The sequence below is a fragment of the Vibrio sp. 1727 genome (assembly GCF_033344415.1).
Classification (GTDB): Bacteria; Pseudomonadota; Gammaproteobacteria; order Enterobacterales; family Vibrionaceae; genus Vibrio; species Vibrio alginolyticus.
The window spans coordinates 1-115,004 of sequence record NZ_JAWPOT010000019.1 but is presented as its reverse complement, the minus strand read 5'-3'; the positions used below and the strand labels follow the sequence as shown (position 1 = coordinate 115,004).

Below are 115,004 nucleotides of genomic sequence, written 5' to 3'. Positions count from 1 at the left end.
GAAAGAAAAGGAAGAACCCCGTGAATAAAAACAAACTTATGAGCGCTGCTGCTCTACTCGCTTCAGTGGTATCAACCAATGTGCTTGCAGCAGAAAAAGAGATGACACTGATGTTGGATTGGTTCGTCAACCCAAATCATGGTCCTATCGTGATTGCCAAAGAGCGTGGTTACTTCAAAGAACAAGGTTTGAAGGTCAACATTCAAGAGCCGGCAGATCCAAGCACGCCACCTAAGTTAGTCGCGGCGGGTAAAGTCGACATGGCGATTTCTTACCAACCAAGCCTAACTATCGATGTCGCGGCGGGTTTGCCACTAATCCGCTCTGCGACTTTGATTGCTACGCCACTCAACACGTTGATGGTGCTGGATAACGGTAAGAATGAAAACCTTGGCGACTTGAAAGGCAAGAAGATCGGTATTGCGATCGCAGGCAACGAAGAAGCGACAATCGGCACCATGCTAGCGCAAGAAAACGTGAAGTTTTCTGACGTACAAATCATCAACGTAGGTTGGGCGCTGTCTTCGTCTCTTGCGTCTGGCAAGGTGGATGCGATTTGGGGCGGTCTACGTAACTTCGAAACCAACCAACTGGCACTAGAAGGTTATAAAGCTAAGGCCTTCTTCCCTGAAGAACACGGCGTGCCAGCGTATGACGAGTTAGTCTTCGTAGCCAATGCAAAAAACTACGACAAAGAAGCCATCAAGGCATTCAACAAAGCACTAGAGCAAGCGACCACTTACATCGTTAACCATCCAAAAGAGTCGTGGAAAGAGTTCGTGGCTTATTCACCAGACACGCTCAACAACGAGCTTAACCAACGCGCTTGGAACGACACGCTAACTCGTTTCGCTCTTCGTCCATCCGCAGTAGATCTGAAACGCTACGATGATTATGCGCAGTTCATGTATTCACAAAACATCATCGAAACACTGCCAAAAGCGAAAGATTACGTACCGAGCTTTGACTAATTCTACTGACCTTAGGACCTAAGCCTAGGGTCTTTTGATAACGAGATACTCATAATGAAATACCAAGATTTGATCGACGCTTGCCGCCAAGATTGGCAAGAATACACTGAGCATGCTTTCGTGCAGCAATTGGCGCAAGGCACTCTGGGTCAGCCTTGTTTTCTGCATTACCTAAAGCAGGATTTTCTTTTCCTAAAGCAGTACGCACGAGCTTACGCATTAGCGATCTACAAAGCACGTACTTTGGATGACATGCGCCGTGCCCTACCAAGCGTACACGCATTGCTCGATTCTGAAATCGCCCACCACGTGACTTACTGTGAGCAATGGGGACTGACAGAATCCGACTTAGAAAACGAGCCAGAAGATTTCGGCACTGTGGCTTACACCCGTTACGTATTAGATGCTGGCATGACGGGCGATCTTGTTGATCTATACGCGGCACTAGCACCATGCTCTATCGGTTATGCCGTAATCGGTAAGATGCTGATTGAAGACGAAAGCACTGTGCTCGAAGGTAACCCATACGCAAGTTGGATCAACCTCTACGGTGGTGAGGAATTCCAATCTGGTGTCGCAAAAGGTGCAGAACACTTTAATCAGTTATTGGCGGAAATCGATATCAATAGTCAGCGTGGTCAAAACCTGATTCAGGTATTCAAAACTGCAACGCGTATGGAAGTGGCATTCTGGCAACAAGGTCTAAACGCTCAGCAAGATTAATCGGAGAGTCTCATGTTAATTGAACAAATCACCCAAGCATTAACCGCAGTACGCCAGCAAAAGCCGTTAGTCGTCAACATCACTAACTACGTGGTGATGAATAACACAGCAAACGCACTATTAGCGATCGGCGCTTCTCCAATCATGGCGCACTCCAAACAAGAGATGGCAGAGATGATGTCGTTCGCTGGCGCACTGGTTATCAACATCGGTACCCTAGACAGCGTTTGGACACCGCGCATGAGCTATGCCGTAGAGCAAGCCAATGCCAACGGTATAATCGTTGTACTCGACCCTGTCGGTTGCGGAGCAAGCTCACTACGTACCGAGACATCACGTGAGATCGCACGCCTTGCCGACAAGTTGATCATTCGTGGTAACGCCTCAGAAATCATCGGTCTCGCTGGCGAACAAGCACAAAGCAAAGGCGTCGATGCGTTAGACAGCAGCGACGCAGCACTTGGCGCAGCGAACTTCTTAGTTTCAGAGTATGGTGCAAGTGTGGTGATTTCTGGCGAGACTGATTACATCATCACGAAAGAGCAAACTGTGCAGCTAAACAACGGTCACGAGATGATGCCATACGTAACCGGAATGGGCTGCACACTAACGGCACTGACGGGTGCTTTCGCTGCTGTTGGTGATCACTCCGGACTTGCTGCCGCGGCGGTACTGGGCGTTGTGGGTGAAATTGCGGCTGAGCAAGCGCGAGGGCCAGGCAGTCTGCAAATGAACCTGTTGGATGAGCTTTACCAACTGGATGAAGAAACACTGGCAAAACGCCTAAAACTCCAAGTGAGTTAAGCTTTCTCTAACAAATACCGGCCTCTCACTCCCTGTAGATGAGAGGCCCAAAGGAAACAAAATGAACGCCTATCGTTTATATTTGGTCACCGATGACCAACAAGATTTAGCCACACTAAAGCGTGTTGTGAGAAAAGCCGTGGAAGGTGGCGTGACCATGGTACAAGTCCGCGAAAAACACGGCGATGTGCGTGCGTTTATCGAACGTGCTCAAGCCGTGAAAGACATCCTTAAAGATACCAATGTGCCTTTGATCATCAATGACCGCGTTGATGTTGCACTGGCAGTTGATGCCGATGGGGTTCACCTCGGGCAATCAGACATGCCCGCAACTATCGCTCGTGAGTTGATTGGACCAAACAAAATCCTCGGCTTATCCATCGAAAATGAAGAGCAGCTTGCAGAAGCGGACTCTCTTCCGATTGATTACATCGGCTTGAGCGCAATCTTCGCGACGCCGACCAAAACCAACACCAAGAAGTTCTGGGGTATTGATGGCTTGAAGATGGCGTTAGAGACGACTTCACTGCCGATTGTTGCCATTGGCGGCATTAACGAAAGTAACATTCCGCAACTCAGCGCCACTGGTGTTCATGGCTTAGCTTTGGTTTCAGCGATTTGCCACGCAGAAGATCCAAAAGCCGCATCGGAATATTTATTAGGGTTGATGAGCTAACCTTGCTCACGCCTGAACAAAGCGCTTATGGATGAGCGCGTTTGCCTTTCAGTACTTTCAACAACCTCTCCTTTCACAACGAAGAGCTGCAATGTCACTTTCACGCTCGAATTGACAGAGCGTTGATAAGTTTTTCACGCCAGATAACGTAAGATAAGCCCCTTATTTTCACGTGGTTGAATAACCCTCAATAAAAACAAAACGCTCTCAATGAAAACCAAAAAATATGGATTGATGATGCTCGCCTTGTTTGTTCTTGGCATCATCCCAATGTCGCTGTTTGGCTCTTATCACAATCTCACTTCACAGGTGCCGGAAAGTCTGGGTATTACTTTTACTTTGCTCACAGATTCTGCTGGTAGCAAAGGCTTTTTAATTACGTTAACACTGCTACTGCTTTCTTTATTTCGCTTTAAACCAAGTCGCATTGAGTGGATACAAAAACTCTCAATGTTAGGGTTGTTACTGGTGATTGGTTTTGCCAGCAAAACGGGGCTAAAACTGATGACAGAAAGCCCGCGTCCCTACACGGAATTGCTCGCAGCAGAACAATTGATTGAGCACCCAGACGCGTTTTATCAGTTGGATACAAAGCAGCAAGCCAACGTAATTAACCAGATTTCTGAACACGTCAGTGATTGGCGAACGCGCCATTGGCAAGGCGAGAAAGACTATTCTTTCCCATCCGGCCATACGATTTTCGTTTCGATTTGTTTGGCTTTCTTTGGCGGGTTGTTCTTACAGAACAAGTGCTATATCTCTGCACTGTCATTAGGGATGTGGGGAATGAGCGTCGCATATAGCCGCTTATGGTTGGGGATGCATCGCCCTGAAGATTTAATAGGCTCAGTCTTGTTTGTCGCGATTGTATTTACTTTACTCCCGACATTTCAAATTAAGAAACAGATGCCATTTGTTTCTCTCGCTTCGCGCTAATGTGAACGATTACTAGATAAAAAAGAAGCCAGCGATTCGCTGGCTTCTTGCTTTAAAACGCTACTTTTTTCTAACCATTTCTTGGTGGTTCAAACGCTGTTAGTTCTAATTCTGGGCCAGTGTATTTTTCAATACGAACCAGTGCCGAGTTCGCCGCACAGCCGTTTGCAAGTCGAGAGGTCGGAATATCCAACGTTAACACGTTACAACCGCCGTTCTTACAAATGCCGGTTTTCGGATCCAGATCCGGCCAGCCGCCTTCATGAATACACACTGAACCTTGCTTGATTCGGTCAGTCACTTCTGCACCAACCAATACTTGGCCACGGTTGTTAAACGCACGAACTAAATCGCCCGTTTTAATACCACGCGCTTTCGCATCTTCAGGGTGAATCCAAATAGGTTCACGGTTTGCAATTGCGTACTCTTCGCGAATCTTCGCGTAGTTAAACTGGCTGTGTAGACGATGCGCTGCGTGCGCGGTCATTAGCTGCAACTCGCCGTCTTTTGCATTGCCAGTGTACTCGGTTGGTGCCATCCACGTTGGGTGTGGAGGACAGTCTTCCAACTGATAACCTTCAATGGTTTTCGAGAAGATTTCGATCTTACCACTTGGTGTACCGAGTGGATTCATGATCGGGTCTTCACGGAAATCTGCGTAACGAACAAACTGTGCGTTCTTCTCGTTCCACTTCATCTCGATCAGTTGGTTATCTTCCCAGAACTTGCTGAAGTTCGGCATTGCTACGCGAGAGCCACGGCCACCGTGTTGCGCCGCCTTGTAGAAGCCGTACAGCCATTCCATTTCAGTTTTGCCTTCGGTGTATACGTCACGGCCACCCGGAGCTAGCATCTCGGCCATGTCCGCGAATACATCGAAGTCATTACGCGCTTCACCTTGCGGCTCAACCACTTGCTTCATTGGCACCAAGTGTTGGTTACTGTAGTCACCCGTCATCGTTAAGTCGTTACGCTCGAACGATGTGGTGATTGGCAGAACAATGTCCGCGTGCTTCGCAGCCGCCGTCCAGTAAGGCTCTGAAATCACGATCAGCTCAGGCTTTTGCCACGCTTTGATCAGACGGTTGGTGTCTTGGTGGTGAGTAAAGTTCGCACCACCTGCCCACCAAATCATCTTGATGTCCGGGAACGTCAGTTCATGACCGTTATGATGGTAGGATTGACCTGGGTTTTCCAACGCCTCGACAATACGCGCCACAGGGAAGCTTTGCACCGCGCCAGACACCGCCCAGTCGTTCCCCGCAGAAGAGCCGCCACCCAGCGATGCCGAAATCGCAGGAAGTACGCCAGCATCACGAGCAGGGTTACCACCGTTTGAATAGTGGTAAGAGAAACCAAAACCACCGCCCGGTAAACCGATTTGACCCAACATTGTTGCCAGTGTAACCAGCATCCAGTGACGCTGCTCACCGTATTGTTGGCGCTGCATGCCCCAACCAGCCATCAGCATGGTGCGGTTTTTACTGAAGATATCAGCCAGTAGCTCAAGTTGCTTCGCAGGTACGCCACAGATTTGTGATGCCCATTCTGCTGATTTTTCTACGCCGTCTTCTTCGCCCATCAGGTACGCTTCAAACTTGTCGTAACCTGCGGTGTATTTATCGAGGAAGGCTTTATCGTGCTTACCTTGTTTCACTAAGGTGTGTGCGATACCCATCATCATTGCCACGTCGGTCATTGGGTGAGGAGCAATCCACTCCGCATTCTCGCCAAAGAACTCGATGGTTTCAGAACGAATTGGGTCAATCGCAATGATCGTCTTGCCTGATTTTTTCAATTGATGGAAGAATTCAAGACCAGCACAGTCTGTTGAGCTCCACGCGATTTTTAGGGTGTTGATTGGGTTTAAGCCCCAAAGCACAACCACATCACTGTGCTCTAGTACCACTGGGTACGTGGTTTGTTGCTCGTACACTTCGATAGAGCCCACAACGTGCGGCATGATGATCTGCGCAGCACCCGTTGAGTAGTCACCCAAGTGGCCTGAATAACCGCCCGCCATGCTCATGTAACGTTGCAGCAAGGTTTGTGCTTTGTGCAGCACGCCACTTGAACGCCAGCCGTAAGAACCAGCAAACACAGAAGCCGGGCCATATTCTTTGCGAATTCGCATGTGCTGTTCGTGGATCAGCTTGTAAGCCTCATCCCAAGACACACGCACAAACTCATCACTACCGCGCACACCTTCTGGCGACGATGGGTTTGCCAAGTAACCTTTGCGAACCATTGGGTACTTAACACGCGCTTTAGTGTGCACTTGGTCAGGACCGGTGCTTTGTAGGCTGTTTGGTACCGTTTGTGGCAATGCGTTCGTGGTTGAAACCAGCTTACCGTCTTGCACTTCACACAGCATTGGGCCCATGCGGCCCGCCGTTAGAATGCCTTTGCCGCGAGCATTAGAAGAAGCAACAGACATAGGTGCAAATGAAGTGAATGCCATTGCACCAGCCGCCATACCAGTGCCTTTTAGAAATCCGCGACGGGTCATATTAGTCATAATCTTATCCTTCTATTTATCGTTAGTGACCAACCACATCTTTCGCGTGGTGCTGGAAGAACTTGGTTAGAATTTCTAGGTTCTCGGCTGAAATATCAGTTCGATCACCCATACTTTTCGCTACCGGTCCCCATGCATTCACTGTGAAGTGATTTGAAGGAATTTTCGCGTGACAAGTTGCACAGTAAACGTTGTCCAACTCTTCTGCGTATGACCATACTGGTTCAAGCGTGTCAACAACTGGAGAATCAATAGCGCCAGTTAGAGAAACCGCGCGCCATTCGTTGCCGTAAACATCTGCCTCAAATTCACCAGTTTCAAGCGCTTGTTGGCCTTGCTCTGTTAGCGTTGCTACGATGGCACGTTGACCTTCTCCCATGTAAAGCACTTGCTCTGCGCCTTTCATTTGGAATGCGTTCAACTTAACAGTGCGGTTGTCGCCTTCAGAGCTGATTACTTCCAACTTCGTCGTTGGGTTAATTTTACCCATCTCACCCATTGCGATTTCAGTCACAGGGTAAACAACCTTGGCATTAGGTGATGTTTTTGTGGTGAAGCTCATCAACGTTTCAAATGCCTTGCTGTCTAGCTCTGCTTCTGGTGCAAAGTGCGCCACACCTTTATGACAATCGATACACGTTTGATCGTTTGCTTTCGCGTAAGCGTGCATCTTCGCCGCATCACGTGATTGCTCAAACTCTTCCATTGCATCGAAATCATGACACGAACGACACGTCGCTGAATCATTTTCACGGAACTGAGCCCATACCGTTTCAGCCATATCTTTACGATGTGCTTCATATTTCTCTGGCGTGTCGATCTTACCTGTCACAAATTCATGGTAGATGTCTTTCGACGCGCGAATTTTGGTGATCAGGTAATCCATTGGTTCTTGAGGAATATGACAGTCAGAACATTCCGCGCGAATGCCTTTCGCATTACTGAAGTGCACTGAGCCTTGGTACTCTTTGTAAGGGGTTTCCATAGAGTGGCACGAGAGACAAAATTCAGTATCTGAGGTGTAATGCATTACTGCCGCACTCCCCCCCAAAGTTAACCAGCCCACACCAATGCCGGCAGCAACCAGCAGTGCAACATATCGTTTTTTTATTGACATAATTAGCAACACTTCCAAATAAAATGTAATTATAGGTCGCAAATTACTACTTTATGGGTAGTCCTCTCTTGATCCACATCATTTCCGTGTTGCTCTGTATGCCTCAAGTATGAAATTTTGTTATTTACATCTCAAAGATGAATATATGGCAATAATCCATTACCCAACCAACTATTCACCACATAAATCACTTTTATGAATGCAACTATTTGATTAAACAGATAAAAGGATGAGAGACTGAATCTCCACATTGATGCAGTAAGGACACGCATGTCAGTTTACATCGAGACGCACAGAAGCCAATTAAGACCCATCAAAGCCAGTGACTGGGAACTCTTTCAACGATTACTCTCCGAACAAGAGGTTATTGCGCTCTGTTTCGATCGTCCCAGCGAAACAGAAATAAGAGAAAAATTTGCTTCGCGATTATTACCATGGACCCCAAATAGCCAGCATTGGCTTTGCCTTGTAATACTCGATAAGCAATCTGAACAACCCATCGGCATCACTGGCTTTGCTATTGAAAACGGTAAGGCAGAGGTAGGTTACTTACTTTTGCCGGAATTTCATGGCCAACAGTTTGGAACAGAAACTCTTCAAGCGCTTCTATATTGGGCAACCTCGACACATAACATCAACCACTTTTCCGCGACGGTCACTGAAGGCAATATTGCGTCAGAACGTGTCCTGATAAAATGTGGTTTCGAACTCATTGAGGTCATTCCAGACGCATACCAAATTGGTGGCAAACCCTACGCCGATAAAATCTACTCACTACAAAAATAAGGACGTATTTTGAATAAAGTAGTCATCATTACCGGCGCAAGCCGAGGCATTGGAGCCGCAGCGGCGAAAAAGCTGGCCGGGCAAGGCTATCGCGTTTGCGTTAATTACCGCACTCAGCAAGAGGCCGCCGACCAAGTTGTGGCAGAAATACAAGCAAACGGTGGCAAAGCGATTGCCATCGCCGCAGACGTAGCCGATGAGAAGCAAGTGCTCTCCTTGTTTGATGAAACAGAACGTGAATTTGGTGCAGTGACGCACTTGGTCAACAACGTTGGCATCCTATTTACTCAATCGCCTTTGTCAGAAATCAGATTGGAACGCTTTCAGAAAGTAATGAACACCAATGTGAATAGCTGTTTTCTCTGCTGTCGAGAAGCGGCGAAGCGATTCAGTGCAGGCGGTGCAATTGTGAATGTCTCCTCTGGAGCGTCGCGCTCAGGCGCGCCATTTGAGTATGTCGATTACGCCACATCAAAAGGCGCGATGGATACCTTAACTAAAGGGCTCTCGCTAGAGTTGGCAGAGCGCAATATTCGCGTCAATGGCGTTCGACCTGGTTTCATCTACACTGATATGCATGCCGACGGCGGAGAGCCAAACCGAGTAGATAGACTCAGCCCTCAAATTCCTCTTAAACGCGGTGGCACGGTAGAAGAAGTGGCAAATGCGATCGCTTGGCTATTAAGTGACGAAGCCTCTTACATCACAGGATCATTTATCGATATTGCAGGGGGCAGATAGAATGCAAGTCCATATCCGACAAGCGATTCCCGATGATTTAGACGAAATTTTTCAGCTTAATTTTCAAATTAATTCACTGCATTTTGCGAATGCGCCAGAAGCCTTTGTTGCGCCATCAGAAGCTGATCGAGAATTTCTTGCACAAGCACTAGAGAACAAAGAGCGACTCTTTTTGATTGCCGAACGCGAACAGCAAATTCTCGGCTTCTTAACCGCGATGATCACCCAAAACGACACCGTCAGTTTTCTGATCAAAGACCCAATTTGTCGCGTGGGAACAATTGTTGTCGATGAAGCGCAAAAGCAGCAAGGAATCGGCCGCCAACTGCTCCTAGCCTGTGAGCAATGGGCGCGCGACGCCAATGCCACACAAATTCGATTGGAAGTGATGGAATTCAATCAGCCAGCACAGCGCTTTTACGATAATCAAGGTTTTAAAACTAACTCACGCATTATGCTGAAACATTTGTAACGATAACGACAATTAAGCGCTTTCACGACTAAACCCACCTAAATCGTATTTATCGATGCAATTTACCCCCTAATTTTAGAAAAAGACGATATGATGTGCGGATAAGGAGATTCGAACATGATTTATCTTTTCGATTGGGGGAACACCTTGATGGTAGATTTCCCTGAGGCACAAGGAAAAATGTGCGATTGGGAACACGTAGAAGCAGTTCCTCAAGCCAGAGAAACACTGGCAATACTTTCCCAAAATCATCCCATCTACATTGCGACCAGTGCATCTGATTCCAACATGGAAGAGGTTCAGCGTGCATTTGTTCGCGTCGACTTAGACCAATACTTAAATGGCTATTTTTGTTTTGCCAACCTCGGCATCGCTAAAAACCAACCTGAGTTTTATCTCGCCATCGCAAAACAGTTAGGGGTTAACGTGAGTGGAATAACCATGGTTGGCGATTTACCTCACAAAGATATTTACCCTGCGATGAAAGCGGGCGTAAACACAATTTGGTTTAACCCAACGGGCGCTGATGCACCAGCCGAAGCCATTCCTAACCAAATTCGTTGTTTATCTGAGCTTATCCCCTAACCGTTACTAACCTGCACTAATCAAGGAAGATGAATGCAAATCAGATCCATCAAGGTGAGCGATATCGCGCGCTTCACCGCGCTGTGGAATCGAGTGTACTCCGAAGGGGAATTTTTGATTTCTCCTGCACCCGATAACGCAACGCTTCGCAGAATCCTGCAACGTGTGGAAAACGAGTCCATCCCTCAGTTTGTCGCGTTTGACCGCCAAAAACTTATCGGTAGTGTTGAAATCTACCCAGCTGAGATGTGCGGTTACGAAAGAGAGCAACGCCTTCGCGTCGGTATTCTTGGTATTCACATCGACAAAAACTACCGAGGCAAAGGATTGGGGCGAAAACTGTTGGCTGTCGCGATCGCACGTGGTTGGGAATTTGGTTACGACCAAATCGCACTCTACGTATACAAAACCAACACACCAGCGATTGCTTTGTATGAACGGTTTGGATTTGAACATCAGGGGGAACTTGGGGAAGTGACCTTGCCAAATGGTAAAGTCTTGATGAGTCAAAAAATGATATTGTATAAAGCGCAAAGCCGTTCGAAAAGCCCAGATTTGTAGACTCACGATAACCGTTGTTCGCAACACTTATTCGGGGTTAACACCCTTGCGTCACATGCCCTCGAACAATTGAATCGTTAGAGGCTTGATTCACGTAGTAGAAATAGCATGCCTCTTCTGCCAGTGTGTAACCTTGCGGCCAAATGTACACAACGCGATCAACTCCCGATTTATCTAAGAACTGATAATCAGGAATCGCGACAAAATGAGCACTGTTTGGGTGCTGCTGACCGATGATGCAAAAATCACTGCCTTTGCACGGCACGTCAATTTTCGAATAACCTCTGGCTGGTAGATCGATTTCTAACAAAGCTCGAATACTATCGGCACTCGCTTCTGGCATGCCTTTGCGTGTTTTGACATGTCGGTCAATGTAGTGAACGTGCTCTTGGCCGTAAGCGTTATCAATCACTGATTGAGCATGGAAGAACTTGAGAGCCGTACCCAAAGAAGACTGAGAACTGTGCAGCATCGCAGCGTATGCTTGGCGATGAATATCGAGTGGTACTGGTAAAGCAGCTAATGCGATGAAAGCCAAAGTGGTAAGCACTATGGTGATTTCCATCAGCGTAAATCCCTTTGATTTCACGTTTCTTATCTCAACTAGCCCAAGACAATAGCCCCACATCCATGTGAGACCGAGCCAATATATCGCCAATTTCTTACGATTAAAGGCTTAAGGGGTAAGAAGAGACAAACACCACGCAAACTTGAGAACAGCAGCCAAAGAGCAGTGTAACAAAACGACGCTATGTGTCAGATATTAGACGGTTTTTACTCTCTAGTTACTGAGTAAAGACACATTATTTCGCACCAGACCACGACGAACATTCGTGCACATTTTGCCAAAACGACGAATCTCATCGAACTGCGGAACAATGCCGCGCTCCATGGCTGACTCCCAATAAGTGACTTCTGAATCGACCATTTCCAACAATTTCTTCGGACAGCCAATGCACTGCCCTTCTGGTCCACATACAAACGTTTCTGGTTCATAAATTGGTAGTTCCGCTTTTACTTGCTCGATGATGCTACGCATGGCGGTCATTCGATCTGGCTTTACCTTCATCATTCTGCTCCACGGATTAAGATGAAGCAGATTGTACCCACTGATACGCAAATGTCCCTAGCCAATTTAGGTATATTCTGTTTGAATCGATTTCTTTATCGTCAGATCCGGCTTTTTAACCACCAAATACACCGCCGTAGCTGCCAGTACGAAACCAGAAATCCCCATCCAATCAAATGACTCTCCAAACGCGAGCCAAGCCTGAATCGCCGTCGTTGGCGGCACTAGGTAGAATACAGAAGCTACGCTCGATGCAGCACCGTTCTTAACCATGTACAGCAGCAGTAGAATAGCTACACAAGAGAGCACGACGACCAACCACAACACAGTCAAAATAAACTCCAGTTCCCACTGCACTTGCATGGTTTCAAACTGCATCGCAACGGGCAGAAACATGACGAGCGCGGCCAAATATTGCACCGTCGCACCACCCACCATATCCACTTGTTGGCAATGTTTTTTCTGATACAGCGTCCCTAGCGTGATACCAACCAAAGCCAACAAACACAAACCAATGGCCAACACTTTATGCTGCTCGGATTGCCACTCCATTTTGCCCATCAACACCATAGCGATACCGACAAAACCAAGAGCCAAACCCAACCATTGCGAGGGTTTAAATTCCTCACGAACAAACGCCACCAGTAAAGCCGCGGTTAAAATCGGTTGAATACCCACCAGCAACGAACTCAACCCAGCAGGCATACCCAAGGCGATAGCGAAATAAGTACCGCCCAGATAGAAACCGTGGATCAACGCACCAACTACACAGCTGTGCCAAAAATCTTTTCCTGTCGGCAACCTTCTACGCAATACCGCCACAAGAACCAGAAACAATAAGACATTGAATGCCATACGGATAGAAAGTAGTGTCGCTGGCTCGGCATATTGCAAACCAAAACGCGCACCAACGAATCCAGAAGCCCAAAGGATGACAAATACAAAAGGGATGGCTCGGATTAACATGATCGCCTCACTCACGCTTGTTTTATGTTTTGAGATACTGCTAATGTAATTAGGTACAGTGTTTTCAAAAAGTGACAGATGGAAGTGTTTTTATGGGTACAGATTTATTGGAAAGCGGTGAAGGGAATAAGTACCTCGTGGTGGAAAAACACCTCAAACAAGCCATCAATGCTGGCGTTTATCAGGCGGATGATCGACTGCCCTCCATTCGCTCGTTGAGCCAAGAATTAAACGTCAGTAAAAATACCGTGATTCGTGCGTATCAAGAGCTGGAAGCACAAAACTTGGTTTACTCGGTTCCCAAATCGGGTTATCGAGTTAAAGTCGCCTTGCCGACCTCTCGCTCAATTCCGGATCCGACTCGCGTGGATTTGCTCTCGATCTGCAAAGAAATCCTTACTTATCCTGAATACCAAGAGCGTTTGCCTACCGGTTCTGCCCACCCAAACATTGACTCCCCCGCGATCAAAAGCTTGTACGCCGAGATCGGCCGCCACAGCCGCCAGCAAACGCATGTACCGAGCCATTACCAATTACCACCCGGTGATCACCTCTTAATCAAACAACTAGCGAAAATCACACAAGATTTGGGCACGCCAGCCAAGTTGGATGAGATCATGGTGACGCACGGCGCGCAACAAGCCATTAGCCTAGCGCTGCGCGCAACGACACAAAAAGGCGATATCGTCGCGGTGGAGTCCCCTTGCTATTTTGGCAACTTATTGATGCTAGAATCACTCGGCCTCAAAGTGGTGGAAATTCCGAGTTGCCCACGCGACGGTATGTGCCCCGAAGCCTTAGCAAAAGCAATGGCGACATGGGACATAAAAGCGATCATCGTAACGCCAAACTTCACCAATCCAACTGGTGCCATGATGCCGCTAGAAAAGCGTCAACAATTACTATTGGCGTCCGGCAATATTCCTATTATCGAAGACGATGTGTTTGGCGGGTTAAGTTATGATAAGCCGTTGCCAAGCTTGAGATTGCTCGATGACAAGCAACGCGTAATTTACGTAAATTCGTTATCCAAAACGCTCGATTCGCGTTTGAGAATTGGTTGGATGTTGGCGGGGCGATATCGAGATCAAATTGAGCAATATCTACTGTGTGAGAACATGGGCAGTTTGAACCTGATGCAATCCGCCGTGGCAACGTTTCTAACGTCAGGCAAGTATCGAACGCATACTGCGCGAATGGGTCGGGTTTATCAAAACAACATGCGACGATTTATCCAGATGCTTCATCAATACTTGGATGAATACGAACCTCTAAAAAATCGATACCAGATCAACGCCGTACAAGGCTCGTTCTTACTTTGGTTGCGACTGCCCGAAGACACGGACAGCTATGCGTTGTATCAAGCATGCAATAAGCACAGAATCAGCCTACTTCCCGGCACCGTATTTGGCACTCAAGGGCAATATCGGCATTGCGTACGCCTCAGCGTGGCAAACTTTGGTCATGAAACCGATTGGAGTCAAGCGATGCAAACACTGGCAAAATTGATAGCAAAGCATGCCTGTTAACTCGCTCTTGCTAAATGAACTTATGCCTACACACGCAAACACGTAACAACAAAAAACTCCACGCAAAGGTGGAGTTTTTCATATCGTCATCGCCTTCAGTGCGACTTAATTTGCCACATTCTCGCGACGTTTTCGGCTAAGTTAGCAACGTTGACGTCGGCCTCTTTCATGGCCTCAGGTAAGCTCATCGCCCTTGGTACACAAGCAAACACCGCATCAATGCCGCACTCATAAACCGCCTGATAGTTGTCGCCCACACAGCCTGCTAATGCAATGACTGGTAAATTACACTGCTTGGCGACCTGAGCAACGCCCATCGGCGTTTTGCCATGTGCGGTTTGATGATCGATTCGACCCTCGCCTGTAAATACGATATCCGCATCCGCAACATGCTGAGCAAGTTTGACCGTTTCAAGCACAATCTCAATTCCCGGTTGCAAACGTGCTGGCGTGTACCCGAGCAAGGCCGCGCCCATACCACCAGCAGCACCCGCCCCTTCACGAGTCAGTACATGCATACCCGTCGCTTGTTCCGTCAACTCGCCAAACTTGCGCAATGCGTTATCGAGCAGAGTAACGTCTGATACGGTCGCTCCCTTTTGCGGGCCAAAGATAGCCGACGCGCCTTTGTCACCACAGAGTGGGTTATCAACATCGCACGCTACCAACACTTCGCAAGTTGCTAAACGAGGGTCAAGACCAGAAATATCGATGGACGCAAGCGCCGCTAACCCGCCTCCATTTGGGGTAATTGCATGACCAGATTCATCAAGAAACGCCACCCCCAACGCGGTCAACATGCCCACGCCACCATCATTGGTAGCGCTGCCGCCCAAACCAATGATTAAGCGTTGAATACCTCTATCTAGCGCGTGTTTGATCAGCTGTCCAGTACCAATGCTACTGGTCAGTTTTGGGTCGCGAGCATCACTCGGCACAAGGTGCAGACCACTGGCCTCCGCCATTTCAATAACCGCGGTTTCGCCGTCGCCGAGAATGCCATAAAACGCTTCAACATCATTCCCTAATGGCGCGGTCACTGTTGTGAAGACTTGTTCGCCTTGAGTTGCATCTATCAAAGATTGAACCGTGCCTTCGCCACCGTCTGCGACCGGAACCGTAACAAACTCAGCATCATGCCATACGCGAGCAAGACCTGTTTTGATCGCCTCGCTCACTTGTTTGGCGGTTAAGCTTTCTTTAAATGAATCAGGTGCAATTACCACTTTCATACGTATTTCCAGAGACTTATAAGAGAACGAGGCTCAAAATGTACACCAATGCCATTGCCGTGACACCTTGAACGAGCGTAGCCATGGTTTGCGCGCGGTACGCTAAGCCCACCGACATGCGGCTAAACTGCGAAACTACCCAGAAGAAACTGTCGTTTGCATGAGAAACCGTCATCGCACCAGCACCGATCGCCATCACCGTTAATACGCGGCCCATTTCTGAATCGAGCCCCAATTGCGTAAGCATAGGCGCAACCAAAGCCGATGTGGTCACCAATGCAACCGTTGATGAACCTTGCGCCGACTTTAGCGCAGCCGCAACGATAAATGGCATGAAAATACCCACGCCCAGCGCCGATAGCGTCGTACCTAAGTATTCACCTAGCGGCGTGGCTTTTAATACCGCGCCAAATGCACCACCCGCACCGGTAATCAAAAGAATAGGCGCAGCAGCCGTAATACCTTGGCTGATTCGCTCGCCAAATTCTTCAATCTTGTTGTCTGATTTGAGTAGGCGAACAGAAAGGAACAGGCCAATCACCAATGCCGTTAGTGGCTGCCCTAAGAAAGTCAGAACATCAAACACAAAACCTTCGCCCAGCGGTAGGCTTGGGAATTTCGCGATAGAGCCAAAACAGATCAATAAGATAGGAACAAAAATAGGAGCGAATGCTTGGCTCGCCGTTGGCAATTTGCCGTAAGACGCTTTGAGTGCTTGCCAGTCTTGCTGAATTTCTTCTGCGGCTTCAATGCCATCTGGTTCAACATGTTGGAATCGGTTCGCCCACAACATCCCCGCTAACGCCGCAACCGCTGCAACAAACACACCCACACCAATCACTAAACCAAGGTTAGATTCCAGGCCTAAGTTACCCGCAGCGGCAATCGGGCCAGGAGTTGGCGGCACAAACGTGTGCGTTGCGTATAGGCCAGTTGCCAACGCCACACTCATCGCAACGCTTGAGGTTTTTAAACGCTTAGCGAGTGATTCTTTGAGCGAGTTCAGAATGACAAAGCCTGAATCACAAAATACTGGAACAGAAACGATGTAACCGATGATGCTCATGGTCAATGTTGGGAAACGCTCACCCAACACTTTGATGACCGTATCGGCCATGGTGATCGCCGCACCACTTTTTTCCAAAATAACACCGATGATGGTACCTAAAACGATAACCAAACCAATGTAACCAAGGATGCCGCCAAAGCCAGAAGCAATGGTTTTGGCAATGCTATCTGCCGGTAAGCCGTAAGCAAATGCCGCAAGGAACGCCGCGATGATCAGCGCTAAAAAGGGATGTAATTTGAATTTGGTGGTCGTGAGCACAATAAATGCGATCACCCCAAGCAGGATTAATATAAGGTTCATGATAACTCCATTTATTCTTATTTTGCTGAGCGAGTCCGTGTTGGCTCACTCAACATGTAGGGACGCATGAATTATTAATCGTTTGCTTTCGAATTCCTTTAGGCGGAGTGACAAATGATGTGGTCAAAAAATAACGCGTATTGTGCAAATGCACAACATCACGACATTTTTGAGAGCCGAGTCGCAATATAAAGCTCCGCTAACCCCACAAAATTGGTTGTTGGTAGCCCTGTTATTTCGGTGATTTTCTCTAACCGATAGCGCAGAGTGTTCCGGTGAATAAACAGCATTTTAGAGCATTCTGTTACATTGCCATTGCATTCAAACAGTGCATCTAGGGTTTTCAATAATTGCCCAGATTTGTCTTTCTCTTTCAACCGTTTCACACCATCAATAATTTGTTCACCTTGCCAAATATCCGCCAACGGCGCTAACAAAACAGGCAAACGAAGTTCATCGAACAGGTACTTACGTTTCTCTGGGTAGAACTGCTTGCCAATAGCTAATACCTGCTTCGCACTTTGGTATGACAACGCGACATCTTTAGGCTCATTAAACAGCTGCCCTAGCGCAATGTGAAACGTATGCGAATCGTGATCGCTTAAACGCGACATCAACTTATCAATGCGCTCACTTTCAACTTGGCTATCCCACTGATTGGCGGAATGACACGGTTTCAACACCACAATTTCATTCACTGAGACAATCGCAACTAGGTTGTTACGCTCTGGGTATTCAAGCAGCTCAACAATATTGCGCACACTCTTCATGCTTTTCGAGGCGGACGGCGTCGAGACTTCAATCACCGTTGCCACCCGTGGTTGAGTAACATCGATAGAAAGACGCATCGCCCAATCTTTCAGCTCTTCATCGGTCAATTTCCCATTGATCCAAGCCAGAATAAACTCTTCGCGATGACGTCTGTCCCACTGAAATTTTTCCACCAGCGCGGCTTGCTCGATTGTCAGTTCAGCGGTCATTTTAACCAGTTTTGCAAAATCTCGGATTTTCTCCGGCTCGCCTGTGACACCAACAATACCAACCACGTCGCCATGTAATTTCAACAACATATTGATACCGGGTTTGACACCCTGCAACGTCAAACATTGCTGCTCATTGAGCTCTAGCGAATCGCCATGATTCAGCGCCAGTACCGCGCCATCATGCACTTGCCCAACACGTTTAGGGTCGCCACTGCCAATAATGATGCCTGCTGAGTTCATCACATTCACATTGTGACCAATGATGGACATGGTTCGATCAACAATTTGTTGTGCTAAAGCGTGGTCGAGAATCACCATTTCGAGTTTCCAAATTGACCGTTTAATCACTCAATAAATCACAAATGGCAAACTATCGCGATGCTGCGGTTCTAAATAACGGAAGCAGCTCAAAGCATTATCCAATTAACCATGTTTAAAAAGTGGATTAAACCTTCATTTTTAGCAGCGGGTTATATACTTAGAACAAAGGTTACCAATGCATTCTTCACTGTGCATTGATGCCACTCGTCTACCTACAGAGGAGAGATCAACATGGAGTTACGGAATAAATCGGGTGAAGTCGCAAAAATTGCAGATAACCTCACTTTGAAGGAAATCACAGAAATGGGCTACACCGTAGATTTATGCGATGAAGCATTTGCCCCTGGAGAGCATTGGAAAGCGGAAGGTAAAACGCAAGGTATGGGCGAGTATCCAGAGGAGTAAACGTCCTGACGAACCAGCGCAAAAAAGCGTTCCACAAACAGAAAAGCCGAGCGACTTAACGCTCGGTTTTTTACTTCTGAACTTCTTGAATAAACAAGCTCATCTCTTCTAGATAATTGCCGTTTGAGCATCCCCAGTCGGTGACCTCAATCAACTCTGTAACTAACTGTCCAGACTCATCATCTTGCACTCTCTGCACAAACGCTTCAAAACGTTCCAGTTGTGCCTGACTCTTAACGCCATGCACGGCATATTCTACAAGCAAGCCGTTGTACGTCTGCCAGCGCTGATCGCCCGCAACATCATTGCTTAAACTCACAGAACACTTTTGTTGAATGCTTTCAACCGCATCATTTCTTGGTGGCGCGACTGTGGAACATCCAACTAAAATCGTACCTACCGCCAATAACGTAACTTTTGTCTTATTTATCATATCGTTTCCAACTGTATCGCCACGATATGGAAATCTTATTACACCTGATAAGGATCATCGATAGCGCACCGCAGATTAATTACTTAATAAACTGTAAACTCCATACCAGTCTTAACACTGCAAGCTCATAACTCCTATTAACTCACCCAAATGTAAACAAATAGTAAAATCACCTTTACGCGATGCAAAATCGACAAATGAGATTAGCGTTCCTTTCTCGCGACCAAGCGTGCAATAATCAACTGTCTACATAACGAAACCATTTGAAGGATCAAAATGACCGCAACGGATTACCTCAACGACCTCAATCAACGTTACCTTGCGATTCACCGCACCAAAGAAGATTTCTTTTGGGAAACTTACATGGGGATCAGCGATGACCACGATGGCTCGACGCAAGCACAAACGGCATGGACAAGCTTTTTAAGCAACGCCGAGCAAATTACTGCCATCAAACAACAGCTTGAAGCCGCGGACTCAATTACCGACCCACAAGAGAAACAACAAACCATTACAGGTCTTTCGGGTTGGCTGGCGATGTTTGAATCTCACGCTATCGAGGGCGAAAAAGCACAAGCGTTGAAAAATCAGCTCATTGCCTTTGAAGCTGAGCTCTTCGAGAAAAAACAGAACCACGTACAAACATTTACCGATGAGAACGGCGAGCAAGTAGAAGGTTCACTTCCAGTATTAAGCTCAACCATTCGCACCAGCAATCATGAAGAAGTTCGCCAATCGGCTCATCAAGCGTTGCTGAACCTTGAACAATGGCTACTGCAAAACGGCTTTATTGAACTGATCAAACTGCGCAACCAGTTCGCTCGCTCACTGGGTTATGCGACTTTCTTTGATTACTCCGTGCAAAAAACGGAAAAGATGAGCACTGAGCAGCTATTCGAGATTTTGGAAGATTTCGAACAACGCACGCGAGATGCGCACCTAAACAGCTTAGAAAACTTGGCGAAAGAGAAAGGCGCAAGCGCACTAGCAGGCTACAACTTTGTTTACTCATTCGCGGGTAACGTTATGCGTGACCTTGACCCATACGTGCCGTTCTCAAAATCTCTGAGACGCTGGGTAGAATCATTTGGTCGCCTAAATATTGATTACTCTGGCGCGACGCTAACGCTGGATTTACTAGATCGCAAAGGTAAGTACCCGAATGGGTTCTGCCACGGCCCTATCCCTTCTTTCTATAATCAAGGCGAGTGGGTCGCAGCGCAGGTGAACTTCACCAGCAATGCCAAACCAGACCAAGTGGGCAGTGGCTACGATGGCATTAACACGCTGTTCCACGAAGGCGGCCACGCAGCACACTTTGCGAACGTAAAAATGAACGCGCCTTGTTTCTCGCAGGAGTTTGCGCCAACGTCAATGGCTTATGCAGAAACTCAGTCGATGTTCTGTGATAGCCTGTTAACCGATGCCGATTGGCTAAAACAATACGCACTGGATGATGAAGGGAATTCGGTTCCTGATGAGATTATTCAAGCGATGATCAACAGTCGTCAGCCATTCAAAGCTTATGAAGAACGTAGCATCTTGGTTGTGCCGTACTTTGAACGCGCGTTATATCAACTGAGCGATGACGAGTTAACGCCAGAACGCATCACTAAGCTGGCTCGCGATTGTGAAAAACAGATCCTTGGTTTGGAATGCAGCCCTCGCCCACTGATGGCGATTCCACATTTGCTATCCGACGAAGCGGCTTGTGCGTATCAAGGTTACCTACTCGCGCACATGGCGGTGTACCAGACCCGTGCATACTTCCTTGAGAAGTTTGGTTACCTAACGGATAACCCAGAAATTGGCCCACTGCTGGCAAAACACTACTGGCACGCAGGTAATCACTTGTCGCACAACGAAACCATTGTCAGCCTGACTGGCGAAGGCTTCAATGCCAAATACCTTGCAGACGTGTGTAACCTGTCACCAGAACAGGCATGGGAAGTGCAGCAGAAGAAAATCGACTCACTTGCGACGCGAGAGCGAGTACCAGTCGCTTCACTGAACGCCGCGATTAAAGTCGTCGACGGCAGTAAAGAGCTGGCAAGCAACACCATCTCTGACGAACAAATGTGTGACGATTTTGAACATTACATCGTAGAGACTTACGGTCGATAACACGCAGAAAGCCAGGAGCTCGCCTTCTGGCTTTTTATTCTTTAGCTAATGCAATAGGAAGGAAGATCCATGTACCAAGAAGTCATCAAATTTTGGTTCGAGGAGCTATCGCCCCAAAATTGGTTTGAAAACAACCCAGAACTGGACAAGCGTATTACATCGCGATTTGCCTCGGTATTAGAACAAGCGGCTCGTTGTGAACTGTTTAATTGGCGTGACAGCACACAAGGACGATTGGCCGAAATCATCGTCCTCGACCAGTTTTCACGTAATGTGTATCGCAACACCCCAAAAGCGTTTGCACAAGACCCACTCGCATTAGCATTGGCTCAAGAGGCAATTCGGTTAGGTCACGACAAAGAATTAGCGCCTGAGCAGCTAAGTTTTTTGTACATGCCGTTTATGCACAGCGAATCTCGCCTCATTCATGTCGAAGCTGAAAAATTGTTCCGCGCATCAGGGCTTGAAAATAACTACGATTTTGAGCTAAAACACAAAGCCATCATCGACCAGTTTGGGCGCTATCCTCATCGCAATGTGATATTAGGAAGAAAGAGCACTCCCGAAGAGTTAGCGTTTTTGAAGTTTCTAAATAACAATGAATAATGAGTTAACCATGAGAGACCACGCAGTATGTTGGCCATGCTTGCTAAAACTAGACGGCGACGATGAGCTGATCTACACGCATTCCCAGTCCGACTTAGACTCTGAATGCGAAGCCCTCATTTTTGGGCAAGATGATTACGTTATCGACTCAAATGGCAACACGTTTGAATTGAAAAACAATGGTTCGAACACCACTCTTTTACATCTAAAAGAACGAACGCTTTCCGTAGAAGAGGTTACGTCATTAATCCAATCGCATGAATTCAGCCTCGCGCAACGGTGCATTATCAAGATTCATTTCACCTCGGTGAGGCAAGCTGTTGAGGCCTTAGCTCACTAACTCAATCCCAACATGCAAATCATTAAACAAAATTATCATTTTTATAATTTATGATAATTTTATGTAATCAACATCACACCATATACTCTCCCACATCGAAACAAGACAACGTTCAAACACACATGTTGGGAGCAAACAAATGAAAATGAATCATGTCGGTATTATGGTCGGAGATATGGACAAAGCGGTTGAGTTTTACACGCAAGCGCTAGGTCTAAAAGTCGTTATGGGCAACACGAAAGTGATTGAAGAACGCGAAACGGCAATTGGCAGAATGTGTATTGCGGTCTTTGGGGAAGGCTTTAAAGGCTTCAACATTGCGCACCTTGTGACAAGTGATGGCATCGGCCTTGAGTTATTCGAAATGAAAGAGCGTCAAGAGCGCCATGAAGTGGATTTTTCTCGCATCGGTATCTTCCATTTCTGTTTGCAGACAGACGATTTTGAAGGTGCTATCAAACGCACCGAAGCACTAGGTGGCAAAGTTCGCATGGACATCATGCGTTACCACCCAGAAGACGATAATAAGCCTGCGAAAATGGTTTACCTAGAAGACCCATTCGGCAACCTATTCGAGCTTTACTCACACACTTACGAAGAAACTTACGCTTCTGATTACGAGTAATAGCCCCATCCATATTCCAAAAGGCTAGCAATACGCTAGCCTTTTTTTGTTTGCTTTGAGTTGCAGTGTTTCTGCACTCGCTCTAGCAAAAAAACATCTGGAATTTGATCATTTCTCTCACCACTTTTAAGGTCACTTTATACTTACCTCAACACAATGCAAAAAGGAGTGAAGCATGCCCACCAAAAATCCAATCGCCATCAAAGCGCTTGATCATGTTGTTTTAAGGACCTGTAACCTCGATGCTATGTTGCATTTCTATCGAGACATTTTGGGCTGCCCTGTCGAACGCGAAGTAACGGAACTTGGTTTAACTCAACTTAGGGCAGGTAACGCATTGATTGATGTAGTGACGGTAGACAGCGAATTGGGCCAACTCGGCGGTAAGCCACCAGTTCAAAATGGTCGTAATATTGACCATTTTTGCCTGCAATTGGCGCCTTTTTCCGAGGATGAATTACTGGAATATCTGCGTGCGCGCGGCATTGAAACCGAAGAGTTTGCGAAGCGGTATGGCGCACAAGGGTTCGGTAGATCACTCTATATACATGATCCGGAAGGAAATGTCGTCGAGTTAAAACCTCAAGTGATTGATGAGTAAGCGAGTAAAAAACCTTGTTATATTCTGAAAATAACAAGGTTAACTTCTAAAATAATTATTGAAGTAAGAACATATTATTAAGTCAAAATTATATCTGGCTCACCTATTTCTTTTTCTCGCCACCATTGTTTATTTATATGTTCTTGATGAACGTAAAAACTCTCCCCCGGCATTGGCGTCAGCAGCGTTATATGTTCTTTTTGACAATGGGTAAGCAAATCTAAAATCGGTTCGTCCCAGCGGTGAGTAAATAGCTCGTATGTAGCCCAATGCACGGGCAACAGTTTTTTCGCATTTAAATCGCGAAACGCTTGCACGGTATGATGAGCCTGCATGTGCCCCCAGTTTTCGACCGGATAACCTTGGCCTTTCACATCAGCAGCCACTTCCAAACAGGCAATGTCGATTGGTCCACATCGCAGTGCGATCTCGGAAAAGTGCGAATCGTAAGCTGAATCGCCACTAAAATAGAGCGTCTCTTCTTTGCCTTTGATGACCCAAGAAGCCCACAGGGTCGAGTTTTTATCGAAATAAGTACGACCCGAATTATGGTTAGCAGGCGTACAAATCAGTTCGATTCCGGCATAGTGCACGCTATCCCACCAATCGAATTCCACGATGTTGTCTGCGCAAACGCCCCACTTTATCAGATGCTTGCCAACCCCTAAGGGTACATAAAAAGTCACGGGTTTATCGGCGTAGAAACGTATGGTCGATGCTTCTAAATGGTCGTAATGATCGTGCGAAATCACGATAATTTCAGGAATCGGCAAACAATCTCTGGCATGGGTATTGGGAATATTGCGTTCAAACCACGCTTTTGCGATGAACGGAGAAGCGTAATCAAATACCGGATCAGTCAGAATTCGAATGCCATCGACCTCCACCAGCATGGTGGAATGGCCCAGCCAAGTAACGCGCATCGATTCACTTCTCTGCGCAAACTGCGTAGGTTGAATTGGGAAATGTGGCAGATGTTCGTTAGGACTCAATGGCGTTCTACCACCAAGATAGCTCCAACACACCTGCCAGAATGATTGCGGGCTAGGGATATTTGGCATCTCGTTTTTAACGCGGCCGTTTTCAAATTGAGGCGAGTGGTGAACACGGTGCGCCAACTGCGCATGGTAGGTTTGAGGGGAAATCAGTGAACTTGGCTTTTGTGTCTTTTGTTCACTCGTTAGGTATGTGCGCTTAAGTATCGTTTCAGACATATCGTAGTTTTGTCTCGCTTGCGAACGCTCAACAGTAGGTTTATTAAAACGTGCGTGTATGTCTATTTCGTGACCAAAATGAGGTGTAAGATGAAGATTCAGTTTCAATCAAACGTTTTCTATATTAAGGAAGCGGTTCTCAAACCTTCTGAATACTGCGTCGGTTTGAAAGGAGAAAGCTATGGTGACTTGCAGCCAATACGATTTTATTGAAATCGCCTGTATGTTTAAGCTCCCTATCGAGATCACACTAAAAAATGGTGAAACTCATCAGGGCAACGCGTTCGACACAGGCTACGACATGCAGCGACAAGAGTGCTTGTTTTTAGATATGGATGGTGAGCACACCGCCTTCCCGACTGAACAATTAGTCGCAATGCGCGCGCTCAAAACCAATCCGCATTTTGATGAAGTGACGTTTGAGTAAACGTCCTTCTTTCACTGACACCGTCCAATAAAAAACGCCTCTCAAGCTGACACAACTTGAGAGGCGTTCTCTTACACGGTTCACTGGAACTTGTTGTTATTCACGCGACCGGATGAAAACCAACATCGGCATCATGATCACGAACATCACTCCCACAAGCTGGAAGGTGTGCACAAACGCGACCATTTGCGATTGCTGCTGCAACATCTGTTGGTATTGGTCTAACGCAACCGGGTCGGTAATGGAAAGCCCCTGATTGGCCGCCCAGTCATGCAAGTTAGGATTATAAGGATTAATACCCTCTCCCAGCGCATGCCATTGCTGCTGACTATCACGATATTGGAACGTGGTGGCGATAGAGATACCAAACGAACTACCAATCGTACGGAACAGATTGTAAATACTTGCCGCCGCGACAGATTGCTCTTTCGGAATCGTTAAATACGCCAAGGTGGACAGCGTCGAGAAGGTTAAACCAAGCCCCATGCCCTGAATCATACTCGGCATCACAATCCAAAATGTATCGATCTGCAGTGAGTATTGCGTCATCAAATAACTACCAATCCCGATGCAGCTCAAGCCAAAGACTATTTTGATTCTGGGATCGAATTGCGGATTGAGCTTAATCACCAAAATCAACATCGCCGCTGACGCCAATCCACGCGGTGCCATTAATAAGCCAGTGGTTGAGACCGGATAATCCAGCAAGCTTTCCAACAGCATCGGTTGTTGAGTCGTCAGGCCAAACATCGCCATCGACACCACGGCAATCATCAACGACGAGACCATTAGATTTCGGTCTTTAAGCAGCCATAATGGCGCTATTGGGCTTTTGGTTTTCCAGCTGCGATAAATCCACATCACCGATCCCATGACTGCGAGTAATATCGCGGTCTGGATCATGCGTGAGTTGAGCCAGTCTTCTTCGTTACCTTTATCCAACACAAACTGCAGCGCGCCCACACCTAACGCCATGTAACCGATGATCCACCAGTCAAAGTTAGGTTTGGATTTGTTGTCGATGTGGATATAACGATAAATCAAAGAGGTACAGATCAAACCGAATGGCAAGTTAATGTAAAAAATCCAGCGCCAGTTGATGTTGTCGGTGATCACCCCACCCACGACTGGGCCCAAAATAGGACCAAGCAAAATGCCGATGGAGAAAATCGCCATCGCTTTGCCTTTTTGCTCGTACGGATAAATCTGCACTAATGTCGACTGCGCCAATGGAATCACCGACGCGCCGAAAGCGCCTTGGATAATGCGAAATAGCACCATCTCTTCAAGAGACTGTGCTTGCCCACAAAGCGTACTGGCAATCACAAAACCGATCACAGCAACCAGCATAACTTTGCGTTCACCAAAGCGCGACACCCAGAAACTGGTCATCGGAATGAAGATCGCTTCCGCCATGCTGTAACCCGTCAGCACCCAAGTAATTTGGTCTGCCGTTGCGCCCAACGCGCCCATCATGTGCGATAGCGACACGTTCGCAACGGTCATATCGATTAACACCATGATGGCAGAAAGCATCACGGCGACGGTGGCAATCCCCCGTTTGTCTGCCGTAATTTGATGGCTCATTGCACGCTACTTTGCAAATCAATAGTGACTTCTGAGCTCGCACCCACGCGAAGTTGCGGCGCATCGGCCGGTACTTCTAATGCCAAACGTACAGGGAAACGCTGTTTGATTTTAACCCAGTTACCCGTTGCGTTTTCTGGTGGCATCAAGGAGAACGATGTACCACTCGCAGGCGATAGTTGTTCTACCGTTGCTTTCCACACCACATCTGGGTACATATCAATCACCACATCCGCATGCATGCCAGGTTTAATATGCGTAAGATCGGTTTCTTTAAAGTTCGCGCGTACCCAATAGCTGTCTTTTAAAATCACAGGGAACAGCGTTTGACCCACGCTAACGACCGAGCCTACGTGCGTATTGATTTCACCGGCAATGCCATCCACTGGTGACGTAATGTCGGTGTAGCTCAAGTTCAGCTCTGCTTGCGCTAACTGTGCTGCCGCTTGTTGAACAACCGCAGCCTCTGCGCCTTCTTCACCACGGTTCGCAATGGCTTTTTCTACCGTCGCACGTGCTTGCTCTAGGCTCGCTTGGGCATTGGCGAGTTTGTTTTTCGCCGTATCTAAATCTTGGTCCGACGCCAGTTTGCGTTTCACTAGGGAATCCGTACGTTTGTACTCTACTTGCGCTTCTATCAGGTTAGAGCGCGCCGCATCTAAGCCCGCAACAGCTTCAGTTACCTGCTTATCGGCTACGTCATGTTGCTGGACCGCCAATTGGTATGCCGCTTTTGCTTGCTTCACTGCCAACAAATATGGGCGTGAATCTATCTTCAGCAGTAGGTCACCTTTGTTAACGGATTGGAAATCTTTAACATCCACAGAAACCACTTGGCCTTTTACCTGAGGCGCTACCGACAGAATTTTTGCCCTAACGTAGGCATCTTCCGTGCTTGGGTGACTGTCTGAATACTGCCAAGACCAATACATCGCACCAAATGCGATAACACAGAGAGTAAAGAAAAGAGTTTTTACCAGCTTAGATCTGGAGGAGGAATGCTTTGCGATGTCGTCGCTCATTTATATTGTCCACTTGTTCAATTATGTGATCAGTGTAGGACTTTTCGATCTTCCGACAATAAAATGATCTGCAAGGTAAAGATCCAATTTTGCATGTTGCTAAGTGGAGTAAATGATGTGCAATCAAAACGAGGATAAAAAAGAGGGGCAGTCCCCGTAACCGCCCCCAAAGTCATGCCAATAATAGTAATGTGCGTGTAACTACTGGTTTTTCTTAGAACTTGTAACCGCCGCTGATCATAAATACCCAAGGGTTAATTTTGACGTCGGTTTTTTGCTTCACTCCACCTGCTTTATAAGTTGCTTCTGTCTCAATGTTTGCGTACCACGCAGCGGCGTTGAGGAACCATTGATCGTTGATCATGTAGTCCACACCAATATTCGCTGCTAGACCGAATGAATCATCTAATTTCAAATCTGACAGGTCAGCGCCTTTACCCGTACTATTGAAATCTTCATCAAAGAATATGGTGTAGTTCAGACCTGCACCAACGTATGGACGGAACTTACTTTGAGACTCGCCAAAATAGTACTGCACCATTAGCGTTGGTGGTAAATGTTTGGTTTTCGCGATATCACTACCAACCAAATCTGTCGAAATGTCGTGGCTGAATGGTGTTGCTGCTAGAAGCTCTAAACTGATGTTGTCTGTGAACATGTAGCCAAACGTCAAACCAAGCTGCGTATTTGAGTCAACTTCTAACTCTTCTTGAGAACCAAGAATCTTATCGCTGCTGTCGTTTGGAACGACAGACGCCGCACCAACACGAAGAACGAAGTCACCTTGTTTATGAGCGAAAACACTTGGTGACACGAGTGCAGCAACCACTGCTAGACTGCAGATTGTTTTTTTCATTTTTATTTCCTTTCGTAGGGCTTCGTTATGTCGTACCCAAAGGGGTGCCTACTAACTGATCTGAGATTTCAAGTAAACTCAGCGCCTTGAAGCACACGGGTATCTATATCTTTTTGAGCTGTGCGCAATCTAGCACATAGAAACCCTACTATTTTGATGGAAATCAATTTGTGAAAAATATAGGTTTTTTGTATGGAGAAACGCCATATTGATCAACAAATTATGCAAATAGGATACAATTCTGTAATGCAAACTGTGCGTGTGAGTTGCCATGCATACCCATAAATGCGAATCCTCTCGTTAAGGCTCGTAGCCAGCAAAAACTTTTTTCGTCCTCTACGTCTTCTATTTTCAAAAAACAACCCACTTAAAACGCTCGTTTGCCCCCTTAAAATCGCGATTTGAGGGGTTTGTAAAGCACTGAAATACAAGTGGTTATTTTTCTGGAAAATCAGTCACTTGGAGTGCTAGTCTGCTCGCAGCTAAGGAGAAGACATGTTAAAAACCGATCTCATTTTTGAACGAGAAAACTTTTCTCATCACGATTTTCAGAATGCTACCTTTAAAAACTGCCACTTTTATATGTGCTGTTTCGACCATGCCGATCTGCGCGATGCTAAGTTCATCGACTGTCGCTTTATCGAATCCAAAGCGCTAGAAGGGTGTAGTTTTCGCTTCGCGAACTTAAAAGACGCTAGCTTTACGAACTGCATGTTGGCGATGAGCCTGTTTAACGGCGCAAATTGTATGGGCTTGGAGCTACGTAAGTGCGATCTCAAAGGGGCAAACTTCCAAGGTGCGAACTTTGCTAATCGCGTCAGTAACACCATGTTTTTCTGTTCTGCTTTTATTACTGGCTGCAACCTCACCTACTGTAACTTCGAGCGAGTGTTACTAGAAAAATGTGACCTCTTTGAAAACCGTTGGAACGGTGCGAACCTCGCAGGGGCAACTCTCAAAGGCTCGGATTTATCTCGCTGCGAATTCTCGCCAGAACAATGGGGAACCTTTAACGTTGAGCAGTGTGATCTGACTCATGTCGAACTAGACGGGCTGGATGTTCGCCGCGTTTCTCTGTTTGGTGTTAAAATTTGTGATTGGCAACAAGAGCAATTGCTTGCGCCTTTTGGAGTGATCATTCTCTAAGGAAAGGCCATGAACCTGTTTAAAGACTTACCGAATAACCTCGACGAGGAAGTGTTCGAAGACCTGCTGACCCACAAAAACCTGCGTATAGAACGCATTGTCTCAACGGGGCAAACCTCGCCCGAAAGTGGCTGGTACGATCAAGAAGAACATGAATGGGTATTGGTTCTTAAAGGAGCAGGAGAGCTGACTTTTGAATCAGATGTCGTGCAACGACTTGAGGCAGGCGATCACGTTACGATTCCAGCGCATACCAAACACAAAGTGAGCTGGACTGACCCAACGCAAGAAACCATCTGGCTGGCGGTGTTTTATCAATAAACACAAAACGATCTTAAGCCCAAAAATAGGCGCTGAATTTGCTCGATACTACTAAGCCGTCACTGGCACTGTTTGATTTTGATGGCACCATCACCCGAGAGGATATGTTTAGCCTTTTCCTCCACTATTCTGCTTATGGCCTGCGCAAACGAGTAGGAAAGGTCGCTATCATGCCATTTTATGCGCTGTACAAACTCGGAGTGTTACCCGCTCGTGTTATGCGCCCTCTCAGCAGTTTTATTGCATTTTCAGGGAAAGAAACGCAGCAAATTGAAGCGATTGGCACTCAGTTTGCCCATGAAGTGATCCCGCTGTACTTACGGCCAGAAGCGATGGAAAGGTTGGCGTGGCATCAACACAGAGGCGATACCATTGTGGTGGTGTCGGCATCACTCAATGCATATCTCAAGCCTTGGTGTGAAGTGAACGGTTACCACTTGCTGTGCAGTGAACTGATCTCAGAACAGCCAAAACTGAGTGGCTTTTACCAGCAAGGTGATTGCAGTTTAGAAAGAAAAGTCTCGCGCGTTAGGGCCACGTTTTCGCTCGACGAGTTTGCGTCTATTTATGCCTACGGTGATACGCACGAAGACATTCCGATGCTAAAACTGGCAGACTACGCGATGCTCAACTGGAGCGAGTGGAGAGCAAGCGAATAACGATATGTGCTCTGATTTTCAAGACAACCACTCAACCAAAGTGATCGTTTTAGACTGAAAAAACAAACCCTTCTCACATGAGAAGGGTTTACTGTTCAGGGCCCAAATAACTGGCTTAACGCCATACACCCCATTGACCCGTTGTGCCTGGTTCCTCACCAGACGTCCACCACTGGGCAGTCCATTCTTTGCCGTTGTGTGTCACCACATCACCTTGGTTGTAAACGGCCGTCTTGTCCCACAAGTTGGTTGGTTCAACTGGTGGCGGTACATCCGCTTTGATCAGTGACAACGCATAACTGAAGTCTGCACTTGGCGCTAATACTTGGTTTGCATTCACGTTCTTACTATCGAACATGTAGTGGTTCATCTCTTGATGCCAAATGCCAACATACCAATCGCCCGTTTGCTGCGCGTTAAATTGATCTGCAATTTCTGCCGCCCAAGTCGCCGTATTGTTTGCACTGATTGGTAGTGAAATATCGACAATTTCATTGCCTGTCGCATTAAACGTACGGAAACGAATGGTGTCACCCGCTTCTACTGGCCCAAAACCTTGCTGAACAAAGTAGCCTAGAGATGTCAGATTGTTGCCCGGTTCGGTTGGATCAACAGGGTCAGTCGGTGGCGTCGTGCCTGTTCCGTTTAACGTAATGTCACTACAGTTGTAGAAACCTTCCCCAGCGACATCAATACGCTGCCAACGAGTGTAAAGTACCGCATCGCCCGAACGATCAGCAGGGAAAGTCACCTGAATACGGTAGCGTTTTTCCGCATCAACATACACATCACCTGCGGTGTCGATCAGCTCTAAATCACTCCAAGTAAGAGGTTTTGAATCATCATAAGTTGGCTTGGTGAGATAGAATTCCCAGTACGATGGGTTGTGCGGCGCTTTGCCGTAAAACACCAATTCAATCTGGTTATTTGCATCTGGCGTAACATTGGTGCGCTGCCAGTTTGGAGAAGGAATGTTCAAGCCTTTCTTAGCTGTATCGCCAGCAGAACATAGCTCACCGTCGCGAACCACGGCTTTCACATGCTCCATATCTCGGTAATTTGGTACGTTTGCTGCAATTTCGCTACGCTGCACAAACGGATACGCGCCAGATTCATCAAAAGCCGCTTTACACGCTTGGTTAGGGATCTCGTTGGTCCAAAAGCCACCGTCTAAATAACACGTATTTTGACGAGCACTTGGAAACTCTACCCAGCCGTGGGCGTTGACGTTAAATGAGCTCAATGCGGCAACAGCGCTTAAGCTCAAAAGAGGAAGTGTTACATGTGATTTCATCGTTCATCCTTAATTTTGCTGACTCGCCGCTCTGAAACACAAGCGGTTTAAGCAAAACTAGCAGGATGGGATTATTTAGAAGGTGAGAATAAATATGGAAATTGTAAGAGTGCCATCTGCTTTCCAGCATTTGTTGTGAACCATTCTCATACTCGACTGACTCTTTCGAGTCACTTCAAATTCATGTGCCACAAAAACTGTCACTCTCGTTTGGCTATCGCTCGTCTTTTGGTGTGTCCATCACCACCATCGTTGTGATCGACTTGACGTGTTCGCACTCACCCAACACATCAGCATGGAACGCTTTATAAGCGGCGAGATTTTGCGTCTCTACGCGTATGAGATATTCGTTAGATCCCGTAATGTTGTGACATTCCACCACCTCGTTTACAAAACGCACATGCTCTTCGAAACCCAGCTGTGCCTGCTTAGAGTGCGAGGCCAAACCAATCGACACATAAGCGACAAAACCCACGCCAAGTTGCTGATTATCCAGTACTGCTCGGTAGCCTTTGATCACGCCTTTACGCTCTAAATCTTGCACTCGGCGTAAGGTTGCAGACGGAGATAAACCAACGCGTTCCGACAGCTCCACATTGGAGATTCTTCCGTCTCGTTTGAGCACTTGCAATATTCTTTCGTCAAATCTATCCATGATGATGTTTCATTGCTTATTTAGTTTCTAATCATCAAATAAAAGCACAATATTGACCTCAGTTCTACTTATAGTTGTTCTCAACTTATCGAGAACTGATTCAAGGAACAATCTATGGAATATCATCAACTGGGCGCTTTGGCGTTGTTCGCTTTTGTCTCCACTTTTACGCCGGGTCCCAATAACATTATGTTGATGACCTCAGGGGCAAATGTCGGCTTTAAACGCACTATCCCACATATGTTGGGCATTACCTTTGGCTTTGGTGCCATGCTAATTTTGGTGGGCATTGGCTTGATGAGCCTGTTCCACGCATATCCAATTACACACTCCATTTTAAAAGTATTGAGCTTGAGTTATTTGCTGTACTTGACGTACAAAATCGCAACCAGCGACAAAACCGAAGCAAAACACGATTTTCGCCCGATGTCTTTTTTAGGGGCTGTTGCATTCCAATGGGTGAACCCAAAAGGTTGGTCGATGGCGTTGACGGCCATTACGGTATACACCAGTGGCGGTTCTTGGCTCGAACTGACTTTTATCGCCGGTATCTTCTGTTTAGCCAACTTGCCATCGGTGACATTTTGGACGGCGGCAGGTATGCAATTGCAGCGTTGGTTGACCACCGATAAACGCGTTAAGGGGTTCAACTACAGCATGGCTGCGCTGTTGCTTTTGTCTACGATTCCAATGATATAAGTCCATTTATGGTTAAAAAACGACTCACTTTACGTGGTTAGAGAAAGGATAGAGGTAATATTTTTCTTGAGGCTTTGGCGTTAATTCACAGTGTAAATTTGTTTAAAGACGCTACCCTCTTGTTAGGGAACTTGATAATCTTTAAATGAGAAAGAGAATAATTATCGAGTAAAGTAACAATGAAAAAGAAGCCTCAACCTAAAACGCTTGTTGTCACAGACACAGAAACCATCACTCCAAACATGCAGCGCATTACCTTGCAAGGTGAGGCGCTGAGCCACTTTCCTCGTGACTGCGAAGGCAGTTACATCAAATTACTGTTTAACGATATGGGCGGCGCGGATCTGAGCATCCTGCCAGAAGACGACCGACCAATCATGCGCACCTACACTATTCGACGCTTTCATCCAGAAACCAGTTCAATCGAAGTGGATTTCGTCCGACACGTAACGCAAGATCTGCAATGCGGATTTGCAGCGCGTTGGGCAATGGCCGCGCAAAAAGGCGACACGATCAGCATTGTTGGGCCAGGTAGCATCTCCAACTTAAATACTGAGGCGGATTGGTTCTTCATGGCTGCCGATATGACAGCACTTCCAGCACTTTCTGCGAAAATTCGTACGCTGCCAGAAGAGGCCAAAGGCTACGCTGTGATCAGCGTGATGTCTCCAGCCGACATTCAACCCCTAAACACGCCAGCCGGTATGGAGTTGATTTGGCTAACCGAACAGCAAACCTTGGCTGATAGCGTTCGCGAACTCGAGTGGTTAGATGGTAACGCTTCGGTATGGTGTGCGTGTGAGTTCGATTCAATGCGTGCGCTGCGCCAATATTTCCGCAACGAAAAAGAAGTCGATCGCGAGAATATCTACATCAGCAGCTATTGGAAGCAAGGCGTATCTGAAGATGGGCACAAAGTGATTAAACGTGAAGACGCGGAATCCAACCAATAGTGATTCATGTCTTTTCGATTCCAGCTCTCATCCTAATAAAAACGCCCGGCATCACCGGGCGTTTTAGCAACTTCAGTTGTATTAAAGTTCATGAAAACTCTAATCCGCTAGTTCCTGCGCTAAAAAGTCGATCAACAACCTCACTTTGGGCGATAAATTTCGGCTTTGTGGATACAGTGCCCAAATGCCTTCACGGTCATCTCGGTAATCGGTCAGCACCTCGACTAGCTCACCGTTATCTAGAGCTTCTTGAACGTAATAGTCCGGCAACTGCACTAAACCCAAACCACGCTTGGCGGCGCCCATTAGCGCAAAACCACTATTGCATTTAATTCTCCCCGATACGCGCAAAGACTTATCACGTTTATTTTCCTTAAAATGCCAATAATCGACCGAACCAACTAGGCACTGATGTCGAGCCAGTTCGGATAATGTGTGAGGCTCGCCAAATCGCTCCAAATACATAGGGCTAGCACACACGTAATTTTGACGCGACGAAAGACGCTTTGCGATCATGCTGGAATCTTGCAGGCGGCCAAGACGAATCGCCACGTCTACCCCTTGCTCTATCAAATCCAGTTTTTGATTGGTCAGAACTAAATCGAGATCCACACGCGGGTACTTCTCCAAAAACTGATGCAAGAGCGGTGCGAGGTTCATTTCCCCATAGGTCACAGGCGCTGTCACACGCAGCAAACCTCGCGGTTCGGTTTGCATTTGCGTTACAGCAAGCTCAGCTAGTTCTAGCCCTTCGACCAAGTGTTTGCACTGCTGATAATAAAGCTGTCCAGCTTCAGACAGAGAAACTTTTCGCGTCGTGCGATGCAGTAACTTAACCGCAAGACGCTCTTCAAGTGCCGATACGCGGCGACTGATTTGTGCCACTGACGTTTTCAGTTTAGCCGCGGCAGCTGTAAAGCTGTTAGTTTCCGCTACGGCAACAAACTCGCTGACTCCTTCCCAATTCGCCATGCTGTATTCCTGTCGACCTCTTCTAGACAAATAGTGATTACATTGTTCTCGTCGCGCTACGCTTTGAAAACTGGAAAACTTTACGCGTCAGGTAACGGACGAAGATCGTCGTATTGCGCATCAAGCTCAATGCCAAAATATTCTTTCAACGCATCCAGGTAGGTTTGACCTGGCTCTAGCTCTATTTCTGTTAGCTCTTCATGATTGGTGCATCTGAGTGTGTAGTTAAACAGCGTCACCAACCCACTTTCTGTCGCTCTAGCAGCGACTCTTGCGCTAGTAAAACGTGAATTAGGCGAAGTCGAGGTAAAGAAGTTGCTACATGCAATGTCACCAGCAAACACAAACTCTAGGTCAAAGCTGTATAGATTGTTCCACGTGTCCGTTCCATCGGTTGAAAGCACTTGGAGGAAATAACCAAACTGAGCATCTTTGACAAAACGGAAGGTTTGTAAATCCGTCTGAATCACTTGGTCAAGGATAAATGGCAATGGCGCTCGAGGGGTATTGGAGCCAAAACCTACATCGACAATCCATGTTTGTTCCTCTAACGTCACTAACGTGATTTGATGACTACGACCTGTTGGTGTACCAGACACATGTACACGCCCTAGCAAACTTCGCGCTTCAAACCCAAGAGTGTTGAGCACATCAAGCATTAAACCATTTAATTCAAAGCAGTAACCACCGCGAGAGTGGTACACGGTTTTTTGAATAATATCTTCAATCTCAACAGAGACGCCTCGCTGCAATGCGATGTCAAAATTCTCAAACGGCAGGCAACGATGCTGCGCCACGTGAATTCTGTGCAATGACTCCAAATCGGCGGGCAATTCACTAGGCAAGCCTAGCTTGGTTAAATAGGCACTCAGATCCGTCTTATTCATAATCACTCTTACTTAGCTGATGGTTTGACAGTTTTCTACTTTAGCCCCTCTATCTAACTTCAGGTCAATCACCTTTTCCATTTCCCTTCCGCTTTAAGGAGGCATCGCACTCTTTTTACACGCTCACCTTATCATTATTACGCATATGTAAAAATCATTTTCAAAATGGACGGATTATCATTTTTACTGAAACACCTAAAATGAGCACCAACAAAACGACGAAGCGCGGTAAGCAAGCCTTAACTACGCTTATTACGTCACTCCATATACTGAAAATATAAAGGAAACATCCAATGTCGCTTGAAATCAAACCTGGTCAAACTCACATAAAATCAAAAGCAATGGTCGCTTGGGCTGCAGGTGAGCCGCTTAAAATGGAAGAAGTGGATGTACAACTTCCAAAAGCCGGCGAAGTGCTAGTACGCATCGTAGCAACTGGTGTTTGTCACACTGACGCATTCACACTATCAGGTGACGATCCAGAAGGTATCTTCCCTTCAATCCTTGGTCACGAAGGTGGCGGTATCGTTGAAATGGTTGGCGAAGGCGTAACAAGCGTTGAAGTTGGCGACCACGTTATCCCACTTTACACTGCTGAATGTGGTGAGTGTAAGTTCTGTAAATCTGGCAAAACGAACCTATGTCAGGCCGTTCGTGAAACGCAAGGTAAAGGCCTAATGCCAGATGGCACAAGCCGATTCTCTATCAACGGCGAAACTATCTTCCACTACATGGGTTGTTCTACTTTCTCTGAATACACGGTTCTTCCAGAAATCTCACTAGCGAAAGTAAACAAAGAAGCACCACTTGAAGAAGTTTGTCTTCTCGGTTGTGGCGTAACCACTGGTATGGGTGCGGTATTAAACACAGCTAAAGTTGAAAAAGGCGACACAGTGGCAATCTTTGGTCTCGGCGGTATCGGTCTTTCTGCAATCATCGGTGCTCGCATGGCTGGTGCCAGCCGCATCATCGGTGTAGACATCAACGAAAGCAAATTCGACCTAGCGAAACAACTTGGTGCAACTGATTGCATTAACCCACAAAAATTCGACAAGCCAATTCAAGAAGTGATTGTTGAAATGACAGACGGTGGTGTTGACTACTCATTCGAATGTATCGGTAACGTAAACGTGATGCGCCAAGCACTTGAGTGCTGTCACAAAGGTTGGGGTGAGTCAGTCATCATTGGTGTTGCTGGTGCAGGTCAAGAGATCTCAACTCGTCCATTCCAACTGGTAACTGGTCGTGTATGGCGTGGCAGCGCTTTCGGTGGCGTTAAAGGTCGCTCTGAGCTTCCAGAAATCGTAAACCGTTACATGGCTGGTGAATTCGGCTTACAGGAGTTCATTACCCACACAATGGGATTAGCAGACGTCAACAAAGCGTTTGATCTGATGCATGAAGGTAAGAGCATCCGAACAGTTATCCATATGGATCAATAATGCTGCCTCAGGCTCTCCTTTTGGGGAGCCTGAATTCCTTCTGCTAATTAGAGAGTTTATTCATGACCATTGAAAATGTAAGCCAAGCCAAAGTGTTTGGCGGTTGGCACAAGCAATATACACACGAATCCAATGCCCTAAACTGCACCATGCGCTTCGCGATATTCTTGCCACCTAACGCAACGAAATCAAATCCCGTACCCGCGCTATACTGGCTCTCTGGTTTAACGTGTACCGATGAGAACTTTATGCAGAAAGCGGGCGCATTTCGTATGGCGGCCGAGCTTGGCATTGCGATCATTGCACCAGACACAAGTCCGAGAGGCGAAGGTATCGCTGACGACGAAAGCTATGACCTAGGAAAAGGAGCTGGCTTTTACCTTAATGCGACGCAAGCACCTTGGTCACTGCATTACTGTATGTACGACTATGTGACTGAGGAGTTGCCTGCGATCATCGAAAGTAACTTCCCAGTCTCTGACGTGAAGTCAATTTCCGGTCACAGTATGGGCGGCCACGGAGCGCTCACCATTGGTCTGAAAAATTCAGAACAGTACCGTTCTATTTCAGCGTTCAGTCCAATCAGTAACCCAATGCAATGCCCTTGGGGACAAAAAGCCTTTACTGCTTACTTAGGCAAGGAGCTTGAAAGCTGGAAGCAATACGATGCAAGTGAACTTCTAAAACAACAACAATCACCATTACCAATTTTGGTTGATCAAGGTGATGCTGATGGCTTCTTAAATGAGCAGCTTAGACCGGAAGCGCTGATTGCTGCGGCAAAAATACACGATTCAAACCTAACCTTGAGAATGCAACCAGGCTACGACCATAGCTATTACTTCATCTCAAGCTTTATTGAAGAGCACCTCAACTTCCATGCAAAATATTTGTTTGCATAGTTAATTTAAGTAAGCTCATGAAATAAAAAATAAAGTCACCAAAACTAGGTGACTTTATTTTCTTTACGTACTAACAAATACATATCTGAATATCGATGATTTAAATATGTAAAATAATGTAACTTAAGAACAAATTCGACATCCATTTCTCTCCTTATTAAATTCTCATTTCCGACACAGTATCTTTATTAAAAATGACACAAAGTTGCACTAAAAACCAATTAAATACCGCGAAATCATTACGAAACTCTACCATCATCCCAATACTCTGAGCTTTTAATTAAGAAGCAACTTAATAACCTTGACGTGACGTAAACCGACAGTTATTTTTGAAACATAACGTATTATAAAATCTCATCCGGTTGGCTCTATAATTATAAATAAATTACCGCTAGCACCTTTGTCCTAGCTAAGAAAAAAGAATAAAACTCAAAAGGGCATATGATGAAAAAGATAGTCGCGCTAGGTCTGTTTTTTGTTGCGCCATTCTTGTCTGCAAATACGATCGTATTTAGTAGTAGCCAGCAGCCTAGTGTCATACTGGAACTGGAAGAGATCCAAGCTTTACCTACCACTAGCTACACGATGACATTGCCTTGGCTTCCTGCTTCGTCAGAGTTTTTAGGCGTTAAACTCAGCACGCTTCTTACACACGTCTACGGAAAGGTACCAGAGCAGGTTGATATCAGCAGCTTAAACGACTATCACTCGACATTGTCCCGACAAGATATTCTTCGATATCAACCAATACTGGCTTATCAACAAGATCAGAATTACATAAAAGTCAGGAATAAAGGCCCTTTCTGGGTGATATATCCACTCAATCTCTATCCAGAGCTAAACTACAATAAATATCATGCGCAAATGGTATGGCAAGTAAATGAAATAAAAGAAAAATAATAAGAATGAAGTTATCAGAACCCTATTCTAAGAAACAAAGAATATTGCAATATTCTACCACCAGCAAAATGCTGCTGGTGGTGTTTGCCGTTTCTTTGCTCCTCGCGAATGTCGTGCTTTTACAGCAAACACGTTCACTCTCACAAAATTTTAATAACGAACAAAAACAAGCGACTTGGTTTTTATTCCAACTCTCCAAAGAACTATCAGAACTTGTCGGCGAGGCCAGACGGTTAGATGAAAACGTATTGAATATTGATGGTGCAGAGCTTCAATACGAGTTAGCGTGGAGTCGCTTTGACTTATTGACCAGTAGCACGAAAGCCAATAAGTTCTTTTCTCGGAACAACATGCACCTTTACTTCATTAATCTTTTTGAAGAGTTCAAAGAGCTAGAAAAACAACTAGTAGAAGCTAGAACAGGTGACAGCCAAGCTGCTGCTGCATTTTATCGTTCAACTCAAACACTATATTTAGGCTTAATAGACTTCGTTAATCAAAACTTCCGTCTAAGCAGTAAAGCTTATGAAGCACAAAAAGGTCAAACCCAGCGCTTAATGCAAGCACAATATATGTTGTTTGCGACGTTCGTTTTGTCGATTATCTCTCTAACTTATTTCTTTTATCGTGAATCCCATTTTCATAGAAAATTGGCGCTAAGCGACCCTTTGACGAACCTAGGGAACCGCAATGCACTATTCATAACCCTAAACAAATTTACTCAAGAAAAAAGGCCCTTTTCTCTCTGGATTCTAGATTTAAATGGTTTTAAAGAAGTCAACGACACACACGGACACCAAGTTGGCGACACTGTACTGCGGGAAATCGCTAGGCGGCTTAATTCTATGGCACTCAATGATTTTACTGTTTATCGCATGGGAGGAGATGAGTTCGCGGTTATCCTTGAAGGTGAACATCTCAATGAAGAGAACGTACGTGAGCAGATAAATACCGTCTTTGATGCACAAATATTAAACTCCGATAAAGTCTCAACACTTTCAACAAGCATGGGCTTAGCGCAATACCCTAAAGACAGTGACAATGTTGACTTTCTTATCAGCATAGCGGATAAGCGCATGTACAAAATGAAATTTCAACGTTAAACGGTATATATGATGAGAAAGTTCATGCAAGTACTGCTTCTACTGGCAGTCATTGCGGCAGGTGTGTTGGCTTGGGTATTTATTCCATCGCACGAAACCATCGCGCAAAAAACGCTTGAGCAGGCACTCAACGACGACTACAGCCTCGTTGGACATCGAATCTACTCAACCGATCCGGATGCTGGCAACCGATTCGGCTACTTCGTATTGGCAACGGGCCAGAGCATTGAAGAGCAAGAGCCGTTTTTGGTCACTTCGGATCAGTTTATTCGCATGGAGCAAACGGGTGATAATACCTTGTCTGTGACCATCAATGGCCGTATTTACCATTATCATAACGACTTGTGGGTGCCAAAATCAGACGGGAAATTGCAACACTTTTTAGTCAGCGCAACCGCCAAGTACGTACGCTAAAACGGGAACCTTACTCCCCCCAAAAAAACAAAGCCCCGCAGTGTATGCGGGGCTTTTTACGTGAAGAAGAAAATAACATCGAAAAAATGAGCGTTACTTCGCTAATACTTTCTCTTTAATCACTTTGAGTACCCCAGCCTCTTGGTTGCTTGGCGCAGAATAACGAGCAATTTTCTTAATCTCTTCGTGCGCGTTGGCAACCGCGTACGAATGCTCACTGACTTGCAGCATTTCGAGGTCATTGAGGTAGTCACCAAACGTCATAGTTTCTGCCGGAGTAAAATTCATCGTCTCTTGAAGATGCTGAATGGCCGCACCTTTAGAGGCCTCGGCATTCATCACATCCAGCCAGATTTTTGCACTCACCACGACTTTATGCGTTGCGCCAAACTTCGTATTCATGGTCGGGAACAGGAGCTCTTCCGAACCGCCAAAGTGACAAATTGCCACCTTAATGAACTCGTCTTCGACCTCAAGCAAATCCGGCACATATTCACAGCGGTGGTAGTACTTTTGAAATTCTTCCAGCGATTGCTGATCATGCGTTTCAATGTACGCCGAGCGCTTGCCACACAATACGATGTTCGCCCCGTCAATCTCACGAGCCGCTTTCACAATCTCCAACACTTCCGCTTTAGGAATGGTACAACTGTAGAGCTCATTGTCTTGGTACATCACCAAGGTGCCGTTTTCAGCCACATACAACAGTCTGTCTTTGATTGGCGCGAACGTGTCTCGCAGGCTGTAATACTGACGACCAGACGCAGCGGAGAACAAAATGCCTTGCTCTTCCAGTTGCAAAAACAGATCGAAAAACTCTGGATCCAAACGACCGTACTGGTCAAGCAATGTGCCATCCATATCGGAAGCAATAAATTTGATGCAAACTTGTGACATTAACGAAAACTCTAAATGATGCTGCGAAAATATATCCATGTAAGGTACAGGATCTTGTATGAATCTCAAGTCGGGATGACGACGCTTTTCGCATTCACCAAGGGTGCTGTTTAAAGTAATCTTCACTGTGATCGATGAAAGCTCTCACCGCAGGAGACAAGTGTTTACGTGATGAATACAGCGCGTAAATGTTGAGATCATTTGGCTTCCAATCCGGCAACACCGACTCAAGCTGACCCGATTTGAGATAGATATTGCTCAAGTAAGTTGGCAACATCGAAATACCCATGCCTTGTAAAGCGCCATGCAATAACGCCGTGGCCTCATTGCTGGTTAGGCGACACTCAATTCCCACCGATTCGAACTGGTCGCCCTGAGACAAATGCCACACGTGACGCTCAAAGTTTTTGTATCCCAAACAGTCGTGTGAAGATAAATCTCGCGGATGCGCGATCGCGTGGTGAGTTTGTAAATATTGCGGTGATGCTACCAACACCGATTCGCACACCGCAATCGGCTTACCAATCAAAGAAGGATCGGGATCTGACGCAATTCGGATCGCCAGATCGATGCGTTGTTCGGTTAGATCACTCACTGAATCTTGCAGATCTATGTCGATATACACTTTGGGGTGCTTTTGCATAAAACTGTTTACTACGGGGATCAACTGTGAGAATCCAAATGAAGTACTAGACGCAAGACGGATTTTTCCGGACAGCTCACCATCAACGGCAATGTTCGACGTTAATGTATCGGCCTGTTTTAACCAGCGCTCAATCTGAGGCAAGCTGCGCTCCCCTGCGGTGGTGAGGGACACCTTGCGCGTGGTGCGGTGTAACAAACGAGTTTGCAGCCAGTTCTCCATCGCCTCTACATAACGAGTCACCATTGGCCGAGACATGTCTAACCGCTCTGCGGTCGCGGTAAAACTGCCAGAATACACCACATCCACAAACACTTTTGCTGCCGTTACTCTATCCATACATTTGATCGAAATAAGAAATAGTGATGCACATTATTGTGTATTTTTCCGAGCGTATCAATTTCCTAATATAGCTCCCGTTCCCAAGCCATGGTCGCTTGGCCCCAAATTCTTTAGGAGCTTATTATGAAAAAATTAACTTTGATTGCTGCATCCATTTTAATGGCAAGCCCTGTCCTAGCCTCTCCCCTTACTCTTGAGGTTTACAACGCCGACGGTAACAGCTTCCACGTAAACTCAACCTTGGTATACGGTGAGACTGACGCCATGGTTATCGACACTGGCTTCACCAAAGCTGACGCGATGCGCATTGCCGCTAAAGTGCTGGACTCAGGCAAAACGCTTAAAACCATTTTTATCAGCCAAGCGGACCCAGACTACTACTTTGGCGCAGAGGCCTTACACCAACAGTTCCCTGATGCGCAGATCATCACAACGCCTGCGGTTCAAAAAATTATTAAAGAGAAATTGGCTGGAAAGCTGGCGTACTGGGGACCAAAGCTTGGCGCAAACGCACCGGTAAAACCAGTGATCCCTGTCGCGTACGATAAAGCATCATTGGAGCTAGAAGGTCATAAGATTGAAATTCGTGGTAACCATGGCACATCAGCACACCGCCCTTACCTATGGATTCCAGATAACAAAGCGATTCTAGGTAACGTAGCCGTGTACTCAAACGTACATTTGTGGATGGCAGATGCCGCTGACCAGACCGCCATCAATGCTTGGGAGCAGCAACTTAGCGAGATGCTTGCGCTTAAACCTCAAGTGGTCATTCCTGGTCACATGAAAGCAGGCACAAAGCTGAACGCAGACACCATTCGCTACTCGCAACAATACTTGCAGGATTTTCAGCAAGCGAAAAAACACAGCAATAACAGCGTTCAACTCATTGACACCATGTCTGCGAAATACCCAGAAGCTCAATTGCCAATCGCGCTAGAAATCGGTGCGAAAGTGCATACTGGTGAAATGTCATGGTAACCGTGCATTACTTCTTCGATCCCATGTGTGGTTGGTGCTACGGGGCATCACCACTCATCGAAGCCTTGATGGACACCTCTCAATTTAAGGTAGAGCTTCATCCCGGCGGTATGATTGAGAAACGCGCGATTGAACCTGAATTTCGTCAGCACATCATCAACAGTGACGCTCGTATTGCAACCGAAACCGGAGCGACGTTTGGTGAAGCATATCTGCAACGCGTGAAAAGCGAAGATGCGTTTGTTCTTGATTCTTATCTACCAACACAAGCGATCTTGAGTGCGGAAAAAATGGGGCTGAATCCATGGCACATGCTAAAGGCCATCCAATCTGCGCATTATCAGGTCGGGTTAAAAGTGAATGAAGCATCGACGCTCAAAGCCATTGCAGAATCGCTAGGTTTAGCAAGTGATGCGTGGGAGCAAAACATGGCGTTAAGCGAAGCCGAACTAGATGAGAGAATTCGCTCTAGCCGACAATTGATGCGACAGTTACACGTTGGTGGTTATCCAACCCTGATTGCAGAAGTAAATGGCGAGTACTTGACCTTGCCGCACTCGGCCTACTACGACAAACCGGCACAGTGGAAGCTTGCATTACAAAAACTGCGATAAGCTCTTCCCCACTCGCTCTTGTTCTTAATCCAAGAGCGAGTGCCAACACCGACATGGCAATCCTGACTCAAACAGGTACAATCCTCGCTCGATTTTTTACTCTCGCGGATACCCACCATGCACTCGCCTGAACATTGTTTTACTCGTTTTACTGCTGATATTTCTGGCTATGAATTGCCAACGCAGTTTACGTTTCCGTTCTACTACACGCCGCATCCTCTTTGCGTTATGGCCGCAAAGCAATTGCAACAGCACTTATTAGCGCAAACCGACTTCGAACACGATTTTGGTTTGGTTAATGAAGAAACGGGGCGAGGCAAAATGTTTGGCGTATTACTAGTAGAAAGCCCTCAAGGCGATCTCGGCTTTTTAAGTGCGTTTTCTGGCAAAATTGCTGACCAAAACTTGATTCCAGGATTTGTCCCTCCTGTGTACGACATGCTGACCGATGAAGGCTTCTTCCGCGCAGAAACGGATGCCATCAACGCCGCCAATGCGGAGTACAAAACCTGTGCCGCGAATCCGGAATTAGCGGATCTTAAAGCGCAAATCCAAGCCGACCGAGCCGCTTATCAGCAAGAGGAGCAAACACAGCGCCAAGTGATGATTGATGGCCGAGCAGCACGCAAGCGACAGCGCCAACAGGGCGAGCAAACGCTCAATGCCGATGACCTCAAAATCTTGTTGGATGAGTTGGGTAAACAAAGTGTCGCCGAGAAAAACGTTCTCAAATACTTAAAGCAAGCGTGGGATGAAAAGCTTGCAATCAAAGAAGCGCGATTGGCCGAGTTAGAGCAGCAACTTGCTCATCTGAAAGAGCAGCGCAAGACACTCTCCAACGCTTTGCAGCACAAACTGCATAAACAATACCGCTTTCTAAACAACCATGGCGAAGCACGCGACTTGGTGGACATTTTTGCGGACACCACAAACCCAGTCCCACCAGCAGGTGCGGGGGAATGTGCTGCGCCAAAACTGCTTCAATACGCGTTTAAACACGAATTCAAACCGCTGGCGCTGGCAGAATTTTGGTGGGGTGTGTCGCCAAAGTCTGAAGTTCGCCAACACAAAAAATTCTACCCATCGTGCAACAGCAAATGTCAGCCGATTTTAGGCCATATGATGCAAGGGCTGGACGTCGAACCCAACCCATTAGCGGAGAATTGGGCAGAAGACAAAGAGCTGGAGATAATCTACCAAGACGACGCTATGGTCGTCGTCAACAAGCCCTCGGGCTTACTTTCAGTGCCTGGTAAAACTATCAAGGACTCTGCTTATACGCGCCTACAAGCGATGTACCCTGATGTGGAAGGGCCGTTTGTGATTCATCGCCTCGACATGGCGACCTCTGGCATTTTGGTGTTTGCCTTAACCAAGCGCGCGAACAAAAGTCTGCAAAAACAGTTTATGGCTCGCGGCGTAAAAAAACGTTATATGGCAATGCTCGAAGGCGTATTAAACGAGCCTGAAGGGGAAATCTCACTGCCAATGCGTGGTGACCCTGACGACCGCCCACGTCAACTGGTGTGTTTTGAACACGGGAAACATGCAGAAACCTACTGGCAACTGATTGAAGTCAAAGATGGGCGCAGCAAGGTATACATGTATCCGAAAACCGGGCGTACTCACCAACTACGTGTACACAGTGCTCATCACATGGGGTTAAACATGCCGATGGTTGGTGATGGTTTATACGGCGAAAAAGCCAACCGCTTACACCTGCATGCTGAGATGCTAGAGCTGGATCATCCATACAGCAAAGAGCGCATGGTGTTCAAAGCTGAGTGCGAATTCTAACGTCTTCCCGATTTTAAATAACAAAAAGGCACTGACTAACAGTGCCTTTTTTGGTTTCTAACAACAGAATAGGCGTGATGCGCAATACCGAAAACCGTTAGCTCACCTTAAACTTGGTCCACACCTGAGAGCGCCAACGTCTTGCCATGATGATACCACGTACCCATTCATCGAGTGCGATTGCCATCCAAGCCCCTAAAACGCCATAACCCAAGTGGATGCCAAAGATGTAAGAGAAAAGCACGCCTAGTCCCCACATACTCAAAATCCCCATTTGCACTGGGAACTTGATGTCACCCGCGCCTTTGAGCCCCGCGATAAAAATCAGGTTAAACACACGTCCGGCCTCGAGCAAAATTGAGCCCATGACTAACGAACCTGCCAATGCGAGTATCTCTGGTTGATCGGTAAATACGCGCAGAATCTCTTCTCTAAACAGGTAAATCAGTGTGGTTGCCGCCGTTGATGCCACAAATCCCACTAAGAAGTAGATTTGTACGCGTTTTAAAATGCTGCTCACCCAACCTTTACCGATGTAGTAACCAGTCTGAATTTGCGCTGCCTGACCAATTGCCAACGCGAAAGCAAACGAGAAACGGGCAATGTTTTGTGCATAAGTGAAAGCCGCCAACGATGCCGTCCCCATTTGCACCACAAAATACACAATGCAGATTTGCGCCACGTTGTAAGACAGCACTTCACCCGCGTTCATGCCGCCGATTTTTAAGATCTTTTTGTAAATCTCTGCGGGCACTTGTTTTATGGTCGACATCGGTAGTTCAATGCTGCTGCGAGCGAGAATAAACCATAACATTAACGTACCGATGACTTGGCTGACGACGGTTGCTATTGCTACACCTTGCACACCATACACAGGTAAACCGAATGGCTGGTAAAGCGCAATATAGTTACCAATGATGTTGAACACACCCGAGATCAAATTCACCACCATTGGGGAACGTGAATAACCATGACTACGCAGAATAGTTGTAAAAACAACGCCAATCGTAACGTTAAACGTCATCGCACCGCTTATCAGCAGATATTCATGAGCGTACTGCTCAACTTGCGCTTCCAAGCCGTAATACGGGAGTAGGTATATCGCACCAAGTACGGCAATCACACTCAATAGCACACCGACGAGCACAGACAGCGCAATACTCGCAACACCAACGCTCACTGACTCTTGCTCGCGTCCAGCGCCATTGTATTGGGCAATCAAAATCCCCGTACCGCTACTGACAAACGTCGAAACGATGATTAAAAAGAAGGTAATCTGCGTGATCACACCAACAGCGGATACGGCTTTGTCTGAGTAGCCACTCAGCATGAACACGTCACTGGTTCCTAAAGCCGTCCGTAGCAAAATTTCGACAAGAATTGGCCAAGCTAATGCCACGATGGACATTCGTTGGTTGATGTTTTGGCTTTTAGGCATGCTTGTAACCTTTCCTACAACTAAAAACTGCCTCACAATATTTGTGAAGCAGTTTAAAAATAGTGACTCGAACGAAGCTCGATATGAGGTTGTGATTTAGCGCGGATTCTAGTCGCATATTGGTCATAACGACAACAATATTTCGCCCTGTTTCGGAAAAATATTTCTAATGCATTTTCGAAACGACATATGCCTTGACGATACGTAGAGCAGAGATTGGTGAACAATACTCTCAATCAACGAGCACCGAACAGAATCAGGATAATCAATAGAAATGCGTCTAACTAGATACATTACTTTGAATTATCAGTCCAACCATATAGAGCCATGAAGAACCGTCATGAAAACCTGCATGCGCCACCATTCCTCTTTGAACACTCGCACCAAATCACACTGATGGCTTTGCACTAAAAATGACTGATATCACATTTGGAAACTTTGTTGTTCTATTTATCGCGAAAATACCGCCTAGAATAAGCGTACACGTTAATTAAGCAAGGATACGTAATGTCGACATTGGCTGGGGCGCGCTTAGAAGAAATGGCGGACATCCGCTCAACAAGAAAAAAGAAAATTGTCTTTTTATGCTCCAGTATCGCCGCTGCCTGTTTAACTTATGGTTCCATTGCTCAATCACTTGAGAATAACTGGGGTTTAAGCTTTTTCCATGCTTTATGTGCCCTGGCATGCTTAGCAATCAGTTATGTAATAAAAGTCCAGCGGCACCATCAATACGCCGACTTATGGCTAAGTGCTGTCTTAATGTTCGAAGGGTTATTGTTACTTCTGTATAACGACGCTCCGTCAGGCAAAATGTTATGGCTATATCCTATTGTCGCCACTCTGGTATTAATTAATGAGTTTAAGGTCGGTCTGCTGTTCAGTGGCACCTACATTTTACTGATCTTTTTTGGGGTCGCTTTTTTAGATCGACTGCCAACAGCCACAGAAATCATAGAGCGGAGATTGATGCTGACCCTGATAGCGACCGCGTTTGTGTGTCACACGTTCTCGTATTACTACACGAAAGTCCTCAATTACATTCAAACACTGTATCGTGAGGGGATTGAGGAGTTAGCATATTTTGACCAGCTCACTGGGCTTGCCAATCGCTGGAGCTTTGAGACTTGGGCGCGCGCAAAGCTCGATGAAATCAAGCACTCATCTGATGACAGCATCACCGCATTGGTCTTTCTCGATATCGATAACTTCAAGCACATCAACGACACCTACGGGCACGATATTGGTGACCAAGTACTTCAAGCCTTCGCCACTCGATTAAAAAATAACATTCGCAACAAAGACAGAAAAACAGATAAACACGACTACTCCATCGCTCGATTTGCGGGCGACGAGTTTGTAATCATGCTTTACGATGTAAAAAGTAAAGATGACCTCGACAGCATCCTAAAACGGATCGTGAATCTGTTTCCGACAGGTTACCGAAGCTACGATATGATTAACGAGTTAACAATGAGTGTAGGTGCTGCTATCTATAAGCAAGATGCAAAGGATTTGTCTGAATTGACTCGATGTGCAGATAAAGCAATGTACGCAGCTAAACATACTGGTAAAAACCAGTACGCCTTTTATGAGCACTGCAATACGGAAGAACAGTCAACATCTGATGCACCAGCGGTACCAGAAGCTTGCTAATGACTAAGCGAACACATGCATCACCCAAAGCCCCACAACGAGGAATACGATTAACCACACTACTTGCAACGTTCTGTTCGGCTTGTCTTGCTGACGAGTGGGGTGATCTTTAAACGCACGGCCCTTCATTTTGCCCATTAAGCTCTTTCCTAGAGCACGTCGATAAAATTCACGTCTCTTATGAGCGGCATTGGCAACTTCGGTAAAGCGCTGTCTTTGCTCATTGGTGAGATCTTTGTCCTCGTAACGAGGAGGGAGATCAGAATGCTTGCGTTGTACTGCCATCACTTCCTCCCTGGTCGATGGGTACATTTTTATTAAGTATATACCCAAATAACCAAAAAGATGCGTTATAAGTGAAGCACATAGACGAAAAAACCACCCGAAGGTGGTTTTATGACGAGCAACAAATGAACGCTAGAAGTACTCACATAAATACGCAGTCGCTTCTTTCACTTGAAGCTCAAATGAAGAATTACCTTCCACTTCAAAAAACTCACCACTTTGATAAGTCGTCCAATCGCTCTCGCCAACACGCTTGACCACAAGCGCACCTTTTACAACCGTCATACGCTCTGGTGCTTGAGTACCAAAAGTGTACTCACCAGGAAGCATCACACCAACGCTAACATCCTGATCTTTCTGGTTAAAGCCCAGTGATTTTACACTACCAGCAAAATAGCTATTTTCCTTAATATTCATTATTGGTTTCCTTATCAAAAGTCCGCTCTTTTTTACCTTGTTTCTTTCCGTTACTCAAGCTTTGAAAGCCATTAAACTCAACGTAATAACGCACATCCTTTGCTACTGAGCGAGAACCTCTTTTCACGAGGATTAATCAGGCGACCTAAACCGAGCAAGAAAAACTGCGAAGTAATGAATGTGAGCAAACAACAAAACCATCAATAAGATGTGTATCTGAATGTAAAAGTGGACATTAGATCATAGTTTCGTCGTCTCAATGGCGGGATTGTTTGTTTTTAAAAAGGAAGGTTTCCACCATGTTAAAAAAGTGGAGAAAATTAGATCTATGACGGACTCGACTCGCCGAAGGCGAAAAGCACGACAAGAACCAAAACTTTCATTTTTGGCTCGCCACCAATCCAAAATCCTCAAGAGTACATTTGTCTGCTTCGGGATGGGTCTGTTGACGTTTTTTGGCTATCAAATCCACCTCTCCTATCAAGACCACATTGATCCGGAAAAGGTGTACGGCGAATGGATTGAGATTGGCGCGCCACCCTACCAAACAGAACGTCTCGTTTTCACTGAAGATGGGGTATACCGAAACCATCGACTTATTACGACGGAATTTGAATTCGATGGCAAGGTCATCACGTTGAATACCGGATTAGGAAAGACAGCGTATCAGATCTCAGGCTCTCATCTTTCACCTCAAATACGCCGTATTGAGCCTCTTATTCCAGATCAGCGATTCATTCGTAAAGGATTTGAGCATACCGTTCAGGGCTCAGAAACCGGCGCAGCCTCTAAACGTCGCGCCGCGTTGAGTGAACACTTCAGCCGTGACTAGTATGTCTTCACGGCTATTTTTCCTTTCAATTCTCTTTCTATATCAATGAAACAAAACCTTAATAAACAACAAAATAAGGCCTTCATCGCATTTAACCAACTCGTTACTGAGTAAACAATAATTTTAGTTTCTGCTGAGATTTTATAAATTATTGACTCAGTCTGACACTTTCTGTGTAACAGAGTGCGAGTTTTAGTTAAGTTCTCTCAAGTGCCTCGAAAACCGTCTTAATTTTTTTTGACGAAAAAAAACTCTCTGAAATGCTGAGTGTGATGCTTTTGCACGTGGAGTAAATCCAATCATCTTATCTGGTGCAAGAGCAGCCTATGTTCTAGGTAGAACATGAATCCAAGGATTGAGAGAGAAGTTATGATTCGATTTAACCTATGTGCAGCTGGAGTTGCTTTAGCGCTATCAGGTGCTGCAGTTGCGGCTCCAACCGCACCAAGTATCGATATGTACGGTTCCAACAACCTTCAGTTTTCTAAAATTGAACTCGCGATGGAAACCACGTCAGGCTACTACGACATGGTGAAATACCATGAGCAAGCGAAGATCACTGTTAAGTTTAACCAGTGGAGTGGCACACCTGGTGACACTTACAACGTCTATTTTGATGGTGTAAAAGTAGCAAGCGGCCCTATCACTGGTAGCCAAACAACAGCTTCGTTTGAATACGGCCAAGGTGGCTTATACCAAATGGAAATCGAAGCATGTGATGCGACAGGTTGTGCGAAAAGCGCACCAGCTGAAATCACAATTGCAGATACCGATGGTTCTCACCTGAAGCCACTAACGATGAATGTTGATCCAAACAACAAAACCTACAATACCGATCCAAGCGTCGTGATGGGTACGTATTTTGTTGAATGGGGCATCTATGGCCGTGACTACACCGTCGATAATATGCCGGTCGACAACTTGACTCACATCCTTTACGGTTTTATCCCAATTTGTGGCCCAAATGAGTCTGTGAAGTCTGTTGGCGGCAACAGTTTCAACGCGCTACAAACTGCTTGTACAGGTGTGCCTGATTATGAAGTCGTTATCCATGACCCTTGGGCTGCTTATCAGAAGAGCTTCCCACAAGCTGGTCATGAATACAGCACGCCTATCAAGGGTAACTACGCAATGCTAATGGCATTGAAACAACGTAACCCTGATCTAAAAATCATCCCATCGATCGGTGGTTGGACACTGTCTGACCCATTCTTCGATTTCGTGGACAAGAAAAACCGAGACACATTCGTCGCATCAGTTAAGAAGTTCCTGAAAACTTGGAAATTCTACGATGGTGTTGATATCGACTGGGAATTCCCTGGCGGCGGCGGTGCAGCAGCCGATAAGGGCGACCCTGTAAACGATGGCCCAGCATACATCGCACTGATGCGTGAACTGCGCGTAATGCTTGATGAATTAGAAGCTGAGACAGGCCGTACTTACGAGCTAACGTCCGCTATCGGTGTCGGTTACGACAAGATTGAAGACGTAGACTACGCAGATGCGGTTCAGTACATGGATTACATCTTCGCAATGACTTACGACTTCTACGGCGGCTGGAACAACGTTCCTGGTCACCAGACTGCGCTTTACTGTGGTTCATTCATGCGTCCTGGTCAGTGTGACGGTAGTGGCGTTGATGAGAACGGCGAACCGTACAAAGGTCCTGCTTACACAGCAGATAACGGCATCCAACTTCTTCTTGCTCAAGGCGTTCCTGCGAACAAGCTAGTACTTGGTACAGCAATGTACGGTCGTGGCTGGGAAGGCGTAACTCCAGATACGCTAACCGATCCAAACGACCCAATGACAGGTACTGCTACAGGTAAACTGAAGGGCAGCACAGCGCAAGGTGTTTGGGAAGATGGCGTAATTGACTACAAAGGCATTAAGTCATTCATGCTAGGTGCAAACAACACTGGTATTAACGGCTTCGAGTACGGCTACGATGCACAAGCAGAAGCACCATGGGTATGGAACCGTACTACGGGCGAGTTGATCACATTTGATGACCACCGTTCAGTGCTAGCAAAAGGTAGCTACGCGAAGTCTCTTGGTCTTGCTGGTCTATTCTCTTGGGAAATTGACGCGGATAACGGTGACATTCTAAACGCGATGCACGAAGGTATGGCTGGTGGTGTGGTTCCTCAACCAAACCGTAAACCAACCGCAGCCGCTGGCGCAGATCAATCGGTAACAGGTCCTGCAAATGTGGTTCTAGATGGCAGCCTGTCAAAAGACTCTGACGGCACCATCGCAAGCTACGCTTGGGAACAAGTATCTGGCACAGCAGTGGTACTAACAGGTGCAAACACAGCGAAAGCAAGCTTTGATGCAGCAGAAGTTACTGTTGAAGAGCAATTAACTTTCAAGCTGACGGTGACTGATAACGAGGGTGCAACGGCATCTGACCTCGTTGTAGTAACAGTGAAACCAGCAGGTGTTGTTGACCCAGTGAACAGCGCACCAGTAGCACAAGTTGTTGCTCCAGCAACAGCAAACGCTGGTGACGTTGTGGTTGTAGATGCATCTGCGTCTAGCGATGCTGACAACGATACCCTGACATTCAACTGGACTCTACCTCAAGGTCTGAATGCAACGGTTGAAGGCTCTAAAGTCACGTTCACTGCTGCGGAATACCCGCAAGACACAAGCTTAAGCTTCACTGTAAGTGTGAGCGACGGTAAAGCGTCTTCATCGGCAAACGCGACAGTGGTTGTTGCACAGCACACAACCGATCCGAACCCTGGTACTTGTGACAACGCATGGGATGCGAGCGCAGTGTACACAGGTGGTAACCAAGTGACTCACGCAGGTAAAACGTGGGAAGCGAAATGGTGGACTCAGGGTGACGATCCTAGCCAATCTGGCGAATGGGGCGTTTGGAAAGAAGTTGGCGTAGCTAACTGTAACTAATTTCAGCCTTGCAGACGTTCTGCTAAATAAACAAAGGACAGCTTCGGCTGTCCTTTTTGGATTTAACCTCTTAACGAGGAGAGCAACACCAGAGACGAAAAAATCTGAGGTGTTACTTTCAAATCGACTTAGCCCAAAACGGAGCGAGTCAATCAGTAAAAGTAAGGGTTACCAAGCACTATCGAGCAAACGGTCAAAACTACTGAAGACTTGCTCACACTTCATCACTCGACCATGCCCCTGACCTTGTGTTGTCACTAACTCAACGTTTTTAATCTCTTCAGCCGCTTTTGCCGAGACACTGTATTTGGTGAACTTATCTTGCTCATCATGAATAATAATGGTGTGAGACGGACGCTCAGACAAACGCTTCATCGGATCAATGGACTGTAACGGATAGCCAAATTGGTCTTCAACTTCTGAAACCACAGCATTAAAAAGCTTCATCGAGTAACCGGAACGCGCAATGCTACCGAATAAGTTCTCTACGTAATTTAATACCGGAGCAATAAGCAGCAAAGGCTTGTTTTCTAATTTGCTGTGTCGGCACTCAAGAGCAGAAGCGGTGCCCATGCTGTGCCCAACTAGGCCAACAACATCCTCGACCGTATCCAACACATCTTCTAATCCTCTGACAAACCCCGGAATGTGCCCATACTGCCCCTCACTCTCACCATGTGCCGGATGATCGTACGCCAAAGCAGTAAACCCTTTCGACGCAATATGTTCCATCAGTGGATAAAACTGACTTGCCGTGCCAGACCAACCATGAGTTAGCACCCAAATAGGTCCAGAGCCCAAAGTATAGGTTTTGATGATGCCTGCATGCCCTTTAATTTCACCTTTGATAAGCCCTTGAGGTTCAATATTTTTAGGTTGCGTACGAGCAGGTGTCAGAAGAAGCTTGCGCGCGGTCTTCTTTGCATGTGACGGGGCCAGTGTATGGTGTAACCGAGTACTAATGTTCACCAAACTGCGCTTAATACTGAAACGTTGCGATGTATTAAAGTAAATTTTTTCACTCATAATCATGTCCTTAACTATCAGCTTTGCACAAAATAGAACGGTCGTGCTTTTTACGCTGATAAGAAAGAGCGAACTCAGCCGCTCTTTGTGATTTTATGTCTACGAATCTGGGAAGCGAATAACCGATATTAGCCTTTCCAGCGAGAAAATAAGTTGTCGATCCCTTGCCAAAACAGACGCAAGCTTTCTTGCTCACCTTTAATTGAGTAAAAAACATGCGCACTCAAATAAAGACCGTACAAATCAAACGTTGCTTGGCGTGTATCTAAGTCTGCTGCAAATTCTTGCTTCTCTTTGCCTTTCGCTATTTGGATCTCCAAATAGCTCAGCCAAGTGTCTATGGATTTACGCAGTCCGGCCTGAAGCGGGCAATCTTTATCTGCCGTATCATTCCAAGCGTCAAGAAACATACAACTTCCTTGGAATGCGTGATTCCAAGTCATCCAAGAGTCGAGCAACCCTCGAATTTTACGCTCGATATTGCCATCCCCGAGTTCTCGAGCAGGCTCAATAACCCGATCAGCGAACACTTTATTGGCGTGATCAAGCACCGATAGCTGTAAATTCAACTTCGAATTAAAGTGGGCAAACAGACCACTTTTCGACATACCGCATTGCTTGGCTAACTCTCCAATCGTAAGACTTTCTAATCCGTCTTCGCTGGCGATCTCAAAAGCCCGCTGCAGAATAAACTCTTTTGTCACTTTTCCTTTTTGCATAGTCTTATTTTTAGCACGATCGTTCTTTTTTGCAATCTCGAGTTAACTGGTCTAACCATTATTCAGTGCTATTTTCGACTCACGAATCAGGTATTGATTGCGTTAATAGGTTAATAATTAAGAAGTTTGAAGTAAGTCTTAATTTTCAAAACAGCTTCAATGTAAGCGCAAGTCTGTTGACTTTTTCACGTATTACTTCAGTAACAACCTGCTATTTTCACCTAAGTTTTTTATTTAGGTAAACAATGTAATGGCAAAGAAACAAAAAATAGCCAGCTTAGAGTTTGCACGTATCATTGCGATGCTTGCGATTGTGGGTTTGCATTGCCAGATGGCACTGACGTACTGGCAGTGGAATGGGATACCATGGGTTGGCTATATGCTCAACCAACTGGCTCGTTTTGCTGTTCCGCTGTTCTTTCTCATCTCGGGTTATCTAATCCAGCCGAAGTTGAGTCATTCACCTATCGATACTCTTAAGAACTACGCCAAACCGTTAATGAAGGTTTGGCTCATTTGGAGCATGATCAGTTTACTGATGCCATTCCAATGGCAGACGGTCGCTGAGGCAGGGTATCTCGCCGAAAGGCAAGGTTATTGGGGGTACCTAATGTCAACCCCGATCAATTCACTCATCGAAGGCGGACTCGTTCATCTGTGGTTTATTCCGGCTCTGGTCATTGCCGTAGCGTTAATTGCCTTTCTCGTGCATATCAATATGGCGCAACTGATACTGCCAACCGCAGTATTGCTATACATATACGGTGCCTTTGCTGGCAGTTACGCGACCATTACCGACCTGCCAGCGCCTTTCTTTACTCGTAACGGGCCTTTTTTCAGCACGTTGCTAGTTGCTCTAGGTTATTTCGCACGAGAAGTGCAGTGGCGGTGGTCGCGAAACAATACGGTTCGATGCATTATTCTTGGCATGGCACTGCATTTTGGTGAAGCTTACTGGCTGATGCAACATGACATCGCTTTCAACTCGCACGACTTCCTATTCGGTACCGTTATCTGGGCTGTAGGTGTCTTTATGTGGCTTTTGGCTCACCCTCATTTTGGCGACATGCCTTGGGTCTTCAAACTATCTCCTTGCGTGTTAGGAATATATGTTAGCCATCTGCTTATCATAATTGTCATGATGAATGTCGCTGAATTTATCGGGCTGCAACACCTCGCGAAAGATGTGTTTATTTATCCTGCAACGATTGTTGCAACCATACTGCTTGTGAAAGCAATTGACGCTTCACCGTTGAAAAAATGGCTCCTACGCTAAATGCATTCAGCTCTAGATATAGCTAGCTTTAACTCAAAAGGGTTAGAGCTAGCCAGTTAAAAATGAGATTTCTCTCTCACTGACCAATTTTTGACTTTCTAATCCTTCAGAATTTGCTTTCACTCACAAAAAACATTGTTCATTTCCTTTAAATTGGCTCGACTATTACAACATTGCTCATTAAACGGAGGCTGTATGTGGGCAGGTCAAGGACTCGTTCCTTTTTTAGAGATTAGTCACTGGTTAACTTACGGTTTATATGCCGCTGCGGTTTTATTCGGCGCAGCAAGCATTGCGTCACTCAGAAAATAGTGGCGCACACTATCATTTCCTAACTCCTACTGTTAATTCGAGCTCTCTCACAACTAACTCATTCATTTGTGGCTAATATTTCTCCAACCAGACAAAGGAGAAATGTCTATGCCAATCTATCCAATTGTGGCTTTCTGCTGTTTGTTGTTCTCTAGCGCCACCTTTGCTGCATCAACCAATGAACTGAACCTTGTTAATTCTGGTGTCGGTTACGCGGCTCTGATTATCTTTTCGATCGCTTACATACTGGTTATGTTGGAAGAGTATCTGAAAATGAGAAAATCCAAGCCAGTGCTGCTCGCTGCAGGATTAATTTGGATTCTGATTGGCTACACCTTTGCTCAACACAATCAGCCTGAAATCGCCAAATCCGCACTAGAACACAACTTGTTGGAATATGCCGAGTTGCTGCTGTTTTTGCTCGTGGCGATGACTTACATCAACGCAATGGAAGAACGCAAACTCTTCGATGCCTTACAGGCGTGGATGGTTGGTAAAGGTTTTGGATTCAAAAAGTTGTTCTGGCTGACGGGGTTTCTCGCTTTTGTCATTTCACCGATTGCCGATAACTTAACTACGGCCCTTTTGATGTGCGCTGTAGTGATGAAAGTCTCTGGTGATAATCCTAAGTTCGTCAATCTTGCTTGTATCAACATTGTTATCGCAGCCAACGCTGGCGGTGCATTCAGCCCATTTGGTGATATTACAACCCTGATGGTGTGGCAGGCCGGTCATGTCAGCTTTGCTGAGTTCATTCCGTTGTTTGTACCGTCATTGGTGAACTACTTGGTTCCCGCATTTTTGATGTCACTTTTTGTTCCAAACACAAAACCGAATACGATTCACCAACACGTTGAGCTAAAACGCGGGGCAAGGCGTATTGTCGCGTTGTTCATTTTGACGATTGCCACCGCAGTCTCTTTCCATGCTGTGCTGCACTTCCCACCCGTTATGGGCATGATGATGGGCTTGGCGTACTTACAGTTTTTCGGATATTTTTTGCGCCAAACTCTCAAACACTCACTCGCAAAAAAAGCAGCTATGGCAATTGCCAATGGCGATGATCAGGCATTGAAGCGCTTAGGCTCAGTGGTTCCGTTTGATGTGTTTCATCGTGTGTCTCGAGCCGAATGGGACACCTTGTTGTTCTTCTACGGTGTTGTAATGTGTGTTGGCGGTTTAAGTTTACTTGGCTACCTCGAACTGGTTTCAAACGTCATGTACACGCAATGGAACCCAGTCTGGGCAAACGTAATGGTTGGTGTCCTATCTGCAATCGTCGATAACATTCCGGTTATGTTTGCTGTACTGACCATGGAACCAAGCATGTCGATGGGCAACTGGCTACTGGTCACATTAACCGCAGGTGTCGGTGGCAGTTTGCTTTCCATTGGCTCCGCGGCAGGCGTCGCTTTAATGGGAGCCGCGCGTGGACAATACACCTTCTTTGGCCACCTAAAGTGGGCTCCCGTCATCGCCTTGGGTTATGCCGCCAGTATTGCGGTACACTTGTGGATGAATAGCGGTTTATTTACTTAAAAGCACCGACAATCAGGTGCTTAACTTGCAACACAACCTAGCGGTCGGATGGATGGTTAACGCCATCCATCACTTCAATCGCTCCCAACTCATATGGGTTGACGCCCTCTAAGCAGCCGACATTATAGCCATACTCACTCGGGTCAGAACGACGCTGATGGTGCGTATAAATACCGCACTCGCCACAGAAAAAGTGCTTCGCAGTGTGTGTATTAAATTGATACTGCTTCAAGACGTCTTCGCCTTGCATAATACGAATACCGTTCAAAGGTACAGATGCGACAATCGCGCCACGACGTCGACACATAGAACAGTCACACCGTCTCGGTTTCTCAATACCATTGGGTAACGCCAGTTCCAGCTCAACTTTTCCACAGTGGCAACTCAGTCGATGTAATGTGTTGATTTGGGTGTTGCCAACTTTCTTAATCATAACTTTTCCTTGTTGTTTTTCTATCTGTGTACATTATGTTAAACAGGTTAATATCATCATAATCTCGTCCAAAAACTCGACATCCATCACTTTTCGCGACATTTTATTGGCCGATTTGTTAGTTGCTATTTTGGCGACTGTCTATCGCGTCCGTGAGACGTGTTATCTCCGGCGCGGTTTTTAAACCAAGGAAATTAATTTATGGACAAAGATCATAGCCTAAGAGAGAACCTCTTGGCTCTGACGCTCGGCAGTGCGTTGGTGTCACTTGGGGTGATATTTTTTAGCAAAGTAGGATTGCTCACTGGCGGTACGGCTGGTTTGGCGATCTTCCTAACCAAAGTGAGTGACTTCAGTTTTGGTCAGATATTTTTCGCTCTTAACCTCCCTTTTTATATTTTATCTGTGATGCGCATGGGTTGGCGCTTCACTATCAATACCTTTATTGCGGTTTCGATTGTCTCTTTTGCGGTCGATCATCTGCATCATGTGATTGAGATTTCACGAATCGAACCTTTCTATGCGGCACTTTTGGGTGGTGGACTGATTGGAATCGGTATGTTGGTAATTTTCCGTCACAAAATGAGTTTGGGTGGCTTTAACATTCTAGCGCTGTACCTTCAGGAACGTTTTGGAGTTCGAGCGGGTAAAGTTCAAATGGCGTTAGATTGTGCCATCGTGGTGATGTCACTGTTCATTGTAGATGTGCACCTTATCGCTCTATCTGTTCTAGGTGCCATCGCAACGAACTTGATTTTGGCGATGAACCATAAACCAGGACGATACCAAGCAAAAGCGCAAGCAGCATAATCATCGCTGCATAGTCAACAACCTTAAAGCCCCCAGCCAGTCGCTCGGGGCTTTTTTCATTCAACGCTAAGATCACGTCAACGAGCTCGTTTTGCAGTGCTGCTGCATCTCTTCATCCAATTTAGCTTTATATTTCTGGCTAAGATGGAAGTGTACTTGCATCAACAAGTCATGTGCGTGGAACAGCTCAAACGCGTCGCTACCATTTTGCTGACAAATAGCCTCACAGCGCTCAGCATGCACTTTGGCTTCTTGCGGTTTATCCGCTTTAAGCAAGCTCATCGCTAAGCGATACTCTGCGCGCTCTTCTTGCATCCACCCCCCTGCCACTTTCCAATAGTCTAGCGCGAGTGTCGCTGCTTCTAACATCTTCGATTTTTCCATGCACGTGCGCTCAGCCAGCGCTTCGTACTGACATGCTAAGTTGTTCGCAGTGATCGCGATAGCGCGCGCTAATGGCCCTTCTGCATCGTTCGGCGTCATTCCTAACGCTGCCTTCACCAACCATTGACTCGCCAGTTCAAGCTGAACAAGTGCAGAAAGTTCATTCGAAATCAAAGCGTAAACTCGGCGTTGTTCTTGCTCTTCCAATAATTCCATATTGTCAGTGCCATCTACGAAATAGCGCGCAACGGCAATACTGCGTTGAAATGCCAAACTCTCGGCAACCTTGCGTTCATCAAAGTGATCTAAGCAAGTAAGAAACTGTTCTGGGCACTGGAGATGCCCAATAGCGGTATGCAGCATCAATGCGAATATTCGCTCGATTTGGGTAACGTCTTCCACCTCGCTCAGAGCCGTTTCTAGCTGAGCATAAACTTGTTCGGGATTTTCTTCGTGATGCTGCCAACATTCACTCATGAAGGCATCAAAATCCGTTTTGAAAGGCATGTCCTTATTGTCCTTTTTCTATTCGTATAACGATTATGAAACTCTACACTATCGTTACCCCTGTGTAGCACGCTTAATCCCAATATGAGAATCGCCTCACTTAAAGCGGTGTACCTTGCTCCAGCGCGAGCAAACGTTGCTTGCGCTCCACTCCACCTGCATATCCAGTCAGTTTTCCGCTTTTGCCAATAACGCGATGACAGGGTACCACGATAGAAATCGGATTCTTCCCATTTGCTAACCCAACAGCACGCACAGCTTTAGGGTTACCTATCGCATTCGCAAGATCTTGATAGCTCCACGTTTCCCCATATGGAATGGTCGTTAGTGCCTGCCAAACTTGATTTTGAAAATCAGTGCCTGTCGCAGCAAGGGGCAAGTCGAATTCGTTGCGCAGACCAGCAAAGTATTCATCCAGTTGGGTGACAGCTTGGCGCAAAACCGGATGCTGCTCGTCTCGCCCCCCCAGCTCACTCGGCTTAGTGGTGCATGTTTCAAACCAAATGCCAAGTAAGCCCTCAGCGTTCGATTGGATAGTCACCGTTCCTAGTGGACTCGGCATTTCGGTATAAAATGTTTTCATGATTGATTCCATAAGTGAAACGTCGCGTAGCTTCCCCAAGGGGCCGCAGTGTGCGTATTCAGTGATGGGTAACGCTGCATCGCCTTTTTCACCACTAAGTCTTTATCTAAAAAGCAATCGGGTTGAGATTGCCCTCGCAGTTGAGCATAACTGACGGTCCAAGGTCCAATGCCTTTCAAAGTTAGCCACTGCTGGGGGTCAGCTTCTGAGTTGTCCTGCATAAACTGGGCGAAGCGCACTAGCGTCTCTTTACGGCTTTGCGGCATGCGCAAAAAGCTCACGTCGGCGTTTGCAATATCACTGGGAGTCGGGAAAAAACGTTTTTCTGACTCTCCGCTAAGTGTGGCCACCAATAAGTTAAGTTGACCAATCGCAGCTTTAACCGACACCTGCTGGCCTAAAATCGCTCTAACCCCTGCTTCCCATGCATTCCATACACCAGGAATACGAATACCTTTACTCGACACGAGCCCAGGCGCGACATACTCCAAATGCTGCTCAACAGTACAAATATCAGCGTCAAGATCGAACATACGACGAATGTCAGACACCAAGTTTTGCAGCTTCGTTACGTCTTCAATTTCAAACGCCAGTTCTAAGTATCCTTCACCTTTTGTCGCTTTAAACCAGGCTTTGCTGTCATCCAAAAAAACGTTGCGCTGATAACTCTCATCACTCACCAGCTCAACCCCCTCAACCGCTCGCAAACGATAGAAGTCCAACATGTGCGACCAATTCAACTCACCTCGATAAGGTAAGGCAATTCGATTGCAACCCGCACCATCAAACTCTTTACGGCGTACTTGAGAAGGCGTTAGTTTGAGAAACTTTTGAAAAGCATCGTTAAAGCGGCGCGTACTGTTAAAACCTGACGCAAACCCCACGTCGGTGACCGACATAGAGCTGGAGTGAAGCAACTGTTTGGCGAACATTAGTTGCTGATATTGCGCATACTGCTTGGGTGACATACCTAGATACTGCTCAAACAACATACGTAAGTAACGGTCAGAAATCCCAACACGCTCAGCCAACTCAGACACCGAATGGTGATGCAACTCCCCTCTATCAATTAACGAAATCGCTCGTTGAAAGGTCGTCTCGACACCTTTCCATGCCCAAGATCCAGGCGCGCTATCAGGTCGACAGCGTAAACACGGACGGTACCCTGCTTGAAGGGCTTGCGTCTTATCAGCGAAATACTCAACATTTTCTTCTTTAGGCAAATTTGCCGGGCAAATCGGACGACAAAAGATTCCCGTTGTTTTTACCGCCACATAAAATCGCCCATCAAAACGACTGTCTCGCGCGACTCGCGCCTTGTGACACTGCTCGAAGGTCAGTGAAGTATGGGGGTGAATAAACATAGTGCTTTCCTTGCTCATGCCTTTTGTCATTTATTGTTCATAGGCATCGTTCAATATAGTGTTATTGTAGCTTGCTTAAGCGCCCACAATTAGCCATTTTCGGAACTCAATATTGAGATTTATTGGCATTAGCGCTTTTGTACACTAAAGTTAGATCCAGAACATCACAACAACGTCGGCTAAAGGGAATTGGCATGGACTTACATACTTGCGTAATTGTATTAAGAAACCAAAAGGTTATTACCAGTAAATCCGTAGATCATTCTATTGGAATTATCGAACGAGACTCAGATAACGAGATCTCAGAAATTCAGATTAATGCGACGGATGGACGTAATATTCGAACTTATCACTACAACAATGTAGAGGAGTCATTAGAGAGCTTAATGAACCTCTGACGGTTTTCTTTAACACACCTTTCTCCCTTGTTAAAAGCGAAAGCAATAGAGCACAGTACATGTGCTCTTTTTTTTTGTTTAACAGCAAAAATGTTTATCGAAAATAATGACAGACCTTGATTTAAAACAGACAATAATCGGCAAATAAACACCCGAATATAAAAATCAAGACATTGATTTAAATAAATAAAAACCAATCATTCAATTTTTTAGAACGAGTTTATCAAAATCCTCCCGTTATTTTTATGTTCGCCTCTACCTAAACTGTTCTCAACAGCACGGGAGCACACGCTTCCCACTCATTGAAAAGAGTCAGAGGACAGAATCATGAAAGCACTATTACAGAAAATTACCACATCAAACGCAGGTTACAGCGCACTATCACTTCGCGTTCCAATCGGCATTATCTTTATGGCGCACGGCGCACAAAAACTATTTGGCTGGTTTGGTGGCTACGGCCTAGAAGGCACAGGTCAGTGGATGGCATCTATCGGTTTAGGTCCTGGCGTACTCATGGCGTTACTTGCGGGCAGCGCAGAGTTCTTTGGCGGCTTGTTCATTTTACTTGGTCTGCTAACTCGACCAGCAGCGGTTGCTTTGGCGTTCACGATGGTGGTAGCGATATTCTCTGTCCACTTTGAGAATGGCCTGTTCATGGCAAACAACGGTTACGAGTTTGGCTTGGCATTACTGGCAGCGAGCGTTTCTCTGGCGTTCTCTGGCGCAGGTAAAGCAGCGTTAGATAACTTTTTAAACAAAAAGCTCTCTTAAGGAGGCCTTATGATTACGGTAAGACATGCAGCAGACCGAGGTCGAGCAAACTTTGGCTGGCTTGATAGCAAACATACGTTTTCTTTTGGTAGCTACTACGATCCTCAACATATGGGCTTTTCTGAGCTGAGAGTCATTAATGACGATGTAGTCAAGCCTGGCGCGGGTTTTGATACACATGGCCACCGTGATATGGAGATCATCAGCTATGTGTTGGAAGGTGTTATCGCACACAAAGACAGTGAAGGTAACGTCAAAACACTACCTGCAGGTGAATTCCAACTCATGTCGGCAGGGAAAGGGATTTACCACAGTGAGTACAATGCGTCGAACCAAGATACGCTGCGGTTTCTACAGATTTGGATTCAACCAAACACATTTGGAACCAAACCAGGTTATCAGCAAAAAGATTTTGGTCGCAATCCTGGGTTAACGACTATCGCAACTCCAACTGGAGAAAACGGCACGCTACTTATTAAGCAAGATGCGACTTTGCATCAGTTAATTCTTGAGCCAAGTAGCGAACTAAACTTTGAGATTGAGTCGGGCCGAAATCTATTCATCCATCAAGTGACAGGCAGCCTTAGTGTCGACAATACCACTTTGACGGCTGGCGACGGCGCGAAGATTGAACACCAAAGTAAGGTTGTTTTGCGCAATACATCAAACGAAAGCACAACAGCCCTGTTGTTTGACTTACCATAACTATCGATTCATCGAGATAAAAACAAAGCCGCCTTGATTTCTCAAGGCGGCTTTTTCGTTTTTCTGACTTTTCATTCAACGCTATTCGTCGGAAGTGCCAGAACCAATTTGCTGAAAACTGTAAGCGGTCAGTGGATCGATCTCTTTGACAATTTCTTCCACTTGCTTAATCGCGTCTACAGACGAGCTAGCTTTACGATAGCTCAAATAGATAGGGCGACACCAATCTTCTACTCCAGACACCTTGTGAAGCTGCCCATTAGCGATAAATGGCTCCACGAGAGAGATTGGTAAGTACGCGGCTCCACCCTTCTCTAAAATAAAGTCCAATGCGATACGCGCTGTTGAAGTGCGTAAATATGGAGCCGGAATCTTAGGGTGACGTTCAGAATGCTCCGAGGAGAAACGCGTCCCCCAGTCAACGTACACATATTTGTTTTCGAAAACGGTGTCTAAAGAATCTTTCTCAGTTGATACCAGAACGAGAACAACATCTGCCACTTTTTTACAGTTAAGCTCATCAGCTTTGATCTGATCGAACGCAAATGCCATATCTAACGTGCGCTCTAGCAAGCTACGACTGAGCATCTCACGTCCCATCACTTCTGCCATGAAGCCATAACCACCAAACGAATCTGTGACGACACTTAAACAATTCTGTAAATAAGCGTCCCAAATGTTTGGCGTGCCACCTAACGTTAGTTGCAGCGCTTTGCCATCTTCAAGCGATAATTCTAGCTTCGCTTGTTGCAATGTAGTGACCATTACCTCGGCATAGCTGATTAAGCGCTCACCTGCAGAGGTCAACTTTATGTTATTTCGATCACGAATAAACAATTGCGTATCGAAGTAACTTTCCAATTGTTTGATACGTGCGCTCACAGCGGCTTGGGTAATATAAAGGTTCTCAGCAGCACGTCCGAAGTGACGAACTCTTGCCAGCTCTAAAAATGTTCGAAAGACTTTTACATCCATAAACCATCTCCTGGTTAATATAAAACCAGATTAACAACTAATTAAAATCATGACGACAAAAAAGTTTTGTTTTTCTTTTGTTAGATTTAAGCCTAATTTTCGCCGTAAGTTCACTACATTCATCAATAACGGTTACAGAGGCTGTTGACATGTCTGACACTGAATTCCGTCATGGCAAAAAACGTTTTTACGATAACGTAAAATTCCCACGCGGCTTTGCAAAGTCTGGCGATTTTACTCTTTCAGAAGAGGAAATCCTAACAATTTATGGGGATACAATGCTTGGCTTAGAGTCAGGCGAATTAACACCTGAAAACAGCGAAGAGAAACACTTCATCAAGGTGTTAGAAAACCCGGGCAAAGCAAAAACAAAACTTGAGCGTACGTGGCTAAAGTACACCCAACTTGCTCGTGGTCGCAAGCGCTTCCATACGCTAAATGGTCGTAACAAGCCTGACGCCACAGAAGAATACATTGAAGAGAGTTTGGTTGAAGACGATTAATAACCAATAACCTAGTTCTCGCCTTTTTCTAGCAGTAGGCGAAAGCTCGTTTGACTTTACTGAGCGAGCAAGACAAGCTCATTTCTTCTCCTAAAGCCCAAGGGGGCATTCTCCCAAGGGCTTTTTTAATATTTGGGTGATGACCGTTTACTTGGCGAGCGTCGCAATCTTTTTCAGAAAGCTCTCTTTCAAATGCTCTTGGTCATATTCCAAGTGATAGGTGTTGTGGAAGCCAATTTTTAGCTCAACACCATTCCCTCTCAAGAAAACGTTGTACCCATCGTAGTCAGAAAACGCTTCTACACCTTCATACATTTTACCAAATTCGGTTGGTGTACCGTTGTTCATCACACATTCGTAAGCCTGTAGTACTTTGCTCGGATCTAACTCATTTTTCATACCGAATTCCTCACTGGTTTACACATTTCAATTATGGTTAAAGAATGAGCGCCATGCCATATCTAACCCATAATATTTGAAGTTCGTGTGCGATTTCGCACTCTGTAGGTTGTTAAAAAACAAGGTTAAGTGCGAAGGCAGAACTTAATTTAGATCATAAATTTTATCTATTTATTCGTCAGTTTCATAATGCAATTTCTTTGTAAAAAATCGTCTTATAAAAGCATTTAGATATAAAAATCGTCGACAAAACCAACATTGGTTAAAGAAAAAGCAAAATTTTGACCTAAAACAATAGCAGTTCGCCATTACTTATTTTATAATGCGAATTAATGTTTCAGTACATCGTCAATTCCAATAACTAGGGGCACAAAATGAGACTTATCCCGTTAACTCGAGCAGCACAAGTAGGTAAGTGGGCAGCTGCGCATATCGCTAAGCGTATCAACGACTTTAAACCTACTGCTGAGCGTCCATTCGTTCTGGGTCTACCAACTGGTGGCACTCCTCTAGCAACCTACAAAGCCCTAATCGAGCTTTACCAAGCCGGCGAAGTCAGCTTCAAAAACGTCGTGACTTTTAACATGGATGAGTACATTGGCATCCCTGCGGATCACCCAGAATCTTACCGCTCGTTCATGTACAACAACTTCTTTAATCACATTGATATTCAAGAAGAAAATATCAACCTACTGAACGGTAACACAGACGATCACGACGCAGAATGTAAGCGTTACGAAGACAAAATTAAGTCTTACGGCAAGATCAACCTGTTCATGGGCGGCGTGGGTAACGACGGTCACATCGCGTTCAACGAGCCAGCGTCATCTCTTTCTTCTCGTACTCGCATCAAGACCCTCACTGAAGACACTCGCATTGCGAACTCTCGCTTCTTTGACGGCGATATCAACCAAGTGCCTAAATACGCGCTGACTATCGGTGTTGGTACGCTTCTAGACTCAGAAGAAGTGATGATCTTGGTCACTGGTCATAACAAAGCTCAGGCACTTGAAGCAGCCGTGGAAGGTTGTGTAAACCATCTATGGACAGTTTCTGCTCTTCAGCTTCACCCTAAAGCGGTGATCGTATGCGACGAACCAGCTCAACAAGAACTGAAAGTGAAGACAGTGAAGTACTTCTCTGAGCTAGAAGCAGAAAACATCAAAGGCTTTTAACCCATAGGATTGCAGCCTAGAAATACACTAAAAATACAAAACCCGTGTTGAACACGGGTTTTTTCTTATCTGAACAGCGGGCTTAAGTCGTCAATAAGCTTTAATACCAAACTGACGAAGACGCTTAGGAAGCACTTCATCCAACTTGTCTAGTTCACTTGGTTCGACTTCGATAAGGTTGAAATGATGCTGCTCATAAACAGTACGAATGGTCTCACGGTCGGCCTGAGCCATCTCCCCATCGTCACTTCCCCAAAATTGCAAATAGACTTTGCCACCTGGCAAGTAAAAATCGCTAGTGACATCTTGGTCAATCGGCAGCTGACGCTCATAAGCGTGCACTACACCAGCCAAGTACAGCCAGTTGTCAATGAGCAACTCACCCTTAGAGCGTACGTAATGCCCATCTAATGTTCGGTGCTTGGCTTCAAATTTTTGGCGAAAGCTTGAGTACGATTTATCCGTAGAATGTGACTCCGCGTCTTGCCCTAAAAACTCAATGACAGACTGCTTAAGACGCTTGTTACGCAGCACCACATCGTGCCATACGACAAAGGTATTTTGTGTTTCTTTATCGGTTCTTTGCTGCCCACCAGCGCGCACACCAGCTTCTGTGACACTCCATCCCTCTTCGGATTTGGTCAACCAACCCAGTTCACTCAAAAGCTGGTTCATGCGCTTCGCATTCAATTTCAGCTTTTCACCCAGTTGTGTCGCGCTCAATGTTTTCCCTGAGCTGGGAGTCAGCTCAATATGTAAGTTGGTCGGCCAGACGATGAACTGGCCAAATTTAGGGTGATCCACATACTCACCGCCAAACTTTGCCCCTTCTTCGGTCAAAATCCACTTTTCATCTTGGCGAACGATGTAGCCTGCACGTTTGAGATCGGCAAACAGCAGCTTAGCTTCTACCTTGCGCATTTTCGCTAATGCCGACGTCGATATTTTTTCAGACATGTGGGTACCTCATGCTGCTGCAAAATTGAACACTATGTCGTCATAGTAACGCATTGATTTCACGGCTTGAAGTCAGGCAAACAAGATTTCGTGTTACAAATAGCAAAGCCAGCGTATAGGTGCTGGCTTTGTTATTTCGGTAAAGAAGCGAATGTTATCTAATAAAAGCGATACATCCTTGCAAAATCACTAAATTCACAATGTCGATGAAGAATGCACCGACAATTGGAACCACCATAAATGCTTGTGGTGATGGACCATATTGACTCACGATGGAGCCCATATTCATGACTGCAGTCGGTGTAGCACCTAACCCAAAACCGCAGTGTCCGCTAGCGATCACCGCCGCATCGTAGTTGCCTCCCATCATGCGGAATGTTACGTAGTAAGTGAACATCGCCAACACTGCCGACTGAATAGCAAGAATAATAAGGAATGGGATCGCAAGATCGAAAATATTCCACAATTTCAAACTCATCAAGGCCATGGCAAGAAATAGAGATAGTGCAACTGTGCCAAGAATATCAACGGTTTCTAAATCAACCTTGCGCGCCTTCGTCACTTCCATGATGTTAGTGATAACAACACCAATAAACAGCGCATAAACAAAATCGGGAATCATTAACCACTTGATGTCAAAACTGCTTACCCAACTTTCCAGATACTTCGCGCCTGTCACGCAAAGTAGAATGATGGACAAGCTTTCAACGACTCTTTTCGCTGTGACACGATCTTCCTCATGTTCGTTGTACGTCACCAGTTCAGGGAAACTCTGATGACTTTGATTGGTGCGTCCGTATTCCGATTCCAAGTTGTGTTTGTTTAGTAGCTTTTGTGCAACAGGGCTGCCAATAATCCCGCCCATCACCAAGCCAAATGTAGCAGAAGCCATTGCCACCTCTAGAACATTATGCAAACCATACATTTCTTGAAAAGTTTGCGACCACGCAGCTCCCGTTCCATGTCCGCCAGAAAGCGTAATGGATCCGGCGATCAACCCCATGAGTGGATCTAACCCCAACGCTGTTGCTAAGGACACGCCGACCGCATTTTGGATAAGAATGTAGACCGATGCCACAACTAGGAAGATGAAAACCTTCGCACCGCCTTTAATCAGTTGGGTGTAATTTGCCGCTAAGCCAACGGTTGCAAAAAACATCAGCATAAAGACGTTTTGCAGTGGTAAATCAAAGGAAACATCCACACCGTTTAAGTGCATCGTCGTGATGACGCAAGCGACCACTAGACCACCAACAATTGGCTCTGGAATATTAAATTTTTTTAAGGTTGGTAACTTGGTGTTGATGAACTGCCCTAAAAACAACACGCAAATTGCGACGAGGAACGACTCCTGTGGGCCGATAGATATTACCTGATTCATGAGACCTCTTTACTCTACTCTTTCTCATTCATTGAGCACGCGCTCAACGTGAGATAGGTGCCTAAGCCAGTCAGATTGCCTCTCGAAACTTTTGTTTTCTAGGCCTCTTTGACCATCAATTCTCATCAAGTAAGAAATAGGCAGACCTAAAATTATGCTAATTATCATTTAATGAGAATATTCATTTAGAACAGGCGATAAATGTATTGATGGGAAGAGAAAAACAACACTTCTCAACTTATGAGAAGCGTTTAATTTCCATATTAAACAAAACCTCAAAACAACGACCACATAGGTGGATATTTAGAGCGAATGAGACAGGCGGATACACTAGGTTTTAAATAATTACTTTCTCTCTAATGCACTAGGTGTTATACATATATATAACACCATCTCAACCAAGAGATTCACTCATGACTAATTGGCATGATCGCCAACCGATATTTCGACAGTTGGCAGACCAGATCACGCAGCAAATACTGCAAGGTGTCTGGCAAGAAGGCGATGCTCTGCCCTCCGTCCGTAGCATCTCTGCAGATATGAAAATTAACCACCTCACCGTTATGAAAGGCTATCAATTGCTTGTTGATGACGGGCTAGTGGAGAAAAAACGCGGTCAAGGTATGTTTGTCGCTTCAGGAGCAAAGCTCAAATTACTCGCAGACGAGAAGGCACGTTTTCTTCAGCAACAAATTCCACAGATAGCCGACACAATACAGCGTCTGGATATGTCACTCGACGAATTCATTCAACAACTAAAACCACACTTGAAAGGTGACCAATGAGCGCATTAGTCAGTGTAAACAACGTCTCCAAGCAATATCAGCAACAAGGAGAAGCACTGCATGAAGTGAGTTTCGACCTACATGCAGGACAAGTACTTGGCTTACTCGGCCATAATGGCGCAGGTAAATCAACGCTTATTAATGCCCTACTCGGTGCACATGAATATCAGGGCACTATTCGTATCAACGGATTTGAACCCATTATGCAACGCGACAAGATAATGCAGAGCTTATCCTACATCTCGGATGTCAACGTTCTGCCAGATTGGATGACCGTTGCTCAACTGCTTCACTATACCGAGGGTGTGCACCCAGGGTTCAATCGCGCCCAAGCAGATACACTGCTTCGTCAAACGGACATCAAACCTCGTGCGCGTATCAAATCTTTATCCAAAGGGATGAAGGTGCAATTACACCTCGCGATTGTGATCGCGACCAACACCCAAATCCTCATATTGGATGAACCGACACTCGGGTTAGATCTCGTGTATCGCGAGACGTTTTATCGTCACTTATTGGAATGGTTTCACGACGGCGAGCGCGTGTTGATCATCGCCAGTCATGAAGTATCAGAGATTGAGCACTTGCTGACAGATGTTCTGATTCTTAAGCATGGTCGCCCCGTTCTGCAAACCTCGATGGACAGTATCAGTGAAGACTATTTCATTCTTGAAGCCAACGACGAGCACCGCACACAAATTGAAGCGATGAACCCACTCTCGTCACAAAAAGGCCTCGGTTCAACGAAATGGTTACTCAAAGCCCAGTATGCCCAACAAGCAGAAACAATGGGTTCCATCCATGGGGTGAAGTTAGCGGATCTATTTTTAGCATTGCAGAAGGAGGCAGAGTAATGCGTTCAGTTGTCGCGATGTTGCAAAAAGAGTGGTTAGAAAACCCTCTTGTTTTACGTATTCCACTGTTTGTGTTGGCGTGTGGAGTTATTCTCTTTGTGAGTTTGATGAGTAACGACACTCTACAACACAATATGTTTTTCCAAATGAGCTTTGGTGGCGATGTCAGTGACATTCACAAAGAGCTTGGTGATGATGTCAATATGTTGATTACCGGAGGAGCAGGGCTGCTGTCTATCTTGTTAGCCGTTCAGTACTTCCCAAGAACGCTACGCAAAGAACGGGCGGAAGGCAGCATTATGTTTTGGCGCAGTATGCCTGTCAGTGACATAAAAACCCATTTAGTGAAGCTAGGATTTGGCTTATTGGTGATTCCGCTCGTCTGCTCGGTGCTCGTACTCGCTGCAAATTTAATGTTGTGGTTGCTGAACATCTCTACTGATCACCAATTGGCTTTATTGTACCGCCAAGCCTCGTTAGGTTACGTGCTGCTGCATTGGGGAGAGTTTTTAATCAGAATGTTGTTCGCCGGTATTCTGCTGTTACCGCTGGCATTAACTGCGATGGCTATTTCACAAAAAGTGAACTCACCACTGGTCATTTTGTTTATCGCCATTTATGCGCTGCGTTGGATGCCTATCGCACTTTTTGGTTTCTACGGACTAGATCAGTTTTTCTCCGAAGTGCTTTACCTTCCGCTGCACGCCATTATTACACCAAACCCATTCAATGTCATTCCTCAAGCGGGTTGGTTAAACGTCGGCATTTACGCCTTCATTGGTATTCTTGGTTGGACAGCTAGCCTCAAGTTCAGCCGAACTATCCAATAATGCTTCGTCCGATAAACGACCAAACCAAGTCATAAAAAAACGGTCACAACCAGTGTTGTGACCGTTTTATTTCGCCTCTAGGAGCTCATCCACTTAACTTTAACCAAGGAATGAAATGTAGCCTTGCAAGATAATTAAGTTGACGATGTCGATAAAGAAAGCGCCCACAATTGGCACCACCATAAATGCTTGTGGCGACGGGCCAAATCGGTTAACGATTGAACCCATGTTCATTACGGCTGTTGGGGTTGCACCCAAGCCAAAACCGCAGTGCCCCCCTGCAATAACCGCAGCATCGTAGTTGCTTCCCATCACTTTGAACGTAACATAGTACGTAAAGATTGCTAAGACGACAGACTGCACAGCTAAAATAACCAAGAATGGAATCGCTAGATCGAAGATATTCCATAACTTCAAGCTCATCAGAGCCATCGCTAAGAACAGAGATAGCGATACCGTACCTAACATATCGACCGTTTCGGCATCTAACTTACGAATCTTGGTCACTTCCAAGAAATTCGTAATGATCACACCAATGAATAGCGCATATACGAAGTCTGGAATCATCAGCCATGAGATTTCATACGTGCTTACCCATTGCTCGACATACTTGGCCCCAGTAACACAGATCAGTAGGAAGAAGAGTTTCTCCACCACTTTTTTCGCCGTTACTTTATCTTCTTCGTATTCATTGTAAGTCACCAACTCCGGGAATTTCTCGTGAGTTTTGGCATCTCGACCACCACGACCATACTCAGACTCTATGCTGTTTTTTTCCACCAGACGCTGCGCTACAGGGCTACCAATGATACCGCCGATGATCAAACCAAAAGTCGCTGATGCCATTGCAATTTCTAAGACGTTATCCAATCCATACACGTCTTGAAAGGTTTGTGACCACGCAGCACCTGTACCATGACCACCTGACAGAGTAATCGAGCCAGCAATTAACCCCATCAAAGGATCTAAACCGAGCGCCGCCGCAAGTGAAACGCCAACGCCGTTTTGTATGATGATGTAAAACGATGCGACAGCTAAGAAGATAAAAACCTTCGCACCTCCTTTCATCAACTGAGTGTAATTTGCGGCCAAACCAACTGTCGCAAAAAACATTAACATAAACGTATTTTGTAATGGCAAGTCGAACTCTAAGTCGATGCCGTTGAAATGAAGAGCAGTAATCATGCAGGCCACAATAAGACCACCTACAATCGGCTCAGGTATGTTGAATTTCTTTAAAATCGGTAGCTTAGCATTAATAAAATGCCCCAGGAAAAGCACACTGATTGCGACCAAGAAGGACTCCAGTGCACCTACAGATATTAAATGATTCATATCGCCTCTTATTATTGTTCTCTTCATTCTCCGTAATGAATGAGTGTTAGTTTAACCTTCGTTCAATAGCAAATTTTCTCGCTTTATTGTTTCGAAAATACTCAAAAAGTTGGTGTAGATGCGCCTTAGGCTAGTTTAAGGGGCGCTCCTTAAGCGATGTGTCAGTTTTTACGCTGTTAGCAAGCCCTTAAATGTGAAAGGAGCTGATACAGCTCCTTCAAATGGCCCCTCGCAATACCTGTGCGTTATCGCTTGGGGTGTTGTGTTGTGAGTAAATTCTGGGTGACACTTTCTGAACCACTTCGGGCTCCCTTACTTAAACAGAATGTGTCAATTACTATCAAACAAAGTTCCTTCCCGTTGTAACCGCTAAACGCCGAGAGCGCGTTCAAAACAATTGGGTTTGCCTGTTCCTGTCGTAGCTTTTCAACTCTGGCTCATGGTGTATAAACGAGCCGAATCCAAGGAAACTCTCAAGCTGCAACAAACGTTTTCGTCACAACGGAGCAGGATTATAACATATCGCTGATAATTTTCTTCAATTCAGTGACATTCACCAACTCCATGGTTAAACCTTGCAATGATTAACTGCCTATTATCATTTTCACAGATAAAGATCGAAGCACAGTTACTCAGTAAGCTTCTTAGAAAACGATGCATAGCCAATAACTTCACCGCCGTTCTTATCCAAGAGGTCTTGATAAACGCCCTAGAGAACCAAGCCGCCGAAATATGCGATGTTATCATGATTGCTTTTCGAGACCGATGCCCCGACTTTGGCTGATGAGTACAACCCCAACTATGCATCAGACAAAAACATGTATAATTTTTTATACAAGTTATTCAATAACAAGAGTCCCACATGAACATTCATTCTCTTTGCCCTGCGCTATTACTCAGCGTCGTCTCATCAGCTACAGCAGCTGAAAACATTCGTATTCAATATTCTCCCATAGAGACAACTCATGAAAAAATCGCCCAACAATCTATTCAAAGCAGCGATGTAAACACCATCTTTGTTGAGCTGTCTCAGGCCTACTTTCCATTTGATAAAGCTCTCACGCTGGTTTACGGCGGAGAAGATGGTCCAATGTATGATCCTGATACACACACAATATACGTTCCTTACACTTTTTATTTGGAGTCGCTCAATTACTTCTCCAATAATCAGTATGAAGAACGCTTCGGAAAATCCCCAAAAACAGGGGCGCTAGATACGTTATTGCACACTTTACTTCATGAAGCTGGACATGCTTACATCGAAGATCAAAGCATCCCTGTTCTCGGAAAAGAAGAAGATGCGGTCGATAATTTTGCCACTATTTTAATGATTGACTTCCTAGAAGATGGCGCAGATATGGCCATTAGCGCCGCCGACATGTTCGCATTCGAATCCGACGACAGACCGGACTACTACGATTTTGGCGAGTACATTGACGAACACAGCTTTGATTTGCAGCGTTACTTTTCAACGTTATGTCTGGTGTACGGTAGTGATCCTGAGCAATACAAAGCCTTACTCGATGAAGTAGAAAAAGACTACCTGCGTGATCGCAAAGAGTTCTGCCAATTCAATTACGGCAACATTCGCGACAATTGGCTGCATTACTTGCAAAACAATGAACCAAAAGAAAATTCGCCACGTAAAAGCGATTAGAAAATCTCAAACAAGAAAACCGCAATGACAAAACTCACCATATTTTATGACGGAACCTGCCCGCTTTGTGCCAAAGAGATGAAGGCGCTAAAACAACGCGATGCCAAGCAGCAAATCAAAACCGTCGATATCTATAGTGATGCATTCGCAGATTATCCTCAGATCGATCCTGAACAAGCCGACACCATTTTGCACGCCCTCAACGAAAAGGGGGAGCTTCTGCTTGGGTTGGACGTGACTCATCGTGCGTGGCAATTAGTTGGTCGCGGTTGGCTCTACGCTCCACTGCGTTGGCGCCTCGTTAAACCTGTTGCTGACTGGCTTTACCTGAAATTCGCAAAGAATAGGTATCGCGTCTCATATTGGTTAACGGGGACTTCTCGTTGCAATAGTGGGTCGTGTTCACGTTAATTGTGATCCCGCTTAAAAATGCTACGACCTTCGTCTAGATTTACAAATTTCCAGTACTTCTGATTGAGTAACTCGGTTAATCTCTAAGCATTACAACAATAAGTATTAACACTTTTATCAGGCAAGCTTATTCAGCTTGTCACTTGTAACGCTGCGCCGAGAGAAGGACGTCTCTATGAATCTGACGATCAGAAAACGACTATATATCCTTTCAATAATTCCAATTCTAACCATGGCAATAGGCATGATGTGGTTCACCTATCTACAAACCACAGCCTACAACGAACACGAGATTGAGCAGACTCGAAGTCAAATGATGGAGATGAAAAAAGCCGAGCTCAAAAACTACGTCCAAATGGCGCGCTCCGCTGTCGAGCCACTGCTCGTTCAAAATGCCCCACTTGAAGAAGCACTGCCGATCTTGAAACAGTTGGAGTTTGGTCAATCCGGCTACATCTTCGGTTACGATTCAAAAGGCGTTCGCGTCGTGGTGGGTAAAAACACCAAAGGCATCGGGGAAAACTTCTATAACTTGCAGGACAAGAAAGGCAATTACCTGATTCAGGATTTGCTAAAAAATGCCAAAACTGGTGAGTTCACGACTTATTACTTCCCGAAACTCGGTCAGAGCGAAGCACTACCGAAACTGAGCTACTCAGTCTTTATTCCTGAATGGGACTTGATGTTGGGAACGGGTTTCTACACGGACGATATCGACGCCATTGTGGCAGACATGGAAAAAGCCGCACACGAAGATCTCAACACCACACTAACTGCGATAGCCCTGTTTTGTGCCTCGATTACAGCGATAGTTGCAGTCTTTGCCGTGTTTGTTAACCGCAGCATCATGAAGCCTATTGAGCAGTTTGATGCTTCAATTCACTCTTTCGCGCAAGGCGATGCAGATTTAACCGCGCGCATGGAAGAATCGAGCGTGCCGGAGTTCACCCAACTTAGCCGTAACTTCAATATCTTCGTTGAAAGCCTGCAAGGCATCATTAAGAGCGTTAGCCACGTAGGACAAGAAGTGGTTTCAGAGACCAACGAGATGTCACAGCGTGCATCGCAAGTGGATGAATTAGCTTCTGGTCAACGTGAAGAGACCGAACAAGTCGCTGCGGCAATGACCGAGATGACAGCAACGGCGCACGAGATTTCAAACAACGCTAACCAAGCAGCGCAATCAGCCAGAGACGCCGATGAAAACTCACAACAAGCAAAACACATTGTTGATTCAGCAGCGAACTCTGTCGAAGCACTCGCGCTAGAGGTGTCGGAAGCCAGCACGGTGATTTCTCGTTTAGAGAGCGACGTAAAAAACATTTCTTCTTCTCTGGAAGTGATTCAGGATATAGCCGAGCAAACTAACCTATTGGCACTGAACGCAGCCATTGAAGCAGCCCGTGCAGGCGAACAAGGTCGCGGCTTCGCAGTCGTTGCCGATGAGGTTCGTAAACTGGCGAGTCGCACTCAAGACAGCACAGGCGAAATTCACCAAATGATTGAGCAATTGAAGTCTGGCTCGGATGCGGCAGTGAAAGCCATGGGCTCAAGCCAAGCGCGTGGTGAAGCAACGGTTGAGGAAGCACGAGCAGCCTCTGCCGCACTGCAAGAAATCCAAGCCGCAATTGCTAACATCATGGACATGAACACGCTTATCGCAACGGCAACTGAAGAGCAAAGCCAAGTTGGGCAAGAGATTTCACAACGTATTGAAGTGATCTCTCAACAAAGCAGCCAATCGGCGCACCTTGCGAATCAAAACCGCGCAGGTAGTGGCAACCTAAACCACAAAGCTAACGAGCTGTACGACTTGGTCGGTCGCTTTACGGTTTAACGCTTTCCTCACCCACTCACCATTCAAACAGCGACGCCAAAACGTCGCTGTTTTTATTTCTGCTATCCTCATACGACTTAGCTATAATGCCGCAAACTAAGCACCCACAAGGGCAAAACCAGATGATTATTATGACCACCAATTTCGGTGACATCGAGATTGAACTGAACCTAGAACGAGCACCAGTTAGCTCAAAGAACTTCAAAAAATACTGTGAAGATGGCTTCTACAACGGCACCATTTTCCACCGCGTTATCGACGGCTTTATGATCCAAGGTGGCGGTCACACCGAAGACATGGCAGAAAAGCCAACACGCGCCCCTATCGCGAACGAAGCAAACCGTGGTCTAAAGAACCTTGTTGGCACTATCGCAATGGCGCGTACCGATGCACCGCACTCTGCAACGGCACAGTTCTTCATTAACTTGGAAGACAATGATTTCCTAGACCACACCGCTACTACCAACCTAGGCTGGGGCTACGCCGTGTTTGGTAAAGTGACCGCGGGTATGGATGTCGTAAACCGCATCGCGAAAGTGAAAACGACCTCTAAACTTGGTCACGATGATGTGCCATGCGATCCAATCATTATTGAGAAAGTGACGATCAGCGAATAAGCCCATTCGCCTCTTCGGAGAAATCGTCGCTATAAAACGAAAAAAGCGCCTAATGTCAGATGACTTAGGCGCTTTTTGTTTTTGTTGCTGAAACAAATGAGCAGCGAGTTTACAGTGTAAAGAGTGAGCAGTTCTAGCGATTACATCCCTTTGAACAAACTTTGAGATGCACGGCTCACAGCGAGCTTAGTTTCTCCAACGTGAACAAACATTCTTCCAGCAAAGTCTTTGTTTACTTTGCTAATTTTGCACACTTGCACAACGCTTGAACGGTGTACTTGCCAGAACTGTTCTGGGTTAAGCTGCCCTATCAACTCTTTCAACGAGGTGCGAATCAAATACTCCTGCACTTTGCCTTGTCCTTGTTGGGCATACACAGAAACGTATTTTTCTTCCGCTTTGAAATACAATACATCAGACGTAGCAATCAGATGAATATCTTCCCCTTGCGTCGCTTTGATCCACTGAAGATATTGCGGCGTTTGTGGCGCGGATAATTGCTGCAACTGTTCTAACAGGCTGCTCATCTGCACATTACTGCTTTGTTGCTCTCGCTTAGCAAGGCGTGCTTTCACTCTTTCACACGTCGTCAGGAGGCGCTCATCCGAGATAGGCTTAAGCAAATAATCGGCGGCATTTTGTTCAAAGGCTTTGATGGCGTAATCATCGTACGCAGTAACAAACACAATCAAAGGTGGATTGGCGAGTTGATTGAGTTTTTGCGCCAATGTCATGCCATCCAAAACTGGCATACGAATATCGAGAAACGCAATATCAGGTTGGCTTTGCTCAATGGCTTGCAACGCTTGTTCACCATCGGCGACTTTGGCTATCACCTCTAGCTCTGGCCACACTTCAGCTAGGCTTTTATCAAGATGATGCCTCAATAGCGGTTCATCATCAGCAATAATGGCAGTAAACCCTGTATTCATTCCTTTCTTCCTTGATTACGATTCCATTGGCCAACTCAGGCGAACACAAACACCACCCTGAGCAGACTCACTGATAGAAACCTCTCCTTGCCCTGCGAACAAAGCTTCAACTCGCTGCTTGAGGTTACTTAAACCGACGCCAGAGCCCATGTGCCCACTAACATGATTCAAGCCAACACCCGTGTCTCTGACTTCAATCTTCAAGTTCTGTCGTTCACGCTTGATGAGCAAACTGATTTCGCCGCCTTCTCGCTTCGGCTCAATACCATGGATGATGGCGTTTTCGATTAAAGGTTGGAGCATCATCGGCGGTAATTCGGTTCTGCCTAGCCCTTCTTCCACCTCAATCTTGTAACTGAGTCGATCACCCAAACGAGTTTGTTGGATGCCTAAGTAAGCCTCAAGTAACGCCGTTTCATTGTCTATGGTGGTGTGTTCTTCGCGTGAGCTTTTGAGCGTCGCACGCAGCAGCGCGGTTAACTGTTCTAGCATTAGCTTGGCTTTATCGACATCTTGCGACATGAGCGCACTGATATTTGCCAAGGTATTGAATAAGAAATGCGGTTCAATCTGGCTTTGCATCTGCTTAAGCTGACTCAGCAACAGCGCACGATCTTGCTCTGCTTTCTCGCGCTTGATGGCTTCCAACTCTCGTTGAGCAACCGCCTCTTTCTCACGCGAGTAAAAATAGAAATAACACATACCGCTAAACAGTAATCCCATTAAGCCAACAGGGATCATATCGGAGATACCAAAATACTCTCCGAGCCAAAATTGCGCATTAATCACCCCAAACAATAAACAGGCAACAAGCGAACACACCACTTCTATCATACGCGGGATGGTTGGAAACAAACGGTCAATCAACCATGAGAAGAAGATAGCCGAATAGCCAAATCCAAAGCTAACCGCCACATGAATGTAAAATGGACCGCCCCAAACCGAGAGCGTCATTGCTGCGATAAAGAGACAAAATGCCGTGGTCACTAATAAGCTACGCGGCCATCCACTTTTTACCACTGATTTTGCTGAACACATTTAGAATTTCCCTTTGATATTAAATACAATCATATGCTTATCATTGATTTGTGCGTAAGCAGATTGGTCGTCTCCGGTTAAAAAGCGTGCGGCAACTTCCACTTCTACACTTTGATCGCCAGTATCAATCCATTGGTAGTTAAGCCACTGCGTGACAATCACACCGCCATCTTGTGGCGACAACATCACATCCAACGTGGGGGTTACATCAATTAGCCAGCCCATATCTGCTTTGCCGTTCCATGCAGCCCACGCTTCCACATCCCAACTCCAGTGCAGCATTACGTTATGCTGAACGATATTGGCATGCTGAAACCCTTGGGCGTAGCTTGTCGCAAGTAGAGCGCTGCTAGCCAACAGAGAGTTGTTAGGTTCAGGGATCTGAGAGAGTAATTCGCCACGCTCTATTGCTTGTTGCCATTCGCTTTTCGACCATGCTCGGCTGTCGTACCAATATTCAGCAATCACGTTGTGTCCGGCTTGGTTTGCCCAGTTCAATCCAATCAAGGCTTGGAATGCACTGCCCTGCGCCTCAACTGAAACGGGTCGGTAAAGATCATCCTGCTGAAACTGATAGCCAACACTTTGCTTTTGCCACAGCATGGAACCGTGCATGGCGATGGATTCATCCCACACCGCAATGGCACTGGCTCCGAGTAAACCTCGGCGCACATCATCGTAATAACCAATAAGTTGATACTCGGTATCACCCACCAGCGCATAACGACGAATACCAACACCTTGCTGCTCTGCGGCTTGATCCAGTGCACTTTGGTCTTGTTGCCCCCAACTTGAATCAGTTGCAATCACCGTCCACTCGCCGGCCATATCGTAGTGTGAGAGTGAAAACACACCCGCACCTTCTTCTGCTACTAAGCCAACAGGATTTTGTCGATAAGGCTTAAACAGATCCAAAGGTCGGTAGCCATAACCCACGCCCCAATCCACGCGTAACTTACCCAAACTCACATCAAGAGTGGTATCACCAACTTGCCACTCCCCTAGCCAAGCCAGCTCTCTAATCAACAGTTGGTTATCAGCTTCACTCCACCAATCACTCTCTCCTTGTTGATTGAGGTACAAACCTTGGCTATACAGAGCGAACAAACCACTGAAGTTGTGATAATTCACCTGCACATCCAACAGTGCATTAAGTGAATCACGAGAACTGCTCTGCGCCAGCATAAATGCGCTATCCCGTTGCTTGGCCGTTTCGTAACTGACAGCCCAATCCCACTCAAAACTCAGCTCATCATTGGCAAAAACTGGGGCTGCTGTGCCCACACACAACGACGCAGCAATCAACAAACTGGTGCTTTTGTTAAGGTTAGGCTGGTGCGGTTTCATGTGACTTCCTTGCTCGTTTTTATGGTTCTATTTACGAAGCTCAGACTAAAGCTGAGTCGTGTTGGCTTTTGGCAAATAACTTGGGTTGTAGAACTTGTTATCCAGCTGCCAAGGCACGATTTCTTGGTACTCGATAACGGTCTTTTTGCTCGGCTGAATGCTATCAAGCAAGGTCATCTCACTGACGTAGTCTTCACCGTTGTCGCTTGCACGTCCGTATTGCGCTTGCTTGGCGAGTTTGCCCGAGCGCAAGTAAAGATCGGCTTTGATTGGAAACGCATCTTGCTCAGACAACCACAAGTCGATCTTCTGATAGCTCGCCCCTTTGGTTTTCGCGGTTAACGCAAGGTGATAAGCCGCGACACTTTCCCCGTTCACCGAAACGGTTTCTGTCGCTTTCCATTCACCTTGATAATCTTGGCTCCACGTCAGGGTTGAGATGTCGCCGATAGACGCTTCCCCAAGCAACTTCTGCATTGGCGTAATGCGAATCGGGCGGCGGCTCTTTGGCATTTGCAGCCAGTAGTTATCGCCCATCATCAACATCTTTTGCCCTGCTTCAACCGCCGATTTGAATACCACCAGCGATTCACGATTTGGACGCGTGTACACGTGGTAAAGGCGAGTTTTATCTAACTCTTGGTCTTGATATAAGCGCACCAGAGACACCACTTTGGAGGAATCATCTTGCAAGCGGTAGCTGTCGGCTTTTTCAATCAATTGCGCAACTTGCTGTGCATCTAGTGCTGTTTCATTCGCACTGACATTCATGCTTGCAACGCCATTTACCGTTAGCAATGCAATTGGTAATAGTGATTTGAAATTAAACATAAATCAGTGCCTCCGTAATTGGCTTGTTCACCCCTTTGCGCGCCGAGAAAAACGCTGCAATCAAACAAATCATCATTACTGCAAATCCTGCTATAGCCACCAGCTCCCAAGAGAAGTAAATCGTCAATGGATAACCTTCTGTACGTCCTGGTGGTGGCGGCATTTGCACATCCACGACCATCAGTAAGACGGTAACTAACCCTGTAAACAAAGCGCCAATTAAGCTGCCAATCACCGCAAGTAACCCTGCTTCGCGCAAGAACCCAGCAATGATTTCGCGAGGGTAGCTCCCAAGCGCCGACAAGGTGCCGATTTCACGTGTACGCTCGGTGACCGACATGGTCATGGTGTTGAACAGGGCGACAAAGACTACCAACGCCATTACTGCGCCCATGATGCCGAAGATGCGGTCGTACAAATCTTTCACTTTGAGATAGAAGAACGCACGTTCTTGCCAAGGCGTGATCTCAATATCTTGCTCGCCAAAGTTCTGCTTTTGCTTACTCAAAACCGAAGCCACTTGTTGCTCGACTTGGTTAGTTAAACTGGTATCGAATAGGAAGACAGATAGCGCACTGACTTTGTCTGAACCGAGCAGCGATTGTGCGCTGTTGATGTGCACGTACAACTGGCGTTTATCAAGCTCAGGCACGCCTGTTGAATAGATGCCACGTACTTTGAAGTCATACGCGTTCAATGCGCCATCGGTTGTGGTCGCCAGCAAGGTAATCCAATCGCCAACGTGCACGCTTAGGTTATTCGCCAAATCAACGCCGAGCATCACTTCTGGCTCTGCTGGGTCATAACGCGATGCGTGAATGTTGGACAGCGTCTGCCCTTCGCGCACATCCAAAAACGGTCCTTTCATATCGAATTCGCGCTCGTTCACGCCAATGCCGATAAAGATCGATGACTTGTTGCCGTTGGAAATTAAACCGCTGAATTCAACTCGCGGCTGCACGCCTCGCACTTCGTTTAAGCCAATCAATTGCTTGGTGATGTCGTCGGCGTGAGTTAACCCGTTACTCAGCGGCATCTCTTCTTCTTTGGCGAAGTAACCCGGAGTGGTTAACGTCAGATGCCCCGTGTCACGCGCTGTCGATTCTTTCAAACTGTCGTAGGTGTACAGACCAAAACCGCCCGCACTGGTTAAGGCAAACACGGCAATGGCGATGATCAGCATCGACAACAAACTGCGGCGGCGATTGCGTTGCAGGTTCAACCAAGCAAGGCGAACGGAAACTGGAATTAGCTTGCCCATGAAACCTCCTCCACACTTGCGTGCGTTTGGGTAATTTTGCCATCCACCAATTCAATGGTGCGATCGCAACGGGATGCCATGCGAGGGTCGTGAGTGGCGACGATAAAAGTGGTGCCAAGCTCGTGTCCGAGCCCTTTCATAATGTCGATGACCTTGTTGGCAGTTTGGCTATCAAGACTTGCGGTTGGCTCATCAGCGATCACCAATGCAGGTTTGTGCACTAAGGCGCGCGCAATTGCCACACGCTGCTGCTGACCGCCCGACAAGTTATCGGGCATGTGATGAATAAACTCACCCAACCCAACGTGTTCTAGCATTTGTGTGGCGAGCTCGGTTTGTTCTGCTTTTGAAAAGCCGTTGAGATGCAGCGGATAAGCCACGTTCTCTAGCGCCGTCATCACGGGGACAAGATTGAATTTTTGGAACACAAAACCAAGCTTTTCTCGGCGCATTTTCGCCGCATGCATTTGTCCGGTTGGGTATGGGCTGCCTGCAAATGTCACCTGACCTTGGTATTGAGTATCCAGCATGCCAAGCACGTTAAGTAAGGTGCTTTTGCCTGAGCCAGACGGCCCGCACAGAGCCACCATTTCGCCGGAAAACACTTCACCAGAAACGTCTCGCAATGCACGTACGGTTTGGCTGCCAAGGGCGTAATCGCGACTGAGTTGATTAAAAACGATCATGACGCCTCCCTAATACTTGGCTAACAAAGCTTTCGCGGTTTGCGTTTCTAGATTGCTGTCGCCCAATTGCTCCATTTGCGCTAACCATATTTTGGCTTGTTGAACATCTTTAGCGCGCAGTGCCGCTTCAATGGCATAACGGTAAATCCAAGACGTTGCGGCGAAAGGTTGTTGGCTAAAACTCGGTTCATCGAGCAGAGAAAGGTACAGCTCGTAGCCACGCTCAAAGTGATTGAACATGTCTGGCAGAGAGGTAAACGTAGTAGCTGCCATGGCGGTAGCTAGCTGGTATTCCGGCAAGCCTTGTAAGCGTTGTTGCTCTTGCAGTGGAACTGGCTGGTTCGCCATTAAATCCAAGCCTTTTTGGATTGTGGCAAGACCGCACTCGGTGAACTTCATCTTGTTCCAAGGCATAAACGCCTCACGACCTTGCAACGTCTCAGCACTGCCCAAGTAAACCAAGGTCACCGGCGTTGCGCCCTGCTCTTCGAGTTGTTTGGATAGTTCGCCATAAACAGTATCAACTAAGCCAGAGTCACCCTGCGCCGCTTGGTTGAATTGACTGAGTGTGCGCTCGCTTGGGTTAGCCAGAGCCAGATTGCTGCTAAGTGCAAATGCGGCGATAAACGTACTTGCCAGTTTAAGAGCTTTGATTGAGCGAGATTGAGAAACCATCATGTACTGTCCTTAGTTGAACGTGATTTGATGGTTTCAGATTAAGGGAGAAGGTCGCACGCTGCTTTTGCATGCGACCAATGGCAGTTATGCAGAGTGAATGGTATTGAGAGAGGATGAATGACATTCACTTAAACAGAAAATACAATTCCGCTCATTCGTAACTCTACATTTTTACGGCAGTCACAATAAAAACACTGGCTTAAAATCTGAGGCTAGTGTATTTATCCATCCCACAGCTACCCATAACAGACAGTGTCGCACTCTCCTTTCTTACACACCTTTGCATGGTGTCTGTTGTTTCGAAATCGAGATTCTTAGCATCGGAATAGTTTGAACTCTTCGAGTTTTAGTTGTTTTCGCACTCAAAATAGGTGCGTTATTAGGTCGTTGAAAATGAATAAGCGTTATTTCCCAAGAGTTGATTTGCCACTGCTAATGGCGATCATTCCGATCATGCTGTTAAGTTCGCTCACTCTCTGGAGTGCCAGTAGCTTTAATGAGGCGATGCTCTTCAAACATTTGGCGCGCTGCGGACTGACATTAGTTTGTATCTTGGTCATGTCCTCGATTCCAGCGTCCAGCTATCAGCGCTCAGCTCCATATCTCTACATTATTGCGGTTGCTCTGCTACTTGCTGTCGCTTTATTTGGTGATAGCACCAATGGCTCTCAACGTTGGCTCGATATCGGCTTCTTCCGCTTTCAACCGTCTGAGCTAATCAAACTTTCCATTCCAATCATGATCGCCTGGATGCTGCATATTGAAGGAGGTCGACCAGACAGTCGGAAAATTGCGTTTTGCTTACTTATTACAATGATTCCTGCCGGGTTAATCGCGCTACAACCGGATTTAGACGGTGCAGTTTTTACCGTCATTTATGCATTGTTCGTTTTGTTTTTGGCTGGCATGAGCTGGAAAATAATATGCGGGTTTATTGCGAGCATTTTAACGTTAGCACCTATTTTATGGTTCTTCGTTATGGAAACCTATCAAAAGAGCCGTGTAACACAGTTCTTGCACCCTGAGTCCGATCCACTGGGTTCGGGCTACCAAATCATCCAATCTTTGATTGCGATTGGCTCAGGCGGTATGAAAGGCAAAGGTTGGATGAATGCAACGCAGGGAACACTTGGCTTTATTCCAGAAAGTCATACGGACTTTATTTTTTCGACCTATGCGGAAGAATGGGGCTTTGTTGGCAGTTTAGTCTTACTCGCATTGTACTTGTTTATTACTGCACGCGTTATGTTGCTTGCATGTCAGTCTGACCACTTTTTTAGTCGGCTGGTAAGTGGCGCATTAGCGATGAGCTTTTTTCTGTATGCTTTTATCAATACGGGCATGGTGAGTGGCTTGTTGCCAGTAATGGGTAGCCCACTTCCCTTCTTTAGCTATGGCGGCACGGCGATGCTAACTCAAGGTATCTGTTTTGGTGTAATCATGTCGCTGTGTTATTCCAAATATCGTAACGCATAGCGTTGCTTGAGAAAAAGCGATCAAAAAAGGCTTCCCTAAGGAAGCCTTTTTACAACGATATGAGCGAATTAATTACAGCTCTGCGTTGTGGTAAACCTGCTGAACATCATCACAGTCATCTAGAAGATCTAGGAATTTCTGGAATTTCTCAGCATCTTCACCCGATACAGGCGTATGAGTTTGCGGAACGAATGTGATTTCTTCAACATCGATCGTTAGATCTGGGAATGCACCGTTAAGCGCAGTTTTTGTTTTGAAGAATTCTGTGTGAGGTGCGAATACAGTGATAACACCGTCTTCTAGCTCAACGTCAGTAACGTCTACGTCTTCCATCATTAGCGTTTCTAGGATGATTTCATCATCGTCGCCTTTGAACTGGAATACCGCTTGGTGATCGAACATGTGAGAAACCGAGCCCTCAACACCAATTTTCGCACCGACTTTCACAAAGCATTGGCGTACATCTTGGAAAGTACGGTTGCCGTTGTCTGTTAGACAGTCAACGATAACGCTAGTACCGCCAGGGCCGAAGCCTTCGTAACGTGCTGGAGTGTAGTCTTCACCACCGCCACCGTTCGCTTTGTCGATCGCTTTATCGATAACGTGCGCAGGAACTTGGTCTTTTTTCGCTTTTGCGATCAGGTGTTTCAAAGACAAGTTCATGTCTGGATCACCACCACCGTTTTTCGCGCACATGTAAATTTCTTTACCGTATTTGGAATAAACTTTAATTTTCGCGCCTGCAGTTTTCGCCATAGAGGCTTTGCGCACTTCAAAACTTCTTCCCATCGGGATGTCTCTCTAAATTCAAATTTAATGCGAAGGATTTTAGCAAAAAGCGAAACCTTTTCAATTTCGCTTAGCAAAGGAATAGGGAGGTTACCTCATTCGTCGCATTGGATTGAACCATTGCCACGGTTCGCGTTAAGCGACACCCATTACTCGTTTGTACTTTTCGACCGATTGCTGGAAAAACGCCTTTTCATCAGCATCGTTAATCTTGGACAACTGTTCTTCTATTGCTTCAGGACCAGATTTGGCCTCTCTGAGCTTCCAAACCAAAAACGACGCCTGCTTATCCAGTTCGATTTTGTTTTTTTCGTCAGGCGGCAATAGGGATAGATTAAACGACATTCACAGCCTCAAGGTACTTTAAATACTAGCCGGGCACTATATCACACAGAGTTACAATTACAGAATAGAAACGCACTTAACTTGATCGATTTCAAGTTAACTATTTAGGCACAGCGCTGATTTTCAGTGCTTTTGGTAAATGCTGTTCGAATATTTGTTGTAATCGAGTCTTGGTAACGGGTTTAGCCACGAACTCGTTCATCCCAACATCGAAGCAATGTTGCTGATCCTCTTTAATGACATTGGCACTTAGCGCAATAATTGGAACGTGTTTCCCCCACTCTCCCATTTTTCGAATTCGCTCCGTAGCAATAAACCCATCCATCACAGGCATTTGGCAGTCCATAAAAATCAAATCGAAAGGCTGCTGATCACACAGCTGCAATGCTTCTTCGCCATGGTTGGCGACACTCACTCGCACACCCAGTTTTTCTAACATGATGCGAACTACCTTCTGATTGACGATGGTATCTTCAACAACCAATACCCAAGGTTTATCATTATCTTGAGGGCTGATTTCGTTGTCTTCCGCTTTCCGGAAATCTAATACATTAAGTTGGTCGGTATAGGTCGATTGCGCATTTATTACAGCAACAGGAATCGAAAATTCAAAACAGCTTCCCAGCCCAAGCTCACTTGTTAGTTGTATTTCCCCTCCCATCAAGTTAACCAACTGTGCAGCTATCGCCAAACCAAGCCCTGTCCCACCATACTTTCTGGTGGTACTACCATCAGCTTGTTGGAAGCGTTCGAAGATTGCTTGTTGGTGCTCTTTCGCAATACCAATACCAGAATCCACAACTCGAAACCGGATATGAGCGGTCTCTCCATCAAGTCGAGATAACGCTACAAGAAGCTTCACATGGCCGCGCTCGGTAAATTTAATCGCGTTGCTCAACAAATTGTTCAGAACTTGTTTCAATCGTGTGGCATCACCTTGCACTTCCATTGGCAAGTGAGGATCAATATCGCTGAGCAGCTGTAAGTTTTTCTGCTTGGCTTTGACACTATGTAAACTGATGACATCGTCAAGTAGCTCGCGAAGATCATAGCTCGTGTATTCCAGCTCTACTTTGCCAGCTTCAACTTTAGAGAAGTCCAAAATGTCGTCGATGATCGTCATTAGTGAGTGAGAAGAACTGTCAATGATCTCTACAAACTCTTTTTGCTGGGGATCGAGGTCGGTGTCATTGAGCAACGACGACACACCAATAATGCCATTCATCGGTGTGCGGATCTCATGACTCATAGTGGCAAGAAACTCACTTTTCTTACGATTAGCGACTTCTGCCCTGTCGCGTTCAGCTTCTAACTCAGTCTGGTGCTCTTTCACTTTCTCAACACTTCGGTTGTATTTCTCTGCCAAAACACTCACTTCATCAAAGCACCATCGTTTAGGGAGAGTCACTTTACTCGGCACTGTACCACCACGAAAATCGCTCACCGCACCTGACAGCAATTGTAATGGATTGACCAACAAGCGAAACGCCACCCAAAGAACACCAATGATGAGGACAAGAATTTTGATCGCTTCTGTCGTAAGTAGAAAAAAGAACTGCTGCCAAAGATCTTCATATATCGCGCTAAGATCCGATTGAACCGTTAATATCGCGAGATCATACGTTTTATCGCCGACCCGATACTGCATCGGCCAGCTTCTCTCGACAACATCCTCAGAAAGCGCCGAACCTAATTCAATGATAACTTCGTCTTCACTAGCAATACGTAAGTAGTCCACCGAGGGCATACGCATTGCACCTTGAGCTTGTGTCAGCAACAGCTCCCTATCCTCTACCCACAAACTCGCAGAAAAGCTCGATAAATAGCTAGACTCAACCTGCTTTAATTCAACATCTAAATGGGCTAAATCTTCGTGAAAAACTCGATATAAGCTCACTGTAGAAATGATGACCGTAAAGATTAAACTCAACGTTAATACCGCCAACATAAGTTGGTTGCCGATACTAAAACGACGTTGAGATCGCTCTTTTTCATCCATATGAAACCGCTCCGATAAACTTGCGCTACTCTAAATATAGCTACGCACAAATAATAATCGAGGATACGATGAAAAGACTTCTACTTAGATTGGCTTTTAGCTTAATTGTTGTAAGTTCTCATGTGACCGCAAATCAAGTGAACTATTACATCATTGCTGAACAAGCTCGACCATTTCAAATTGAACAACAGGGACAAATGCACTCCGGAATTGTGACCGATATCGTCAGCGCTATCTTCGCGGAGTCGGATTACCAAGTGAATTATCATACTTATCCATTTAAACGTATGATTTCCATATTGGAAGAAGGCGCTGAGCCAAACTGGTTAACTTATGGCAGCCCGAACTGGGGCAAGGTGCAATCGGAAAATTTATCTGAGGAGCCCATTTACACTGTAAAACATGTACTGGTATCGAGTAGCGAGAAGCCTTTAGAGTTCAAAAATATGGATACGATGCATGGTCGTTCTATTGTATTACTGCTGGGGTTTGATTATCCAAATTTAACACCGTTCTTTGAAAATGGCAGTGTCAATGAAATGCGCGTGAAAGACTACAACGCCGCATACCGAGTGATAAGCCGAACCCCTGGAGATACAGCTTTTGTCGAGATGGAATCCCGAGTTCTTTACAACTTAAAGCGACTCAATTTGCCGTTAGAGAATTTTCAGATACAGCCTTTCAGCTCGGTTATTCCTGACTACTCAATCTACCTGGCTTTTTCTCCTCAAATGCAACCAGAAACTCAAAATTACATCAATACACGACTCGTCGAATTAAAAGCCTCAGGGGAAATTGATGAAATCATTCAAAAGTATCAATGAATCACCTCATTAACAAAAACGCCAACGATGATACGTTGGCGTTTTTGTTTCTGGGAAATCTGTAGCACTTACTTAGTGTGGTTAACAAACTTAGGATCAAACATGTGCCCCAATTTACTCGCCTTGGTTTGCAGGTAATGTTGATTACTTGGGTTATTCCCTTCTTGTAATGGCACTCGTTCAATGACGTTAATATCAACCGCTTTTAAGGCGGCGAGCTTGCGTGGGTTATTCGTCATTAGACGCACAGCGTCAATCCCCAAATGCTCTAGCATTCCTTTACAGAACGCGTAATCACGCATATCAGCGGCAAAACCTAAACGCTCATTTGCTTCCACGGTATCTGCGCCATCATCTTGTAAGTGATAGGCACGAATTTTATTAATCAAGCCGATTCCACGCCCTTCTTGACGTAAATAAAGCAGCACGCCACATCCCTCTTTGACGATGTTTTGTAGCGCTCTATTAAGCTGAAAACCACAGTCACAACGCGTGCTAAATAGAGCATCTCCGGTAAGACACTCCGAATGCAACCGAATAAGTGGAGCTGCACTTTTTGTTGGCTCACCATAGACCAGAGCAAGATGCTCTTTATTTGTCGCGGCTTCAATAAAGCCGTACATCATAAATGTGCCCCACTGGGTGGGCAATTTGGCTTTATCGATAAACTTCACGAGATTGTAAGGCTCAACATGTCTCAGCTCTGCCCGCACATTCATCAGAATCTCTCCTAGATGATTTTCTCCTTTACCATCTCCCCCGTCTCCCCAAAAGGCATCTTTATGAGAATGCTCTGTTAGGCAAGCGTTACCCGTTCTCATTAATTGCTGCGCTAATGGTGGATTTTGTAGAAACTTTTCCCTAACGATGAAAGCCATAACAGCCAACTTTATATCGTCCCAATCGCTTCTGACAAAGTGTTCGTATTTGCGGCTTAAAGCAAACGCTTCGTCAGGGGTGCTTGCGTGCTGAATTTTACTTTGCAACTGAGCATCGAGAAACTTTTGGGCTTGGTAATAATGTTCGCTGGTGGGCCAAGTTTGGGAGGAGATATTGACTGGGGCATGGCAAAAATTTGAGAGAAAACCGTGGGGCTCATCGGGCTCATAAAAAAGGATTTGATCAACCATACTTGCGCTCCTTGCTTTGTGGTTGCGATAATCAACAAAAAGCATATCGCTACTGATATATCTAGTAACACAAGGTCAGATTGTCAAACTTCTTCGGGACGGGACGTGAGTGTGAAACTCGTGCTTTTGAGGCGCAAGACAGGTAAATGGAGGTTTTGAATAAGAGAGTAATAGAGTGAAAAAATAAAAAGGGCAGTCCGTCGACTACCCTATGGGTTGCTAAACCAACCTGAGGCGATCAGTGTATCAAGCCAAGCTCCCTTGCTTCTTCAATGGTCAACCCACTTTCACGGATCTCACGTAACGCTTCAATGCGTCTTCTGGCTTCTGCTGATTTCACTGTTTTCTCTGGCTTCACAACGGTTTCCTCATCAGGTAATTCCCATTTGTGAGCGATGTTGGTCATCTCGTCATGGTCGATAGAATTAATGGACATATTTCCTCCGAACACACCATGTTTTCGATGCGTAATCTATAGCAAAACCGGAACAAGGTGGTAAGAAAAACTGTAGGGAAATGTGACCCCTCCCGCCCTTTCGTTAACTCCTTAATAGATTCATCATTTAAGTTTTGCCAAGGGACAAATTTACGATTAAATTTGAGTAATTCCCCCTACGAAAAGTGTGCTGATCTAGCTCTCAATTCTGCTCTTCTTTAGTTTTATCAACGACGCATTACACCACTTCCTGTTTCACCTAACTTTCGAGTCACTTCACTGATTCATAGTTTGATACTTTCTAAAAACCGCCACACCTGATAATGATAATAATTATCTTTTAGCTTGGTAAGGTGTTTATATGGATGGTATTAACTTAAGTCATGCATACCACAATGACCCGGTCATCCAGATCCGAGATTTGTGCGTCGATTACATCACTGATAATGGTGATTTTAATGCGGTAAAGTCCGTCAGCTTTGATATCGGCAAAGGCGAAGTATTTGGTCTTGCCGGTGAATCTGGATGTGGTAAAAGCACAATTGCATTCTCAATAAATCGTCTTCATAAGCCGCCAGCGTTCATTTCTGGCGGTAAAATATGGTTTGATGGCAAAGATATCCTTAGTATCTCAGACTCTGAACTGACCGCTCTAAGGTGGAGTGAAATCGCCATGGTGTTCCAGAGCGCGATGAACTCACTCAACCCTGTCTTAACGATACAAGAGCAATTTGCAGATGTGTTACGACATCATCAAGGCCTCACTAACGCTCAAGCAAAAGATAGAGCAGAAAAGTTGTTGGACTTGGTCAATATTCCTCGAGAACGCTTAGCAGAATATCCTCATCAATTTTCAGGAGGAATGCGTCAGCGCTTGGTGATAGCCATTGCTTTGTCTCTAAATCCAAAACTGATCATTATGGATGAACCCACAACAGCATTAGATGTAGTGGTACAGAGAGAAATTTTACAGCAAATTTATCAGCTTAGAGATGAGTTCGGTTTTTCAGTCCTCTTTATCACTCATGACCTGGCACTCATGAGCCAACTATGTGATCGAATTGCAATCATGCGTCACGGAGAAATCGTCGAAGTCAATCGAGCATACGATATACGCAATCATCCTCAACACCCCTACACGCAAAAGCTATGGGCTTCTTTCCCAAACATCCATGACGTCCACAAACAACCAGAGTTACAAGGAGCGTAACCATGAGCCAGCCTATCATCCAAATGAAAAATGTGATTAAAGAATTCAAAGTAGGCGGTGGTTTAGCGAAAGAGGAAACCTTTCGTGCGCTTCAAGGAGTGACTTTTGATCTGTACGCAGGAAAAACCTTGGCTTTGGTTGGAGAGTCAGGCTGCGGTAAGAGTACTTGCGCTCGTTTAATAACCAAAGTCTATCCAGCAACGCAAGGCGAGATCCTTTTCAATGGCACTGACATAAATGAGATCACGTCACGATCGGCTCTACAAGAATATCGCAGTAAAGTACAAATGGTGTTTCAAGATCCGTTTGGCTCTCTCAATCCAACTCATACCATTCGCCATCACCTAACACGTCCTTTAGAAATTCATAAACAAGTCAAAAACGCGCGCGACATCCCAGCCCGCTTGGAAGAGCTCCTAAAGCTGGTGGAACTACCTGAAGAGACATTGAATAAGTTTCCTCACGAACTCAGTGGTGGGCAACGTCAGCGAGTAAACTTAGCAAGGGCTTTAGCGGTAGGTTCGCAAATCATTCTTGCGGATGAGCCTACGTCTATGCTGGATGTTTCTATTCGCTTGGGAGTGTTGAATTTAATGCAACGAATGAAGCAAGAACTGGGAATTGGTTTTTTATACATCACTCATGATCTGGCGACTGCGCACTACATCGCGGAAGAAACCGCAGTAATGTACAAAGGGCAAATCGTTGAATGGGGCGACACTCATTCAATACTTAAGAATCCGCAGCATCCTTATACTAAGCTGTTGATTTCTGCCGTTCCTGATCCTGACTTACCTTTTGGTAACTTAGTGAAAAATGAGCCAAACTATTCGATAGATGCCGATGAAATTCGTCAACGTAGCAGCATAATTGTCGACGAATTTGATCAAATAGGGCCAAATCACTATGTAAAACAATGGACTGAGGCAGCGTAATGGATTTGAGTACTTGGCAAGATCAAATCGCCATGTGGTACGAACAGCGGAAACATGATCAAGTAGAAAAATTGGAAACGATCTTATATCAGGTGCCTGATGACGTGTTTGGACCCGAATTGAGCGATCTTCAAAGTAAAGCGATTGCTTGCTGGTTGGATGGATGTTTACGCGTGTTTCAACATGCAAGCTACCAAGACCCTCAGAAAGCATATCAAACCTTGCTTTATACGAGTGCAAAGCTTGAACAAGCAGCATGCCAAGTCTCGACTGATATTCTGATCAAAGATTGGTGTTTGAGACGACTTCAGCATCTCACCGTTGTGGCGTTAGAGTTTTGTAATCAGCAGTGTGATCAAAACAAGTGGCAGGAACAAGCCCATAGCTTAATCGAATCACATGTTGCGTTGATGCGTTCATTACATTGGAATGAACCCAAGAAGCATGATCAAGGTTTACCTCATTAGTCCGGAAAAATGATCAAGGCTTAATTAGCGGAATTTTAGGCAAAAAAAAGCGAGTTTCCTGAGGAGAAACTCGCGAAGTCTATTCAGAATGAATGTAACAATATGAGCCAATCTATTAATCATCAGAAAGGACAAAAGGTTGTCTATTCGGGATAAATAGTAGTATTAGGCTTGGCTTCTAATGTCAGTGGTTTGTAAGAGTTAAGTCTGTTTTTTATCATCGAAAGACATTGTTACATTTCAAACCGATACATCACACCTATAGCTTGATACACATCAAGCGACACTTTTAAATCGCCATTTCATCCAAGGCACGAAATACCATTTCATCCATGTGACCATCGAAGATTTGACGACAAACTTTCCGACGCACCGCTAACCCCGCAATCAAGCGCTCGATGGTAAGATGCTTAACATCGTTCTGGGTGTTAAAAAGCTCGACGGTTTTACTTAATGTCTCATAAGGAATCGGCTCATCCCCTACCCTTAGCCAGTCGAGCTTCTCTATGTAATCTGAGCACTCCTCTTTGATTGAGGCATACGAGTGCCCTGTCATCGCAGACAAAGCCGTTATACTGCGTTCTAGAGCCTCTGGTGAGGTGTATTTAGATAGAGTAATGGTGATCTCATCAGCATTGATCTCTACCAAATGCTTTCTTTGCTTCACGCGTCGCCCTAAATTTCCTCTTGGAGACGGTGCTTTGCGTTGAATAGGCTCAAATTCGCCGTCTATGATGCCTGAGAGCTCCTCAAGCTGTTGTCGGGTTACCATCTCATTACGAAGTGGATTTGGCAGCGTAGGCGCCATGTTACGCTTTCCTGCGTTGGTCGTTCGCGCTCGCGAGTAACGTAAGACCTCTTCGACATCACATTTGATGTCGATCTGGTAGTCCATCACTTTGTCATTTTCGATCATGGTTTCGATCGTCAGGTGATAACCCCACAAATTAACGACGAATAGATCATCATTCCCTTTTCCATCAGACAAACGCTTTAGTTCTCGGATCAGATCCATGGAGAACCGACGCCATTCAATGTTACGTGCAAGCTTCTGATTTAACTCGCTCAACAGCATGCAATCTGTGTGTCGGCGCACCATACGGCTACGGAAAAACGAATACAGCTGGAACACCAACGTATGCTGTTTCAGGATTTCTGGTGGGAACAAGAAGAAATAATCGCGTGTTAGTAGTTCTTCATAGAACGACGGTTCCCACACCAAGATGTATAAGTTGGGTTTAATACGAATTTCGCCATCACTGCCCTCAACGGGCGCTTCTTCTGAAGCCGTGATGGTACGGGCTAAGAAGCGGAAGCGGTCACTCTTAAAGCCTTCGGGCATATTTTCACTGAGCCATCGGCCAGTGAGTTCATGCAGTTGGAAATCGGTAAACTCGATACGATCGATACTGTCACGGATGGAATCACGAGCTGGGCCACTGTCTTTTTTGCCTCTGAGCGACAAAATATCAGTGATGTATAGCGGCGTTTTGTTTGGTACGTGAGCCGCATCAAGCTGATACTGATCTTTGTGATGATCATGATACTGAACCGTTAACGTGAAGAGAGCGAACAGGGTCATGAGATCATCCACAGTCATGATATTTTTGGATGATCGCGTCTCAATAACGGCTTTTGTGCCAGAGATCGACACCATGGATTTCTGATAACTTTTTCGAGTTCTTGGTGGCGCAAGTGCTTGGTCAATGATCCCAGCCCAATTTGTTGGAGATACAACAAATTGATCAGCTTCATCTTTCATCGTGGGAGGTGTGTTTAACCCGTGCTCATTCAACAAACGTTTGTTTACTTGAGTCTGAGCCAATGCTTTCGAACGTTTTTGTTTCTCGTTCTGGCGAACTTTGTCTGTAACAAGACTTGTTGCTCCCAACACAGATATAAGCTGATTTGGATTCACAAATTTATGTAGCATCGTTTTACCAGCAAGTCCCTCTTCAAAACGCACTGGTGTTTGAGTAAATAAACCAATATTTACTGCTGCGCGCAAACGTTGTTGCAGAGCTGCACGTGTAAGTTGCCCATCTGTTGCTTCAACAATCTCTGTGGTTGAAACCAAACCATCCTTGCTGCTGAAGCCTCGTAATGAGATCAGATTAAGCAACTCTAAGATGCTTTTGGTCACCCCTTTGAAATGTTGGTACTGCTCTACCCAATCCGCAGAGGATTCATGTACCTCAAAAAGATGGCCATCTTTGTGGCTTCTCGGTGCTTTAATCAGAATTTTTTCATCAGCCGTCATTTTAGATCCAGATCACACTAGCCGTAGTTGTGCTATGGTTCCGAAGAATAAAGAAAAACAGATCATAAATAAAGAAAAAAGATTGTTTTTTAAATAACTGATCTTTTTGATTAATCTGATCTTAATTGATTATATGATCTAATGATCTGGCTTGAAATTTCTCGCTAAGCTTTTGTTCTATAAGGCTATTATTTTCATGTATTTCGGAACTATGATCATAAGAAGTCTGAAAGTATGATCAACAATAACCTGAAAGCATGATCATATTTATTCGTAAGCATGATCATTAAGGTTATGAAAAGATGATCAAAAGAGTCTTGAAACGATGATCATGATGTTTTTACAGGTTATCCACAGATGCAGTATTTAATAATGATCTTCACGATGATTATATTGTGCATTGGTGATGTTATTTATACTCGGATCGATGATCAAGAGCCAATATATCTATCGTTCTGGCGCCCATATTGATGAGATATCACTCATCTGATTAAAATACATTCAAGTCGCTCATATTTAGAAGTAAATACTAGTCTCTGCTTATTTACAGGAAGCATGATCATGAGAGCGTGATTTATCATAGCAACTTGAGCAATTTCATTGTTCCGGCTTCTATACCGTCAATTTCTGCTCAATCCCCCATTCTGTCTGCACTCAACCGTAAATCAGAGAAGAAAACTCATGCTTCCGAGAGATTCTAAGGCTTGATCATATTTCCGATTAATGGATCTTATTTTATTTGCGTGTTTACACCGTACTCTGCTCAATTTTTCCATGATCATGCTTTCGGATTTGTTTATTAACACGGAAGCATGATCATAAGTATACCTTGATCATACTTCCATAGATGTTTCGCTGGAACTGCCCTATTTTGCTCGGAGACATGATCAAGGTGTTCAGGTCTTTATTGCTCCGATATTACTTACTATTTTTCGTTTAAATTAGGTTGGTCTAACATAATCCGTAATTTAGCTTAAGATTATAATCGTTCCGGTAGAAAATTGATTTACATTGTAAATGAGTGACGCTGTAACACTTTTTATTTTTAAGTTTAGGTGTCCACTTATGAGAAGATTATTTGATTAAAAATAGTTATCTTTTTGACCATAAATCATAAAAGCGTCGATTTGGGTGTTTTTTTATGTGATGGTAATTCAAAATGTTCGTGCACCTTTTTGTTGTTTTTGGTCTTTACTGCTGTACAATTGCAATTATAAATCCTTCCAACGGAATTTGGCATGAAAAGAGAAAAAACGATTGAAAACCTTCTTGAGTTAGCGGAGCTGACTCAGCAGGTTCAAGCTGACCGTATTGAAATTGTTTTAGAAGAGCGAAGCGATAACTACTTCCCACCAATGTCGAAAGCGATGATGGAAACCCGTTCTGGTCTAACTCGCCGTAAGCTCGACGACGCGATTGGTAAAATGGAAGCCGCTGGGCATCAATTTACTAAAAACAACGCGAATCATTATTCAATTACGTTAGAAGAAGCACACATGCTCATGGATGCGGCTGAAGTGCCTAAATTTCATGAGCGTAAAAAGAATTCAGGTAACAAACCTTGGATTATTAATGTGCAGAACCAAAAGGGCGGTACAGGTAAATCAATGACCGCGGTTCATTTAGCGGCATGTTTAGCGCTAAATTTGGATAAACGATACCGTATTTGTTTAATCGACTTAGACCCACAAGGCTCGCTACGTTTATTCCTCAACCCGCAAATCAGCATGGCAGAGCATGATAATATCTATTCTGCGGTAGACATTATGTTGGGTAACGTGCCTGATGGTGTGGAAATTGACAGTGAATTTTTACGTAAAAACGTATTGCTGCCAACGCAATATCCGAACTTAAAGTCGATTTCAGCGTTTCCAGAAGACGCGATGTTTAATGCGGAAGCATGGCAAACGCTATCTGAAGACCCATCACTCGATATCGTCCGTCTGCTGAAAGAGCAACTGATTGATAAAATTGCTGATGACTTCGATATCATTATGATTGATACCGGTCCACACGTTGACCCATTAGTATGGAATGCTATGTATGCATCAAATGCCTTGCTAATTCCTTGTGCGGCTAAGCGTCTGGACTGGGCTTCAACAGTAAACTTCTTCCAGCATTTGCCTACGGTATATGAAATGTTCCCGGAGGACTGGAATGGTCTTGAGTTTGTTCGCTTGATGCCAACCATGTTTGAGGACGACAATAAGAAGCAAGTTTCTGTTTTAACTGAAATGAACTATCTTCTAGGTGACCAAGTTATGATGGCTACTATTCCTCGTAGCCGTGCGTTTGAAACCTGTGCCGATACCTACAGCACAGTATTTGATCTGACAGTAAGCGATTTTGAAGGCGGTAAGAAGACACTAGCCACCGCGCAAGACGCTGTTCATAAAAGCGCACTGGAATTAGAGCGTGTCCTGCACTCTAATTGGCCGTCATTGAATCAGGGGTAATAAGTAAATGGCTTTGAAAACGTCTGAATTAAACGCGAAATTATTTGGCAAAACGAATAAGCGTCGTGTTGTGACTCCGCAAGAGGCGCAAACTGCGGCAAAAGAGAAAGCTCAAACGATTGAACTAGCAGTTGCAGGTGAAAATATTGTTCAGTTTGAACTTGTGCGTATTCCTGCAAATAAAGTTGCGACAGAAACAACAGTATTTGTTGATAACGCTCGTGAGCAATCGTTCTTAAACGAACATGCTTTATCTGATGTTTTAGTCACACTCAAAGAGCGTGGCCAACAATATCCAGCTGTGGGTCGTAGAACTGAAGATGGCAAGATCGAAGTTTTAGATGGTAGCCGTCGTCGCATGTCTTGTATCCTCGCTGAACAAGATTTTTTGGTTTATGTTGCTGACAACATCAATACTGACCATGCTAAGTTTTTGTCTGATGTGGCAAATGCTCACAAACCGCTCTCTTTATACGAAAAAGGTAAAGAGATGCAGGCTAAGCTTGATAGTGGTGAAGCTGAGGATCAGAAAGCATTGGCAAAAATGTTCCAGTGCAGTGAAGCGTTGGTAAGTGGCGCTTTAAAAGCCGCAGCATTACCGTTAGAACTGCTTCAAGCGTATCCGAATGTTGGCGATCTCGGTCGCCCAACAATCGTGAAACTGCACAAACAGTTTTCAACGCTAACGCCAGAGCAGCAGCAAGAGCTGTTAGATAAATGTCGCTCTAGCGAAGGGTTTTTATGGCAGCGAAGCACAGCTCAAGGCGTTGCTCGTCTGACAAAAGAAGTCACGGAAAGCATCGAAAATTGGATTACTGAACTTGCACCAGCAAAACCTGGTAAGAAGACGGAAAAAGTCGACTTAGTTAAAGGTCGAGCAAGCTATAGCCGAAAAGGTAGTAGCCTGGCGTTGAACTTGAAGAAAGTTGACGACAGCTTAATGGAAGAGATTCTTGCGTTTGTACAAACCAAACTGCAATAACAAATGATGATTGAATCAACCGCCTCCGGGCGGTTTTTTTATATCTCAGAAGCGTCAAATTAAAGATGTGATACCATTGCGTCAGTTCAACGTTGGATAGACAAAATGCAGACACAATCTGATTTCCTTTCATCACTTCAACAACAAGCTCACCAATCTTTCCAAAGATTCGGCATCGTCATTCAAGGCGAGTCTTCTTGGCAAGATGCATTGGTGTCAGAGTTCCATAAAACACAGATGTATCAACGTTGGTTTTGTGTCGGCGATTTTGGTTTGGAAAACGCATACAGTGTTTCGCCTAAACAAGGGCACATGTTGTTAGGCAGAGAGTGTGACGTTCTATTGTTTGATGCTCGAGATGGCTTTGACGCAAATAGTTTTACCGCCGCGCTTGGCTCATTGGTTGGCGGTGGCCTTCTTATTATCATTACTGAGCCGCGACAACCTACGAATTTTGCTCAGCAATGGATGCACAAACAATGGGAGAAGCTCGTTGTTATCGAGCAAGACAGACCATTGCCAACGGCTCCAGACATCAAGCGAGCAGAAAAAGAAAGCCACTACACGGAACAAGAACATGCCATTTCTCTAATTGAAAAGGTGGTGACAGGACATCGAAAGCGACCGTTAATTTTGACCGCTGATCGTGGGCGCGGAAAAACAAGTGCCCTCGGCATTGCGTGTGCGAACTTATTACAGCAGAAGCCACTTAGAATCTTAATTACGGCACCATCTATAAAAGCCGTTGAGCCTGTTTACCAACATGCTTTACGTTTACTCCCTAACGCACAGCGCATTAAGAAGGACAGATTAGAATCAGGGCAGGGAGCCATTCAATTCATTGCTCCTGACGAACTTCTATCGAGCAGACCTGAATGTGATTTGTTACTTGTCGATGAAGCGGCTGCAATTCCAGTTCCTATGCTCAAAAGCATTACCGAACATTATCATCGACTCGTTTTTTCTACGACTGTTCATGGTTATGAAGGTTGTGGCCGGGGCTTTACGATTAAATTTGTTGATTGGCTTCAGAAACAGCGTTCGGGAATGAAAACATGGCACATGACACAGCCCATCCGCTGGAGCATGAATGATGCGCTTGAATCATGGCTCTATGACGCGTTTTTGTTGGATGCGGAGTTAACGCACCATCAACTTAAACAGGTCGACTCAATTTCCCTTTCTAAAGCCGATAAGAACAATTTGATATCGCAGCCTAGTTTGCTGCGTGAGTGCTTCGCTCTTTTGGTGAATGCTCATTATCAGACCTCGCCGAATGATTTGATTCACCTTTTGCAAGACGACAACAGTCAGCTCTATTTTGCTAAGCAAGATAATGCGGTTGTGGGGGTGATATTAGCGGTCGAAGAGGGGGACCTTGACGATGAATTGATTGAAGAAATCCAGCTTGGTAAGCGTCGTCCTAAAGGACACTTAGCCCCAATTACGATTGCAAACCACCTAGGATTCCCGAATGTCGCGAATCTATCGACGCTGCGAGTCATGAGAATTGCGGTTCATCCAGCATTGCAAGGCAAAGGCATTGGTCAAAAAATTCTGCAGCAACTTGAGCAAATGGCTGCTAAACACATTGCCTACTTATCCACGAGTTTTGGTGCGACGGAAGAGTTGCTCTATTTCTGGCGACAATCGAACTTCCGTACAATTCGCTTAGGGTCAATGCGCGATGCTGCTAGCGGTTGTTATTCAGTCTTGATGGTCAAACCTTGTGATTCCCAACAGACGGCTTGGGTCGACCAATCTCAGGCGCTATTTGAAGAAATGTTGTCTAACAATGTGGCTGACGTCTATCCAAAATTAGAAGCCCCTATTTTTCGAGCTCTATTGCCGCAACTTTTGGGAATGAGTCCACTTCATCCCGCTAAGTTATTGCTAATTGAATGTTATGCTGATGGTGGTAACAGTTATGAGTCTGTGTCTGTGTGGCTTCAACAGTGGTTACTTAATTTAGGTTTGAACTCTGTTTCCGACTTGATGATTAGTAAGCTTTTTCTCAACCGTAGTTGGACTGAATGTGCTCAGCAATTTGGTTTACCTGGAAGAAGGCAAGTTGAGCAGCAGTTAAGGGACGAAGTAAGACACATTTGGAGCGATTTACACTGTAAACAATAAAGGGAAATTTACACTGTAAATGAAATTATTGGGAGCTGATTTTACACTGTAAATCCAGCTCCTTTTTGTTTCAGCGTGTATTTTGATTGAGCTTTAGGTTAAATCGAGTTTTCTCTTAATATGCTGTTTAACCGTTATTGATGGATTACTTTCTTTAGTGACGTGAGCCCTATAATAAGAAATGCGAGGTTTGTTCAGAAAACGGATTTGGTTAGACTGAAAGTGTTGATGGGAAGCAAAGTGGTAAGGGTATGTGGAAGCTGTGTCTTGAGTTATCTGAAGATAAGACCAAGGTGATAGCCCGTCTTCCGGGAGAAGTGGACCTCGGTGGTGAGCTAAATCAAAATGAATTAAACGAGCAGCTCGTCGCAATGAACGCTGAAAGGATGTTTGTTGTTGAGGGGGAAGTCGTTAGGTTCATTAACTGCGCCAAAGAGCGTAAAGCCGAAGCTTACGAAGGCATCGTCATTGCGGAAAAACGCAACGCGCAAGTTGAGGTCGAATTATCGAATAATGACATGCTCGCCAGTATGAACGTTGTCGGTGCGTACGGAGGCCGAGGTTTACGTGGCCCCGAGATTGTTCAAGCCCTTGCTCAAGCGCGAGTTTCGAAAGGCATCAACAAACTGGCTTTGAAGAAAGTGTTGGTTGTCAGCACTCAGCTCAAACCCGGCGAAACTTTTTCTCAACCTGTAGCGGTTGGTAAGCAACCTATCAAAGGCAAAGACGCTCTTTTTACTCCTCTCGTTAAAGACATCACCAAACGCATCCTCAAACCCAAAGACGGCCAATCTGCTAGCGACAAAATTGATTTACGTAACCTCGGTGAAACTATCGCGGTTGACGTAGGCGATGAGGTGATGCGCCGCACGCCTGCGACCAAAGGTACGCCAGGTTTTACTGTTCAAGGGCGAGTGATTCCTCCACAAGCTGGAAAAGACAGCCCAATGAAGCCAGGCAAGGGCACCGAGATAAGCAAGCACGACCCAAACCTATTGATTGCATCGGTATCCGGCACGCCTCTAATTAAAGACAAAACCATTGAAGTTGATAACGCACTCTGTCTCAATAGCGTTGGCGTGAATACAGGTCACGTGAAATTCAAAGGGAATGTGATTATCGGTGGCAACATTGAATCCGGCATGATTGTTAAAGCGACGGGTTCTATTACTGTAGGCGGCTTCATTGAATCGGCTGACGTACAAGCGCAAGACGACATTCAAGTTGGTAAAGGGATCATTGGCCACACCGTGAGTGATGGCCAGCCAAAGAGTTGTCACGTCAAAGCCAAAGGTTCGATTCGTGCCAGCTACGCCCAATATTGTGATTTGCAAGCCGGCGAAGATATTGAGTTGGCGGTGCACAGCATGAATAACGATATTGTTTGTGGGCGCAATCTGACGGTGCTAGATGCGAACGGTAGGAACGGCACGCTTAGCGGCGGAGATGTAAAAGTCGGTGGCAAAGTGGTGTGCTTACAATTGGGCGTAGAAGGCGACACCGCCACTAAGGTAGAAGCGTTCGCACGCTATTATGCATTTAAGGAGCGATTAGCAGAGCTCAAAGATCAATACAAATACGCTCAAGAAGGAACGATGGATGTGATTCGTAAAGAGCTCGAATTTAAGAAACGTCCTAAAGCCGAACGTACCGACGAAGAACAAGCTCAGATTGACGTGATGAAAACACAAAACAACGAGCAGCTTGAAGCGATAAAGCAAAAGCTAGAACAAACGGAACACGACTTTGAAGTCGCGTTAGAAGAAAATATTGTCGAAGCCAAAGAGCGTGTCTTCACTCGCGTGACAGTGCTGTTTGGCGACGAGCAGGTAACGACAAAGCGCGCTCATGGCGGTTGTTCGTTCCGTTTCAATCAATACGAAATTAAAGTTTCGGCGAACTTGGAAGAAGAGGACGTCGCTGCGGTTTAAGCTTTCTTACTCACTGAGCCCACACGTCGCAACAAGATGTGTGGGCTTTTTTTATCTACAAATCGACAATGTGCTCTTGATAGTAGTCCGCAAGCGCACCGACTTGGCTGCTACACATTACTTTCATTGCTTGTTTAATGTGTTCTATTGGCCAGTTCCACCATTGGATATTGAGTAGAGTTTCAATCTCTTTATCGCTAAATCGTTGACGTACGACTTGGTTGTTTCCAACCACCACAGAATAAGGTTGCACGTCTTTCGTCACTACGGTGCGTGCTCCGATGACGGCTCCATCGCCGATGTTTACTCCGGGCATGATCATCGCCTCACTGCCAATCCAAACATCATTCCCCACCACTGTATCTCCGGCACGCTCGAAACCGTCTTGTACGCCTTCTCCAAATTCTTCAGGAGAGAAGGGGAAGGTCGAAATCCAGTCAATGCGATGACCTTGGTTTCCTGCCATCATGAAGGTGGCTCCAGAAGCGATGGAACAAAACTTGCCAATGATTAATTTGTCGATGCTATCGGGTTCTCTACTTTGCCATTCTTGAAGTGTGACGGGGTCACCCAACAAGTAGCGTACCGCTTGCTCTTCGAAGCTTTTTTGATGATAGAAGCCCGAGTAATAGCTGTAATCGCCAACGATGATATTGGGATTAGTGATGTGATCTTTAATGACTTGACCTTTTAACCACGTGTCGAAAACACTCATAACTCATCCTTTCAAATTTAGGTTGTACAGAGTTTAGAGGCTTTCTATTATTTCCAGTAGTTTGATTTTAGAGATTCAGAATTACTGTATGGAAATAAAATGGCTCAGCTACGTACCACTTTACGTCGCTTTGTGTGAGGAACGAAGTATTGCTGGTGCAGCAAAGCGACTGAATTGTTCGAATGCGCATGTAAGTCGGCAACTTAAACAGCTTGAAGACATATTGTCGGTGCAGCTTATTCAGCGAACTACGCGCCAGTTTAATTTGACCTACGATGGTTTGCGGTTTTATCAGCAGGTAAAGCAACTGCTCGAAGGCGCTGAGCAGATCAATGAGCAAGTGATGGCAAACGAGATCGTATCGGGAAAATTGAGAATAGCGGCGTCCGCTTCTTTTGGAGCCGCGTTACTCAGCCAAACATTGATCGATTTTCGATTGCAACATCCACAAGTGAGCGTCGAAGTGATATTCACAGAGACACCTCTCGACTTGATTGAAGCTGGGTTTGATATCGCATTCTACTTTACCGATACTCCTCCTGAGGGTTACGTCGGCCATCAGTTACGCGCTTTACACTGTAAACCGATCGCTCATCGCTCGTATTTAGCTGATAAACCAAATGTAAGTACGCCAGAGGAGCTTGGTGACTTAGAGCACATCCTTTATAAAAGTCGCGACTTGGTGTTAGATAAGTGGATGTTTAGGCATAAGCAAACTCATCAGCAGTGCAGCATTGAGTTAGAAAGTACGCTGAGTTTTAATCTTGTCCAGTCCATGTTGGATGCTACTTTGGCTGGCTGTGGCGTAGCCATGTTAGATGAATTTGCACTGGCTAAACTCGACCCTGCACAAAAAGAACAACTCGTGAGTTTGCTGCCAGAATGGCAAACGGATGCGATTTTGCCGCTTTATCTGCTTTACCCAAAACGTGAGCACTTACCAAGAAGAACGCGAGCGTTCATTGATCACTTTAGGAACATATATTCTGTCGGCGAATAGCGACAACAAACTTAGTGACAATAGAGGAAGCAAAGGAATGCGAAAACACTGTATTGCGATTGGCGGTGGGGGCTGGATGATGGAAGAGAATCCGAGCCCACTCGATCAATACATTTTGTCTTTGTCTGGTAAGGAGAATCCAAACATTTGTTTTCTACCGACAGCTACGGGAGACGCCGATGAAGTGATTGAACGTTTTTACGATGCGAAGCTTAGTGAAAACGTGACCCATTTTCCGCTGTTTAAGTTTGAAGCTGGTTGGAAAGAAACGCTATTTGAACAAGACATCATTTACGTCGGTGGCGGTAATACGCGTTCGATGTTGGCCATTTGGCGCGAATGGGGAATCGATAGAATACTCAAGCAGTGTTATGAACAAGGCATCATCATTTGTGGCATGAGCGCAGGTGCAATTTGTTGGTTTGAGTTTGCGGTGACAGACAGTGATCCCGAAGCATACCAAGTTATGCGTTGTCTTGGATTTATTGACGGTTTGGCTGCGGCGCATTTTTCTCATGTAGGTGAGAAGTTCGAGGTTTTCCAAGCCTTTGCTCGTTCTCAACCGAGCATCACTTGTTATGGCATTCACGATTATGCGGCATTGCACTTTGTCGATGGAAAATTGTTAGCTACTGTCACCAGCTTTCCTGATGCTGGCGTGTTGGTTAAAACAGGTAACGAAGAAAACATATTACGAGGGTGAGCTTCTTCAAATCAGCATTAAAGGCAATAACTACTGACCGGACACAGAAGAAGCTCATGGATTCAGCTAACTTACATTAAGTATCGTGCTTACAGCTCGTAACGTAGACCTAAGTGGTAGTAGCTTTCGTCTGCGTGCGCACCGCCAAACGAGACTTCTTGTCCATTGCTGTAGCCACGCGAACCGTTACGATCAACGTAGTTTGTGTAGATAGAAGAACGAGGCGTCAGTTTGTATTGCACTTCTAGCGTTGTATCTTTCAGCTCTAGCTCGTCACCCTCACTGTTTTCTAAAGAACGATAACCAGCACGCAGTACCCATTTGTCATTTACACTGTAAACCGCCGTTAGTTCCATCACTTTGTCGGTACTGGTTTGTGAGTAATAGCCCTCTAGTTCATCTTCCGAGTACAACGCACCCAACATCAAATCACCTAGGTAGTAACGTGTACCTGCGCCCCAGAATGTGTAATCGGTGTCGTTGCTTTCACGCGCATCACCTTTATTTTTCTGCATCGCCACCACTGGTGCCAAGGTACCCAAATTCCCCATGTCTAGCGTATAACGCAGTGCAGCGTTGTAACCGTAGTCGAGCTCAGAAGTGTTGTTTCCTAAAATGTACGCGACAGAAAAGTCGAAATTACCTAGGCTGTTTTGATATTGCAGCGTGCCATCTTGACGGAAAACTTGCGTCGCGGTTTTGTCGACTTTATTCGCTTGGCGCGCCATAGAAACATCGGAAGAGGCGAACACATCACCAATGTCGGTAAACATAATCAATCCAGATGCCACGCGACCACCAGTAATGCGACCATAATCTTTCGCATCAATACCTGCCCATACATAACGTGAGGTCAGAGACGGTTTGTCGTTTACTTGGTTTGCGTATTCAGCGGCACCCACTTGGTATTGCGCTTGGCCGATGATCGACGCGTACTCGTTGATGGTTTGTGAACCGTTTAAACCAATACGGCCATCAAACTCGCCATTTGCATCGCCATGCTCATCATTTTTACTGGTGACATTGAAACCAAGACGAGAGTAAATATTTAAAACTGACCCATCTTCCGCTTGATACAGCTGCGCTGCCATTGCGTTTGATGCCATCAATGTAGGGAGAAGTAGAGCCAAAATGTGCTTTTTCATGATTAACGACCTTTCATTTCTATTGTTTTAGGTACGACAAAGCCCCTTCCGAGTAACGGAATAAGAAAATTGTCGTGAAGTAGAGAGAGGGTGCGCCCTTGTTTGCCAAGGACGCGAGCTAGTCCATTCCTATAGGGGAAGAATGATTTAGCTTAAATCGACGTCTTTGCAGCCAAAGAAGTAAGTCGCGAGGAAGCCGACGATGTAAGAGATAAGCAGGCCGGCAACAAACACCATCATGCCCGGGAAGATGCCATTTTCAGATGTCATGAGAGGAATCGCCACGATACCGGACGGGCCAAACACCGTATTAAGACCAACTGGTAAGCCAAGGTAAGAAACTAAGCCGATAAAGAAGCCGCCCGCAGCACCACCAATACAAGCGGTAACGAATGGTTTTACGCGTGGTAATGTCACGCCGTAAATCAATGGTTCGCCAATGCCTAGAAGACCCGGAATAATAGCGCCTTTAACTTGAGTGCGCAGTAGAGCGTCTTTTTTGGCTCTGAAATACAGCGCCATTGACGCGCCAACCTGACCGCCACCAGCCATCGCCAGGATAGGGAATAGCGAGTTAAAGCCCTGTGCTTCCATCAATGCGAAGTACACTGGAACAAAACCCTGGTGGATGCCAAATACCACAGAAATTAAGAACAAACCTGCCAAGATTGCAGCGCCTAATGGGTTATCGTTCAAGTTGAGGAACAACCAAGACATCCCTTTAAATAACTCGCCGCCGATTGGCATGATGATCAAGAAGGTTACCGCACCCATGATCAACAGAGTGATAACGGACGTTAAGATCATGTCCAGATCATCTGGCATGTATTGACGAACCTTACGCTCGACTTGCGCACCGATGATCGCCGCCAAAAGTACGCCGATAATGTTGCCGCGCGGATCAATCGCAAAGCCGAAAAACTCGTTCATGCCAGAGTAAATACCGGATGTAGCCTCTGGGTTGTAACCCAGCACAAACAAAGAGGCGAGAATGGCACCATTAACACCAGAGCCGCCAAACGCTTGCTGCGCGTTGTAACCAATCAGAATACTTAGGAAAGCAAACAGACCCTTACCAAAGACTTTCATGTAGGCGATCAAATCCAACATAAACTGGCTTGGTGTCTGGTCGAGAACAAACATCTGTTCCAATAACGTCGCAAAACCTAGCAACAAACCAGCGGCAATAAAGCCAGGGATCAACGGCGTAAAGATGGTAGCAAACTTGCTTAAAAAACGCTGAACCGCACTGGTTTGTTTGCTCTTCATCTGTTTTTTCTGCTCGGCCGCGACGGCAGAAAGATCTTGTTGCGGCATATCTGCTTCTTCACTGTCACCAGAGGTTAAGCTGTCGATCAGTTGATTCATCATCTCAGCCGCTTGTTGAGCTTTTCCGGGACCGAGAATGATCTGAAACTGCTCATCGCTTTCCACCACACCCATTACGCCGGGAATTTGCTTGATAACTGATTGATCAGCCAAGCCATTGTTGGCGAGCGATAAACGCAAACGCGTCATACAGTTACCACATTTGCTTACGTTGTTACTGCCACCCACTGCGGACAGCAACTGCGATACTGTGTTTGAAGTTATTTTTGCCATAGGGTCTATCCTTCAGAACTCGGATTATTTAGTTATTATTTAGTGCTGCGCGAATAAAGCCGTTGTGCGCGGCGAGGCGTGATTTGGCTTGTTCGGCATCCAAATCGGCCAAAATCATTAAGATGGCGGTTTTGCAGTGGCGACCGCAGGCCTTTAATGCTCGCTCTGCTTCTTCTTTTGATGCGCCGGTTGCTTCCACAACAATGTTGGTTTGGCGTTGGATGAGCTTGGCGTTAGTGGCTTCTACATCCACCATTAAGTTGCCAAATACCTTACCGCTACGAATCATTGCGCCTGTCGTGAGCATGTTTAGCACCAGTTTTTGTGCGGTGCCGGCTTTCATGCGAGAAGATCCAGTGACAACCTCTGCGCCAACTATCGGCAGAATCGCGATGTCGGCCGCTTCTGCCATGGCACATTCTGGATTACAGGCGATAGATGCGGTTGTGGCTCCGATGGATTTAGCGTAGTCCAAACCACCTAGTACATAAGGTGTACGGCCACTCGCTGCAATGCCTACAACCACGTCATGCTTGGTGAGGTGAAGTGCTTTTAAGTCGTCTTGACCCATTTTCGCGTTGTCTTCTGCGTTTTCTACCGCTTTTAAAATCGCTTGATGTCCACCAGCAATTAAGCCAATCACCATATCTGGATGCGTGCCGTAGGTAGGAGGACACTCGCTTGCATCAAGAATGCCTAAGCGACCTGACGTACCAGCTCCCATGTAAATTAAACGGCCACCATTTGCAAAAGCTTGGGTAATTGCGTCAACTGTCTCTGCAATTTGTGGTAGCACCGCTTTTAACGCGAGCGGGACTTTTTGATCCTCTTCATTAATGACTTGCAGCATCTCGATGGTCGAAAGCGTATCGATCTCGGCACTGGCTGGGTTACGGCTTTCTGTCACCAATCTGCTTAAATCAATTTTCATGTTTTGCACTCTTCGTAATGTTCAATCTGAGGGCGATTTTATGGAATAAAATATTCAGGTTTGGTGATAAAAATCACACTTGAGGTTATTCTTTATGCAGGAGAAATTTGGAATAATGAGAGAAAATATACGTCTATTACGTCCGGGATTAACTGTCTTGGTTAGAATAATCAGGAGGTTAAATCAAACGCCTATTATTTCTGATTTGGAATAATTTATTTAAAATTTTTGAGGTTTTTGTTGTGTCAGTTATCAATAAGATAGTCGCGAGGCGTACTCAGCTTTCGCAAAGTGGTCGTTTGGTCGGCGATTGGATTGTTGAAAACGCAGAAAAGGCGGCGCTGCTCACTAGCCAAGAACTTGCGGCGCAAGTAAAAGTGAGTCAATCGAGCATTGTGAAATTTACTCAGCGTATCGGCTTTAAAGGTTACAGCGAGTTTAAATTAGCTCTGAATGAAGAGATTGGCCGTAAGCATGCGATGCAGTCGACACCGCTGCACAGTGATATTTTGGCTGACGACCCCATTGCGGTTATTTCACAGAAACTGGTGAAAGCGAAAACCGACGCTATGTTTCAAACCACCAATACGCTGTCTTACGAAGCGTGTCACCAAGCGGTGAAATGGTTGAGTGAAGCGCGTCGAGTGCAAGTGGTCGGGATTGGGGGCTCTGCACTGACCGCGAAGGATTTAAGCTTTAAGCTGCTTAAACTTGGTGTTACGGCGCTTTCTGAACAAGACAGCCACGTGCAGATTGCTGTTGCCCGCACGCTCTCTCCAGAAGATGTTCAGATCGCAATCTCGTTTTCGGGTGAGCGCAAAGAAATTCTCGTTGCGGCAGAAGCGGCAAAAGAGCAGGGCGCGAAGGTGATTGCGTTATCTGCGCCTGGAAGAAGTCGCTTGCGCGGTATTGCCGATATTACGTTTGATACGATTGCCAATGAAACGGAACATCGCAGCTCATCCATTGCTTCGCGTACCGCGCAAAACGTGATCACCGATTTGCTGTTTATCATCTTGGTTCAGCAAAGAGACGACAGTGCCCGTCAGTTGATCAGCGATATCAGTACCGACATTAAACAGATCCTCACATGATCGCTTAACCAACAGCGGACTAAAGATCCGGATCGTGCATCAGTAAAGCAATAAAAGCGGACAGATGCTTTTCAATGGTGAGATCGGCAGAAATCGCGGGCAATTCCAACGTGATGCAAGGTAAATCACGCTCATTACACCAAGTGCCGAATGAGCCGGGTGTTTCGTAGTCGACATCGTCAACGATTGGCAGTTGAAACTGCTCGCCGAGCCATTTGGCAAGGTTGGAATGTTTGGGATCATCCACAAACGCAAGCGGTTCATGAAATGACACCACAAACTTTGGCCTACGTAGTTCAATCAAGTTAATTAATGCGCCAACTTCTGGCTCTAGCTGGTTTTTAGAGCCTGTTTTCACCTTTACGTCTCGAACGGGTGTGTGAGAGCTCCATCGATACACGGTGCCATGCTCTGTCCAATTTGGGGTTGGAAACGCGCGATTGAGATCCACTTGGTTTGCATTTGCACGTGTGCCTAGCTGGTTGCCGTCAGGATTCATTGACAGAATCACATCATGTCGTAAGTTTTCAGCAGGCAAGCTTCTTAGCGCGCAGGACAAACCTGCAATCGAGGCCGTCTCGTCCCCGTGAGTGCCTGCCAAAATCAAACCTCGCGAAGCACTTTCGACTTGAGCCGGAAAATACAGTAATGGCGCACCAAGCACGGATTGACCGTATGATGTTGGCCGAATTAAAAATGCCGCTCTTTCCGTTCTTGGAATTAGACTCACCGTAATCTCCTGATTGATGAAGTAGTATCAATATCTAAGCTAATTACACCTAGCTAAACTGAACCGTTTAAACTCGTCAACGGTTGAAATGTTAATTGTGGCACTTGCTTCACAAGACGCGTTAGGAGAACGAAAAACGATATGGATTTTAAAAAACATTCAACGGCGTTGCTGATTTCCTCTTTATTCACCCCTTTTCTTGCTACATCAGTTGCTGCGGAGACCTTACCTAAAGGCATTCAACTTGCCGCAGAACAGCATTTAGTACGTGCGAATGACGCAGAGGCGGCGACGCTTGACCCAGCGAAAGCCGAAGGTCTGCCAGAAATGCATGTGATTCGTGACTTATTTGAAGGGCTTGTGATTCAAGATCGTGACGGAAACATTATTCCCGGTGTGGCAGAATCATGGGAAACCAACGACAACCAAACCTTTACTTTTCACTTGCGCAAAGACGCGAAATGGTCGAATGGCGAGCCTGTGACAGCGGATGATTTTGTTTATTCACTGCGCCGAGCGGTGGACCCGAAGACCGCTTCTCCAAATGTTTGGTATCTCAAACTCACCAAGATCAAAAACATCGCCGATGTAGCAGAGGGCAAAAAGCCTTTGGACGATCTCGGTATCAAGGCAGTGGATAAATACACCCTACGTTTTGAGTTGGACAGTCAAGTGCCGTACTTTGTTGCCATGACTGGGCACACGTCCATGATGCCAGTGCATCAAGCGACAGTGGAAAACCGCGACAAGCCGTGGAGCGATCCAGACCAATTTGTTAGCAACGGTGCATTCACATTGGATAAGTGGGTCGTGAATGAGCGCATTGAACTGGTTAAGAGTCCAAATTACTGGGACAGCGCAGATACGCATTTAAACAAAGTGACTTACATTCCGTTTGAAAACCAAAACGCGTCAATCAATCGTTATGCGGCAGGAGAGCTGGATATCACGTCAGATGTGCCGACTCATATGGCGCAGAAGCTTAAACAAGATTACAAGCAGGCTTACACGGTGGTGCCATTACTGTGCACGTATTACTACGCGTTCAATACCACTCGTCCGCCATTTGATGATGCGCGAGTGCGTCAAGCGGTGTCGTACTCCATCATGCGTGATGTGATTACGAATGGTGTCACGCAAGTGGGCAACCTTCCTGCGTACACCTTTGCGCATCAGTACACTGCCGGTTTTGATGCGACGCCCCCTGAGTATAGTAAATGGAGTCAGCAACAACGTGACGAGAAAGCGCGTCAGTTGTTAAAAGAAGCGGGTTACAGCCAAGACAAGCCGCTCGATTTTAAATTGCTGTACAACACCAGTGAGGCAAACAAATCGATCGCGGTTGCGATAGCGTCGATGCTACAAAAAAATCTCGGTGCAAACGTGGAGTTAGAAAACCAAGAGTGGAAGTCGTACTTAGTGGCGCGTAAACAAGGCAATTTCGATGTGATGCGTGCTTCCTGGTGCGGTGATTACAATGAAGCGTCTACTTTCCTGAGCTTACTTCGCTCAGGTTCTTCGGGTAACTTTGCACGTTACAGCAATGCAGCGTACGACAACGCGATGAACAGTGCATTGGCTGCAACCGATGAGAAAGCGCGCCAAGGATTTTACGACCAAGCTGAACGGTTGCTGGCGGCAGATATGCCCATTGCGCCAATCTATTATTACATGCAAGCGCGTTTGGTTCGTCCTACGGTTGGCGGTTTTGCCAAGAGCAACGTAGAAGGTCGTATCTACTCGAAAGACCTCTACATCAAGAAGTAGCGCTCAAAACAAGCGATAAATATGAAGCCCCGAAGATGTATCTTACGGGGCGTCTTTTTATTGTTAGCGAGTGGAGAGCTTGTTCACGAGCATAGCGACTCGTTTGCCAAGATACTCTGCTGTTGCAACATCAGAAGCATGCAACTGACCATCTTCACCACCTTGTGCAACAATACCACCTTGTACACCATAACGATTCAGGTTTTGCTCCCCAGAATTGCTGATCTTATCCAACCCGACCCACATCATGCCGTGTTGGTTAGCGAGCGTTTGTAGATATTGTAATGTGCAAGATTGGTCGCCATTCATTGCCCCACCACTGGTAAAGCCAGCCGCGATTTTGCTCGCCCATTTTTGGTAATACCAAGATTCACTGCTTGCATCTGCAAATGCTTTAAACTGCGCTGCTACACCTCCCATATAGGTCGGTGAGCCAAAGATAATCGCATCACACTCAGCAAGTTCATCCATTAGTTTAGGGTTCACAAAACGTCCCTCAATAATCTCACTGCCTTCAATTCGGTGAGAGAGGATTTCACATTCATCTTGCTGTTTAATGCCTTGTTGTTCAACACCTGCGGCAATCGCGCGAGCAAGCTGACCAGTAACGTCGGTTTTAGAGAAATAAATAATCGCAATTTTGGACACAATGGTTCCTTTTTTCATTGTTGATCTTTAATCGTGCGACTAAGGCTAAAACCTCAATCTAAGTTGAGGTCAACACTAAAACTTAAAAAGAAGTGCATTAAAAAAGCCGATGTAGATACATCGGCTTTTTAGTGGGTTATGTGCCGTCCTAAATAAGGTTGACACTTTCCACCCCCAAAATTGGAGAGTGTTATGAAATCAACAACTAAAAGAACT

The 115,004-nt window shown here is 45.7% G+C and carries 114 protein-coding genes; 62 read left to right on the top strand and 52 right to left on the bottom strand.

The features are described from left to right. Positions 1-20: 20 nt before the first annotated feature. The 5 genes from R8O10_RS18030 (at position 21) to R8O10_RS18010 (ending at position 4,110) form a co-directional block, all read left to right on the top strand. The gene (locus R8O10_RS18030) at positions 21-971 is read left to right on the top strand and encodes an ABC transporter substrate-binding protein (RefSeq protein ID WP_005374293.1); all 951 of its coding nucleotides are present in this window, start codon (positions 21-23) and stop codon (positions 969-971) included. A gap of 54 nt (positions 972-1,025) precedes the next feature. Beyond that, positions 1,026-1,694, top strand: coding sequence for a thiaminase II (gene tenA / locus R8O10_RS18025; protein WP_318191599.1), 669 nt, complete (start codon positions 1,026-1,028; stop codon positions 1,692-1,694). 12 nt (positions 1,695-1,706) lie between these two features. Continuing rightward, complete coding sequence (thiM, locus tag R8O10_RS18020) at positions 1,707-2,498, top strand: hydroxyethylthiazole kinase (protein ID WP_318191598.1); 792 nt, start codon at positions 1,707-1,709, stop codon at positions 2,496-2,498. 61 nt (positions 2,499-2,559) lie between these two features. Beyond that, complete coding sequence (gene thiE, locus R8O10_RS18015) at positions 2,560-3,174, top strand: thiamine phosphate synthase (protein ID WP_005374296.1); 615 nt, start codon at positions 2,560-2,562, stop codon at positions 3,172-3,174. Positions 3,175-3,384: 210 nt separating this feature from the next. After that, complete coding sequence (locus R8O10_RS18010) at positions 3,385-4,110, top strand: phosphatase PAP2 family protein (RefSeq protein WP_318191597.1); 726 nt, start codon at positions 3,385-3,387, stop codon at positions 4,108-4,110. A 70-nt stretch (positions 4,111-4,180) separates the two neighbouring features. Here R8O10_RS18010 and R8O10_RS18005 read toward each other — a convergent pair whose 3' ends face one another. Continuing rightward, entirely contained in the window at positions 4,181-6,628 is a 2,448-nt protein-coding gene (locus R8O10_RS18005; RefSeq protein ID WP_203345500.1) for a trimethylamine-N-oxide reductase 2, read from the bottom strand. Between the two features lie 22 nt (positions 6,629-6,650). Further along, complete coding sequence (locus R8O10_RS18000; protein WP_005374302.1) at positions 6,651-7,745, bottom strand: NapC/NirT family cytochrome c; 1,095 nt, start codon at positions 7,743-7,745, stop codon at positions 6,651-6,653. A 270-nt stretch (positions 7,746-8,015) separates the two neighbouring features. Between R8O10_RS18000 and R8O10_RS17995 the strand changes: the two genes are divergently transcribed. The 5 genes from R8O10_RS17995 (at position 8,016) to R8O10_RS17975 (ending at position 10,890) form a co-directional block, all read left to right on the top strand. Then, on the top strand, positions 8,016-8,531 hold the full coding sequence (locus R8O10_RS17995; RefSeq protein ID WP_025768771.1) for a GNAT family N-acetyltransferase: 516 nt from the start codon (positions 8,016-8,018) through the stop codon (positions 8,529-8,531). Between the two features lie 9 nt (positions 8,532-8,540). Continuing rightward, positions 8,541-9,272 (top strand): glucose 1-dehydrogenase, encoded by a 732-nt coding sequence (locus tag R8O10_RS17990; protein WP_318191596.1) that lies wholly within the window; start codon positions 8,541-8,543, stop codon positions 9,270-9,272. A gap of 1 nt (position 9,273) precedes the next feature. Beyond that, positions 9,274-9,744, top strand: a complete 471-nt coding sequence (locus tag R8O10_RS17985; protein ID WP_025768770.1) for a GNAT family N-acetyltransferase — start codon at positions 9,274-9,276, stop codon at positions 9,742-9,744. 117 nt (positions 9,745-9,861) lie between these two features. Beyond that, a complete protein-coding gene (locus tag R8O10_RS17980; protein WP_025768769.1) occupies positions 9,862-10,329 on the top strand; it encodes an HAD family hydrolase in 468 nt (155 codons plus the stop codon). Between the two features lie 33 nt (positions 10,330-10,362). After that, positions 10,363-10,890 carry a GNAT family N-acetyltransferase gene (locus tag R8O10_RS17975; protein ID WP_054575248.1) on the top strand — a complete coding sequence of 176 codons (528 nt, stop codon included), beginning with the start codon at positions 10,363-10,365 and terminating at the stop codon, positions 10,888-10,890. A 37-nt stretch (positions 10,891-10,927) separates the two neighbouring features. Here the strand turns inward: R8O10_RS17975 and R8O10_RS17970 are convergent, their stop codons facing one another. The 3 genes from R8O10_RS17970 to R8O10_RS17960 all read right to left on the bottom strand — a co-directional run bounded on the left by R8O10_RS17970 (position 10,928) and on the right by R8O10_RS17960 (position 12,925). After that, positions 10,928-11,518 (bottom strand): prepilin-type N-terminal cleavage/methylation domain-containing protein, encoded by a 591-nt coding sequence (locus R8O10_RS17970; RefSeq protein WP_318191595.1) that lies wholly within the window; start codon positions 11,516-11,518, stop codon positions 10,928-10,930. Positions 11,519-11,671: 153 nt separating this feature from the next. Next, positions 11,672-11,959, bottom strand: a complete 288-nt coding sequence (locus R8O10_RS17965) for a hypothetical protein (RefSeq protein ID WP_318191601.1) — start codon at positions 11,957-11,959, stop codon at positions 11,672-11,674. A gap of 66 nt (positions 11,960-12,025) precedes the next feature. Next, positions 12,026-12,925, bottom strand: coding sequence for a DMT family transporter (locus R8O10_RS17960; RefSeq protein ID WP_017634359.1), 900 nt, complete (start codon positions 12,923-12,925; stop codon positions 12,026-12,028). Positions 12,926-13,017: 92 nt separating this feature from the next. On the opposite strand from R8O10_RS17960, the gene R8O10_RS17955 reads away from it, so the two are divergent. Beyond that, a complete protein-coding gene (locus R8O10_RS17955; RefSeq protein ID WP_318191594.1) occupies positions 13,018-14,454 on the top strand; it encodes a PLP-dependent aminotransferase family protein in 1,437 nt (478 codons plus the stop codon). A 95-nt stretch (positions 14,455-14,549) separates the two neighbouring features. On the opposite strand, the gene R8O10_RS17950 is transcribed toward R8O10_RS17955, so the two are convergent. The 3 genes from R8O10_RS17950 to R8O10_RS17940 form a co-directional block, all read right to left on the bottom strand. After that, entirely contained in the window at positions 14,550-15,686 is a 1,137-nt protein-coding gene (locus R8O10_RS17950; RefSeq protein ID WP_213880278.1) for a glycerate kinase, read from the bottom strand. Positions 15,687-15,702: 16 nt separating this feature from the next. Further along, positions 15,703-17,055 carry a GntP family permease gene (locus tag R8O10_RS17945; protein ID WP_017634362.1) on the bottom strand — a complete coding sequence of 451 codons (1,353 nt, stop codon included), beginning with the start codon at positions 17,053-17,055 and terminating at the stop codon, positions 15,703-15,705. Between the two features lie 158 nt (positions 17,056-17,213). Then, positions 17,214-18,356, bottom strand: a complete 1,143-nt coding sequence (locus R8O10_RS17940; protein ID WP_222716882.1) for a sugar diacid recognition domain-containing protein — start codon at positions 18,354-18,356, stop codon at positions 17,214-17,216. Between the two features lie 234 nt (positions 18,357-18,590). On the opposite strand from R8O10_RS17940, the gene R8O10_RS17935 reads away from it, so the two are divergent. Then, the gene (locus R8O10_RS17935) at positions 18,591-18,764 is read left to right on the top strand and encodes a hypothetical protein (RefSeq protein ID WP_202600834.1); all 174 of its coding nucleotides are present in this window, start codon (positions 18,591-18,593) and stop codon (positions 18,762-18,764) included. A 70-nt stretch (positions 18,765-18,834) separates the two neighbouring features. Here the strand turns inward: R8O10_RS17935 and R8O10_RS17930 are convergent, their stop codons facing one another. Continuing rightward, positions 18,835-19,197, bottom strand: coding sequence for a hypothetical protein (locus R8O10_RS17930; RefSeq protein WP_222716881.1), 363 nt, complete (start codon positions 19,195-19,197; stop codon positions 18,835-18,837). Between the two features lie 276 nt (positions 19,198-19,473). Between R8O10_RS17930 and R8O10_RS17925 the strand changes: the two genes are divergently transcribed. The 5 genes from R8O10_RS17925 to R8O10_RS17905 all read left to right on the top strand — a co-directional run bounded on the left by R8O10_RS17925 (position 19,474) and on the right by R8O10_RS17905 (position 23,493). Continuing rightward, positions 19,474-21,321, top strand: a complete 1,848-nt coding sequence (locus R8O10_RS17925; protein ID WP_206949211.1) for a M3 family metallopeptidase — start codon at positions 19,474-19,476, stop codon at positions 21,319-21,321. A 69-nt stretch (positions 21,322-21,390) separates the two neighbouring features. Next, positions 21,391-21,927, top strand: coding sequence for a DUF924 family protein (locus R8O10_RS17920; RefSeq protein ID WP_318191593.1), 537 nt, complete (start codon positions 21,391-21,393; stop codon positions 21,925-21,927). A gap of 10 nt (positions 21,928-21,937) precedes the next feature. Next, on the top strand, positions 21,938-22,267 hold the full coding sequence (locus R8O10_RS17915; RefSeq protein WP_017634368.1) for a DUF4144 domain-containing protein: 330 nt from the start codon (positions 21,938-21,940) through the stop codon (positions 22,265-22,267). Positions 22,268-22,406: 139 nt separating this feature from the next. Then, entirely contained in the window at positions 22,407-22,892 is a 486-nt protein-coding gene (locus R8O10_RS17910; protein WP_005374344.1) for a VOC family protein, read from the top strand. Positions 22,893-23,067: 175 nt separating this feature from the next. Beyond that, a complete protein-coding gene (locus tag R8O10_RS17905; RefSeq protein WP_017634369.1) occupies positions 23,068-23,493 on the top strand; it encodes a VOC family protein in 426 nt (141 codons plus the stop codon). A gap of 77 nt (positions 23,494-23,570) precedes the next feature. Here the strand turns inward: R8O10_RS17905 and R8O10_RS17900 are convergent, their stop codons facing one another. After that, complete coding sequence (locus R8O10_RS17900; RefSeq protein WP_054576493.1) at positions 23,571-24,707, bottom strand: MBL fold metallo-hydrolase; 1,137 nt, start codon at positions 24,705-24,707, stop codon at positions 23,571-23,573. A 181-nt stretch (positions 24,708-24,888) separates the two neighbouring features. Between R8O10_RS17900 and R8O10_RS17895 the strand changes: the two genes are divergently transcribed. Then, positions 24,889-25,134 (top strand): Rho-binding antiterminator, encoded by a 246-nt coding sequence (locus R8O10_RS17895; RefSeq protein ID WP_005374351.1) that lies wholly within the window; start codon positions 24,889-24,891, stop codon positions 25,132-25,134. A 96-nt stretch (positions 25,135-25,230) separates the two neighbouring features. Here the strand turns inward: R8O10_RS17895 and R8O10_RS17890 are convergent, their stop codons facing one another. The 3 genes from R8O10_RS17890 to ompW all read right to left on the bottom strand — a co-directional run bounded on the left by R8O10_RS17890 (position 25,231) and on the right by ompW (position 28,599). Further along, positions 25,231-26,721 (bottom strand): MDR family MFS transporter, encoded by a 1,491-nt coding sequence (locus R8O10_RS17890; RefSeq protein ID WP_318191592.1) that lies wholly within the window; start codon positions 26,719-26,721, stop codon positions 25,231-25,233. Further along, a complete protein-coding gene (locus R8O10_RS17885) occupies positions 26,718-27,743 on the bottom strand; it encodes an HlyD family secretion protein (protein ID WP_047102503.1) in 1,026 nt (341 codons plus the stop codon). Before R8O10_RS17885 ends, R8O10_RS17890 begins: the two co-directional genes overlap by 4 nt. Positions 27,744-27,957: 214 nt before the next feature. After that, the gene (ompW, locus tag R8O10_RS17880) at positions 27,958-28,599 is read right to left on the bottom strand and encodes an outer membrane protein OmpW (protein WP_017634373.1); all 642 of its coding nucleotides are present in this window, start codon (positions 28,597-28,599) and stop codon (positions 27,958-27,960) included. Between the two features lie 495 nt (positions 28,600-29,094). Between ompW and R8O10_RS17875 the strand changes: the two genes are divergently transcribed. Genes R8O10_RS17875 through R8O10_RS17865 form a run of 3 tightly spaced genes read left to right on the top strand, consistent with a single transcriptional unit; the run spans position 29,095 to position 30,725 of the window. Beyond that, entirely contained in the window at positions 29,095-29,745 is a 651-nt protein-coding gene (locus R8O10_RS17875) for a Qnr family pentapeptide repeat protein (RefSeq protein WP_318191591.1), read from the top strand. A 9-nt stretch (positions 29,746-29,754) separates the two neighbouring features. Next, positions 29,755-30,066 carry a cupin domain-containing protein gene (locus R8O10_RS17870; RefSeq protein ID WP_047725283.1) on the top strand — a complete coding sequence of 104 codons (312 nt, stop codon included), beginning with the start codon at positions 29,755-29,757 and terminating at the stop codon, positions 30,064-30,066. Between the two features lie 38 nt (positions 30,067-30,104). Next, on the top strand, positions 30,105-30,725 hold the full coding sequence (locus R8O10_RS17865) for an HAD-IB family hydrolase (RefSeq protein ID WP_206970537.1): 621 nt from the start codon (positions 30,105-30,107) through the stop codon (positions 30,723-30,725). Between the two features lie 115 nt (positions 30,726-30,840). Here the strand turns inward: R8O10_RS17865 and R8O10_RS17860 are convergent, their stop codons facing one another. After that, positions 30,841-32,019, bottom strand: a complete 1,179-nt coding sequence (locus tag R8O10_RS17860; protein WP_318191590.1) for a lytic polysaccharide monooxygenase — start codon at positions 32,017-32,019, stop codon at positions 30,841-30,843. 214 nt (positions 32,020-32,233) lie between these two features. After that, positions 32,234-32,674: an Lrp/AsnC family transcriptional regulator gene (locus R8O10_RS17855; RefSeq protein ID WP_031780811.1), complete on the bottom strand. Its 441-nt coding sequence runs from the start codon at positions 32,672-32,674 to the stop codon at positions 32,234-32,236. A gap of 114 nt (positions 32,675-32,788) precedes the next feature. On the opposite strand from R8O10_RS17855, the gene R8O10_RS17850 reads away from it, so the two are divergent. Then, positions 32,789-33,373 carry a LysE family translocator gene (locus R8O10_RS17850; protein WP_053303997.1) on the top strand — a complete coding sequence of 195 codons (585 nt, stop codon included), beginning with the start codon at positions 32,789-32,791 and terminating at the stop codon, positions 33,371-33,373. A gap of 179 nt (positions 33,374-33,552) precedes the next feature. Beyond that, positions 33,553-34,326 carry a siderophore-interacting protein gene (locus tag R8O10_RS17845; RefSeq protein WP_017821025.1) on the top strand — a complete coding sequence of 258 codons (774 nt, stop codon included), beginning with the start codon at positions 33,553-33,555 and terminating at the stop codon, positions 34,324-34,326. A gap of 99 nt (positions 34,327-34,425) precedes the next feature. Here R8O10_RS17845 and R8O10_RS17840 read toward each other — a convergent pair whose 3' ends face one another. Then, positions 34,426-35,298, bottom strand: a complete 873-nt coding sequence (locus R8O10_RS17840) for a LysR family transcriptional regulator (RefSeq protein ID WP_017633836.1) — start codon at positions 35,296-35,298, stop codon at positions 34,426-34,428. An 80-nt stretch (positions 35,299-35,378) separates the two neighbouring features. Continuing rightward, a complete protein-coding gene (locus R8O10_RS17835; protein WP_115386898.1) occupies positions 35,379-36,185 on the bottom strand; it encodes an arylamine N-acetyltransferase family protein in 807 nt (268 codons plus the stop codon). Positions 36,186-36,478: 293 nt separating this feature from the next. On the opposite strand from R8O10_RS17835, the gene R8O10_RS17830 reads away from it, so the two are divergent. The 5 genes from R8O10_RS17830 to R8O10_RS17810 all read left to right on the top strand — a co-directional run bounded on the left by R8O10_RS17830 (position 36,479) and on the right by R8O10_RS17810 (position 40,946). Then, positions 36,479-37,627, top strand: coding sequence for an S-(hydroxymethyl)glutathione dehydrogenase/class III alcohol dehydrogenase (locus R8O10_RS17830; RefSeq protein WP_017821027.1), 1,149 nt, complete (start codon positions 36,479-36,481; stop codon positions 37,625-37,627). 62 nt (positions 37,628-37,689) lie between these two features. Then, a complete protein-coding gene (gene fghA / locus R8O10_RS17825; RefSeq protein WP_005374382.1) occupies positions 37,690-38,529 on the top strand; it encodes an S-formylglutathione hydrolase in 840 nt (279 codons plus the stop codon). Between the two features lie 444 nt (positions 38,530-38,973). Next, positions 38,974-39,429 (top strand): hypothetical protein, encoded by a 456-nt coding sequence (locus tag R8O10_RS17820; protein ID WP_005374384.1) that lies wholly within the window; start codon positions 38,974-38,976, stop codon positions 39,427-39,429. A 5-nt stretch (positions 39,430-39,434) separates the two neighbouring features. Further along, positions 39,435-40,532, top strand: coding sequence for a GGDEF domain-containing protein (locus R8O10_RS17815; RefSeq protein ID WP_005383270.1), 1,098 nt, complete (start codon positions 39,435-39,437; stop codon positions 40,530-40,532). A gap of 24 nt (positions 40,533-40,556) precedes the next feature. Next, a complete protein-coding gene (locus R8O10_RS17810; protein WP_318191589.1) occupies positions 40,557-40,946 on the top strand; it encodes a hypothetical protein in 390 nt (129 codons plus the stop codon). Positions 40,947-41,039: 93 nt separating this feature from the next. Here R8O10_RS17810 and R8O10_RS17805 read toward each other — a convergent pair whose 3' ends face one another. Next, positions 41,040-41,843 (bottom strand): HAD family hydrolase, encoded by an 804-nt coding sequence (locus R8O10_RS17805; protein ID WP_318191588.1) that lies wholly within the window; start codon positions 41,841-41,843, stop codon positions 41,040-41,042. Between the two features lie 94 nt (positions 41,844-41,937). Further along, positions 41,938-42,825: a LysR family transcriptional regulator gene (locus R8O10_RS17800; RefSeq protein WP_017633830.1), complete on the bottom strand. Its 888-nt coding sequence runs from the start codon at positions 42,823-42,825 to the stop codon at positions 41,938-41,940. A 126-nt stretch (positions 42,826-42,951) separates the two neighbouring features. Here R8O10_RS17800 and R8O10_RS17795 point away from each other — a divergent pair, with 126 nt between their 5' ends. The 3 genes from R8O10_RS17795 (at position 42,952) to R8O10_RS17785 (ending at position 46,220) form a co-directional block, all read left to right on the top strand. After that, positions 42,952-43,809 (top strand): MBL fold metallo-hydrolase, encoded by an 858-nt coding sequence (locus R8O10_RS17795; protein ID WP_169628496.1) that lies wholly within the window; start codon positions 42,952-42,954, stop codon positions 43,807-43,809. After that, entirely contained in the window at positions 43,803-44,423 is a 621-nt protein-coding gene (locus tag R8O10_RS17790; protein ID WP_318191587.1) for a DsbA family protein, read from the top strand. The genes R8O10_RS17795 and R8O10_RS17790 overlap by 7 nt, the downstream gene beginning before the upstream one ends. Positions 44,424-44,540: 117 nt before the next feature. Then, positions 44,541-46,220 (top strand): RluA family pseudouridine synthase, encoded by a 1,680-nt coding sequence (locus R8O10_RS17785; protein ID WP_215810138.1) that lies wholly within the window; start codon positions 44,541-44,543, stop codon positions 46,218-46,220. Positions 46,221-46,317: 97 nt separating this feature from the next. Here the strand turns inward: R8O10_RS17785 and R8O10_RS17780 are convergent, their stop codons facing one another. Further along, positions 46,318-47,658, bottom strand: coding sequence for an MATE family efflux transporter (locus R8O10_RS17780; RefSeq protein WP_318191586.1), 1,341 nt, complete (start codon positions 47,656-47,658; stop codon positions 46,318-46,320). A gap of 507 nt (positions 47,659-48,165) precedes the next feature. Here R8O10_RS17780 and R8O10_RS17775 point away from each other — a divergent pair. After that, a complete protein-coding gene (locus R8O10_RS17775) occupies positions 48,166-49,314 on the top strand; it encodes a GGDEF domain-containing protein (protein WP_025768745.1) in 1,149 nt (382 codons plus the stop codon). Between the two features lie 3 nt (positions 49,315-49,317). On the opposite strand, the gene R8O10_RS17770 is transcribed toward R8O10_RS17775, so the two are convergent. Both R8O10_RS17770 and R8O10_RS17765 read right to left on the bottom strand, forming a co-directional pair. Continuing rightward, positions 49,318-49,599 carry a hypothetical protein gene (locus R8O10_RS17770; RefSeq protein WP_005374405.1) on the bottom strand — a complete coding sequence of 94 codons (282 nt, stop codon included), beginning with the start codon at positions 49,597-49,599 and terminating at the stop codon, positions 49,318-49,320. Positions 49,600-49,731: 132 nt separating this feature from the next. Further along, positions 49,732-50,016 carry a pyrimidine/purine nucleoside phosphorylase gene (locus R8O10_RS17765; RefSeq protein ID WP_005383244.1) on the bottom strand — a complete coding sequence of 95 codons (285 nt, stop codon included), beginning with the start codon at positions 50,014-50,016 and terminating at the stop codon, positions 49,732-49,734. Positions 50,017-50,344: 328 nt separating this feature from the next. On the opposite strand from R8O10_RS17765, the gene R8O10_RS17760 reads away from it, so the two are divergent. After that, positions 50,345-50,848, top strand: coding sequence for a DUF2850 domain-containing protein (locus R8O10_RS17760; RefSeq protein ID WP_005374408.1), 504 nt, complete (start codon positions 50,345-50,347; stop codon positions 50,846-50,848). A gap of 369 nt (positions 50,849-51,217) precedes the next feature. After that, a complete protein-coding gene (locus R8O10_RS17755; RefSeq protein WP_054578566.1) occupies positions 51,218-53,764 on the top strand; it encodes a glycosyl hydrolase family 18 protein in 2,547 nt (848 codons plus the stop codon). 168 nt (positions 53,765-53,932) lie between these two features. Here the strand turns inward: R8O10_RS17755 and R8O10_RS17750 are convergent, their stop codons facing one another. After that, the gene (locus R8O10_RS17750) at positions 53,933-54,790 is read right to left on the bottom strand and encodes an alpha/beta fold hydrolase (protein WP_065275584.1); all 858 of its coding nucleotides are present in this window, start codon (positions 54,788-54,790) and stop codon (positions 53,933-53,935) included. Between the two features lie 128 nt (positions 54,791-54,918). Then, the gene (locus R8O10_RS17745; protein WP_005374416.1) at positions 54,919-55,509 is read right to left on the bottom strand and encodes a TetR/AcrR family transcriptional regulator; all 591 of its coding nucleotides are present in this window, start codon (positions 55,507-55,509) and stop codon (positions 54,919-54,921) included. 250 nt (positions 55,510-55,759) lie between these two features. Between R8O10_RS17745 and R8O10_RS17740 the strand changes: the two genes are divergently transcribed. Both R8O10_RS17740 and nhaD read left to right on the top strand, forming a co-directional pair. Then, positions 55,760-56,785 carry an acyltransferase gene (locus R8O10_RS17740; RefSeq protein WP_158173319.1) on the top strand — a complete coding sequence of 342 codons (1,026 nt, stop codon included), beginning with the start codon at positions 55,760-55,762 and terminating at the stop codon, positions 56,783-56,785. Positions 56,786-57,205: 420 nt separating this feature from the next. Continuing rightward, positions 57,206-58,636 (top strand): sodium:proton antiporter NhaD, encoded by a 1,431-nt coding sequence (nhaD, locus tag R8O10_RS17735; RefSeq protein WP_005374422.1) that lies wholly within the window; start codon positions 57,206-57,208, stop codon positions 58,634-58,636. Between the two features lie 37 nt (positions 58,637-58,673). On the opposite strand, the gene R8O10_RS17730 is transcribed toward nhaD, so the two are convergent. Beyond that, the gene (locus R8O10_RS17730) at positions 58,674-59,069 is read right to left on the bottom strand and encodes a GFA family protein (protein WP_053308033.1); all 396 of its coding nucleotides are present in this window, start codon (positions 59,067-59,069) and stop codon (positions 58,674-58,676) included. Positions 59,070-59,270: 201 nt separating this feature from the next. Here R8O10_RS17730 and R8O10_RS17725 point away from each other — a divergent pair, with 201 nt between their 5' ends. Beyond that, complete coding sequence (locus R8O10_RS17725; RefSeq protein ID WP_005374427.1) at positions 59,271-59,879, top strand: YitT family protein; 609 nt, start codon at positions 59,271-59,273, stop codon at positions 59,877-59,879. A 72-nt stretch (positions 59,880-59,951) separates the two neighbouring features. On the opposite strand, the gene R8O10_RS17720 is transcribed toward R8O10_RS17725, so the two are convergent. From R8O10_RS17720 to R8O10_RS17710, 3 genes are all read right to left on the bottom strand, one after another. Next, a complete protein-coding gene (locus tag R8O10_RS17720; RefSeq protein ID WP_258676295.1) occupies positions 59,952-60,770 on the bottom strand; it encodes a hypothetical protein in 819 nt (272 codons plus the stop codon). Positions 60,771-60,870: 100 nt separating this feature from the next. Next, a complete protein-coding gene (locus R8O10_RS17715; protein ID WP_053809746.1) occupies positions 60,871-61,353 on the bottom strand; it encodes a methylated-DNA--[protein]-cysteine S-methyltransferase in 483 nt (160 codons plus the stop codon). Then, entirely contained in the window at positions 61,350-62,717 is a 1,368-nt protein-coding gene (locus tag R8O10_RS17710) for an AlkA N-terminal domain-containing protein (RefSeq protein WP_053350107.1), read from the bottom strand. Before R8O10_RS17710 ends, R8O10_RS17715 begins: the two co-directional genes overlap by 4 nt. Positions 62,718-62,911: 194 nt before the next feature. Here R8O10_RS17710 and R8O10_RS17705 point away from each other — a divergent pair, with 194 nt between their 5' ends. From R8O10_RS17705 to R8O10_RS17695, 3 genes are all read left to right on the top strand, one after another. Continuing rightward, a complete protein-coding gene (locus tag R8O10_RS17705) occupies positions 62,912-63,115 on the top strand; it encodes a hypothetical protein (RefSeq protein WP_017633816.1) in 204 nt (67 codons plus the stop codon). Positions 63,116-63,442: 327 nt separating this feature from the next. After that, entirely contained in the window at positions 63,443-63,886 is a 444-nt protein-coding gene (locus R8O10_RS17700; RefSeq protein ID WP_005374434.1) for a DoxX family protein, read from the top strand. Positions 63,887-63,895: 9 nt separating this feature from the next. Beyond that, positions 63,896-64,591 carry a pirin family protein gene (locus R8O10_RS17695; RefSeq protein ID WP_005383228.1) on the top strand — a complete coding sequence of 232 codons (696 nt, stop codon included), beginning with the start codon at positions 63,896-63,898 and terminating at the stop codon, positions 64,589-64,591. Positions 64,592-64,672: 81 nt separating this feature from the next. On the opposite strand, the gene R8O10_RS17690 is transcribed toward R8O10_RS17695, so the two are convergent. Further along, positions 64,673-65,566 (bottom strand): LysR family transcriptional regulator, encoded by an 894-nt coding sequence (locus tag R8O10_RS17690; protein ID WP_005374436.1) that lies wholly within the window; start codon positions 65,564-65,566, stop codon positions 64,673-64,675. A 149-nt stretch (positions 65,567-65,715) separates the two neighbouring features. Between R8O10_RS17690 and R8O10_RS17685 the strand changes: the two genes are divergently transcribed. Then, positions 65,716-66,069, top strand: a complete 354-nt coding sequence (locus tag R8O10_RS17685) for a DUF413 domain-containing protein (RefSeq protein ID WP_005374439.1) — start codon at positions 65,716-65,718, stop codon at positions 66,067-66,069. Positions 66,070-66,216: 147 nt separating this feature from the next. Here the strand turns inward: R8O10_RS17685 and R8O10_RS17680 are convergent, their stop codons facing one another. Next, the gene (locus R8O10_RS17680) at positions 66,217-66,468 is read right to left on the bottom strand and encodes a DUF3081 domain-containing protein (RefSeq protein ID WP_005374440.1); all 252 of its coding nucleotides are present in this window, start codon (positions 66,466-66,468) and stop codon (positions 66,217-66,219) included. Positions 66,469-66,842: 374 nt separating this feature from the next. On the opposite strand from R8O10_RS17680, the gene nagB reads away from it, so the two are divergent. Beyond that, positions 66,843-67,643, top strand: coding sequence for a glucosamine-6-phosphate deaminase (gene nagB, locus R8O10_RS17675; protein ID WP_005374441.1), 801 nt, complete (start codon positions 66,843-66,845; stop codon positions 67,641-67,643). A 90-nt stretch (positions 67,644-67,733) separates the two neighbouring features. Here nagB and R8O10_RS17670 read toward each other — a convergent pair whose 3' ends face one another. Together R8O10_RS17670 and gltS (R8O10_RS17665) are read right to left on the bottom strand one after the other, a co-directional pair. After that, entirely contained in the window at positions 67,734-68,600 is an 867-nt protein-coding gene (locus R8O10_RS17670) for a hypothetical protein (RefSeq protein ID WP_005374442.1), read from the bottom strand. Between the two features lie 154 nt (positions 68,601-68,754). Continuing rightward, positions 68,755-69,981, bottom strand: a complete 1,227-nt coding sequence (gltS, locus tag R8O10_RS17665; protein ID WP_137282915.1) for a sodium/glutamate symporter — start codon at positions 69,979-69,981, stop codon at positions 68,755-68,757. A gap of 413 nt (positions 69,982-70,394) precedes the next feature. On the opposite strand from gltS (R8O10_RS17665), the gene R8O10_RS17660 reads away from it, so the two are divergent. From R8O10_RS17660 to R8O10_RS17650, 3 genes are read left to right on the top strand one after another with little or no spacing between them, the layout of a single operon-like run. After that, positions 70,395-70,766, top strand: a complete 372-nt coding sequence (locus R8O10_RS17660) for a GntR family transcriptional regulator (RefSeq protein WP_005374444.1) — start codon at positions 70,395-70,397, stop codon at positions 70,764-70,766. Continuing rightward, positions 70,763-71,620, top strand: coding sequence for an ABC transporter ATP-binding protein (locus tag R8O10_RS17655; RefSeq protein ID WP_213970791.1), 858 nt, complete (start codon positions 70,763-70,765; stop codon positions 71,618-71,620). The genes R8O10_RS17660 and R8O10_RS17655 overlap by 4 nt, the downstream gene beginning before the upstream one ends. Beyond that, on the top strand, positions 71,620-72,450 hold the full coding sequence (locus tag R8O10_RS17650; protein ID WP_318191585.1) for a hypothetical protein: 831 nt from the start codon (positions 71,620-71,622) through the stop codon (positions 72,448-72,450). Before R8O10_RS17655 ends, R8O10_RS17650 begins: the two co-directional genes overlap by 1 nt. 99 nt (positions 72,451-72,549) lie before the next feature. Here R8O10_RS17650 and gltS (R8O10_RS17645) read toward each other — a convergent pair whose 3' ends face one another. After that, the gene (gene gltS, locus R8O10_RS17645; RefSeq protein WP_005374448.1) at positions 72,550-73,785 is read right to left on the bottom strand and encodes a sodium/glutamate symporter; all 1,236 of its coding nucleotides are present in this window, start codon (positions 73,783-73,785) and stop codon (positions 72,550-72,552) included. 862 nt (positions 73,786-74,647) lie between these two features. Between gltS (R8O10_RS17645) and R8O10_RS17640 the strand changes: the two genes are divergently transcribed. The 4 genes from R8O10_RS17640 to R8O10_RS17625 all read left to right on the top strand — a co-directional run bounded on the left by R8O10_RS17640 (position 74,648) and on the right by R8O10_RS17625 (position 78,307). Beyond that, on the top strand, positions 74,648-75,442 hold the full coding sequence (locus tag R8O10_RS17640) for a DUF4344 domain-containing metallopeptidase (protein WP_025768728.1): 795 nt from the start codon (positions 74,648-74,650) through the stop codon (positions 75,440-75,442). 24 nt (positions 75,443-75,466) lie between these two features. Further along, a complete protein-coding gene (locus R8O10_RS17635; RefSeq protein ID WP_104980301.1) occupies positions 75,467-75,853 on the top strand; it encodes a thiol-disulfide oxidoreductase DCC family protein in 387 nt (128 codons plus the stop codon). Positions 75,854-76,028: 175 nt separating this feature from the next. Beyond that, complete coding sequence (locus tag R8O10_RS17630; protein ID WP_318191584.1) at positions 76,029-77,690, top strand: methyl-accepting chemotaxis protein; 1,662 nt, start codon at positions 76,029-76,031, stop codon at positions 77,688-77,690. Between the two features lie 122 nt (positions 77,691-77,812). Continuing rightward, complete coding sequence (locus tag R8O10_RS17625) at positions 77,813-78,307, top strand: peptidylprolyl isomerase (protein ID WP_020195057.1); 495 nt, start codon at positions 77,813-77,815, stop codon at positions 78,305-78,307. 140 nt (positions 78,308-78,447) lie between these two features. Here the strand turns inward: R8O10_RS17625 and R8O10_RS17620 are convergent, their stop codons facing one another. Genes R8O10_RS17620 through R8O10_RS17590 form a run of 7 tightly spaced genes read right to left on the bottom strand, consistent with a single transcriptional unit; the run spans position 78,448 to position 85,080 of the window. Beyond that, the gene (locus R8O10_RS17620; RefSeq protein WP_047102486.1) at positions 78,448-79,239 is read right to left on the bottom strand and encodes a LytR/AlgR family response regulator transcription factor; all 792 of its coding nucleotides are present in this window, start codon (positions 79,237-79,239) and stop codon (positions 78,448-78,450) included. A 15-nt stretch (positions 79,240-79,254) separates the two neighbouring features. Continuing rightward, positions 79,255-80,277, bottom strand: coding sequence for a sensor histidine kinase (locus R8O10_RS17615; RefSeq protein WP_017821053.1), 1,023 nt, complete (start codon positions 80,275-80,277; stop codon positions 79,255-79,257). Beyond that, the gene (locus R8O10_RS17610) at positions 80,278-81,624 is read right to left on the bottom strand and encodes a hypothetical protein (RefSeq protein ID WP_206953049.1); all 1,347 of its coding nucleotides are present in this window, start codon (positions 81,622-81,624) and stop codon (positions 80,278-80,280) included. Between the two features lie 45 nt (positions 81,625-81,669). Then, complete coding sequence (locus tag R8O10_RS17605; protein WP_054575276.1) at positions 81,670-82,455, bottom strand: outer membrane lipoprotein-sorting protein; 786 nt, start codon at positions 82,453-82,455, stop codon at positions 81,670-81,672. Further along, on the bottom strand, positions 82,448-83,716 hold the full coding sequence (locus tag R8O10_RS17600) for an ABC transporter permease (protein ID WP_262637827.1): 1,269 nt from the start codon (positions 83,714-83,716) through the stop codon (positions 82,448-82,450). The genes R8O10_RS17605 and R8O10_RS17600 overlap by 8 nt, the downstream gene beginning before the upstream one ends. Next, the gene (locus R8O10_RS17595) at positions 83,704-84,402 is read right to left on the bottom strand and encodes an ABC transporter ATP-binding protein (RefSeq protein WP_222712172.1); all 699 of its coding nucleotides are present in this window, start codon (positions 84,400-84,402) and stop codon (positions 83,704-83,706) included. The genes R8O10_RS17600 and R8O10_RS17595 overlap by 13 nt, the downstream gene beginning before the upstream one ends. Before the next feature lie 9 nt (positions 84,403-84,411). After that, positions 84,412-85,080 (bottom strand): hypothetical protein, encoded by a 669-nt coding sequence (locus R8O10_RS17590; protein ID WP_318191583.1) that lies wholly within the window; start codon positions 85,078-85,080, stop codon positions 84,412-84,414. 393 nt (positions 85,081-85,473) lie between these two features. On the opposite strand from R8O10_RS17590, the gene rodA reads away from it, so the two are divergent. Continuing rightward, entirely contained in the window at positions 85,474-86,556 is a 1,083-nt protein-coding gene (rodA, locus tag R8O10_RS17585; protein WP_017821057.1) for a rod shape-determining protein RodA, read from the top strand. A gap of 72 nt (positions 86,557-86,628) precedes the next feature. Here the strand turns inward: rodA and R8O10_RS17580 are convergent, their stop codons facing one another. From R8O10_RS17580 to R8O10_RS17570, 3 genes are all read right to left on the bottom strand, one after another. Beyond that, positions 86,629-87,345, bottom strand: coding sequence for a YebC/PmpR family DNA-binding transcriptional regulator (locus tag R8O10_RS17580; RefSeq protein WP_005374482.1), 717 nt, complete (start codon positions 87,343-87,345; stop codon positions 86,629-86,631). Between the two features lie 135 nt (positions 87,346-87,480). Further along, the gene (locus R8O10_RS17575) at positions 87,481-87,690 is read right to left on the bottom strand and encodes a DUF3283 family protein (RefSeq protein ID WP_005374484.1); all 210 of its coding nucleotides are present in this window, start codon (positions 87,688-87,690) and stop codon (positions 87,481-87,483) included. A 100-nt stretch (positions 87,691-87,790) separates the two neighbouring features. After that, complete coding sequence (locus R8O10_RS17570; RefSeq protein WP_005383197.1) at positions 87,791-89,689, bottom strand: ATP-binding protein; 1,899 nt, start codon at positions 89,687-89,689, stop codon at positions 87,791-87,793. 68 nt (positions 89,690-89,757) lie between these two features. Between R8O10_RS17570 and R8O10_RS17565 the strand changes: the two genes are divergently transcribed. Further along, a complete protein-coding gene (locus R8O10_RS17565) occupies positions 89,758-90,513 on the top strand; it encodes an ABC transporter substrate-binding protein (protein WP_318191582.1) in 756 nt (251 codons plus the stop codon). Positions 90,514-90,581: 68 nt separating this feature from the next. Here the strand turns inward: R8O10_RS17565 and ribA are convergent, their stop codons facing one another. Further along, positions 90,582-91,643 carry a GTP cyclohydrolase II gene (gene ribA / locus R8O10_RS17560; RefSeq protein WP_017635221.1) on the bottom strand — a complete coding sequence of 354 codons (1,062 nt, stop codon included), beginning with the start codon at positions 91,641-91,643 and terminating at the stop codon, positions 90,582-90,584. Between the two features lie 238 nt (positions 91,644-91,881). Further along, a complete protein-coding gene (locus tag R8O10_RS17555) occupies positions 91,882-92,079 on the bottom strand; it encodes a PA3496 family putative envelope integrity protein (protein ID WP_005374493.1) in 198 nt (65 codons plus the stop codon). A 361-nt stretch (positions 92,080-92,440) separates the two neighbouring features. Here R8O10_RS17555 and R8O10_RS17550 point away from each other — a divergent pair, with 361 nt between their 5' ends. The 3 genes from R8O10_RS17550 to R8O10_RS17540 are packed head-to-tail and all read left to right on the top strand — an operon-like array spanning position 92,441 to position 94,691. Then, the gene (locus R8O10_RS17550; protein WP_005374497.1) at positions 92,441-93,289 is read left to right on the top strand and encodes an ABC transporter ATP-binding protein; all 849 of its coding nucleotides are present in this window, start codon (positions 92,441-92,443) and stop codon (positions 93,287-93,289) included. Between the two features lie 2 nt (positions 93,290-93,291). Continuing rightward, positions 93,292-94,224: an ATP-binding cassette domain-containing protein gene (locus R8O10_RS17545; RefSeq protein WP_258457229.1), complete on the top strand. Its 933-nt coding sequence runs from the start codon at positions 93,292-93,294 to the stop codon at positions 94,222-94,224. Next, entirely contained in the window at positions 94,224-94,691 is a 468-nt protein-coding gene (locus R8O10_RS17540) for a hypothetical protein (protein WP_047102478.1), read from the top strand. The genes R8O10_RS17545 and R8O10_RS17540 overlap by 1 nt, the downstream gene beginning before the upstream one ends. 289 nt (positions 94,692-94,980) lie before the next feature. On the opposite strand, the gene R8O10_RS17535 is transcribed toward R8O10_RS17540, so the two are convergent. Then, positions 94,981-96,951, bottom strand: coding sequence for a replication initiator protein RctB domain-containing protein (locus R8O10_RS17535; protein ID WP_017635223.1), 1,971 nt, complete (start codon positions 96,949-96,951; stop codon positions 94,981-94,983). Between the two features lie 1,238 nt (positions 96,952-98,189). On the opposite strand from R8O10_RS17535, the gene R8O10_RS17530 reads away from it, so the two are divergent. From R8O10_RS17530 to R8O10_RS17515, 4 genes are all read left to right on the top strand, one after another. Further along, positions 98,190-99,407 (top strand): AAA family ATPase, encoded by a 1,218-nt coding sequence (locus tag R8O10_RS17530; protein ID WP_005374503.1) that lies wholly within the window; start codon positions 98,190-98,192, stop codon positions 99,405-99,407. A 7-nt stretch (positions 99,408-99,414) separates the two neighbouring features. Next, positions 99,415-100,389 (top strand): ParB/RepB/Spo0J family partition protein, encoded by a 975-nt coding sequence (locus R8O10_RS17525; protein WP_005374504.1) that lies wholly within the window; start codon positions 99,415-99,417, stop codon positions 100,387-100,389. A 105-nt stretch (positions 100,390-100,494) separates the two neighbouring features. After that, the gene (locus R8O10_RS17520) at positions 100,495-102,522 is read left to right on the top strand and encodes a tRNA(Met) cytidine acetyltransferase TmcA (protein WP_318191581.1); all 2,028 of its coding nucleotides are present in this window, start codon (positions 100,495-100,497) and stop codon (positions 102,520-102,522) included. Positions 102,523-102,773: 251 nt separating this feature from the next. After that, the gene (locus R8O10_RS17515) at positions 102,774-104,453 is read left to right on the top strand and encodes a FapA family protein (protein ID WP_318191580.1); all 1,680 of its coding nucleotides are present in this window, start codon (positions 102,774-102,776) and stop codon (positions 104,451-104,453) included. 55 nt (positions 104,454-104,508) lie between these two features. On the opposite strand, the gene catC is transcribed toward R8O10_RS17515, so the two are convergent. Further along, on the bottom strand, positions 104,509-105,168 hold the full coding sequence (gene catC, locus R8O10_RS17510) for a type C chloramphenicol O-acetyltransferase (protein ID WP_025516497.1): 660 nt from the start codon (positions 105,166-105,168) through the stop codon (positions 104,509-104,511). Positions 105,169-105,256: 88 nt separating this feature from the next. On the opposite strand from catC, the gene R8O10_RS17505 reads away from it, so the two are divergent. Both R8O10_RS17505 and R8O10_RS17500 read left to right on the top strand, forming a co-directional pair. Then, positions 105,257-106,168 carry a LysR family transcriptional regulator gene (locus R8O10_RS17505; RefSeq protein ID WP_318191579.1) on the top strand — a complete coding sequence of 304 codons (912 nt, stop codon included), beginning with the start codon at positions 105,257-105,259 and terminating at the stop codon, positions 106,166-106,168. Positions 106,169-106,205: 37 nt separating this feature from the next. Then, a complete protein-coding gene (locus tag R8O10_RS17500) occupies positions 106,206-106,871 on the top strand; it encodes a peptidase E (RefSeq protein WP_053303966.1) in 666 nt (221 codons plus the stop codon). A gap of 89 nt (positions 106,872-106,960) precedes the next feature. Here the strand turns inward: R8O10_RS17500 and R8O10_RS17495 are convergent, their stop codons facing one another. From R8O10_RS17495 to murQ, 3 genes are all read right to left on the bottom strand, one after another. Next, a complete protein-coding gene (locus R8O10_RS17495) occupies positions 106,961-108,016 on the bottom strand; it encodes a porin (protein WP_318191578.1) in 1,056 nt (351 codons plus the stop codon). A 147-nt stretch (positions 108,017-108,163) separates the two neighbouring features. Beyond that, the gene (gene murP / locus R8O10_RS17490; RefSeq protein WP_053303964.1) at positions 108,164-109,618 is read right to left on the bottom strand and encodes a PTS N-acetylmuramic acid transporter subunit IIBC; all 1,455 of its coding nucleotides are present in this window, start codon (positions 109,616-109,618) and stop codon (positions 108,164-108,166) included. Between the two features lie 28 nt (positions 109,619-109,646). Then, positions 109,647-110,549, bottom strand: a complete 903-nt coding sequence (gene murQ / locus R8O10_RS17485; RefSeq protein WP_170893901.1) for an N-acetylmuramic acid 6-phosphate etherase — start codon at positions 110,547-110,549, stop codon at positions 109,647-109,649. A gap of 242 nt (positions 110,550-110,791) precedes the next feature. Between murQ and R8O10_RS17480 the strand changes: the two genes are divergently transcribed. Further along, entirely contained in the window at positions 110,792-111,643 is an 852-nt protein-coding gene (locus R8O10_RS17480) for a MurR/RpiR family transcriptional regulator (RefSeq protein WP_085569463.1), read from the top strand. 19 nt (positions 111,644-111,662) lie between these two features. On the opposite strand, the gene mpaA is transcribed toward R8O10_RS17480, so the two are convergent. Continuing rightward, positions 111,663-112,373 (bottom strand): murein tripeptide amidase MpaA, encoded by a 711-nt coding sequence (gene mpaA, locus R8O10_RS17475; protein WP_085569462.1) that lies wholly within the window; start codon positions 112,371-112,373, stop codon positions 111,663-111,665. Positions 112,374-112,514: 141 nt separating this feature from the next. Between mpaA and R8O10_RS17470 the strand changes: the two genes are divergently transcribed. Then, positions 112,515-114,140 (top strand): ABC transporter substrate-binding protein, encoded by a 1,626-nt coding sequence (locus R8O10_RS17470; RefSeq protein ID WP_258497947.1) that lies wholly within the window; start codon positions 112,515-112,517, stop codon positions 114,138-114,140. Between the two features lie 63 nt (positions 114,141-114,203). Here R8O10_RS17470 and R8O10_RS17465 read toward each other — a convergent pair whose 3' ends face one another. Next, positions 114,204-114,788, bottom strand: a complete 585-nt coding sequence (locus tag R8O10_RS17465; protein ID WP_258476643.1) for a flavodoxin family protein — start codon at positions 114,786-114,788, stop codon at positions 114,204-114,206. Positions 114,789-115,004 lie beyond the last annotated feature (216 nt).

Excerpts from the sequence above, each read along its gene's own strand:
- R8O10_RS17800 (WP_017633830.1), bottom strand. The coding sequence starts at position 42,825 with ATGGATAGAGTAACGGCAGCAAAAGTGTTTGTGGATGTGGTGTATTCT.
- R8O10_RS17875 (WP_318191591.1), top strand. The coding sequence starts at position 29,095 with ATGTTAAAAACCGATCTCATTTTTGAACGAGAAAACTTTTCTCATCAC.
- R8O10_RS17785 (WP_215810138.1), top strand. The coding sequence starts at position 44,541 with ATGCACTCGCCTGAACATTGTTTTACTCGTTTTACTGCTGATATTTCT.
- R8O10_RS17810 (WP_318191589.1), top strand. The coding sequence starts at position 40,557 with ATGCAAGTACTGCTTCTACTGGCAGTCATTGCGGCAGGTGTGTTGGCT.
- R8O10_RS17765 (WP_005383244.1), bottom strand. The coding sequence starts at position 50,016 with ATGAATATTAAGGAAAATAGCTATTTTGCTGGTAGTGTAAAATCACTG.
- R8O10_RS17470 (WP_258497947.1), top strand. The coding sequence starts at position 112,515 with ATGGATTTTAAAAAACATTCAACGGCGTTGCTGATTTCCTCTTTATTC.
- R8O10_RS17635 (WP_104980301.1), top strand. The coding sequence starts at position 75,467 with ATGACAAAACTCACCATATTTTATGACGGAACCTGCCCGCTTTGTGCC.
- R8O10_RS17580 (WP_005374482.1), bottom strand. The coding sequence starts at position 87,345 with ATGGGAAGAAGTTTTGAAGTGCGCAAAGCCTCTATGGCGAAAACTGCA.
- R8O10_RS17915 (WP_017634368.1), top strand. The coding sequence starts at position 21,938 with ATGAGAGACCACGCAGTATGTTGGCCATGCTTGCTAAAACTAGACGGC.
- R8O10_RS17895 (WP_005374351.1), top strand. The coding sequence starts at position 24,889 with ATGGTGACTTGCAGCCAATACGATTTTATTGAAATCGCCTGTATGTTT.
- R8O10_RS17690 (WP_005374436.1), bottom strand. The coding sequence starts at position 65,566 with ATGGATGTAAAAGTCTTTCGAACATTTTTAGAGCTGGCAAGAGTTCGT.
- R8O10_RS17835 (WP_115386898.1), bottom strand. The coding sequence starts at position 36,185 with ATGAATAAGACGGATCTGAGTGCCTATTTAACCAAGCTAGGCTTGCCT.
- thiM (WP_318191598.1), top strand. The coding sequence starts at position 1,707 with ATGTTAATTGAACAAATCACCCAAGCATTAACCGCAGTACGCCAGCAA.
- R8O10_RS17970 (WP_318191595.1), bottom strand. The coding sequence starts at position 11,518 with ATGTGGGGCTATTGTCTTGGGCTAGTTGAGATAAGAAACGTGAAATCA.
- R8O10_RS17805 (WP_318191588.1), bottom strand. The coding sequence starts at position 41,843 with ATGTCACAAGTTTGCATCAAATTTATTGCTTCCGATATGGATGGCACA.
- R8O10_RS18010 (WP_318191597.1), top strand. The coding sequence starts at position 3,385 with ATGAAAACCAAAAAATATGGATTGATGATGCTCGCCTTGTTTGTTCTT.
- R8O10_RS17965 (WP_318191601.1), bottom strand. The coding sequence starts at position 11,959 with ATGAAGGTAAAGCCAGATCGAATGACCGCCATGCGTAGCATCATCGAG.
- gltS (WP_005374448.1), bottom strand. The coding sequence starts at position 73,785 with ATGAATCATTTAATATCTGTAGGTGCACTGGAGTCCTTCTTGGTCGCA.
- R8O10_RS17590 (WP_318191583.1), bottom strand. The coding sequence starts at position 85,080 with ATGATGGTTTCTCAATCTCGCTCAATCAAAGCTCTTAAACTGGCAAGT.
- R8O10_RS17995 (WP_025768771.1), top strand. The coding sequence starts at position 8,016 with ATGTCAGTTTACATCGAGACGCACAGAAGCCAATTAAGACCCATCAAA.
- nhaD (WP_005374422.1), top strand. The coding sequence starts at position 57,206 with ATGCCAATCTATCCAATTGTGGCTTTCTGCTGTTTGTTGTTCTCTAGC.
- R8O10_RS17775 (WP_025768745.1), top strand. The coding sequence starts at position 48,166 with ATGTCGACATTGGCTGGGGCGCGCTTAGAAGAAATGGCGGACATCCGC.
- R8O10_RS17680 (WP_005374440.1), bottom strand. The coding sequence starts at position 66,468 with ATGAAAAATGAGTTAGATCCGAGCAAAGTACTACAGGCTTACGAATGT.
- fghA (WP_005374382.1), top strand. The coding sequence starts at position 37,690 with ATGACCATTGAAAATGTAAGCCAAGCCAAAGTGTTTGGCGGTTGGCAC.
- R8O10_RS17555 (WP_005374493.1), bottom strand. The coding sequence starts at position 92,079 with ATGTCCATTAATTCTATCGACCATGACGAGATGACCAACATCGCTCAC.
- thiE (WP_005374296.1), top strand. The coding sequence starts at position 2,560 with ATGAACGCCTATCGTTTATATTTGGTCACCGATGACCAACAAGATTTA.
- R8O10_RS17960 (WP_017634359.1), bottom strand. The coding sequence starts at position 12,925 with ATGTTAATCCGAGCCATCCCTTTTGTATTTGTCATCCTTTGGGCTTCT.
- R8O10_RS17515 (WP_318191580.1), top strand. The coding sequence starts at position 102,774 with ATGTGGAAGCTGTGTCTTGAGTTATCTGAAGATAAGACCAAGGTGATA.
- R8O10_RS17910 (WP_005374344.1), top strand. The coding sequence starts at position 22,407 with ATGAAAATGAATCATGTCGGTATTATGGTCGGAGATATGGACAAAGCG.
- R8O10_RS17730 (WP_053308033.1), bottom strand. The coding sequence starts at position 59,069 with ATGATTAAGAAAGTTGGCAACACCCAAATCAACACATTACATCGACTG.
- R8O10_RS17985 (WP_025768770.1), top strand. The coding sequence starts at position 9,274 with ATGCAAGTCCATATCCGACAAGCGATTCCCGATGATTTAGACGAAATT.
- R8O10_RS17760 (WP_005374408.1), top strand. The coding sequence starts at position 50,345 with ATGACGGACTCGACTCGCCGAAGGCGAAAAGCACGACAAGAACCAAAA.
- R8O10_RS17650 (WP_318191585.1), top strand. The coding sequence starts at position 71,620 with ATGCGTTCAGTTGTCGCGATGTTGCAAAAAGAGTGGTTAGAAAACCCT.
- murQ (WP_170893901.1), bottom strand. The coding sequence starts at position 110,549 with ATGAAAATTGATTTAAGCAGATTGGTGACAGAAAGCCGTAACCCAGCC.
- ompW (WP_017634373.1), bottom strand. The coding sequence starts at position 28,599 with ATGAAAAAAACAATCTGCAGTCTAGCAGTGGTTGCTGCACTCGTGTCA.
- R8O10_RS18000 (WP_005374302.1), bottom strand. The coding sequence starts at position 7,745 with ATGTCAATAAAAAAACGATATGTTGCACTGCTGGTTGCTGCCGGCATT.
- R8O10_RS17595 (WP_222712172.1), bottom strand. The coding sequence starts at position 84,402 with ATGATCGTTTTTAATCAACTCAGTCGCGATTACGCCCTTGGCAGCCAA.
- R8O10_RS17725 (WP_005374427.1), top strand. The coding sequence starts at position 59,271 with ATGGACAAAGATCATAGCCTAAGAGAGAACCTCTTGGCTCTGACGCTC.
- R8O10_RS17855 (WP_031780811.1), bottom strand. The coding sequence starts at position 32,674 with ATGGATAGATTTGACGAAAGAATATTGCAAGTGCTCAAACGAGACGGA.
- R8O10_RS17830 (WP_017821027.1), top strand. The coding sequence starts at position 36,479 with ATGTCGCTTGAAATCAAACCTGGTCAAACTCACATAAAATCAAAAGCA.
- R8O10_RS17945 (WP_017634362.1), bottom strand. The coding sequence starts at position 17,055 with ATGAACCTTATATTAATCCTGCTTGGGGTGATCGCATTTATTGTGCTC.
- R8O10_RS17630 (WP_318191584.1), top strand. The coding sequence starts at position 76,029 with ATGAATCTGACGATCAGAAAACGACTATATATCCTTTCAATAATTCCA.
- R8O10_RS17540 (WP_047102478.1), top strand. The coding sequence starts at position 94,224 with ATGGATTTGAGTACTTGGCAAGATCAAATCGCCATGTGGTACGAACAG.
- R8O10_RS17550 (WP_005374497.1), top strand. The coding sequence starts at position 92,441 with ATGGATGGTATTAACTTAAGTCATGCATACCACAATGACCCGGTCATC.
- tenA (WP_318191599.1), top strand. The coding sequence starts at position 1,026 with ATGAAATACCAAGATTTGATCGACGCTTGCCGCCAAGATTGGCAAGAA.
- R8O10_RS17920 (WP_318191593.1), top strand. The coding sequence starts at position 21,391 with ATGTACCAAGAAGTCATCAAATTTTGGTTCGAGGAGCTATCGCCCCAA.
- R8O10_RS17655 (WP_213970791.1), top strand. The coding sequence starts at position 70,763 with ATGAGCGCATTAGTCAGTGTAAACAACGTCTCCAAGCAATATCAGCAA.
- R8O10_RS17850 (WP_053303997.1), top strand. The coding sequence starts at position 32,789 with ATGGAATATCATCAACTGGGCGCTTTGGCGTTGTTCGCTTTTGTCTCC.
- R8O10_RS17495 (WP_318191578.1), bottom strand. The coding sequence starts at position 108,016 with ATGAAAAAGCACATTTTGGCTCTACTTCTCCCTACATTGATGGCATCA.
- R8O10_RS18005 (WP_203345500.1), bottom strand. The coding sequence starts at position 6,628 with ATGACTAATATGACCCGTCGCGGATTTCTAAAAGGCACTGGTATGGCG.
- R8O10_RS17720 (WP_258676295.1), bottom strand. The coding sequence starts at position 60,770 with ATGCCTTTCAAAACGGATTTTGATGCCTTCATGAGTGAATGTTGGCAG.
- R8O10_RS17615 (WP_017821053.1), bottom strand. The coding sequence starts at position 80,277 with ATGTGTTCAGCAAAATCAGTGGTAAAAAGTGGATGGCCGCGTAGCTTA.
- R8O10_RS17600 (WP_262637827.1), bottom strand. The coding sequence starts at position 83,716 with ATGGGCAAGCTAATTCCAGTTTCCGTTCGCCTTGCTTGGTTGAACCTG.
- R8O10_RS17955 (WP_318191594.1), top strand. The coding sequence starts at position 13,018 with ATGGGTACAGATTTATTGGAAAGCGGTGAAGGGAATAAGTACCTCGTG.
- R8O10_RS17605 (WP_054575276.1), bottom strand. The coding sequence starts at position 82,455 with ATGTTTAATTTCAAATCACTATTACCAATTGCATTGCTAACGGTAAAT.
- R8O10_RS17545 (WP_258457229.1), top strand. The coding sequence starts at position 93,292 with ATGAGCCAGCCTATCATCCAAATGAAAAATGTGATTAAAGAATTCAAA.
- R8O10_RS17500 (WP_053303966.1), top strand. The coding sequence starts at position 106,206 with ATGCGAAAACACTGTATTGCGATTGGCGGTGGGGGCTGGATGATGGAA.
- R8O10_RS17980 (WP_025768769.1), top strand. The coding sequence starts at position 9,862 with ATGATTTATCTTTTCGATTGGGGGAACACCTTGATGGTAGATTTCCCT.
- murP (WP_053303964.1), bottom strand. The coding sequence starts at position 109,618 with ATGGCAAAAATAACTTCAAACACAGTATCGCAGTTGCTGTCCGCAGTG.
- R8O10_RS17570 (WP_005383197.1), bottom strand. The coding sequence starts at position 89,689 with ATGGATGAAAAAGAGCGATCTCAACGTCGTTTTAGTATCGGCAACCAA.
- R8O10_RS17710 (WP_053350107.1), bottom strand. The coding sequence starts at position 62,717 with ATGTTTATTCACCCCCATACTTCACTGACCTTCGAGCAGTGTCACAAG.
- R8O10_RS17625 (WP_020195057.1), top strand. The coding sequence starts at position 77,813 with ATGATTATTATGACCACCAATTTCGGTGACATCGAGATTGAACTGAAC.
- gltS (WP_137282915.1), bottom strand. The coding sequence starts at position 69,981 with ATGAATCAGGTAATATCTATCGGCCCACAGGAGTCGTTCCTCGTCGCA.
- R8O10_RS17685 (WP_005374439.1), top strand. The coding sequence starts at position 65,716 with ATGTCTGACACTGAATTCCGTCATGGCAAAAAACGTTTTTACGATAAC.
- R8O10_RS17790 (WP_318191587.1), top strand. The coding sequence starts at position 43,803 with ATGGTAACCGTGCATTACTTCTTCGATCCCATGTGTGGTTGGTGCTAC.
- R8O10_RS17745 (WP_005374416.1), bottom strand. The coding sequence starts at position 55,509 with ATGCAAAAAGGAAAAGTGACAAAAGAGTTTATTCTGCAGCGGGCTTTT.
- R8O10_RS17740 (WP_158173319.1), top strand. The coding sequence starts at position 55,760 with ATGGCAAAGAAACAAAAAATAGCCAGCTTAGAGTTTGCACGTATCATT.
- R8O10_RS17525 (WP_005374504.1), top strand. The coding sequence starts at position 99,415 with ATGGCTTTGAAAACGTCTGAATTAAACGCGAAATTATTTGGCAAAACG.
- R8O10_RS17520 (WP_318191581.1), top strand. The coding sequence starts at position 100,495 with ATGCAGACACAATCTGATTTCCTTTCATCACTTCAACAACAAGCTCAC.
- R8O10_RS17565 (WP_318191582.1), top strand. The coding sequence starts at position 89,758 with ATGAAAAGACTTCTACTTAGATTGGCTTTTAGCTTAATTGTTGTAAGT.
- R8O10_RS17575 (WP_005374484.1), bottom strand. The coding sequence starts at position 87,690 with ATGTCGTTTAATCTATCCCTATTGCCGCCTGACGAAAAAAACAAAATC.
- R8O10_RS17845 (WP_017821025.1), top strand. The coding sequence starts at position 33,553 with ATGAAAAAGAAGCCTCAACCTAAAACGCTTGTTGTCACAGACACAGAA.
- R8O10_RS17860 (WP_318191590.1), bottom strand. The coding sequence starts at position 32,019 with ATGAAATCACATGTAACACTTCCTCTTTTGAGCTTAAGCGCTGTTGCC.
- R8O10_RS17870 (WP_047725283.1), top strand. The coding sequence starts at position 29,755 with ATGAACCTGTTTAAAGACTTACCGAATAACCTCGACGAGGAAGTGTTC.
- R8O10_RS17940 (WP_222716882.1), bottom strand. The coding sequence starts at position 18,356 with ATGGTGATTCTCGACCACGCTTTAGCACAACAAATTGTTGATCGAACC.
- R8O10_RS17610 (WP_206953049.1), bottom strand. The coding sequence starts at position 81,624 with ATGAAACCGCACCAGCCTAACCTTAACAAAAGCACCAGTTTGTTGATT.
- R8O10_RS17755 (WP_054578566.1), top strand. The coding sequence starts at position 51,218 with ATGATTCGATTTAACCTATGTGCAGCTGGAGTTGCTTTAGCGCTATCA.
- ribA (WP_017635221.1), bottom strand. The coding sequence starts at position 91,643 with ATGGTTGATCAAATCCTTTTTTATGAGCCCGATGAGCCCCACGGTTTT.
- R8O10_RS17950 (WP_213880278.1), bottom strand. The coding sequence starts at position 15,686 with ATGAAAGTGGTAATTGCACCTGATTCATTTAAAGAAAGCTTAACCGCC.
- R8O10_RS17820 (WP_005374384.1), top strand. The coding sequence starts at position 38,974 with ATGAAAAAGATAGTCGCGCTAGGTCTGTTTTTTGTTGCGCCATTCTTG.
- R8O10_RS17505 (WP_318191579.1), top strand. The coding sequence starts at position 105,257 with ATGGAAATAAAATGGCTCAGCTACGTACCACTTTACGTCGCTTTGTGT.
- R8O10_RS17530 (WP_005374503.1), top strand. The coding sequence starts at position 98,190 with ATGAAAAGAGAAAAAACGATTGAAAACCTTCTTGAGTTAGCGGAGCTG.
- R8O10_RS17660 (WP_005374444.1), top strand. The coding sequence starts at position 70,395 with ATGACTAATTGGCATGATCGCCAACCGATATTTCGACAGTTGGCAGAC.
- R8O10_RS17905 (WP_017634369.1), top strand. The coding sequence starts at position 23,068 with ATGCCCACCAAAAATCCAATCGCCATCAAAGCGCTTGATCATGTTGTT.
- R8O10_RS17900 (WP_054576493.1), bottom strand. The coding sequence starts at position 24,707 with ATGTCTGAAACGATACTTAAGCGCACATACCTAACGAGTGAACAAAAG.
- R8O10_RS17700 (WP_005374434.1), top strand. The coding sequence starts at position 63,443 with ATGAAAGCACTATTACAGAAAATTACCACATCAAACGCAGGTTACAGC.
- R8O10_RS17935 (WP_202600834.1), top strand. The coding sequence starts at position 18,591 with ATGGAGTTACGGAATAAATCGGGTGAAGTCGCAAAAATTGCAGATAAC.
- R8O10_RS17705 (WP_017633816.1), top strand. The coding sequence starts at position 62,912 with ATGGACTTACATACTTGCGTAATTGTATTAAGAAACCAAAAGGTTATT.
- R8O10_RS17535 (WP_017635223.1), bottom strand. The coding sequence starts at position 96,951 with ATGACGGCTGATGAAAAAATTCTGATTAAAGCACCGAGAAGCCACAAA.
- R8O10_RS17695 (WP_005383228.1), top strand. The coding sequence starts at position 63,896 with ATGATTACGGTAAGACATGCAGCAGACCGAGGTCGAGCAAACTTTGGC.
- R8O10_RS17975 (WP_054575248.1), top strand. The coding sequence starts at position 10,363 with ATGCAAATCAGATCCATCAAGGTGAGCGATATCGCGCGCTTCACCGCG.
- R8O10_RS17670 (WP_005374442.1), bottom strand. The coding sequence starts at position 68,600 with ATGTCTGAAAAAATATCGACGTCGGCATTAGCGAAAATGCGCAAGGTA.
- catC (WP_025516497.1), bottom strand. The coding sequence starts at position 105,168 with ATGAGTGTTTTCGACACGTGGTTAAAAGGTCAAGTCATTAAAGATCAC.
- R8O10_RS17890 (WP_318191592.1), bottom strand. The coding sequence starts at position 26,721 with ATGAGCCATCAAATTACGGCAGACAAACGGGGGATTGCCACCGTCGCC.
- rodA (WP_017821057.1), top strand. The coding sequence starts at position 85,474 with ATGAATAAGCGTTATTTCCCAAGAGTTGATTTGCCACTGCTAATGGCG.
- R8O10_RS17925 (WP_206949211.1), top strand. The coding sequence starts at position 19,474 with ATGACCGCAACGGATTACCTCAACGACCTCAATCAACGTTACCTTGCG.
- R8O10_RS17815 (WP_005383270.1), top strand. The coding sequence starts at position 39,435 with ATGAAGTTATCAGAACCCTATTCTAAGAAACAAAGAATATTGCAATAT.
- R8O10_RS17750 (WP_065275584.1), bottom strand. The coding sequence starts at position 54,790 with ATGAGTGAAAAAATTTACTTTAATACATCGCAACGTTTCAGTATTAAG.
- R8O10_RS17930 (WP_222716881.1), bottom strand. The coding sequence starts at position 19,197 with ATGATAAATAAGACAAAAGTTACGTTATTGGCGGTAGGTACGATTTTA.
- R8O10_RS17640 (WP_025768728.1), top strand. The coding sequence starts at position 74,648 with ATGAACATTCATTCTCTTTGCCCTGCGCTATTACTCAGCGTCGTCTCA.
- nagB (WP_005374441.1), top strand. The coding sequence starts at position 66,843 with ATGAGACTTATCCCGTTAACTCGAGCAGCACAAGTAGGTAAGTGGGCA.
- R8O10_RS17770 (WP_005374405.1), bottom strand. The coding sequence starts at position 49,599 with ATGGCAGTACAACGCAAGCATTCTGATCTCCCTCCTCGTTACGAGGAC.
- R8O10_RS17885 (WP_047102503.1), bottom strand. The coding sequence starts at position 27,743 with ATGAGCGACGACATCGCAAAGCATTCCTCCTCCAGATCTAAGCTGGTA.
- R8O10_RS17780 (WP_318191586.1), bottom strand. The coding sequence starts at position 47,658 with ATGCCTAAAAGCCAAAACATCAACCAACGAATGTCCATCGTGGCATTA.
- R8O10_RS17795 (WP_169628496.1), top strand. The coding sequence starts at position 42,952 with ATGAAAAAATTAACTTTGATTGCTGCATCCATTTTAATGGCAAGCCCT.
- R8O10_RS17620 (WP_047102486.1), bottom strand. The coding sequence starts at position 79,239 with ATGAATACAGGGTTTACTGCCATTATTGCTGATGATGAACCGCTATTG.
- R8O10_RS17840 (WP_017633836.1), bottom strand. The coding sequence starts at position 35,298 with ATGGCGAATTGGGAAGGAGTCAGCGAGTTTGTTGCCGTAGCGGAAACT.
- R8O10_RS17715 (WP_053809746.1), bottom strand. The coding sequence starts at position 61,353 with ATGAAAACATTTTATACCGAAATGCCGAGTCCACTAGGAACGGTGACT.